The following is a 111,441-nucleotide window of genomic DNA, read 5'->3' as shown; positions in this document are numbered from 1 at the left end:
CTTGGCATCGGTGCGAAGCCGGTGTCCGTGTCTCTCTCCGAGCTGGAGTTCATGCGCGACGAAGACGGCGACGTTCATGCCGTGACGACCTGGACCAAGGACCAGCTCAAGCAGATGCCGGAGCACGTCGATCCCTGATTGTCCGCCGTTTGCTTGCAGCTGATTTTTTCGGCCCCGTCAGCCCCGGCTGGCGGGGCGTTTTTTTTAATTGCGCCTCTCGTAGGAGCGCGCAAAAGTTGCGTCGCCATGCCGTTCTCGTCGTTCCAGGACCCCGCCGATCTGCAGCGCGCACAGGCGGCGCTCGACGAGATGTGGCGACGCATCCGGCCCATAATCGATGAAGCCGACCAGCCGCGCGAGCGCGATCGACTAGTCTATCTCGTGGCCTCTTACACGCTGGCTGCTCACGATGAGGATGATCTGATCGAGCGCGTCTGGGAGCGCTACTGGCAGCGGTGAGCGGGGCAGTTTTCTGAGCACTCACCCCATTTTGAGGGGCGAGATCGCCCCCGCGGGCCGCTAACGTCTCGCCATGGATGCAGCCAGTGAGATCATCTTGATCGCCGGCGGGATGATCGCGACTGCGGCAGCTGTATGGTGGGCGAGCAAGCGCTGGCGGCCTTAAGCGAAATGCCCGAGCCTAGACAGGAACGATTCATTTGGCCGCCCGTTCGCGACTCGTTGCGTTGCGGAGTTGCGTTCGATGTGTGCGCGTCGGGTTCTCAGAGCCGGGCCTGCGGCGGAGGTGGTCAAGGGCCCGGTGGCGCGGCGGCGAAAGCTCGGGCGCGACCTCTTCGTCGATCCGATGCCCGATCGCGTCGAACCCTGTCTGGCGCAGCTTCAGAGTCGGAACGGGGTTTACTCAGGCCAGCGGTACGGCGCTCCGCAAGCAGATGGACAAGATGATCATAGACAAGCCGGCGGTTGCGATACGCGGTAGGAACGGACCTATCGCTGGATCAGGCCAGAGCTGATCGCGGAGATCGCGCTACGCGGCTGGACCGATGATGGGAAGCTGCGGCACGCGTCGTTTAAGGGTCTGCGCGAAGATGCCGATGAGGCCTCGGTCTACACGTTGGTCTAGCGCCGACGTCTGCTATGGGTCGGAAGCGGACCTAATCAGTCGCTCTTGGCTTCGATCCGCCAAGGCGGAAAGCGGCGGTCAGGCCCAGCATGAAACAGGCAGAGCTTGTTGCCGGTAGGGTCGGCAAACCGAGCTTCCTGCCAGCGCCAACTCTCATCGGTTGGGCGGGTGTCGAAAATCACACCAACCGCGACGAGTTCGCGGTAACGGCGGTCAAGATCGTCAACCTCGAAGTAAAGCACTGTGCTGTTGGCAGCCGCGTCCGGATTGTGATGGAGGGAAAGCGTCGTTGATCCGGACGGAAGCTCGAACCGCGCATAATGGCTCGCGACACTGTGGACGATCAGCCTCAATCCTAGCTTCTTGTAGAAGGCGATGCCTTCATCCAGGTCGCGCACATCGATGGTGATCTGATTCAGGTCCATATCGCCAATGCAACCACCTCGCACTTCAGTCTGCAACGGGTCGTAAGCAGTCAGTCATGAAGGGCTTCGATTATAATCCCGGCACTGTTGAAGAAAGTCGATCATCTCATCCAACTTACCCGGAGATACCGCAAATGGATGGACTACCCCGGTCTCAGGATCAGCTGGCAGCGCAAACTTAACCCGCAAATCGCCTTTGAGCCGAACAAGCGAAATTAGCATCGATCCAGACATCCCGGCGGCCCAAATGTATCGCTGCGCGACAACCTCGGCCGTTCGCATGGGATCAAGAAAATCAAGTATACGCTTGAGCATGCCGATCTCTCCGAGCACGTTCTAGGGGCATCATCGCGCACTTCTCGAAGGACCGCTACGGGTCGTGAGCGGACCTACCCTGCCAACGCCACCTGCATCCGCTTCTGCGCAAATAGCGAGTTCAGCTAAAGGCGCGACACAGCTGGCAGCGTGCTCTGACGTTAGGTAACTATTTTTCAATCAGAATGCAGGAGAAAAAATTAATCATAAAGCGGGGATTTTCATGCTTTTTAGGCGCAACAGTCATCAAGCCGGCGCAGAAGCCGCATCGATCCGCCGTTGGCAGGCCGTCATCGAATTCGACCTCGATGGGAAGATTCTAGAGGCCAACGATCTTTTCCTTCGGACGGTAGGCTATGCTCGCCAAGAGATTGTCGGCCAGCACCATTCGATCTTCGTTCCATCCGAGGAGCGTTCATCAGAGGCTTATCGCAGCTTTTGGCGTGACTTGAAGGCCGGCCAGGCGTTTCAGGCACAGTTCGCGCGCTTAGCTAAGAATGGCAGCCGCGTCTGGCTGCAGGCAACCTATACCCCGATCTGCGGTACCAATGGGAAGCACCCATTCAAGGTCATCAAGTACGCAACTGACATCTCAGCAATCAAGGAAGCGGTTTCGAACGCGGAGGGGCAACTCGCGGCGATCCGGAAGTCGCAGGCTGTCATCGAGTTCGATCTGTCTGGAAATGTCCTCGATGCCAACGACAATTTCCTGCACGCTCTTGGCTACGCTCTTCCGGAAATTAAGGGCCAACATCATTCAATGTTCGTTGCGCCGTCGGAGCGAAGCTCTGACCGCTATGCTCGGTTCTGGGAGAAGCTGGGGCGTGGCGAGTACGACGAGGGTCAGTATCTGCGGATCGGCAAGGGCGACCGAGAAGTCTGGATCCAGGCGAGCTACAATCCGATTCTCGACGCCCTCGGTCAGCCTTACAAGGTCGTAAAATATGCAACCGACATCACGGCATCGAAATTGGGTGCGGCTGCCCTGGAATCTGCGGTCGCAGAAACGCGTTCGGTCATCTTGGCTACCCAATCGAAGGACCTGACCCAGCGCGTGCCGCTCGGCGGCAAATCCGGGGAAATCGCCGAACTGTGCAACGGCATCAACGAATTGCTGGATTCGTTCTCAACGGTCATCGAGACCGTAACGAGGATCTCTGAGCGCATCAGCGCAGGCTCTAACCGGATCGGGGCAGACAGCAAGGATCTGGCCCAACGGACAGAGGAGCAGGCGGCTTCATTGGAGGAGACCGCTGCAACGACTGAGGAGTTGGCGGCGTCCGTGAAGCAGAGCTTCGAGCGCGCTTGCGAAGCTGCGGACCTTGGGGCAGCCGCCAACGAGGTGGCCAATCGTGGAGGTTCCATCGTAGGCGACGCAGTTGTTGCTATGGGAGGGATCGAGCAAGCGTCCGCCGACATTGGCAATATCATCCGCGTCATCGACGACATTGCCTTCCAAACCAATCTGCTGGCACTCAACGCAGCTGTGGAGGCGGCCCGTGCCGGCGACGCTGGCAAGGGCTTTGCGGTGGTCGCGTCCGAGGTCCGCACCCTGGCGCAAAGATCGAGCGAAGCCGCAAACGACATCAAAAAGCTGATCAGCAACTCCGGCGAACAGGTAGCTAATGGCGTAAAACTTGTGCAGCAAGCTGGCTCGGCGCTGTCCGAAATCGTCGGTTCCTCAACAAACGTATCTGCTGCTCTGGACGAGATAAAAAGCGCATCTCGTGAGCAGGCCAATGGTATCGAAGAGGTGGCCAAGGTCGTTGCGCATATGGATGAGATGACTCAACGCAACTCAGCGATGGCCGATCAGAGCGCCGGTATAGCCTCTGAGCTTCAGACCGCAACAGATGCTCTGAAGCGCCTAATCGAGGGATTCCGCGTGCCGCGAAATGGCGCGGGATCAAACAATATTGGCACTGAGGGAACGCAGCTTCGCAAGATCGCTGCCCAGATGGGGCTTTTCTCAACAACAGCGCCACAGCGCGCGGTCACGGCGACTAACGCGCGTCGACAAGTCAATGGGCCCGACCTTGGATGGGAAGAATTCCAGGAGGTCTAGCTATAGACTCTGAGGATAATTGCGCCGACTGGAAAAGGTGAGGCTTAGGTCTCCGGATTCGAGTTTTTAAAATTGCTAATCTTCCGCGCAGATGCAGCCAACTGCATCCAATCTAAGCACCGAGTCACAGAGCTTTGCTTCTCAAACGAAAAATCTGCGTGGCGATCGTCCGCTTCTGGTGGGCCGGGGCGGCGAGCAACTGAAGGCCCAGAACATGTCAGCTGTCTGCTGAATTCCTGCCTTTTGCGGAAATATCGTAGAACAAATTCCGGGATTCGACGTCACGATTCCGCCTAAGCACCATCATCACCGTCGCCATTATTGTGTGAGATCTGAAAAGCGCGCCGATCGTGCGACAGAGATCTGCCGCAATATAAGTCCGCGGGCAGGAGTTCATTCGCGATCGTGCGCAATCTCAGGTTTGTTCTATAACCGGAATATATTTGATAGCGAGAAAAGAAGGCGCGCGCCTTTCTTAGTCTCGAACGGCGAGTTCATCATGATCGGCTTGGCGATGCCGACCGAGAGGTGGAGATCGTCCGTCAGGAACAGGCGCGCACCCGCGCCCGCCGACGCGAAACTCTGGTCGAGGTCGCGACCCGGGAGCTTGATCCGCGCGGCTCCGCCTTCGACGAATGTGAACAATTGGTAGCCCTTGATGAACTTGAGCGACAGCAACTGGTCGTAACGCAGTTCGGCCGAGCCTGCGATCGCGTCGTCGCCGGAGATCCAGCCGGCGTCGAAGCCACGGCCGAACGAAAGCCCGCCCAAAGCATATTGCTGCGACGTCAGGAGAGGACCGGACGCCAGCTGGCCCCCTGCCGCCAGCTTGATCGACCAGTTCTCGTTGAAGTTCTCGTAATGCGTCAGCGAGGCGTTGATCAGCGCAAAATGCGGAGAGGCGTCATGGCGGGACAGCCAGTCGGCGCTATCGGCCTGTCCGTCGATGAGGCCGAGGCCCTTGCGAGCCGTCGCGGAAATATAGGTCCAGCTGCTGGCGCGCAGGTGCAGCTTGTAGTCAGCCGTGAAACTAGCGATGCCGATCCGGTCGGCGAAGATCGGCCCGATGAAATCCCGCTCGGACGCACGCGTCACGCCGAGCGACGCCGTGAGCCATAGCGACTGCATCTGGCTGAGAATCGGCGCGTAGGAGATCCTCGCTTCGACCGTGTCTGCCTGCGAGCGGTTCCTTAGATACCGGCGAAGATCGCCCGGCCAGTTCTCGCTATGCGATGCCGAGACGCCGATGCGCCAGCTGTCGGAACCGAGCGGCAGATCATAGGCGATCCGGCCATAGCGCATCTCGCGCGGCGAGCCGGGGACGAAGGACCCGCTGACCGTTAGGCTGTCGCCCGGCATCAGCATGGAATTGAGCGCGACGCTGCCAGATGCCTGCCACGGCCCCGATGACGCGGAGCCCATATTGTCGATGGCCGCGGCTCCGTAGAGGCGCCAGCTCTCGGTCTTGACGCCGAGGCGGAAGCGGCCTGAACCGGGCGATGTCTCGTCGAGCGTCGTGTCGACGACCTTGATGCCCGGCCGTTCGTTGAGGAGCAGGAGCTGGCGTTCCAGGCTGGCTAGGCGCGACGGCCGCTCCTCGGTGAGCGGTGCGAGCAGGCGCTCCAGCCCGAAGGCGGCATCCGTTCCCGAGATGCTGACCTGCTCGATCGCGCCCTCGACGACGGTGACCCTCAGCGCACCCGAGCGCATGTCCTGGGGCGGGATCAGGGCCCGGCTGAGATGAAAACCCGCGGCACGGTAGCGCGCGGTGATGGCGGCGGCGATCGCAGCCAGATTCTGCGCAGAAAGCTCGCGATCGAGATAGGGCTGATAGGTAAATGCCAACTCGGCGGCAGACAGGGCCGTGGCGCCTTGCAGTTCCACCTGCTTGACTCGGAATAGCGGCGTCTGATCTTCGAGCTCAGCCCCCGAGCCGATCGCCGGAAGCGTGACGGGATTGCGGCGCTCCTCCGCCTCGCGCCGTTCTGACTGTGTCTCGGCCGCCAGCGGCGCCGGCCGCAGGGGATTCGCGGGCGGAACCGCTTGCGCGGAAACAGGCACGACTGTGAGCTGCGACAGGACGATCGCAGCAGCCGCCCTGCCTATGAAGCCCAAGCCTTCAGTCATTCGCAAACGCCCACCTGCCCGATTCCCATTCTTTAAGGAGAGGTGAACGGAAAGGGTTAATGAAGCGTAAGTATTAAAGGTTGCGATGCGGATGAGGGCTAAGTTTCTCTTCATGGCTTCATGCTTAGGTGACGGTCACGACGCTTCCAGCATGGAAGCCTTCCGCCTCAAGGAATGAGTGCATGACGGGCCGTTTCGCGTTCTGGTTCGCGGTCGCAGCCGCATGGTTTTACACCTGCAGCCTGCCCGCCGTCGCGCAGGACAATGTCTGGACGGTCGCGAAGAGTTCCGGAGAGGCTTGGGTCGGCTCAGCAAGCCATCCTGCCTCGCTGACGCAGAAGACGGAGTTGCGGCCGGGCGATTCCATCCGGACCGGGCGCACCGGACGCGTTCTGCTCGTGCGCGGCCAGGAAACGATACTGGTCTCGCCGAATTCCGCGATCAGTCTGCCCGAAGCCGGGCGGTCCGGCCTGTCGACCGTCATACAGCAGGCGGGAACCATCCTGCTGGATGTCGAAAAGCGGAACGTGCAGCATTTCGAAGTCGAGACGCCCTATCTCGCAGCGGTGGTGAAGGGGACGCGTTTCCGCGTTTCGGTTACCGTCGGCCATACTAAAGTCGAAGTCGTCCGCGGCCAGGTGCAGGTCACCGATTTTCGCTCAGGCGACTATACACTGGTGAACCCGCAGCAGTTCGCGAGATCATCTGGCGGCGGGACGCCCGGCCTGAGGGTCGGTGGCAGCGGAGAGCTCGGAACTGTCATGCGCGGGCCTGCTCAGGCCCCGCGCGTGCAGCCTATGCCCGTCCCGGCCGGCGGCCTGAAGCCGGACGCCGGCGCGGTTCCCTTGCGCAATGCGCAGCCCACGACCTCGGCCGGTGCTTCCGGCCCCAGTCAGCCGGTCATCGCTCGGACACCGGCGGGCGGCGCGCGCATCCTCGCCCCGATCGGAGAGCTGCATCTCAACATCCGTCAGGTCACGAACGGCATGGCGCGCAACGACAGCGCCGTTAACGCGAAGAGCAAGGGCTGGTCGAGCCGCCTCCAGCCGGGCAACGGCGGCAACAACATCCGTCTGGACAATAGCGGATCCGCCGGACCGAACGGCAATGGCTCATCGTCCGGATCTGCGGCATCTACGGCCATGACCGCAGGCCCCTCTGCAGCCGGTAGCATTATCATTTCGAATGCCGCGGCGAATGGTGGCGGTGGCGTGGGGAGCGGCGGCGGAACGGGCGGTGGCGCCCAGGCTGGCGGCGGTCAAGGTCGGGGCACCGGCGGCCACTCCGGATCATCGTCCGGCGGTCTTCTCGGACTCACTGGCCAGTTCGTGGGTGGCCTCGACACTCTCATCGAGAACCGCGGCCGCGGCAACGCCTACGGCCAGCATGGCGGGAACGGCATCGGCAAGGCACTGGGCCTGGGCAAGAAGAATTGAAAGTGGCCGTGCAAGGCAGCCGAGCGGCGGCATGGGGATGGAAGGCTAGGCCTGTAGGGCTGCTGCTACGATCCCGGTCCTATCTGTTCGCCCTACTGGCCGTGGCGCTCGTCGTTCTGGCCGGCGCCCATGAACGCTTGCGGGAGACGGTGCTGGACGCGCGCTTCAACCTGGTCAAGCGGGCACCATCCGGCACCATCGCCATGGTCGAGATCGATCCACGCTCGATTGCGGCGATCGGGCGCTGGCCCTGGCCTAGGTCGCTTCATGCCGAGCTGGTCGGCAAGCTCGCCGAACTGGGCGTGACCGACATCGCCTTCGACGTCGATTTTAGCGCCCGCTCCGTCGACGCGGAGGACCAGCGGTTCTCGGACGCGCTCAAGGGTGCGGGTGGCAGCGTCATCCTGCCGATCTTCAGGCAGGTCGCTTCTGATGCCGGCGGCGCGCGGCAGGGCTATGTGAACCGCCCGCTAGCCATGTTCGAGGCGGATGCCTGGCTCGGCATGGTCAACGTCGCGCCGGACCGAGACGGCGTCGCACGCGATTTCAGCTTCGGCGCCATGATCGATGGTCAGTTCATTCCCTCCATCGCTTCGCTCCTTGCGGGATTGCACCAACCCTCCACCCCGGAGTTCCGGATCGATTTCGGCATCGATGGCCGCGGGGTGCGCGGCGTGCCCTATATCGACATTCTACGAGGGAATGGGGACTTGGGAGCCGTCCTGCGCGGCAAGAAGGTCATCGTCGCCGGCACGGCCGCGGAACTCGGCGACCGGTTCGTGATCCCTGGCGGGCAGATCATCCCCGGTGCCTTGCTGCAGGTTCTCGCCGCGGAATCGATGCTGCAGGGTCGAACCTTGCGAACGACCACGCTCGCGCTTTCGAGCGCGTTGCTGTTCGGGCCGCTTCTGACCGCATTCGTGCTAAGGCGACGCCGGACACGGCATCGGATACTCGCCGTGATCTCCGCAGCTATCGCAACCGAAGCGGGAGCGGTCGCGATCCAGTTTGTCTATCCGATCGCGATCGATACATCCCTCCTTCACGTCGCGGCCGTCGCTTATGCCCTGATTGCACTCGTCGAGGAGGTCGATCTCCGCGGCCTGCTCCGGCTTGCCGCGGAAAAGCGTTTCAACAACGTCGCCATGTCGTTGTCGGACGGGCTCGTTTGCGTCGACCGGGAGGGGCGCATCTCGATGTCGAACGCGGCAGCGAGCCGGATTTTCGGCCTCGATGCCGCGCAGATGAGAAACCTGCAGTTTGCCCGGCTGCTGGCCGTCGACGCAGCCGGCCCCGACGCCAGCGCGCCTCCGACAACCAATGGCCAAGTTCGCGAAGAGACGGGAAAGCGCGCAAACGGCGAGTTTTTTCCGCTCGAATGCAGTTGGTCGGTCTGGGAGACACCCTCCGGCCGACAATACGGCGTCGTGCTGCGCGACATCTCCGAACGCCGACGGCAGCAGGAGCGCATTCGCTATCTCGCGGAAACGGATCCCGTCTCCGATCTTCCGAACGGCAACAGCCTGATCACCGCCTTGAGCGACGCCCTGCGCCGGGACGAGCCGCAACGCCTCATGCTCGCAAGCCTCTGGCATTTCCGGCGGATGCGGGATCTTGAAGGCCAGACCTTCGCCGACGCGCTTATCCGCGCCGCGGCGACAAGGCTGAAATCCAGGATCGGCCAGGGCCTGATCCTGTCGCGGAGCGACAGCGACGAATTCGCGATTCTGCTGCCGGCGAGCCAGGTTGATGTCGATCGTCTCGCGGCATCGCTTATCGAGACGTTCCGCAACGAGCCGCTCGAAGCCGAGGGCCGCGTGGTACGCGTGCCGATCGTCCTCGGCCACGCCGGTTCCGAGGAGGCCGCCGATCCGGAGGTCTGGCTCGGCAATGCCCGTTTCGCGCTCGCCGCGGCTCAGCGGCAGGAGGCGGAGATCGCCGTCAGCTTCGCGCCGGGGATGCGCGACGAGGTCGAGAAGCGGATGGCCCTGGAAAACCGGCTCCGTCAGGCACTGACGGCAGGAGAATTCGAACTGTTCTATCAGCCGCAGGTGGATCTCCAGACCCGATCGATCGTGGGCGCGGAAGCCCTGATCCGCTGGCACCACCCCGAGCGTGGCTACGTCTCGCCCGGCGAGTTCATGCCGGTGATCAACGGAAGCTCGCTTGCGGACGGGGTCTCGGCCTGGGTTCTTGAAACCGCGATCCGCCAAGCCGCCATCTGGCAGCAGCGGGGAACGCCCTTGCGTGTCGGCATCAATCTCTCGCAGTCCCAGTTCACGGCGGGAACGCTTGCGGTCGACGTCGCGCGTCTTTTGGACGCCACCCGGCTCGATCCCGCCTGGCTCGAACTCGAAGTGACGGAAGACATCATTCTCGATGACATCAGCCGCGTCAGGGCGATCCTCGGATCGCTGCGCTCGCTCGGTGTTCACATCGCGTTCGACGATTTCGGAACGGGCTACGGCAGCTTGACCTCGCTGCGGGACTTCCCACTCGATACCATCAAGGTCGACCAGACCTTCGTTCGGAACCTGGAGCCGGGAAGCGAGAATGCCGCGATCGTCACGGCCACCATCGATCTGGGAAAAGCCTTGGGGAAATCGATCATCGCCGAGGGCATCGAAACCGAGGCGGCCGCCGCGCTCTTGACCGCACTGGGCTGCCGGGAAGGTCAAGGTTACCTCTTCGCGCGCCCCATGCCTGCTCGTGAACTTGAAAATGCTTGGCTACGTTGGGCAGCATAAAGCTCTATGCGTCGGCCGAGAGCATGCTCAGCTGTGGCCAACAGAGGCCACCTCATCTCAAAGCTCGTTCTGCCGAGGCTGAGCATTTCTCTATGGCCTCGTCGGGACATAGGCGCGACAGCTGAGACGGTGAGTCGGAAGCTTAGCAACACCTGTGCTTCCAACTGCCCTCGTGTACGGGAAGCTGGCGATTCCTCGGTCTGCTTTGCAGGGATCTCTCACGATTATATAGCCTACTTTGAGAAAGACCATTTTCCGGCGGGCAAAACAATCGTTTCGAAGAAATGCGGCCGGTTATCCGAAAATTTCATCGAGTGCCTTGGGTCTACCAAGAAGATAGCCTTGTCCGCTATAAAAGCCGACCTCACGAAGCACATCAAGTTCCGCCTGAGTTTCGATTCCTTCAGCGATGATCATCGTGCCGACGCGCTGAGCGAATACGCCAAGTGCCGCGGCGAGAGCTCTACGTATGGGGTCCCGGTCGACGTTACGGGTGAGGCTGATATCGAATTTGATTATATCTGGGCGCAGGTCAAGGATATGCCGCATGCTCGAATAGCCGGCGCCTGCGTCATCGATCGCTATGCGTATTCCTTGAGCCCTTAGCGGGGCAAGAGCGTCTATGATCGATTGATAGTCAGCGACAGGGAGGTGCTCTGTTATTTCGATCACGAGGCGGTGCGGGTCAAAGCCGGAAAGCGCTTGGGTGAGGGGCCCCTGTTGAAGAAGCGTGTTGGGCGAGATGTTGATGCTCAGACTGGCGGAGGCGGGCAAATGGGCGCAAAATGAGATAGCCTTTCGCGCAACCAATAGCTCAAGCTCGGCCCCCAAGCCTACTCGATGAGCTTCAGCGAACCATTCGTTTGGCGGGCGTGTGGGCTCAGTCGCAAATCTTGAAAGGCATTCGACGCCGAGTATGGAGCCGTCGTTCAGCGCTCTAATCGGCTGAAATACGAGGTTCGGATCCCCGCTTCTTATCGCCGAACCAATATTTTCTACGGCGGCGCGTCGGGCACGGTTCTCGCTTACATCGGCCGCTATGTCAGCTGCGAGCAAGAGACTGAAGGTTCTCAGTAGATCAAGGTCGCGCTCGCCCAACTCTGGTTGAGGTTTGTGACTAAAGCAACAAAATGTCCCAAAAATGCGCTCATCGTCGACTTTGATTGGAACGCTCAAATGGGCACCAATCGGAATGGACGCCGTCTCCGCAATAGACATCGCTAATTCGACCACAGAAGTGTCCGCAATTAATTGCGGCAAAGCGCCGGACGCAACGTGTTTGCAGTAGCCGGCTGCAAGTGGAATTACGTCGCCTGCCTTGAAAATGCCCTCGGTATAATCACAGTTTACATTTTTTTAGAATCCGATTTGTGCCTAAAAATTCTGACACAAACGCCACATCCATTCGCAAATGCGTTCTTATGGCTGCAAGAACGCGGTCAATATTTTGAGAGACGTGTGGTGAGAGCACCGTTGGAATACTGTTCAAATCGGATGCGTCGGCCAACATCAGATTGCCTTGAGTCGATCAATAGTTGAATTTCAATCCTACGGTGCAGGGGTGAATTGTTTCTAACAGAGCCTGCCGCGTACGCCGCGCACAATCGGTGGAATTAAAACCATTCCTGTCCGTCCGTCGGCAAGCCCTGAGCGTTTTGCCGAGCAAACAACAACAGAATTCTGAGCGAAACAGCCTGGCGTATCAGGCAAAGCGAACCTCAAGTTCCCCGCCTGCTTTGCCCGCGATCTCGCAAGTTTTGGAGAAACCATCTGCAGCGATTGCGAGCTTGAAGCGCTCCGGAACGCCGGCCGTGTTCATTATGGCGAGGCTCGCGCCCTGTTCAGAAAGCCGCTTTACCGTGCAGTCGATCACTGAGCGACCAGAGTTGAAAACGATCTGCCCGGCCTTAAGTACGCGTCGGCCGAGGCTGCTTTCGACTTCAGCCACCGCAGCGGCGACACAGCGGTCGCGCCCTTGCTCCTTAGCGGCGTAGAGCGCTTGGTCGGCTCGCTGGAGCATTGTGTCCAGATCAGTCATCGCTGGGCTGAAAGTTGACAAGCCGCAGCTCGCTGTAATTGAGAACGAGCGCTCAGCCGCGGAGAAGTGCTGGGCAGAGATCGCGCTGCGCAGCTTCTCTGCGACGCCCAACGCGGCCTCTCGCCCGGTAAGCGGCAGCATCACCGCGAACTCTTCACCACCTATGCGGCCGATAAGGTCGCTCTCACGAAGCAGGCTGCGGCAGGTTGCAATGCTCTCGGCCAGCACCTTATCGCCCGTCGCATGACCGTAGCTGTCATTGACTGCTTTGAAATGATCGAGGTCCAGCAGTAAGCAACTTGCCTCGTGTCTATGGCGCTTCGCCAGCGAGAGCTGGCGGGTGGCCGCGTCTCGGAAGGCTCGACGCGAGAGCGCTCCGGTCAGCCCGTCAACGCTGGCGAGTTGTCGCAATTCCAGCGCGTCCATGACGACAGCGGCAAGGTCTTGCAGGATAACGATCTCGTCTGCCGTGATCGAGCGGGGGGCCGGCGCCATGGCGCAAAGCGTGCCGATATTCTGCCCCTCGGCGCTCCGCAGCGGGAAGCCTGCGTAAAACCGCACATGGGGCGGACCGGTTACGAACGGGTTCTCGCAGAAGCGACCGTCCCGAAGCGTGTCGGTGATAATGAGAGGCTCGGCCCGGCCGATTGTGAAGTTACATATTGCGGGTCCTCGCGCGGTCTCGCAGGCGTCGATACCCTGGCGCGCCTTGAACCATTGTCTATGACCATCGAGGAAGGCCACCGTTGACATCGGAACGTCTAGGATGCGGCAAACTAAACGTGCGACGCGCTCAAAAGCCTCCTCCTCCGGGCTGTCCAGGATATCAAAACGAGCGAGAGCGTCCAGCCGTTCCTGTTCGATTGCCCAATTTGCGTGGAGCATGCTGCACCTCCCATGGAGCCTGCACCACAAAAGATCCCAGACGCTAACGATAAGTTAAACCGCCTCTTCAGCCGCGCTCTTCAGGATGGAATGGAATCGATATGGCCAATTCCGGTTCTGTGGATAGTCGTTGGGTAATCCCAACCTTCCTTTCGAACTCAACCCGGCTGATGTAGCTGATTGTCGATCGCCTGCGAACGGCGTTGTGGAATTGTACGACGGAGTCGAACATGTCCGCACGAACGTCGTCACGTGTTCCGCAGATCCTGCCACTGATCCGCTCGGTTTTGAGCTCGGAACCCTAAAGGGCCACGCGAAGCAGCGAAAGAACTCTCCCTCGCGGGTTTGTCGCAGACTTTGGCACAGCGGCTCGTCGAGCAGGTGACACGTTGTTGGCCCGATGTCCACAAAATGGCAGCAGGCCAGATAGGTGATCTAGCCTGTAGACGGCAGCGGGCAAGGTGAATCAAAGGTCTAAATTTGTGATCGAGCCAGACTGGACACCCAGTCCGAGACCTTCTGCCCCGTCGAGCGGCCTTGCCAATCCGAGAAGGTGTAAGGTTTCGAGGCCGCCGCATCCTTGTCGAGCAGGGCGGTCTGGGCGCGGGCGAATTCCCGATCGAACAGATTGATATTGGCCTCGTCATTGAGTCTGAGAGCGCGATCGTCGACGTTCGTCGACCCGACCGAAGTCCAGATGTCGTCGACGATGACTAGCTTGCAGTGGAAGAAGGTCGGCTGATATTCGCTGATCTTCACGCCGGCCTGGAGGAGATCCCCCCAAAGGTGCCGTGACGCCTTCCTGACGATGCGCGCATCGGTCTGTGATCCAGGGACGATGATTTGGATGTCGACGCCGCGCTGGCGGGCTTCAAGAAGCTGCCTGCGCGTGAGCTCGTCGGGCACGAAATAAGGCGTCGCGATCCGGATATTCTTTTGCGCAGCGGCAAGCGCCGTCATGAGCATGAGATGCATGACGTTGCGTTGATGTGTGGAGCTTATAACCACCTGCGTACCGCGCTCGCCGGTTGAGCTTATTTTGGGGAAAAAGCGGTCCCCCAATAGCAGTTCGCCGGTCGCCTCGATCCAGTGCTCCGCGAACGCCGCCTGAAACTCCGCCGCTGCGGGCCCCTCCACGCGGTAGTGATTGTCGCGCCACTCACTCGGCGAACGAGCATCGCCATTCCACTCGTCGGCTATACCGACACCGCCCGTAAAGCCGATGCGGCCATCGATGATCAGCAGCTTTCGGTGAGTCCGATTGTTAATCCGGTCCAGCGTATACCAGGTGACCGGGCGGAACCGGACGACCTCAACGCCTGCATCCCGCATCCGCTGGATGAGGCGCTCGTCCATCGGCAGGCTGCCGACCCAATCGAGCAGCACCTTTACGCTGAGGCCCTCCCGGGCCTTGATCGACAGGGCATCGGCAAAATCTTCGGCAATGGCGCCGCGCCAATAGATATAAGTCTCGAAGCTGATCGTCTGCCGTGCTTCGCGGATGGCGCGCAGCATCGCTGGGAAAATCTGAATGCCGTTGGCCAGCGTGTCGACCCGATTGCCGGGGATGTAACTCGACCCGAAGAGAGCCCCCATCGATGTTCTGAGCTGTTCATCCGAGGAAGCCAGGTGATGGGGAAGCGGTTGTCTCAGCTCCTGCGGCTCCGGGAGAAGCGTGAAGGCCGCCAGGCATCCCAACGCTCCGAGCGCAGCCGATATCATCGCAACCCAAAGAGGGTGTCTTCGCCACTTCACGACCACCTCGTAGAAATGCAGTCCAGCGCGTCGATTGAGGCGAGCATCCTCGCCCTCTGATTATGCCGCATCATGTTTCGTGGCCAAGGTCAGGCAGGCTCGGCAGACTCCTCGCAGGGATGTTTCCACCGTGTCGCCCGGGGCTTGAAGATCCGACGCGAGGCTCGAGTCGAGCGAGAATTGCCCGACACGAGCGCCGCGGTCGGGACCCGGCGCCGCAGGCGCCTGACGGCATACTTGATGTGGGCCGCCCCCTGCGGGCCGATGAAGCAAACGCAGATCAAGGCGGGGCTTTGCTTGGCGAGACGTTCCAGACCTGTGGTCAACAGAGTGGTTGGAGGTAGCGCATCAGCAGCTAATCCATGCTTGCCTAGTATCTGGCTCAACATCAGCGCGGCAGCCTCATCGAGCTGCGACCTCGCGCCTATGCAGACGACACGATCGCTACCCTGGAATGCCTCTTTAAGGTCAGTCGCGCCGAGCACCGGCAAGTCCGAGGTTCCTTCGCTTTCGTCGGTCTGTTCGACGGCCGCCTCGCTCTCGGGATCGGACGTCGCATCTGTCAATTCTGGGCGGCGATCCTCATGATCAGACAGATCCTCCACGACCTCCCGAATGCTCGCGAGGATCTGGTTTCGCCGAGACGCGTCGAGGACACCACGGGCCTCGTCCGCAGCGGCCAGGCGCAGTCCTTCGAGCGCCACCTCGTCGTAATAGGCGGATAGCGAGCGCTCTTTGAGCACCTCCTCAGCCTTGTCGGCTGCTTCCGCGGGGTCTCCAGCCAGAATTCGCTGATAAAAAATCTCTGGAGCCGATAAGGCAGGTCGATCTCCCAGCATCACGTCCAGAAATTCCAGTCTTTCGACATGCCGGCCAAGGACGACGAGACAAACGGTCAAGGGTGTCGCCAAAACCAGCCCGATGGGCCCCCATAGCCAAGTCCAGAATGTCGCGGCGACCACGATGGCGACGGGCGAGAGCCCGGTAGAGCGGCCATAGGCCAGCGGCTCGATCACATGCCCGGCGAGGGGCTCGGCGATCACGAACAACGCCGCCGTCCACGCGAGCATCGTCCAACCGGGATCGACCGATGCGGCGATCACCATCGGAAAAACGGCCGAGAGGACGGCGCCGAGATAGGGAATGAATCGTAGGATCGCCGCCAAAATTCCCCAGAGCAGAGCGCTGGGAACGCCGATGGCGGCAAGGCCGCAACCGATCACCACGCCGAACCCGGCGTTGACGATAAGCTGGGTGAGAAACAGGCGGCTGAGGCGCTTGCCGGCGTCATCGAATGCGGCCGTCGTCTTCTGCAGATCATAGGTGCCGGTCAATCGGATGAACCGGTTTCGCAGGTCTTCACGCTTCAACAGGATGAATACCACGAAGATGAGCACGATTCCGGTTGTCGTCAGAGGGTGGATCAGCGGAGCCAGAAAGGCCTGCAGCGTTTGGATAGCGCCGGGCTCCGGCTGATGCACTTCGACCGGGATCGGGCGTCCGTCCCGCGCGGGACCTGGGGTTCCATTTGAGGCAGGAGCTTCTGCCTTCGGACGATCGAGTTCCTTACCCAAGTCTTGCAAGACATCCGCGGCCCGGCTCAAAACCCCGCTTCCAGCGCCCGAGCCTTTCAAGGCGGCAATCTTGGCGCGGATAGTGTTTTGATAGGTCGGCAGCTCACTCGCCAATTGCGTCGCCTGGCCAACCATAGCCATCGTCAAGGCCGCCAGCGTTGCAAACGCAATCAGGACGACGACAAAAACGGCCAGCGCTCGTGGCACGCGCAGCTTCTGCAGACCTTTGACCAGCGGAGCCAGGACGAAGCTGAACAGGATCGCGAGCGCCACCGGGACGAACACCTCGCGGCCGAAATAAAGCGCAGCGACGATAAATACCCCGATGGCTACGTTCGAGACGACGTCAGCAGGGGATCTTGCCGATGGAGCCGCAATGGTAGGAGTAACCTCAATCGCGGGCATCGATGGTTTCCTTCATTCTGGACGCCGGCATGAAACGGTCGACGACGGGCAGCCGTCCGGAGAACCTATTTCTTCGACGATTGCAGCGCGGCGGCGTCGCCGGGAGGCACCGACCAGGTCGCAGTCCAGGTCTCGCTCAGGGTTCGATTGCGCGCCCTGAGAAACATGCGAAGCTCGGCGGACTGGCCGTCCGGCAACGTCGCGTCGACGATGGCACGCGCCCCCTTCAAGGGGGCATTGAAGGTCAGGATCTTCGTGGTGATCGTCCCGGCCGTCGTCGTAGCGACGAGCTCGAGGCGATCGGGTTCGTTCTGATAGTAGGCGAGATCGCCGCCGGCGAAATCGACGATGAAGCGCTTCGTGCCCTTGCCTTCGGCAACGCCGTCCTCGATGTCGGAGCCGTTGAAGGTCTGTTGCACCTGCGCGTGCGGGTGCAGGTTCCACGTCGTCGAGATCGCCGAGATGCGGTAGCGGAACTCGGCCGCCTGGCCGCTCGGCAGCGGCTTGCTCGGCGTCCAGCACGCTACGATGTTGTCGAACGCCTCGTTGTCCGTCGGGATTTCGATGAGATCGATCCGGCCTTCGCCCCAATCGCCCTGTGGCTGGACCCAGTAGCCCGGTCGCGCATCGTAGCGTGCTTCCAGGTCCTGATAGCTGCCGAAGTCGCGGTCGCGCTGCATCAGGCCGAAGCCGCGTGGGTTCTTGTCGCCGAAGCTCGATATGCGCAGCGCCTTGGGATTGCGAATGGGCCGCCAGATCCATTCTCCGCCGCCGGACTGCAGCATCAGCCCATCCGAATCGTGGATTTCAGGGCGGAAATCGGTTCTCTGGCCGAGATCACCCTCGCCAGCCTGGAACATCGAGGTCAGCGGCGCGATGCCGATCCGCTCGATCTCCCGGCGCGGGATGATCGTCGCGGTGACGTCCATATGGGTTTCGCGGCCCGGACGGACGACATAGCGAAAGGCCCCGGCGACCGACGGGGAATCGAGCAGGGCGTAGATGACGAGCTCTGTGGTGTCGCGTGACGGCTCCTCTACCCAGAGCGCCCGCATGAACGGGAATTCCTCCGGACCTTCGCCGCCGACATTCAGCGCCAGAGAGCGCGCCGACAGGCCGTAGCGGTGCCCCCGGCCGATCAACCGGAAATAGCTCGCGCCCAGGAAGGAGATGACCTCGTCCTGCACCTTCGGGTCGTTCAGGTTGGTGGTGACGGCGAAACCGGCGAAGCCCAGCGCCGGCGAGAGGCCCTTGGGGACGGGCACCTTGCCGTATTCGAACAGGCCGGTCGTGAACGGGATCGGGATCGCGTTGCCGTGGTTGATGATGTGAACCTGGACCGGCTTGTTGTGCAGGAAGCCGAGATGGAAGGGCAGCAGGCGGAAATCCGATCCGTTCTCGCGCCAGAAGGCCTTGTCGCGGCGAAACCGGATTTCGCGATAGCTGTCATAGGTCAGGTTCGAGAGCTCGGCCGGGATCTTGGCGCTCTCCGCATCGAAGGGCTGCCTGGCCAGGGCCGTCGCCTGCTGGACGACATCGTCATAGCCGAAGCCCTTCGTCGCTCCCGTTGGCGCTTGGGCGTTCACGACACTGCGGCCTGCCAGCAAGGCGGCGCTGGACAGCAAGGCGAGCAGTGCGCGGCGAGACGGTGAATACAAGGATGATCCCCCCGAGTTTCGACCCATATCGTTCCGCCTATCCTAGAACGCTACTAAAGAACGGGAGTTCCGGAGCGTGCCTTCCTTGCTGAGCTTAGCGCCAATCTGCTCCCGCCCGTTTATTGGGGGATGGGATAAACCACCCTCACTTTGCGCTCTTTGCTCTCGGGCCTAGCCGGCTCACCTGCCGCCTCAACAGCTGCGATAGAAGATTGAGATCTGGCGCTTACCGACGCTGAGCTAAGACGTGTGCCGAGTTCGAACCCTGCAACCGCGGCGCCGTGGTTCCTCGCGCCTCTGTCCGATGCTTGAGCGGCATTGCAGCCAGCAATAATGGCAAAGAAGACTAATGCCAGAGGGCGCATGTTGTGCCTCGCGATAGACTGATGTGAGCGAATGAGACGAGCGCCGCATCGCGGCGCTCAAGAAATAATGGATAGCCACCGGCCATCCTTCCGGCTGCCGTCAATTGACCTCGTGTCACCTTGCGCGTGAGACGATCCCCGTAGGCATTGGTGTGGGTTACCCTCTTGGTGACGCGCGTCGCGCCGTGTCGCCCGACCTCGCGCTGAACAACGACTTTGCGCCCAGTCTGCCGATGCCCGTGGCGCCAGCCGCGATGCAGGCCGTTGTCAACATGGCGTCGTTCCTTGACGATGACGGTCTCTGCCGAAGCCGGCGCAGCACCAATTGGGAAGGCCAGGAAGGTCAAGGGAGCAAGCAGCAGATACTTCTTCATCGGTGCGCTCCCGGTTTTTTATCGTGGATCCGGCATAACTGCCGCTGTTTCGAATGGTTCCAAACAGAACCAAATCTCGGCATCGCCCCGCGGTTGTCCCACTCCCGCGCGGCTAGCGGGCGCTTTCCGGCAATTGGCGAGAGCCGGTTTGGGCACAATAAAACCCTGGTTCACAGAGCGGCGAAGCTGATGCGTGAAGCGGCGCTCATGAGGCTGCCGGTCACCCTTACGAATGACCGGGCTTGCGGATCAGGCCACTAGTCAGGCGCACGTCGCGGTATCCCGACGAGCCATCGTTGGATCGCGACGTTAGACGTCGCGCAGAGCGCGTCCGCTGATCAGTCGATGACCTGCACAATGCGGCCCGTTGCGGGATCAACCAGGACGGTGCGGTCGTTGACGACGGTGTAACGATAGTCTGTGGCACCATACTCGCTCGGCACCTCGTAGTAGGTCACGCCCTGGCGCGGCAACGTGGCCCCGACGACGACAGGCTCAGCGTAGGTATACGACGGCCGGCGCTGTTCCGCGACATAGGTTCTGAAGCGCGGCGTATTGTCGCCAATGATGGCGCCGACGACCGCGCCACCTACGCCACCGACAACGGCCCCGACTGGACCACCGACAATGGCTCCTCCAATGGCTCCAGTGGCCAAGCCGCTGGCGGCACCGCCCTGAGCACCCTGCGGATTTTGCGCGAGCGCTATCACGGGGACAGCCGCGAGAGCCGCGGCAAGAACGATGTGCTTGATCATGACGATAACCTCCGCCTGCCGATCACTGAGACAACCCCGCGGCCTAACAGGTTCGGAACCAACTTTATTATTCAAAAATAGTTCCGTGAATTAAATAATTCTGAAATGTAGACCGCCATTCACGCGACTTCAGCTACAATAATCGGGCGAACAAATAGTAAAAGATATGAACGACAGGTGAAGTATTCGTTCACATTGCATTGTGCCGCCCGGGCGCGTCATTGAGTTTCACAAGCGAGGAAACACCGATGCGCAATCTCATGTTCGCTGCCGCTATGGCATTCGGGGCGTTCGCAGCGGGGCCGGCCATGGCAGCACCGGTCTCGTCGAATGCGGGTCTAGCTGCGCCCACCGACGTCGAGGCCGCGCAGTACTATCGTGCGGACCGCGCCTGGCGTCCGGTTCGCCGCCATTGGGACCGCCCAGGCAGAGGATACGGTCGCCGTTTCCATGGACCGCCGCCGCACGCCCGTGCCTATGGCCGGCGCAGCCATGACCGGGGCTACTATCGCTATTGACCAGCGGCATACGTTCGCCCGGAAGCGCACCCCGCTTCTGGGCGAACGTTTTCAGCATATGCGATCGAATTTCGTCTCACTGAATCCAACAACGCAGCCTTTCCGGCCGTTCTCAAGGAGCCTCGCGAGCGCTGCCAATCTTTGGACGATTTTTTGACTTTCCCGGCGAGTGCAACACCAGATTGGAGATCGCTGGTGCGACTCTTATGGCAAGCTTCGCTTGAGAGAGCCCAGTGACCGCCTCGGCCAAAGCTGGCGCGGTCACTCACAGATGATCGATTGCAGGCGATGTTGCGGTCGTGACGCCTTTTGTCCGGCAGGTCCCATTTCGGGCGAAGCATCAGCGTCAGCAATTGGCGCAGCACGGCTATGCCAAGATGCAGAGCAACCCTTTCATACAGCGCCAGCGCTTCCAGCTTTCCCCTTTAATCGACTGCCCACTAGCTCTCTAACATTCACTAGCTCGCGCCTCCTTGTGAAGCGTTCTCTGCTTGGCGCTCGCTGCGACGGTCGGTTCCGCCGTGCGCAGCGATGAACATGGCAACAGCCGACTGGCAGTAGGACCGGATCTCGTCCTCATCTTTCGCTCTGCGCTCATCGAAGCGGGCGATCATCAGAAGATCGGACCCCTTGATGAGCGCGGCGAACAAGCGGGCGGAGCGCTTGGGGTCAGGCACTTGCAAAACGCCCTTCCCGTGCATCTGACGCAGCAGGGCCTCGATCTGGGCCATGACATGAGAGGCGCCAGCTTCGAAGAAGAGCCTGCTCAGCGCCGCCTGGCTCGTCTTGTCGCCCATGATCATCGCCTCGACGTTGAGAACGTCCGGGCTCTGCAGCGATCGGAGCAGGGCTGAGCCTACCGCATCGAGTTGATCTTCGGCCGAACCCTCAACATCCGCGAATAAGGCTGCCGGCGTCAGCTGCTGGCAGCGTGCCGCCACGGCTGCACTGAACAGCGCCTCCTTGTTCTCGAAGTGCCGATAGATGCTGAGCTTGGAGATTTTCGCCCGTTTGGCGACCTTGTCCAAGGTCGTCGCCTGGAACCCCAGCTCCACGAAGAGTTCGCCTGCGGCGTCAACGATGGTTTGGCGTAGCGCCTCGTTGACCGGCCGGCCCCGGCGACCTTGCCCATTCTCGCTCACGATAATTTTGGTCCTTGACAGTATCGTAATTCGTAAAATACGATACCACTCAGTTTCATATATGTGCAAGCACGATCAAGCGAACGCCGAGCAAGGCAAACCATGGACCGCCGAACCCTACTGAAGCTGGCCGCCGTTTCAGCCATCGGCATGGACGGCGCCAAGGCCGACGCCCAGCAGAACCAATCCCCCTTTATCCGCAGTACGGAGCCGACCATCATGGACGACGTCATCATCATCGGAGGCAGCTTCGCCGGTCTCGCCGGCGCCCTGCAACTCGGGCGTGCCCGTCGCAAGGTGACTGTTCTCGATACCGGCTTGCCTCGGAACCGCTTCGCCGGGCACTCGCATGGCATGCTCGGCCACGATCACAAGCCGCCGCTCGATATCTTGGCCGAGGCGCGGCGCCAGCTAGCGCGCTATCCCACGATCAAGCTGGTCGACGCCCGAGCCGACAGCATCTCCGGCGCCATCGACGATTTCTCTGTCAGCACGAGCGGGGGCGAAGGCCTAAGGGCACGCCGCCTTATCCTAAGCTATGGCATCGTCGATCAGATGCCCGATGTTCCGGGCTTTGCGGAGGGCTGGGGCACTTCAATCGTACCTTGCCCCTATTGCGATGGCTTCGAAGTCGCCGGTCAGCATTGGGGCCTCGTCTGGTCCGGCCCACAGTCGCACAATCAGGCCAGACTATTCCACGACTGGACCGACAGGCTGACGCTCTTCGCTGACGGTCACGACATTCCTTCTGATATCCGGGCCGACTTGGCGAGTCGTAACATTCCTGTCGTCGATGGCCGGATCGGCGCAATCGTCCATCCCGGCGGCCATAGCGCTATCGTCACGATCGAGCCCGGGTCGGATGTCGCGGTCGATATCCTGTTCGCACATCCGCGGACGAAGCCGTCAGCAAGCCTGCATGATGCACTCGGCCTAGCAACCGTCAACACACCAACCGGCATCGCATTGAAGGTCGACGAGCGCCGCGAGACCAGTCTGCCCGGCATCTACGCCGCCGGCGACCTGGCCAACCCCGGGATGCCGTCGGTCACCACGGCGACATGGCAAGGCGCGACGGCCGGGATCTTCGCGCAGCAGTCGATGGTGGCTTGAGGTCGAAGGCGAGATCACCATGGCCGCCGAACCCGACAGCGCCGGAGTGCGCTTCCCTCCACCCTTCATCTATCTCGGAGCGCTTTTGCTGGGATTGGCGGCGGAGCGGTTCGTCCCGCTGCGTTCGTTCGGGATCGACCGGCATTGGGTGATCGGAGCGGGCGCGCTGCTAGTGATTGCAGGCGCAGCGCTGATGCTCTCGGCGGCGGGGCTGTTCCGGCGGCTTGGGACCAACGTTCGTCCGTCTCGGCCAACCAAACTCATCGCGAAGACCGGCCCTTATCGGTGGACCCGCAACCCGATGTATCTCGGCATGGCGCTCACCCACGCCGGCCTTGCGATCGGCCTCGACGGGCCGATCGCCTTGGCCTTGCTCCCCTTGGTGCTGATTGTGATCCAGACCCGGGTGATAGCCCGCGAGGAGCGCTATCTCGAAGCCAAGTTCGGCGCCGACTACCGACAATACAAGGCCGAGGTTCGCCGCTGGCTCTGACGAGGCCACTGCCGCGCGCTCCAGAACCGCCGGGTCTCTCATCAGACCCTCGGCTGACCTCCTTCGGAGAACCCACGGACATGGAATTCGAGCACGTCTCATTCGATCTGCCGCATGGCACCTTCCACGCGCTTCGGGGCGGCGATCCCGATGGTCGACCGACGCTCTTTCTGCACGGCTTCCCCGACCACCCGCCGACCGCGAAACCACTCCTGACCGAGCTCGGCCGTCGTGGACGGCGCGTCCTCGCGCCCTGGCTTCGGGGTTACTCGCCGTCGCCGACAACAGGGCCGTTCGACTTTGCGGCCCTGACCAGCGACGTGCTCGCCCTGATCGACCACTGGTCCCCGGGACGGGCGGTGGACCTGGTCGGCCACGACTGGGGGGCGATGATCACCTACGACGCCTGCGTCACCGCGCCTGAGCGGATCCGACGCGCGGTCACGCTGGCGATTCCGCACCCGCTCACGTTCATGAGGCAGTTGACCCGCCCCGCTCAGCTGCGCCGAAGCTGGTACATGGGGCTATTCCAATTGCCGGGAAGCGGTTGGCTGGCCGCCGCCCAGGATCTCGCCCTCATCGACCACCTCTGGCGGCAGTGGTCGCCCGGCTTCTCGCTGGAGCCCTCCCTCAAGGTGGAACTGCACCGGCACCTGCGCGCCAGCATGCCTTCGCCCCTGAAGTACTACCGGGCGATGCTTCGGCCCGGCATGCTGGGGGCGACGCGCCGCCTGTCTCGGCCGATCCCGGTGCCCCTCCTTCAGCTCCATGGGGCGGACGATGGCTGCATAATGTCTTCGCAGGTCGACGACCGGCACCGCTTCGCCGACCGGCGCGACGTGCAGGTAGTCCCGGGCGTCGGACACTTCCTCCACATCGAAGCCCCCGAGGCGATCGCGGAACGCATCGTGCAATGGGCCGAGTAGCCGAACGCGCCGCGAGGCGACGACCGACCGGGCGTCCCTCGGCTTCGCAATTCAATGCAGCGCTTCGTGATCCGGGAGATCGCCGATGATGCCTAGATCCAAGCTTCTGTTCGCCTCCGCGGGGGTCCTGGCCGCCGCCGGACTCGGCGCGGCCGCGTTGCTGGTGGTGCCGCGATCGCCCGTATCGGCGCCAGTCGACCCACGCAGCAACCCTCCCTTCGTGCGCGTTGCCGTGACGACCTCGGCGTCGGGCGCGGAGCGACGGTTCACAGGCGTCGTCGCCGCACGGGTCCAGAGCAGTCTCGGCTTCCGCGTCCCGGGCAAGATCGTCGAGCGGATGATCAACGTCGGCCAGCCGGTCAAGGCGGGCCAGCCGCTCATGCGCATCGACGAGACCGATCTCAGGTTGGCCCTAACGGCGAAGCGCAACGCCGCGGCGGCCGCGCGGGCCGTGCTGACGCAGGCCACCTCGGACGAGGCGCGCTATGCTATCCTGGTCAAGAACGGATTTGCCTCAAGTCCGCAGCGCTACGAGCAGGCAAAGGCTGCCCTCGACACCGCGACCGCCCAAGCCGCGGCGGCAGAAGCCGAGGCCCGGGTGGCCGAGAACGAACTCGGCTATTCCGTCATACTCGCCGATGCGGACGGCATTGTCGTCGAGACGCTCGGCGAGCCCGGCCAGGTCGTCGCCGCCGGGCAGGTCGTCATCCGGGTGGCTCAGGCGGGCCCGCGCGAGGCCGTCGTCTCGCTGCCCGAGACCGTCAGGCCCGCGATCGGATCTGAGGCCGACGCGACGCTCTACGGCATCAGTGGGCGTCATTTCCGCGCCCTCCTGCGTCAACTCTCCGACTCGGCCGATCTCCAAACGCGGACCTACGAAGCCCGCTACGTCCTCGACACCGAGGCCTCCGTCGCGCCGCTTGGCGCGACCGTCACGGTCCGCGTCTCGGCTTCGAGTGTGGAGCCGGAGGTCGAGGTGCCGCTGGGGGCCGTGCTCGACGACGGGCAGCGCACCGGCGTCTGGCGTCTCGACGAAGCCGGAACGGCCGTGGCCTTCCAGCCGATTCGGATCGTCCGCGTCACCAGCGAGACGGCGATCGTCTCAGGGCTGGAAGAGGGTCGCAAAATTGTCTCGCTCGGTGCGCACCTGCTGCGCGAAGGCCAGCAGGTCAGAACCTTCTCGGATGTTAAGGCGGCCTCGCGATGAGCCTGAACCTTTCCGCGCTCGCCGTCCGCGAGCGGTCTGTCACGCTTTTCCTGATCATCCTGTTCGTCGCGGCGGGCGCCTTCGCATTCCTCCGCCTCGGCCGCGCGGAAGACCCCAGTTTCACCATCAAGACGCTGACGGTCACCGCGGTCTGGCCCGGCGCGACCGCGCGCGAAATGCAGGACCTCGTCGCCGAACCGCTCGAAAAGCGGCTCCAGGAGCTGGCCTTCTACGACCGGGTCGAAACCACGACGCGTCCGGGCTACGCCTACCTGACGGTCAATCTGAAAGACTCGACCCCGCCGTCGCGGGTTCAGGAGGAGTTCTATCAGGCCCGCAAAAAGCTCGCCGACGAGGCGCGCAACCTGCCGCAGGGCGTGCTCGGACCCTTCGTCAACGACGAGTATTCCGACGTCAGCTTCGCCCTTTATGCTCTAAAGGCGAACGGGCTGCCGATGCGCGAACTCGCGCGGCAGGCCGAGACGATCCGGCAAGACCTGCTGCACGTGCCGGGCGTCAAGAAGGTCAACATAATGGGCGAGCGCCCGGAGCAGATCTTTGTCGAGTTCTCCTATGCCCGGCTCGCGACGCTCGGCGTCTCCGCCCAGGATATCGTCACGGCACTACAGCGTCAGAACACCGTCACGCCTGCGGGCTCCGTCGACACGCAGGGACCGCGGGTGTTCATCCGGGTCGACGGCGCGTTCGATGGCGTCCAGGCGATCGCCGACACTTCGATCGTCGCCGGCGGGCGCACGCTCAAGCTCTCCGACATTGCCGATGTCCGCCGCGGCTATGAAGACCCGCCGGGCTTCGTCATCCGCCACCAGGGCGAGCCGAGCCTGATACTTGCCGCAGTCATGCAGGATGGCTGGGACGGGCTCGCCCTCGGTAAGGCGATGGAGGAGATGACCGCCGCCATCGGCGCCACTCTGCCGCTCGGCATGTCGCTCGAAAAGGTCACCGACCAAGCGGTCAACATCAAGGCCTCAGTCGACGAGTTCATGATGAAGTTCGCGATGGCGCTCGGCGTCGTGCTGCTCGTCAGCCTGCTCAGTCTCGGCTGGCGCGTCGGGATCGTTGTCGCGGCCGCGATCCCGCTTACGCTCGCGGTCGTGTTCTTCATCATGCTGGAAACCGGCCGCTTCTTCGACCGGATCACGCTCGGCGCGCTCATCCTCGCGCTCGGCCTGCTCGTCGACGACGCGATCATCGCGATCGAGGTGATGGTCGTGAAGATGGAAGAGGGCATGGACCGCATCAAAGCGGCCGCCTACGCCTGGAGCCATACCGCGGCGCCGATGCTGTCAGGTACGCTCGTGACGATCGCGGGCTTCCTCCCGGTGGGTTTCGCCTCCTCCACCGCCGGCGAATATGCAGGCAATATCTTCTGGGTCGTCGGCTTCGCGCTGATCGTCTCCTGGATTGTGGCCGTGATCTTCACGCCTTATCTCGGCGTGAAGATGCTGCCCGAGATCAAGCCCGTCGCTGGCGGCCATGCGGCGATCTACGACACGCCAAACTATCGCCGCCTGCGTGGCCTCATCACCTTCGCGGTCGACCACAAAGTCCTGACCTGCGCGGTCGTCGGCTTGGCCTTTGCCCTTTCGATTGTCGGGATGGGAGGACTGAAGCAGCAATTCTTCCCGACGTCCGACCGCCCCGAGGTGCTGGTCGAGATCAGGTTGCCCGAGGGCAGCAGCATCGAGAGCACCATGGCGGCCGTCAAAAAGGTCGAGGGCTGGCTCAAGCAGCAGCCCGAAGCGAATATCGTCACGAGCTATGTCGGGCAGGGCGCGCCGCGGTTCTTCCTCGCCCTGTCACCGGAACTGCCGGACCCGGCGTTCGCCAAGATCGTCGTGCTCACGCCCGATGCCAAGACGCGCGAAATACTCAAGCAGAGGCTTAGAGAGGAGGTCTCGAACGGCCTCGCACCCGAAGCCTATGTGCGCGCCACGCAATTCGTGTTCGGGCCGCCTTCGGTCTTTCCGGTAGAATTCCGCATCGTCGGACCTGACCCGGCCGAACTCTATCGGATCTCTGAGAAAGCGCTGCAGATCATGCGGACGGTGCCCGACGTGCGGGAGGCCAATCGCGACTGGGGCAATCGCGTGCCCGTACTGCGCTTCGTGCCCGATCAGGACAGGCTCAATCTCATCGGCCTTTCGCCCGCACAGGTCGGCCAGCAGCTCCAGTTCCTGCTCAGCGGCGTACCGGTTACCCAGGTCCGCGAGAACATCCGCAACGTGGCGGTCATGGCGCGCAGCGCCGGGGCCGAGCGCCTCGACCCGACACGTCTCGCCGACTTCTCGCTGACCAGCCGCGACGGAAGGCAGATCCCGCTCGACCAAATCGGCCGCGCCGAGATCCGCCACGAGGAGCCGCTTCTCAAGCGCCGCGACCGGATGCCGACGATTACGGTGCGGTCCGAGATCAACGAGGCGACCCAGCCTCCCGAGGTCTCGAAGCAGGTGCTCTCCGCGCTACAGCCGCTGATCGCCTCGCTCCCGGCCGGCTACCGCATCGACATGGGCGGCTCGATCGAGGAAGCCGCAAAGGCCAACGACGCGCTGGCGAAAATCTTCCCGCTGATGATCGCCGTCACCCTGATCGTGGTGATGCTTCAGGTACGCTCATTTTCGATGATGACGATGGTGCTGTTCACCGCGCCGCTGGGCCTCATCGGCGTCGTTCCGACGCTGCTCGCCTTCAACCAGCCCTTCGGCTTCAACGCGATCCTCGGTCTGATCGGGCTCGCCGGAATCCTGATGCGCAACACGCTGATCCTGACTGACCAGATCAAGGAGAACCAACTCGCAGGGCTGGACGATTACCAAGCCGTGATTGAGGCTACCGTCCAGCGCACACGGCCGGTTATCCTCACGGCACTTGCGGCCGTCCTCGCCTTCGTTCCGCTGACTCACTCTGTGTTCTGGGGCTCGATGGCCTACACGCTCATCGGTGGCACGGCAGTCGGAACCGTACTGATCCTGCTGTTCCTGCCGGCACTCTATGCCGCTTGGTTCAGGGTGAAGCGCGCCGGCGGCTCGCTTGATCCCCGCAACAGCAGCCCGCCGCCTAACCATGCACTCATCCAACCCGCAGAATAGGGACGATCCCCCCAAAAACCGCTCGTAGCTTAGAGGACCGGTGTGTTGTTGGTGGTCGGTTCGCTTCACCTGATGAGCTTCAGCTAGCGCGATTTCAACGTCACCTTGGGCTGTCCCGACATCGCATCGGCCCGCGTAGCTTGGACACTTTAACATCGCGGGCGAAGGTCCGCTTTCCGCGCGTGATTGGATGTCCGCTATTGGCGCTAGCTCGCTGTCGCCAATGGCAATTTCCCACCACCCTAACCGGGCCTTGGTCAGTTGAAGCGTGGATATTTACTCTCTGCTGAAGTCAGTACCTGAGGATGTAACTCCGTCCCCTCTTGCCGTCATGTGTTCAAGATCCAATCCCGGAACGCTGCGATCTTGGGCTGCTGCTGTCGGTTATCCGGACAGACGAGATAGTAGGCAAACTCCTCCATTCGAGCGGGCGGAAACAACTGGATCAAACGCTCGTCGCGCAGTTCATCCTCAAGCAGGGCAGCCGGGAGCAGTCCCGCGCCTTGACCGGCGAGCACCGCTTTTAGCAAGAGGCCGCTGTCATCGAAGGAGAGGCCACGCGCAGTCGTCCTTTCAGCAACGCCGTGCTTGTCAAACCACAGGCTCCAGCCCTTTCGTTCGGCATCGTGAACCTGCGGCCAACGCACGAGATCCGATGGCCGATTCGGACGGCCGGCTCGGTCGATCAGATCGGGGGTGGCCACGGCGATCATCTCGACCGTGACGACGCGGTCGCTGCGAAGTCCGGGATATCGGCCCATCCCATGGCGGATCGCAACATCCGTGTCCGAGCGAGAAAAATCAACCAGTGCATTGCTGGTGACGATCTGCAGATCGATGCTGGGCTGCGCCGTTCGAAAGGATGACAATCGCGGCACCAGCCATGCCGATGCAAAAAAGGGCGTGGTGCTGACCGTGAGCAGCCCAGAATCCAGCTGGGCTGCGATCCGCTCGGATGCACCGGCGATCTGGCGGAACGCATTGCGTATCGATGGCAGATAATCGCGGCCCGCGTCAGTCAGAAAAATCCCTCGCGTCACCCGCTCAAAGAGCTTCACGCCGAGATTTTCCTCCAGAACCCGGATCATCTGGCTGACGGCCCCCGGCGTCACGCACAATTCCTCCGCGGCCAGTTTGATCGAGAGGTGGCGGGCAGCGGCCTCGAATGCCTTCAGCGCGTTAAGGGGAGGCAATCGACGCGGCATGAATTAGAAAATCTGATTCATCAAGGTTAAGTCTTCTGGTTTGCCCAAGCAGCGAGCGTCAAGATAATTCATGCCGCGATCAAGCGTCAATGCTGCACGCAAGCCACCTAGAATCGCATGAATTCTAAATCATAGGCTGTCGTACCCGAACGTGCGTGACCGCTGGAGAGGTTGGATCTGATGTCTTTCAACGTGGAGTTCTGTGGTCTCACAGAGGTCGGAGAGCTTATCGCTCGCCGCGCCATCGCCTCAAAGGATGTCACCGAGGCACTCCTTTCGCGCATTCGGCGTCTGGATGGTCAATTGCGGGCTTATGCACGCGTCCTGGACGAGAGCGCCCTCCGCCAGGCGGAGATTGCCGACCGCGAGATCGAGGCGGGAATCCACCGGGGCCCACTCCATGGCGTTCCCATGGCCGTAAAGGACCTGTGCTGGATCAGGGGCGTCGCAACGGCGGCCGGCACCGTGGTCCATAAGGACTATGTGCCGGCGCGCGATGCGACCGTCGTGCGAAAGCTCATCGACGCAGGGGCAGTGCTGATCGGCAAGACCCAGCTCACCGAGGGGGCGTATTCCGACTACCACCCATCGATTCCGCCAGTGCAAAACCCATGGAACGGCAACTATTGGGCGGGCATCTCCTCCAGTGGATCAGCGGTCGCGACCGCCGCCGGCCTGTGCTTCGGCGCCATCGCGTCCGACACGGGCGGGTCGATCCGCTGGCCCTCGGCCGCCAACGGCGTCAGCGGCCTGAAGCCGACCTGGGGGCGCGTCAGCCGTTATGGGACATTCGACCTCGCTCCCTCGCTCGACCATATCGGCCCGGTCGCCCGGAACGTCATCGACGTCGCGGCGATCCTCAAGGTCATGGCCGGACACGACCCTAATGACTCCACGACGAGCGTTCGTCCGGTTCCCGAATACCTGACCGACGCAAGCGCGAATATACGCGGCAAGCGTATCGGGATCGACCCGCACTGGAACTCCGAAGACGTCGACGATTGGACACAGGCCGCACTGACGGAAGCCTGCGCGATATTCTCGAACCTGGGCGCCGAGCTCGTCGAGGTGTCATTTCCCGATGTCCGCCAGATCGTGGCGGACTGGACGCCGAACTGCGCGGTTGAAGCGGCAGTTGCCCATCAAGCGGCCTATGCCCTCCATAAGGAACAGTATGGCGCCATCCTATCGTCCGTCATCGAGAACGGAATGGCCGTTTCGGGGATGGCCTATCAGGAAATCCTTCTTCGCCGCGCGGCATTCCGTGGCCAGGTCGAGGCCCTACTATCATCGGTCGACGCCATCCTGACGCCCGTCCATCCTTTCGCGCCGCTCACGCTGAAGACGATCGCAACCCTTGGCGAGCAGCCGGAGCTGATCGCCAAGCTGCAACGCTACACCTGCCCCTTCAACATGAGCGGCCATCCAACGCTGGCCTTCCCCGGGAGCGCTTCGGTGGAAGGCATGCCCATCGGCCTGCAATTGATCGCTGCCGAGTTCGACGAAAGCGCGCTTCTTGCTCTCGGCGCAGCGTTTCAGGGCGCAACGTCCTGGCATCGTCGTCAACCGGGCCTCAGTGGCCCGCCGCGATCCTAAGGTCTTGGGAGCGGCCCGCATATCGCACGCCGAGACGGCTCGGCCCGCCAACAGAGGATAATCATGAACCTGGAAAGGCCATCGACGATTTTTTACGGCTGGCTTGTGGTCGCCGCAGCCTTCGTCATAACCTTCGTCGGCTTCGGGAGCGCATACACATTCAGCTCGTTCCTAGACTCGCTCCAGCACGAGTTCGCGGCATCGCGCGGCTCGGTCTCGGCGGTTTTTTCGCTGGCCGGATTTATGTACTTCTCGCTCGGCATCGTTTCCGCGCCGCTCGCGGATCGACTCGGCGTGAAGGCGCTTTCCGCAATCGGAATGACGCTAGTCGGCCTCGGCCTCATTCTGGCCGGACAGGCGCAAACCATTCTCCAGGTCTATGCGGCTTATAGCATCGGTATCGGCGTCGGCGTCGGCTGTGCCTATGTGCCCACACTTGGCGCTGTGCAACGCTGGTTCGTCGAGCGCCGTGGTCTCGCATCCGGGTTGGCGGTCAGCGGCATTGGCGTCGGGACGCTCGTGATGCCGCCGTTCGCGCTTTGGCTGATCGCGGACATCGGCTGGCGCAACGCCTACACCACGCTCGGCGTCCTCGCGATCGTGGTCGGCCTGGCGGCGGCGTTCGTCATGGAGGACGAGCCAGGCCGCCGCGGCCTGCAGCCCGACGGCATCACACGTACCATCGTCGTTGGCTCCCTGCAGGCGGGCAACGATACGCCCGTGGGCCAAGCAATCCGGACGCGACGATTTGCGGGGCTCTATCTTGCGTCGTTCCTGAGCGCGCTTGGTGTCTTCGTACCGTTCGTGCATCTCGCGCCCTACGCGGTCGACCATGGTGTTCCCGCTTCGGCGGCAGTCTGGCTGCTTGGTGCCATCGGCATCGGCAGCACGATCGGCCGCTTCTTCCTCGGCGGCATCGCGGACAGGATGGGCCGCGAGAGCTTCCTGATCGCCATGTATATCGGCATGGCCGCATCACTTCCGACCTGGATCCTTGGTGGCTCCTTGAGCCAGCTCATACTGTTCGCGTTGATCTTCGGTCTCTTCTACGGAGGGTGGGTCGCGATTTTACCAGCAGTGGTCGCCGATCTGTTCGGTGCGCGTCATGCCGGCCGCATCATCGGGGTGCTCTATTCGAGCGTTGCCCTAGGCACGCTCGTTGGCCCAGGCGCGGCAGGCTTCATCTACGATCGCAGCCATAGCTACGTCATACCCATTGCCGTCAGCGCCGTCGCAAACGCCGGTGCCGCTGCCGTCATGTTTCTGGCGGCACGTCGAGCCTCCGCTGGCAGGGTGAGCAGATGAGCCAATTCATCCCACCCGATTGAGCTGCGGTGGAATTGGGTCGCCTTGGCCGCACCTCCGAACACTCCTTCGCAGCCTAACGCAGCGTATTTGGTGACCCGGAGCGCGCGCCCTTGAAGGGCGTCGCTGTACGCGAACAGGTTCGGTTCCTAGTTCAAAATCTCCTAATGGCGTCACCCCGGCAAGCGCGTCGACGATGGTCGACGGCATAAGATCTTGTCGATCGCCTTCCCTCGGGCGAGTTCATCGATGAGCTTGTCCAAGTAGCGGATTTCCCGCATCACTGGCTCGGCGATTTCCTCGACGCGGACACCGCAGACAATTCCCCTTATGCTGAGGCGCGCGGGATTGAGTGCCGGCGCCTGGGCGAAAAAGGTCTCATAGTCCGAATTTTTCGCCAGCTGAGAGGCAAGTGCCTCTTGGCCGTAGCCGGTCAGCCAGTGGATGATCAGGTCGACCTCCACCTTCGTGCGCCCCTTCCTCTCCGCCTTGGCGACCAGAAGCGGATAAATCTTGGCAAAGCTCATTTTGTAGATGCGGTGCTGCGTCATCACTTGCGCTTTCTCGGCGCTGCTCGTGGCGTTTCCGGTGTCCATCTTCATGTCGCGACCCTGCCGGGTGTTTGAGCCGCCCGGCCCAGGTAAGCGTTGCGTCCGCGATGGTCACGAGATGACCGGCCGCTGAAGAACCAAGTTCGCTTGCAGGGTTTCAGATCGTGATCGCAATCCTCCAGCCAGAGGATGTCGATCAGCGGCGAAAGATTATAGCTCAAGACCTCCTCGCGGCTGCCAACCTCGCCCCGCGTTCCTTGCACGATGAGGGTAGGAGTCTTCAGATCGACAAGGTGGCCGGTGCGCGATTGCTCCGGCTTGCCGAGCGGATGGAAGGATAACCGAGGCAAAGAAGGCCACGAATCCGTCCACTCTCTAACAACGTGTCCGCACCATGCTCGCGACGCGCCCGCCCATCGAGTTGCCACGATAACAAGCTCTCCCTGCCTGCCGAGCGCGTTGACGGCAGCGATATATCGCGGGTTTAGCTTTTCAGCGCGGGCCGGCGGCATGCGCCCAACTGCGGTCCGCCGCCGCCATATAGTCGAACTCAAAGCGGGCAACGCGAAAGCCCTCTCCGGCTAAGGCATTTGCGGACGCCGTCATTGATGGCGAGTGCATCGGAGCTCCGGCGCCATGCGCCACTAGGATAGTCACGTCGGCCTGGTCGGGGCCGTCGAAAAGAAACATTGCGCTGTCCCACGGGGCCGCTGTCAGCCGCAAACTTACCGCAGCAGATCTCCCGCGTCGGAGCCTTCCCAGTGAGCAGTGGCGGCGACTCCTTCGGCACTGTTCGGCTTGCGGCCGGGCCCGTGCCTCTCTCTCAGGTCAGTGCCGGCTCTTCGGTTGCGTTGTCCAGATCTCTCGCTGTCCGCTTTCAGGCTGACCACCAGTGTCCATTGTTGGCGCACGCCTTTGAAAACAATCGTCTCCATGCTCAGCTTAAAGCTCGGCGACAATCCACCTTTTAAAGGCGACCATGGCGCCGGTTTCGGTCCGTGACCTCAATCGCGTCATCCAGTAGGCCCCGGTAACGATACCGACGTCGAGAGGCTGTACAATACGACCGGAAGAGATATCACGCGAGAACATCGCGGCGGGGACCAGCGCAACACCGAGACCTTGCGCTGCCGCTTCGACCAGGGCCAGCGAGTTATCGAAAATCCAGCCTCGCGCGACCGGCGGGGTCAGTCCCGCGGTAAGAAACCAGAGCGGCCATTCGTCCTGGCGGTATGAGCGCAGGAGCTGCTGGGCTAGCAGGTCAGCAGGAGTGCGGACTGACATTGCGAGGCCAGGGCTGCAGACCGGAGCGAGCGGGGCTTGCATCAGCTCGACCGCCTCTGTGCCGTGCCAGGCACCGTCACCGAACCGAATAAATAGATCGAGGCCGTCGAGGAGCGTGTCGGCACGGTTGTTGTTTGTCTTGATCCGCACCTCGATCTGCGGGTGCCGGGCGTTGAAGTCCTGCAGGCGCGGCAGAAGCCACCCGAGGGCGAAGCTGCTGACCACGCCGATCGTGAGAATCTCGGCCGTGCCGCCGGTACGCAGTTGGTGCACCTTGTCGCTGACCCTCCGTAGCGCATCCGTCAGCACCGGCAGCAGCGCGTGCGCCTCCTCGGTCAGAGCGATGCCACGCGGCAAGCGCTCGAACAGCGTGAAGCCGAGATCTTTCTCAAGCAGCTTGATCTGATGGCTTATTGCGGTCTGGCCCACGCGCAGCTCCATCCCCGCCTTGGTCAGGCTACCGAGCCGCGCCGACGCTTCAAAGGCGCGCAGCGCGTTGAGCGGCAGTCTCGAAACATCCATCCAGAAGCCCCAATTTCATTCATATCAAATCTGAGTAACGATCATTTGGCTAGGGCCATGCGGCCTCGCTACCTCTGCGCCTCCCTCTGGAGACGCAACGCACATGACAACTCGCACCATTGATTTCCTTGCGGACCGGCGCTCATTCTTGATCGGCGCCGGCGCCACTCTAGTCGGCGCCGGGCATGCCGCGGCTGCTCCCGGGACTAGTCTCGATCTCAAGTCTCTTGAAGCCCGCCATGGAGGCCGTCTCGGGCTTTTCGCGACGCGGGACGGCCAGCGGGTCGGCTGGCGCTCAACCGAACGCTTCGCTTTCTGTTCGACATTCAAACTGTTTCTCGCAGCTTATGTGATGCAGACCGTGCAGCAGGGGCGCGATCGGCTAGACCGAGACGTCCCGATCACAGCTGCCGACATGGTGCCGCATGGGCCGGTCACGCAGCCGGCCATCGGCAGAACGCTCACGCTGGGAGAGCTGTGCAAAGCGACAGTCGAGGTTAGTGACAACCCCGCGGCAAATATTCTGATCCGCGAAATGGGCGGACTGGCTGCCTTCCAGCAGTGGTATGGCAGCATTGACGACCACGTCACGCGCGTGGATCGACTGGAAATTGAGCTGAATAGCGCTTTGCCCGGCGACATGCGCGATACCACGACGGCCGAGCAATATGTGGCCAACCTCGACCGCGTCTTGCGCGGCAACTTGCTTTCAGCGGCGCACCTGCAGTTGCTTACGCGTTGGATCACCGAGACACCCACCGGGGCCGGCCGGATCAAGGCCGGCGTCCCCGCCGGCTACACCGTCGGCCACAAGACCGGCACGGGCGCGCGGGGGACGCACAACAATATCGGCATCATTTGGCCGCCAAGCGGACCATCGATCCTGATCTGCGTGTTCTTCACGGGCGCACAAGACGCAACACCGGGCGCCATTGATGCCGTCGTAGCGGATGCGACGCGTCAAGCCATGAAGGCATTCGGGCTTCCATCTCGCTAGGGGAGCCGGTCGTCAGCATTCGCTGATATTTTCCGTGGCAAACTGCAACCACTGAGGTCGGGGTAACGGTTGTCGGTGGAAGTCGAATGCCCATTGATAGCGCATGATGGATGCGAGTCGAACGTGATCCACGATGATGCCCGCGCATGGATCACGCTGCGACAACCGCTATAATTAGAGGTAGCACCGATGCCTAATGCCTTTCACGCCTCAAATCGCGACCGGAAGCCCGTGCCATACGCACTTTCAGATAATGGTTCCTCGTGGAGATTGATCCCGCCGCAGAATAGCTGGGTCGATTATAACTAAACGAGGAAAGAGCCACCCGCGCGCAGAGTGTTGCACGGGAACGCTGACCGGCATGGCGGGACAGCAGCTTCTCCATCCGAGGCGTATCGCGCCGGACTTACCAGGAAGCCAGACGCTGATGCATTTCTCCGATACCAACACATTCGCTCGTCAGATCCACTTGCATGCGGCCAAGGCGGATGGGCCCTATGTGATAGCGCTCGACGGACGCAGCGGCGTGGGCAAGTCGACTCTGGCAGCTCTGCTAACAGACAAGGTGGGAGCCGCGCTCATTGAGGGTGACGACTTCTTTGCCGGCGGCACTGGGTTGCGATCAGATTCCCCTGCCATCCGCGCTGCCGACTGTATCGACTGGCCCCGCCAGCGCGCGGTGCTGGGCGCCTTGCGGCAGGGTCGCGCTGCCAGTTGGCGCGCGTTCGATTGGGAAGCTTTTGACGGCAGGTTGCAGTCAAGCGTGTCTGAGCTTTCAGCGCGATCCGTCGTTATCCTCGAGGGCGTCTATTCGGCTCGGCCGGAACTCGCCGACCTCATCGACATGAAAGTTCTCGTGGTCGCTTCAGACGCTTCCCGCAAAGCAAGACTGCTTGAGAGAGAGGGCATTGTAGGTCCCTGGGAGCGCCAATGGCATGAAGCCGAAGAGCACTACTTCCGTGAGGTTATGCCGCTGGGCCGGTTCGAGGCAGTCTTCGACGCGGCCAATTCGGATGATTGAACGTGATTGGACCTGATGAAGCTGCTGAAAAATTGTGGCAGAGATCCCTGCGCTGACACGCGAACCGGCTCGACGAGCTTTTGTCTCGACCGGCACCGCGGAATGTCGGCTTTCTGGCAGAGTTGCAAGTTCCGCTTATGGCGCGTTTCACCAGTGTTTGGCTTCAGTCCGACCTGCGTCTTCGTCGGTCTCCCTCGCGCCCAATCCCCTCCGTCTAGGGGATGCCTCTCATTCAACAATGCCTTCCCATGCTCTCGCGGCGTTTGGGACGGGAACAAGGGGCCATGGCATCAGCGATATGGAAACTGATTCAGGAAGCTCGGCGCGCGCGGGCAAGGCGGGCGCTGAAAGAGGCCCGTGAGGAGCGGGAGCGACAGGAGAAATTAAAGCCGCGATTGGTCGTCGATAACGCCGCCGAACCAACCTCTCAACTGGGAGAGGCAGCGTGGGTCAAACCTCAATCTTCAAAGTCGTCTTGCGCCTAGCTGCCCTTTTGGCGGCGCTAGCACTTGTCGTCTTCGCGCGCTTCTGCGGAGTTGAGACGTAATCTACGCTGCCACGCGGAAGGTGGGTGCCCGCGCGGTGCGGATGGTGCTGGACCACGAAGCCGAGCATCCGTCGCGCTGGGCGGCGATCACCTCGATCGCCTGCAAGATCAGCTGCACGGCGCAGACGCTGAACGAGTGGATCAAGAAGGACGGGGTCGACAGCGGCCGCAAGCCCGGGCTGACGACCGTCGTGACGGCCAAGCTCAAGGCTCTCGAACGCGAAAGCCGGGAGCTACGGCAGGCGAACGCGATTCTGCGCAAGGCGTCGGCGTATTTTGCCCAGGCGGAGCTCGACCGCCGACACCGGTCGTGATCGGCTTCATCGACGATCCCCGCGGGGCCTATGGGGCCGAGCCGATCTGCAAGGAGATCAGGAATTCCGGCGTAATCGAGGGGTAGCAATCAGGGTCGGAAGCTCTGCTGGGACACTGTTGTTCATTGCAGGCGACGTTTGATCGAGTGGTTGAGGGCAAGAGATGCTTTCGCCAATGGGCGCCATCGGATAAATTTCGTGCCAAAGATGGGACGCATACCGATGGGCATCCCGCGCCAAGCGTCAAAGACGGACATTCCGCGGATCACCGCCAACGAAGCTGCTGCAGCAGCACGCGCGGTAGTAAAACTCTTTGAGCGATGGAAGCTCGACGATGCGCTCGCACGGGAAATGCTGGGCGGTCTGCCTGCCCGGACGTATGCGCGATGGAAAACAGGCGAGCAGGTTCGTATCAGTCGAGACGTGGCCACGCGCCTGTCGCTGCTGATGGGAATCCACAAGGCGCTACGATTGCGCTTTATCGAGCCAGAGCGTGGCTATGCCTGGGTCAACAAGGGAAACGATACCTTTGGCGGGCGAACCCCGGTCGAGATCATGTCCGAGGGTAGCATCTTTTCGCTGGCCAGGATCCGGGCCTGTCTTGATGCGGAGTGCGGAGGTTAGGGACAGCCCACCGGATCCACGCGGTGGGTCACCGAAGCCTGCTTCGGAACACTCCGCCCCAATTGCCGCTAACCAGACGGCCAGAAGTTCGCGGAACCATACGCATCGCGTTACGCCGCGGCCCTTCAATCGATGTCGTCATCGATGAAGGCTTCGATGAGCGCAAGCTTCCGGTCAGCCGCAGTTTATTGAGGAAGTCGATCCCAAGACCCACAAGGTCCTGCGCAAGCGCAAGCCCGAAGTGGTTTCAAAGGAGCGCCCGCCTACGTCTCACGAAGCCGCTCTGACGGAGTGGCGGTCAGCCCGCAGGGCCTTCAAGCAGGCGCTCGCCGCCGCACGAGGCTATCGCGATCTTTTGGAGGTTGCGCGGAAGGAGAACCGCGGCGACAGAAATGCGATCCGTCGGCCGACCGCATTCTTCTTTGCGCAAACTCAAACAGCCCCCCGGAGGCCCGGCGTATGACGCTTGCTAAGAGCTCGATGCGGCTCGCGGTTTTACCCGAAACAGGAGAACGACAATGCGCAAACTCATGATGCTCGGCGCCCTCGTGGCGGGGCTTGGAATTGCCGGCGTGAGCCAGGCGGCCGAAGTCCAGATCAAGATGCTGAACAAGGGCACGGAAGGCGTGATGGTGTTTGAGCCTGCTGTCGTCAAAATTGCGCCAGGCGACACCGTCCGGTTCGTAGCCACCGACAAGGGCCATAACGTCGAGACGATCGAGGCGATGCTGCCCGAAGGGGCGCAGGCTGTCGTCGGCAAGATCAGCGAAGAAATTGCCGTCACCTTCGACAAGCCCGGCGTCTATGGCTACAAGTGCAAGCCCCACTACGGAATGGGCATGGTTGCGATGGTCGTCGTCGGCGATGCCCCGAATCTCGACCAGGCCAAGGCTGCGACCCATCCCGGCAAAGCGAAGCAGGTGTTCGCCAGCCTGTTCGATAAGCTGGCCACCCTGACAGTGGCAGCAAAGTAGGACCCTGCCGTTCCGACCACCGTCACGATCACATCGTGGCGGTTGTCGGAATCATGCTGCCTTTGAACGGCCCCCCGGGATTATTCCCATAAGAGTTGGCCCGACCAGATTATGAACGCCTCAGCATACGCAGACGAGCGTCTTCCTCGTTACACGAGCTACCCAACCGCTCCTCAATTCCGTGAAATGGATAGCTCTCTCTATGCGGGCTGGCTCAACTCGCTGGCGCGAGGCACCCCGACGTCCCTGTATCTGCACGTCCCTTTCTGCCGCTCGATGTGCTGGTACTGCGGCTGCCACACCACGGTCGCGCTACGAGACGGCCCGATCATCGATTATCTCGCAACGCTGCGCGGCGAGATCGCGCTGGTAGCCGAGGCGCTTTCCGCTCCGCTCGACGTGCGCCATGTCCATTTCGGGGGCGGCACCCCAACCATCCTTGAACCAGCGAATTTCGTCGCCCTCGTCGCGTTGCTGCGGCAGCGTTTCCCAATTCACTCGGACGCGGAGATCGCCGTTGAGATCGACCCACGCCGGCTCGAACCGCCGATGACGGCGGCTCTGGCCGCGGCTGGGGTCAATCGCGCCAGCCTGGGCGTGCAGAGCTTCGACCCTGTGGTGCAGAAAGCCATCAATCGCATTCAAAGCGTTGAGCAGACGGCCGCCGTGACGACGGGCCTGCGCAACGCCGGGATCGCAGCAGTCAGCTTCGACCTGATTTACGGACTGCCGAAGCAGACACTGCAATCCTGCCGCGACACCGTCGAGCAGTGCCTAACGATGCGGCCCGATCGCTTCTCGATCTTTGGCTATGCACATGTGCCGGAATTCAAGAAGCACCAGCGCCGTATCGCGACGGCGGACCTGCCGGACGGCGAGGCCCGGCACGAGCAGGCCGAACTCATGGCACGCCTGCTCACCGAGGCGGGCTATGTCCGGATCGGGCTCGATCATTTCGCCCTCCCAGACGACCCAATGGCGCGGGCGCTGTCGGAGGGGCGGCTCCGTCGAAACTTCCAAGGTTACACGACCGACCCTTGCGAGGCGCTGATTGGATTCGGGGCCTCCGCAATCGGCAAGCTGCTCCAAGGCTACATCCAAAACGAAGTCGTCATCGGTCGCTATGCCGAACGGATCGCCGACGGCGTGCTACCGACCCGAAGAGGCTATCGCTTGACGCCCGAGGATCGTCTCCGGGCTGAACTAATCGAGCGGATGATGTGCGACCTTACCGTCGACATTGATGCGATCTCCGCGCAGCACCCTGTCGATGCGCAGGTGCTCTCGCTCTCGCGACGCAAGCTTGAGCTGCTGGCACAGGAAGGCCTCGTTGCCTTTGACGGCAGTCGCGTGCTCCTGCCCGAGAATGCCCGCCTATTGGTCCGCAAGGTCGCCTCAGTCTTCGACGCGCATCTCGACCAGCAACAGCGGCAGTACAGCAGCGCCGTTTAAGCCGCTCTCATCGTGCCAGTCCGAGAGACCGCCGGTAAGACGCGAAAAACAGCAGGAAAGCCGAACTCCAGCACAGTGATGCAAGCTGCAGCTGAAATGGCATGCCGCGCTCAGCCAGCAGCCGCAACGGTGCTGCGCCAACGCCGGCGACGAATATCGCCAGCGAGCCAGCCGGTCGAGAAAATGCCTGACGCAATTGCCGTCGGGCCATGACCGCCAGGCACATGGCGCCGATGGCACCCGCCGCCCAAGCATGAAGAACCGCGTTGTCGCTGACGCCGAGTCCCGCGCTACGCAATACGTTCAACCCGAGGCCCAGCGGGATCCAAGCATAGGCGAGATGGATTGGCACAAGCCCCGGCTGGCCGGCGACGCGCCAAGGCCGCCAGGCGAGCAGGCGGGCCGCTTGTAGCACCGCCGCTGCCAGGCTCGCAGGCTGTTATTCGTCAGCGTCGAAGCACCAGAGCCCGATTGCGATGATGAGTGAGAGAGCAGCCGCAACCTCGGCGGAGTGCGACAACCGCCGACCGTATCGCGCTCCTCGCAATGCCAAATACGATGCTGTCAGCGCGGGCGCGGTACGGCCGCCGATCACAGCGATGAGGCCAAGGATCGCAGCCAGCGCGAGCCGGAGGCGAAAATCTGCTGGCATGATATCGGGCGCAGCCGCTGCCATAGCGAGGAGAATGAGGAGAAAAACGACCTTGATTTCCCTCATGGCGCCGGCCTTCACCACACGCGCGGCCACCAGGATCGTGATGGAGAGGATGAAACTGGCCGCGATGGGAGCGGCCACCCCAGGCGACCAGAGATGCACCAGCCGCCCTGCCAGCCAAAGCGCCATAAGGACGCGCACAACGCGCTGTGGGACGGGCGGCGGCCGAGTCCAGCGCGGCAGCGCGGTCAGGAGGAAGCCAGCCAATACCGCTGGAACCATTCCGAAAAGAAGCATCTCGCGATGCGAGACGGCGGCGGTCATGCCAACCGGCCAGCCCGCGATGAGCCATGGCAGCACGCCCGCCGCTGCAGTGCCTGCCGCCAGGACGAAGAAGATTCGAAAGGGCTGGCTCGCGCAGGCAGCGCAGCCATTCGTGGTTGTCACGCTTGACCGCTCTGCCACTCGATGATCGGTAATGCCTCGAGGCCGAGGTCAAGCAGTCCGATGGCGCGCAGCGCGATCTGATCGACGATCGCGGCGATGTCGCGTGGCTTCAGGTAAAAAGCCGGAACCGGCGGTGCGACGATCGCGCCGTATTCCGTGACCTGGGCCATCGCCCGCAGGTGGCCGAGATGAAACGGGCTTTCTCGTGCCACCAGCACCAGCCGGCGCCGCTCCTTGAGCTGGACATCGGCGGCGCGGGTCAGGAGATCGCCGAGCTGGCCATAGGCGATGGCGCAGAGGCTGCGCATCGAGCAGGGCGCGACGATCATTCCGGCCGTGCGGAAGGAGCCGCTGGCGATACTCGCGCCGATATCGCGATGATCATGGCAATGGGAGGCCAGCGCCCGTGCCCGCGCCGGGGCATCCGGGTCGATCTCGCTCGCGAGCGTCCGTTCCGCCGCCGGCGAGATCACCAGATGCGTCTCGATCGCGCCGGTCTGGACCAGCCTTTCCAAGATCTTAAGCCCGATCGCGGCCCCCGAAGCGCCACTGATCCCGATGATGACGCGGCTCATCGCGCACCTTCCGATCCCGGCGCCAGCCCGAGCGAGGGCCAGAGCGCGTCGATCCGGGCAGATACCGCCGGATCCATCGCCATCGGCCGCCCCCATTCCCGCTCGGTCTCGGGCGGCAGCTTGTTGGTGGCGTCGATCCCGAGCTTACCGCCGAGCCCTGGCTTCGGCGACGCGAAGTCGAGATAGTCGATCGGCGTGTCGGCGATGCTGACGAGATCGCGGCTGGAATCTGAGCGGGTCGCAACCGCCCACATAACCTGCGCCCAGTCGCGCGGATCGATGTCGGCGTCCACAATGACAACGAGCTTGGTGTAGCTGAACTGCGGCAGCAACGACCACAGGCCGAGCATGAGCCGGCGCGCCTGGCCCGGATATCGCTTGGCGATGGCGATGACGGCGATCCGGTAGGAACAGGCTTCCGGTGGCAACCAGACATCGACCACCTCGGGGAATTGCCGTTGCAACAACGGCAGGAACAGCACGTTGAGGGCTTCGCCGATGCGCGAGGGCTCGTCCGGCGCCCGGCCGGTGAAAGTCGAGAGATAGAGCGGCGCTCGCCGCATAGTCACTGCCGTAACCTTCATCACCGGGAAGGGCTCGACCGCGTTGTAATAACCGGTGTGGTCGCCATAAGGGCCTTCCGGCGCCGTCTCATCTGGCGAGACGAGGCCTTCGATGACAATCTCGGCCTCGGCGGGCACCGACAGAGGAACGCTGACGCAAGGGACAAGCACCGGCCGCTCGCCGCGCAGCAGACCGGAGAAGCGCAGCTCCGGAACCGTCTCCGGCAAAGGCAGCACCGCCGAGAGGATCGTCGCCGGATCGGCGCCGATCGCGACCGCGACCGGCATCTCGCGGCCGAGCCGACGCCATTGTGCGTGATGCCGCGCCCCGCCGCGATGGGTGAGCCAGCGCAGGATGGCGCGATCGCGGCCGAGCACCTGCATGCGGTAAACGCCGAGATTGCTTTCGTCTTCGGCCGAGGGCTCGGGCGGCGCGGTCAACACCAGCGGCCAGGTGATCAGCGGCGCCGGCTCGCCCGGCCAGCAGAGCTGCACCGGCAGGGCGGTCAGGTTGATGGCATCGCCCCGGAAGACCAGTTCCTGCACCGGTGCGCGTCCCGATTGGCGCGGCCGCATCGACAGCGCGGCGCGCGCCAGCGGCAGCGCTTGCCAGGCTTCGGCCAGCCCGCGCGGCGGCTTGGGCTCGCGCAGCTCGGCGAGTGTTCGGCCGAGCGCCGGCAGGTTGTCGGGGCGGATGCCGAGCCCCCAGGCGACGCGCTCCACCGTGCCGAAGAGATTGGTGAGCAGCGGGACCGTTGAAACCGCGCCGTTCGACTGCACGGGCCGCTCGAACAGTAACGCTGGCCCCTCGTCGGCCATGACGCGGCGGTGAATCTCGGTGATCTCGTGCACGACGCTGACCGGTTCCGCGATCCGCCGAAGTTGTCCGGCGGCGTCGAGATGGGCGAGGAACGCGCTGAGGTCGCGAAAACGGGGCAGATCGCGGATCGGCAAGGGCAGAGGCTCCAGTTGCCGGACCATCCCCGCTTCATTCGCAGTCGTCTTTGCGCGGGAACAACGAGCGCGTCAGCTTCCGCCCTAATCTTCCGCGCACAGGAGTTCAGTGATGCCGGAACCGGAGACGACAGATTTGCACGCGGTGACGCCGCGGTTGCCGCAGTGGCTGTCGCGGGTAGTCGCACCGTTTCCGCTCGGGCCGCTACAGCCGGCTCTGGCCCTGCTGCTCGCCCGGATTGGCCGCGCCCATCCCGATCTTTACGATCGTCTTGGCGAGCATGCGCAGAAGCGCTTCGGCATCGATCCGATCGATGTGCCGTTTGCCTTCGTGCTGGAGCCTAAGCCGCGCCGGCCGCTGGCGCGCGCCGTTCGCGAATTGCCGGACGGGCTCGACGCCAGCATCCGTGGCCCGCTTGCAGGGCTGATCGGCATGGCGGAAGGGACGCTCGACGGTGACGCCCTGTTCTTCTCGCGGGTGCTCTGGGTGGAGGGCGACGTCTCTGCCGCGCTCGCGCTGCGCAACGCCCTCGACGATGCTCGCATCGATTTCGGTGCGCTCTTGTTCGGTGGTCTCGGGCCTGTCGGCGCGCGTCTGGCGGATGTCCTGCGCGAGCGGATGCGTCCGCGACCGGGAACATCGGAGGATTCCGCGTGGAGCTGATCTGCCCGGCCGGGACGCCGGCGAGCCTCGGAGCGGCGGTGGAGGCGGGAGCGGACGCCGTCTATTGCGGATTCCGCGACGAGACCAATGCCCGCAATTTTCCGGGTCTCAATTTCTCGCGCGAAGAGCTGCGCAAAGGCATCGCCTTCGCGCACCGCCATGGCGTCAAGGTGCTGGTCGCGATCAACACCTTCGCGCGGGCCGGTTCCTTCGGACTCTGGCAAGCGGCGATCGATGACGCTGTCGCTGCTGGGGCTGACGCGCTGATCCTGGCTGACCTCGCGACGCTCGACTATGCCGCCAGCCGCCATCCCGATCAGAGACTGCACGTCTCGGTGCAGGCCGGTGCGGCCAATCCTGATGCGATCCGTTTCTATGCCGAAAGCTTCGGCGCGCGCCGCGTCGTCCTGCCACGTGTGCTCAGCGTGCCGGAGATCGCGTCGATCGTGCGCGAGAGTGGCTGCGAGACCGAGGTTTTCGTCTTCGGCGGCTTGTGCGTGATGGAGGAGGGTCGCTGTTCGCTCTCCTCCTACGCCACGGGCCAGTCACCGAACATGAACGGCGTCTGCTCGCCGGCAAGCCATGTCGCCTATGCTGAACGAGAAGGTCGGACTGTCTCGACCCTTGGTGGCTTCACCATCAATAGCTTCGGCAAGGACGAGCCGGCCGGTTACCCGACCCTGTGCAAGGGCCGCTTCGCGACGCCGAAGGGCCCCGGCTACATCTTCGAGGAGCCAGTGAGCCTCGATGCCGCAACCATGCTGCCAGCCCTGCGCCAGGCCGGCGTGACTGCTCTCAAGATCGAGGGGCGCCAGCGCGGCCGCGCCTATGTCGCAGGTGTCGTGCGCTCCTTCCGAAAAATACTCGCTGCACTCGAAGAAGGCCGTAGCGCCGCAGGAGCTGGCCTCGGCGCCTTGGCGGAAGGACGGGCGAGCACGGTCGGCGCCTATCGCAAGACCTGGCGCTAGCGGCCGGGATCCAAGGAAGGAATAGCGGCGATGCAGCTCACCCTCGGCCCGGTCCTCTATCATTGGGCGCCGGAACGCTGGCGCGATTTCCATTACCGGATCGCGGACGAGGCCCCGGTCGACACGGTGGTGGTCGGCGAGGCGGTCTGTTCGAAGCGCACCCCCTTCAAGCAGGACTACATCCCTGCCGTGGTCGAACGGCTGGAGGCGGCCGGCAAGCGGGTGCTGCATGCCTCGCTGATCCTGATCTCCCTGCCGCGCGAGCGCCGCCAGACGCGCGAACTGATGCAGACCGAGGAGGCCGAGGTCGAGATCAACGATCTGAGCTGCCTTGCCTCCCTTGGCGAGCGGCCCTTTGCAGCCGGCCCCTTCGTCAACGTCTATAATGAAGACACAGCGGGCTTTCTGGCTCGGCGAGGAGCGATACGCATCTGCCTGCCGCCGGAGCTGCCACTGTCAGCAATCAAGACCATCGCCACCGCATTGCCCCAGCTTGCCATTGAGGTCTTCGCTTTCGGCAAGGTGCCGCTGGCGATCTCGGCGCGTTGCTATCATGCTCGCGCCCACAAGCTAACCAAGGACAATTGCCGTTTCGTCTGCGAGCAGGACCCCGACGGCATGCCAGTTGAGACGCTGGATGGTGCCGGCTTCCTCTCGGTCAACGGCGTGCAGACCCTCTCGCATACCTCGGCCAGCCTGCTGCGGGACATTCCGGCGCTGCGCACGGCCGGGGTCGCCTCGCTCAGGCTCTCGCCGCAGGACTGTGACATGGTCGCGGTCGCACGGTTGTTCCGCGACGTTGCCGATGAGCGGCTCGATCCGGAGGAGGCCGAGCGTCGCCTCGGAACGGTTTACCCTAACGTGCCCCTCGCCAACGGCTTCCTGTATGGGGTCCCGGGTCACGCTCGTGTGGCGGCCGAAATCTAGGCGAGAATGCAATCAACCGCGTCCGAAGGGCGGAAGGAGCCGGTCATGGATGGCGGGCGAAATAACGGAACGCGCAATTCTCATGAGCACAGCGCTCCACCGACATCGGCAAGCGAGCTGATCGGCCGGCTCCGACGAGTGCTGCGACCTGAAGAGCTCAATTGCACCTGTCGGGAGACGCTGGACGGCGCCCTTGATCGCTTTGACCAACTCGAACGTCGGCGCGAATGGCGGCGGCAACTCACAACCGCACGCGATCACAAGGAGCGGATTTCTGCGCTGCTGGTGTTCCTGTCGGAGCTCGATGCATTGAGCGAGGCCGAGAACGATCGCAGCGTCTTCGAGGAGTTGGCGCTTCTCTTCATTGAGATCGCACGCAGCGCAGAAGCGGGTGCGGCCGCCTTGCGCGAACTCTGATCCCAGGTTGCGGGAGCTTCTCCCAGTCTCGTCGGATTTGCGTTTCCGCAACTTGGCTCCGCGCTTAGGCCGCTATTGTTGTGGTGCTGCGATCCACACGGCGGCATAGGCATCCGGGGCGCTGGTCGTTGTTGATGAGCTGTCCGAATTGAGTGCCGTCGGTGCGGCGCCGCCAAGGCGCGTCAGCCTTTCTAATCCGGTGATCGAGACCGGCAGGACAAAAGCCGGCCGAAGGGACGAATCTGATGGCACCCATACCGAGGTTGCGCGCTTATGAGGGACCTGCTTTGCTGTCCTATGGCTTCCGACCTTTCTTTCTTCTAGCTGCTCTACAGGCCGGGCTCACGATTCTAATCTGGCTGCTGGTCGTCACTGGCCATATCGCGATACCGACGGCGTTTGCTCCCGTGGACTGGCATATCCATGAGATGCTGTTCGGTTATCAGGCTGCCGCGATCGGCGGCTTCCTGCTGACGGCTATCCCCAACTGGACCGGCCGCCTACCCGTTCAGGGCAAGCCGCTTCTGGTCCTCATCGTTGCGTGGCTCGCAGGCCGCATCGCGGTCGCGTTATCTGCAGTGATCGGCTGGCGCCTGGCCATGTCGATTGATGCGCTTTTCCTCCTGCTGCTCGCCGGCTCCGCGGGGCGGGAGATCGTGGCGGGGCGCAACTGGCGCAATCTCAAGGTCGTCGTTCTGATTGGGCTGATGCTGATGGCCAATCTCGCGTTCCATTTGGAGGCCCGGCTGGCGGGCGGCGCCGACTTCTCTCGCCGCTTCGCCATCGCGGTCGTCCTTCTGCTAGTCGCTTTGGTCGCGGGGCGCATCGTGCCGAGCTTCACGCGCAATTGGCTGGCGCATCGTCGTCAAGGGCGGATGCCGGTTCCATTCGGCCTCTACGACAAAATCGTCCTGGCGGTGAGCGCCGCCGTTCTCGCTCTTTGGGTGGCTCTGCCCGAAGCTCGCGCGACTGGCGTCGCCTTAGCGGTTGCAGCCGGCCTTCACCTCTTCAGGCTGGCTCGTTGGGCCGGGGATCGCACTTGGCGCAACCCTCTGCTTGTCATTCTGCACGTCGGTTATCTGTTTGTGCCACTGGGCTTTGCGCTGACGGCGGCGGCGAGCGCCAGTATGCTGGCGCCCGCCGCCGGCCTTCATGCCTGGACCGCCGGCGCCTTCGGCATCATGACGCTCGCCGTGATGTCACGCGCCAGCCTCGGCCATACGAGCCGACCGCTTGTCGCCACGACCGCGACCCAGCTTTGCTACGTGCTGGTCATCATCGGCACGGTAGCGCGGATCTGCTCGGCGCTGGGCCATGGTCCAGTCGCGCTGCTCCACATCGCCGGGCTTGGCTGGTCACTGGGATTCCTCATCTTCACGGCAGCCTACTGGCAGGTCCTGACGGGGCCGCGCCTTGGCGCGAGGGCGCCTGCGCAGCCAAGCTGATCGAGCCGCGGCGGCATGAGTGTCCCCGGTCCCTAGTGTCAGGCGACATCAGAACCAGCAAATAAGCTTGTCGACGGGGGCTAGCTCGGACTAAGCAACGGCGGCTGCGATGTGGGTTTGCCCCGTCGGCAACAATATCGGATTTTGGAATTGGTTGATCGGTCATCACAATCGCCGGGACAGGCGCAACCGGCTTCGAAGAAGCATGTTTCGGTCGCGCTCACGCAAGAAGGTGAGCGCAACCACGCTCAGTTTGTCGACGCCAGCAGGCAACGAGTGGATGAGCTTCGAGCGCTGGCCCGTGAGCAGAGGCGTATAGAAAAGGGCGCCGGAAGAGACATAACTGCAATCGGCTCCAGGCGCATGCCGACCGGTCTCAAACAAGATGCCGGCTCCGATGAAGTCGGTTCGTAGCCGAGAGAAGCTGAGAAGCTGAGCAACGATTGTGCGGGAGGCCATCGAGGGCAGGCTGTCTCCCTTTAGCGATCAGGCCGTATCTCTGCCGTTTCTCCTGGGCAATTCTTCAGCGGGCGCGCGCCACTGAGGTGTTGGAGCATCCAGACGCAGAGACGGAGTTTTGAGATGCGTCCGCCCCGATCGCGTTGATCAAGGACAATGGGCGCGCTATTTTGAGTCCATGCGCCCTGCTGTGGTTCTGCCCATCTAGGCCTTGCTGGCATGTGTCTATCCCCGCCCGCATCAGCCGAAAGCGGCCCTGTTCGGCTACTTTGCAGCGGCAAAGAGCAATTGTTCAATCGCACTTGGTCCGAGCCTGCCGAGCGGGAATTGAAGGACTTGGATCTGACGGTCCTCGAGGACCGCAATATGGTCCTTTGGAGCAAGAACTCCCATCCGATCGCAACAAAAAACAATGGGCGATTGCAAACCTTCCTGAACATAAATGGGCAGGTGACGGTCATCATCATTGACCGGCTTACCGGCAAAACGACGATCGACGTCAGCGAGGACGATGAACTATACGCGTCGTCCTTCAACCTCGTCTGTAAGCCGTTGTTCTAGCGCCCGAAGCAAGAATATCGTCCCCTGGGCTGGGCGGCCTTCCTGAAGACGCGGTCTTGACCGCCTTATTTTGCAGGACCTACTACGGGCGGGAGTCCGCATTGCTTCGAAGGCAGCTACCGCCGCACAATGAGTTTAATTAGGCCGCACCAGCTTGAAGCGGATCAACCACCGGAACAGCCTTGACACGGAGATTGGCCGGTTGTGATACACCGTAATCTCAAAAAGAGAATGAGCGTGTCCAAGCCCGAGCTAAGCGATCCGATCACCCTGCGGTTACCAGTGGATATCTTGCGTGAGATCGAGCAGGTCGCCGAGGCACTCGACCGAACCAGAAGCCGGGTTATGGTCCGAGCCCTAAAGCGGTATATCGCCTCGGAAGGCCACGACGTCCTTGCGGTCATCGAAGGTCGGCGACAAATCGAGGTAGGGCAATCATTCGACATGGATGATGTCCTGAAAGAGATCGAGGCGATCGCCGATGGCAGGGCCGCTTGATTAAGGTTCGGCTTTCCGAGCGCTCAGAAGCATACGCAAAAGAGACCCGCGAGAAGAGATCTCGATATAATCCGACACCATACTACCGCTTTAGTGGGTTGCGTGCGGCCGACACTGCCGATTATACGTTCTCAGCCAGCCGCTTCAGGGCCGCGGCATCGCAGACCACCAGCTTTTGGCGGCCGCCTTCGACCAGTCCCTGCGACTCCCACGCGCTAAGGATGCGCGAGACTGTGTGCAGCGTCGTCCCGGTCATCTCGGCGATGTCGCGCCGCGAGATCGGGAAATCAATACGCATCCCGGTCGCGTCGCGTTTTCCTGCTTGGTCAATCAGTCTCAGCACGGCGTGGGCAACACGGCGCTCGACCTCTTCGGTCGACATCTCGCGGATGCGGGTATGAGCCTCGTCCAGGCGCTGGCCGATGGTTCGGATCGCGTTCATGGCGAGATGCGGGTTTTCTTCGACGAAACCGTCCCAAGACTCCGTCGGCCACGCAGCCACGAGGCTATCGACCGCAGCGGTTGCCGTGCCGGGATAATCATGGCGCCCCAGTGCGCGCGTGAACCCGAAAAGGTCTCCCGGATGGACTACGCGCACAATGATCTGTTGGCCATCTCGGGTGACCTGCGTCACCTTCAGTCGCCCGTGCAACAGTAGATAAAAGGCTTTGGCCGGGCCGCCCTGCTCGAAGACTGCCTCGCCTTGAGGAATCCGACGCGCGCTCGCCTGTGCGGTCATGCGATCGAGCTGCGCATCGCTCATCGCCGCGAAGAGCGGAATACTGCGAAACACGCTCCGATCCATGGCCACGATGTTGTCTTCCTACGTCTGGCTTGGAAAGTGTTGGCATGCGGCCGCGGTTGGCCGACGCAGGATAAGACCTTAATCGTGGCAGCCGTTCAAGTGCGTCACGATACCCCTGTCAACGCAATCCTGGCGCCGGCCAACAGGCAGATGAGAGCGGCATAGGCGACGAGCGCCCCGGCCAGCGTGCGGTTCTCTCGCTGCAGTTGAATGAAGCCCAGCACCACGAGGACAACCTTTGCCAGGCTGAGCATGGCGATAGCAGATCCGCGCAGTCCGGCCGAAAGATGGGAGGCCGCAAACAGGCTCAGGCCCGTCGCGACGAGCAGGGCGACAAGGACGGCGGGAAGCCTCAGTCCGCGGGAAGACAGCATCTCAACCCAAATAGATGACGGGGAGGATCAGCAGCCAGACCAGGTCGATCAGGTGCCAGACGGTCGCGACGGTGGCGACATGGCGCGGCACTGGCCGCCATGCGACGAGCAGCAGCAGGCCGGCGGCGAACAGCACATGCGCGAAATGGAAGCCGACGATGAGCGGGTAGAGCTCGGCGAGGCGCCCCTCCGTCGCCGTGAGCGTCGGCAGTTCGTGGACGAAGGCTGCGATCTTCAGCCCGCAGAAGCCAAAGCCACCGAGCGCGGCTGCAACGAGGTTGTGACGCGGATGACGGCCTAGGCCGGCGCAGGCCGCGAAGAAGCCGCTGGTCAGGAGCACGGCCGTCGCGATAGCAGCGAGGTTCAGGTCCAGGGCTCGGCGCAGTGCCACCAGAGACGACGGATCGAGCGCACTGACGAGCAGGAAGGCACCGAGCAGCGCTCCGAAGACGACGAGTTCGCTCCAGACGAGGATCCAGAGCAGAAGCTCCGTGCCGCCTTCGGACGCTGGCAGGGCGCCGCCGAGGCTGCAGCGATCGACGCTGGCATTCATGCCGGCAGCAGCCGGCCGAGGCTCGCAGGCAACCGGTCGCGCCAGCTCCGCTCACGCACCAGCCGGAAGCCGAGATTGTCGGGTGGGGTGGCAACCGAGCACCCGCCTGCCTTCGGATTGCGAATGAAGAACGTCATCGGAGCGCGATGCTGGCCCTCGACGATATAGATGCCGCAGTTGCTGGTCTCGCCGATCGTGCGGCCGGCCGCGTTCAGCGAAACACGGCGTAGGCAGGTTTGCGTCCATTCCCAGACATTTCCGGCGATATCGTAGACACCGTACTCGTTGGCGCCGAAGCTGCCGACAGGACGGGGGGCAGGATTGCTGGCCGCCTTGCGGTTGGCCTCGCGCTCATAATCGGCGAGCCAGCGTAATGCCGGATTGGTTTCGCCACCGCTCAAGCCGCGAGCATCGTCGACGAAGCGCGAACCGGCGGCCTGGGCCCATTCGCGATCCGTGGGTAGACGCCAGACCGCTCCGGTTTCCTGCGACAGCCAGCGGGCGTAGTCGGACGCATCCGCATGACTGACGCCGGTCACCGCCAGGTCGCCGCGTGACGCCGGCGTGTCAAGCCGCTTGCAAGCACCGGCCGCGCTACAGCGCGCGTAGTCGGCAGCGCTCACCTGATATCGCATGATCTCCAAGGGCTTGCGGATCTCGATCGCGACACGGGGCGCATCGACCGGGCGGCCGGCACGGCTGTACTCACCGTCGAGCCGGTGCAGCAGCGTCGTGGGCGGCACGACCGCCGTCTGCGGCAAGGGAAACGTCGGCGCATTGCGATGCGCGGGCAAGGCGAGCAGGAGAGCGGCGGCGCCTGCCATGAACATGAGGCCGAGCGAAGTCGTCAGCCTCGGCAGCGATAGACGCAGCGTGGTGGCCATGGTTGGAAGCCCTGTCGGGAAAAGAGCCTCCACGCCGGCTGGCGGGGAGGCTGGGAATGGTCAGATGCCGGCCGGTCCCCGCACCTGCTTCATCAGGTCGTCGTTCCACTCGCCCTCGACCTTGAAATGTCCGGCGGCGCCGAGCTCGAAGGCCTCGATCAGGTTGTGGTTGACATAGGCGTAGATGCCCGGCTGCAGGAAGGTGTAGAGCGCCGCACCCGCGCAGCCGCCGGGGATGAACCAGGTCTCCAGGTCGCGCTCCGGCGGATTGCGGAACTTGCCGGTGGCCCAGACATAATCGCCATGGCCGCCGATCAGATGGGGCCGCGTGTCGCGATTGGCCTGCGAATGCACGATCAGCACGGTCTCGCCCACCTTGGCGGTCAGGGCGTTCTTGCCGGTCAGTCCGCCGACCTTGCCGTTGAAGACGACATGGCTCGGGGTCAGCGTCCGCATCGTCTTCAGAACGTCCTCATGGGCTTCGCCGGGGCTGGCGTAGCGCTTGAACTTGCCGTTCTCGTCGCGCGGCACATAGAAGTCCTGCTCACCGACATAATAGACCTTGTCGTATTTCAAAGTCTTGCCCTGGCCGTCCTTCAGCCCATCGCGCGGCAGCACCATGATGGCGCCGTTCATGCCGGAGGTGACGTGCCAGGGCACCATGCCGGGAGGGGCGCAGTGATAGACGAAGACGCCCGGCCGCGTCGCCTTGAAGCGCAGCACGACCCGCTCGCCGGGGTTGACTTCGGTCAGCGCCCCGCCGCCAAGCGCACCGGTCGACGAATGGAAATCGATGTTGTGCAGCAGCTCGTTGGTATCGGCGTTGATCAGAGTCAGCTCGACATAGTCGTCCTCGTGCACCACCATCAGCGGACCAGGAACTGTGCCGTTGAAGGTGAAGGCGAAGGTCTCGGTGCCGGCGTCGTCGAGGACGATCTTCTTCTCGTGGATCGTCATCTCGAATTCGACGACCTTGGGGCCGCCGGTTGCGATCTGATCATGCACCTGCACGAAGGGGGGATCGACCAGCTTCGCCTTGACGCGCGGCAGCTTGGCGATATCGGCGGCGGTGGCCTTGGTCATCACGGCCTGCGCCTGCGCCGGTGCGGAAGCTGCCTGGACGAATGCCCCGGCGGCCGCCGCTCCCGCCAGGATACTGCGGCGGGTCAGATTGAGCTCTTCGCCCATGGCTTTTCTCCTTGCCAACGACCGTAGTTCAACCGGTCGTGAAGACTTTAGGAGACTGGGAAAATCACTCTTTGTTGCAGCACAACATCTTTGACGATTGCGTAAACCGCGATCATTCGGCGGCGATCATGGCAGGCACCCAGGCCGGCTCGTAGGTAAGCGTCACGCCAACGTCCCTGACACCCTCCACCGCTCCGGCAGCCATGGCCACAGCCTCCTTCAAGAAGCCGGCCAAAGGGCACCCGCGCGTGGTGGTCGTCATGGTGATCGCAACTGAGCCGCCAGGGGCCGCTTCGATCGCATAGATCAGGCCGAGATCGACGACGCTACGGCCCATTTCGGGATCGAGCACGTCGCGCAGCGCGATTTCGACGAGGCGTTCGAGATTTACGCTCATGCGTGTGAACTCCCGCCGCCATGGCGCACCAGCAGGCGATAGGCGGTGCCGGAAGCGTCGAAATTGCCGGCCCATTCGTGCTGGCGCTTTGCTAGCTCCGGAAAGAGGAACACCGGCTCACGAGCGAGCAACGCGAACAGGACGTCGCCCGGCTGCAGACTTTCGAGGGTCTCGAGGATACGCACCATCGGCTCGGGGGGGTCGAGATCGACGAGGTCCAGCTCCATCACGGGCTCACCCCAGAACACCGCCGAAAGAGAGCTGCCGATAGCAAGGCCTTCGCTCTCGTCCGGAATTTGGACGGGTGTGAACAGAACCTCCCAGTCTCCACTATCGAGCGCCCGGTCGCTGGCGGCGAAGCCCCGATTGGCCATAACGGAGAACAGCGGAACCGGCCGGAACGGAGCTATCAGGCGCAGGGGCTGCCCCGGAGCCAACGAACTGACGGCTTCCATGATCGCCTGGAAGGGCTCCTCGCCAGCCCGCAGCAGAGGGCGGACGTCAAGCTCGCGGGCTAGCGGCGTTTCGGTGGTCGACATGAGGCGGTCTCCTTTAGCCGATACGTGCAATCAGAAGCCACGGACGTTCATTCGCAGGTGGCCGGGCATTGGCTTTGATCTCGGACAAGCGGCGAACACGAACGAGCTCCGCGGCAATCCCCGCGGTTCCCAAGAAACATGCAAGCACGGCCCAGCGGAAGCCGGAAGCCGTTCCGGCACATAAGGCGATGGTTCCCAGCGCGACCCCGCCGAAATAGAGCGCGAACCACCAGCCGGTGCGCGGCATGGCGATGAGGTCGCCGACGCGCGGCGCTGGACCACGCCCGAGCCGGGGCGCATAGGTTTCGAGCCAGGTCATGAATGAGACGATCTTCACGAGCTGGGCGAGCGTCAAGCCGCCGAGCCAGCCGAACGCCAGGAGGAACGCCAGCGCTGCGACGACGCTCTCGTCGGCAACGGCCGCGACGGCGATCGGCAGCAGAACGATGCCAAGGCCGAGCGAGGCATAGGCCGGGATGCTGGCGAGCATGTTGATTTCGAGCGCCTTGCGTCGACGCGCCCGATAGAGGGCTAGCATGTCCCGTCCGTAAAATGCACTCCCCACCGCGAGCGCTAGGAGCGCCGCGGCGACCCATCCGGTCCCAGGCTCCAAGCCAGCGAACGGCGCGACCAGCCCGGCAAAGGCGATGCTAAGTCCAAAGCCCGCGGATAGCAGCACCGGCCGTACGCGCCGAGCTGGCAGTTCAGGCGCCATCATGAACATGACGAAGAGACGGTAGCTGACGCCGAAGGCGATCATTCCCAGCCAGCCCCCGAGGCCGAGCAAGGCGTGGAATGGCACGCCATCCGGGAGAACTGCGAAGAAGTTGAGGAGCCAGCCTCCCTGACCGGAGAGGATTGCGACGAAGGCCGAGCCGCTCAGCGCGGTGGCGGCCAGACAGGCCAGACCAGCCAGCACAAACGAGGCGAACAACGTCACTGGCCGCGCGCTGAGCACCGTAGACGCCAGCATCAGTCCAAGCAGGGCAAAACCTGTCAGCAGGCTCGCACCCGCCGACGGCAACAGGCCCAGCGGTCCATCGACCCAGCCAGCCAGGATCGCGAAGCCGCCGCAGAGCAGAAGCAGCCCGATGATCAGCGCGATCAGAGCGGGCAAGGCCAGCTGCGGGAAGGCGAGCGGCTGGGAGACCAGCACCGGCACGAATTGCAGCAGGGCGCCCCCCATGGAGAGGCTAAGCCAGCCAATCGTCACGACATGGACGAGGACGAGCGTCGCGGGGTCGCCCAGGCCCGTCGCTGGATAGCCCACCCCGGCGACGGCGAGAGCCTCGGCAGCGAGCAGGAAGGCCAGCGCGGCCGCGAAATAGCTCATCGTCCAACGGGACAGCGATGCCATTGGCATGGCCGAGGTCTCCCAGTCTCGCTTCAGTGACCGCAGGTGCAGGTATGACCTTCGTCATGGCCGCCGCAATCGGCGTCATGGCCATCGTCGCCGGCCTCCTTGCGGCCGATCTCGACCTGCCAGATTTCGGGGCCCTGCACGATGTAGTCCCAGGAATATGCGCCGGGGTAACGCGCCTCCATCTGGCGGCGCAGCGGCGCGGGATCATGATCGTTGACGATGCTGAAGGCATCGCCGGGCGCCAGACGCTCCAGGATGCCGAAGATCGTGGCGTGGCGCACGACCGGCGGAATGGTGCGCACGTCGAGCGGTTCGAGAGGCAGGGTGGTCATGTTTCCAGGCTCCAACAAGGCCCCAAGGCGGGGTGTCGAAGAACCTAGCCGGACCGGGCTTAGGGCAATTTGTCGAGGCTCAAAGAGTCAGCAATTGGCCTGTTCACTGTTCGAGAAAGAGGATGACGGCAATCGCCAGCGAGGCCAGCACTGCCGTAGCCAGCCCACTCTTCTGCAGCACGCCCATTCGGTAGAACAGCAGGGCCATGACGATGATCGCGGGTGTCGCGACGACGAGACCCATTTGAGCTTCGGTCATGATCGGCGTCCTTAAGTCGCCAGCGCGCGATAGATCGCCGGCAGGGCAGCGGGTAGGCGGTCGAGCCTGGAGACCACGGCATGGCCGTTGCGGCCGAAGAGGTGCGGGATATAGGCGCGCGACTCCCGGTCGACGGTCACCGCGAAGACGCAGATGCCCGCCCGGCGCGCCTCGATCACCGCCATGCGCGTGTCTTCCATGGCGAAGCGGCCCTCGTAATGGTCGATGTCGTTGGGCTTGCCGTCGGTGAGGACGAGCAGCAGCTTGCGCCGATCGGGCCTGGCCTTGAGCCCCGCCGCAGCATGGCGGATCGCGGTGCCGATGCGGGTGTAGTAGCCCGGCTTCAGTGCAGCGATGCGCGCCTCCACCGCCGGCCCCATCGCCTCGTCGAAGCGCTTCAGCGTCTCGATCCGGACCCAGTCGCGCCGGCGCGAGGTGAACGTCAGTATCTCGTGGCGGTCACCGCAGGCGGCAAGCCCATGGGCGAAGACGGTGAGTGCCTGCTTCTCGACATCGAGCACGCGCAGATCGTCGAACCAGGAATCGGTCGAGAGCGAGACATCCATCAGCGTCGTCACGGCGAGGTCATGCGCCTGCGGCCGGCTGGCGAGATGGATGCGGTCGCTGCCGGGACCGCCGGCGGCGAGATCGGCCCGGCGGCGGACCACCGCGTCGAGGTCGAGATCTGGGCCGTCGATCTGGCCGCGCTGCGGCTCGCGCAAGGGACGCAGGGCTTCGAACCGGCGGCGGACTTGGCGTACAAGCGCGCGCGTCGCCGGGTCTTGCACAGGCGGCTCGCGTTCCTGTGCGGCCGTGGCCGCGATCACCTTGCAATAGTCTTCGCGGTAGGAGGCGCTGCGGAAATCCCATTCCGGATAGGTCAGGACCCCTGCCAGGGCAGCCTCGTCCATCGCTTCCGGTGGCAGGTCGAGATCGAAGCGAAAGCGCGAGGCCGGGCGGCCCTTGCGCTCGCTCAGCACCAAGTCGTCGAGTTCGTCGGCGGCCTCTGGATCGTGCTCCTCGCTGTCATCGGACGGGCGGTCAACGGCGACCATCTCCGACATTGCCAGGATCTTCTCGAAGCGGTTGAGGATGAAGGGGCTGCGCTCGCGCCATTCTTCCGCCGTCTCGTCGCGGCTGGCGGCATATGCCTTCATCTGCTCCTCGGCCTTGGCGGAGGCTGGCGGGGGCTGGTCTTCGTCGCGGCGGCGGGAGCGGGCGGGAGCAGCAACGCTCGCCCAAGGCCAGAGTGGCACGCCGAGCGCCGGCAGATAGCCGGCTGGAGCGGCAGCCTGCCAGTCCGCCGGGGACATGTCGACCGCCTCGCCGCGCAACAGCCCGCAGATCAAGGCCTCCACCTTCGCCTCTGTCGCTGGCAAGCCCTCGCGACGACGGCTGGCAAGCAAGGCATCGGCTAATCGGCGATAGACTGGTACCAGGCCGGGAAAGGCCTTGAGAACCGTCGCGACCAACGCGCGCGCTGCAGCGATCAGCGCGAGGTCGCGCCGAAGAGGATCGGCCAGCATGACGGGAGCAGGAGGCACCGCGGCCATGGCTGCGGCGAGCCAGACATAGACGTCGCGATTCAATCCGGGCTGCGGAAACAACGCGATCTGCGTCGGCAGTTGCAGGCTATCCGGCGTGCGCACGGCCTGAGCCAACCTTTCCTCGCCGAGGCCGACACGCTGGCGCAGGTTGAGCCGGTGGCTGGCCACACGCTCGCGGGCCGGGACGATCCTGACGCCGGGTTCACCGCCGAAGCCGCGGAAGCAGACGGCGAGCACCGGCGCCATGCTGGCCAGCGTCACCACCGCCTGCGGGTGATGCGGCAGGCTCGCGGTGTCGCCGACCAGACGGTGCCAAAAGCGGCCGACTGTCTCTTCCAGTTCGAGGAAGTCCAGCATAGCGGCCTCCTAGGCGAGAACAGCGCGGGCGACCTCGACCAGCCCAGAGCGGACCTCCGGCTCGTCGGTCAACGGCTCGATGATGGCGGCCATGACGGCTTCCTGCCGGGGCAGGCCAGCGGCGATCAGGCTTGCGGCATAGACGACGAGGCGGGTCGAGACACCCTCCTCGATGTCTTGCCCCTTGAGCGTGCGCAGGCGGCGGGCGAGATCGACCAGCGGCGCGACCGCGGCCTCGTCGAGACCGCTTTCCTGTGCAACGACGGCGATCTCCTGCTCGCGCGGCAGGAAGTCGAAGCTGATCGAGACGAAGCGTTGGCGGGTCGAGGGCTTCAGATTCTTCAGCAGATTCTGGTAGCCGGGATTATAGGAGACCGCGATCATGAAGGAGGCCGGGGCCACCAGCAGCTCGCCGGTGCGCTCCAGCGGCAGGATGCGCCGGTCGTCGGTCAGCGGGTGCAGCACCACCGCCACGTCCTTGCGGGCCTCGACGATCTCGTCGAGGTAACACAGCCCGCCTTCGCGCACGGCGCTCGTCAGAGGCCCGTCGACCCAGACGGTCTCGCCGCCCTTGAGCAGGTGGCGGCCGGTGAGGTCGGCGGCGGAAAGGTCGTCATGGCAGGCGACCGTGAATAGCGGCAATCCGAACCTGGCGGCCATATGGGCGACGAAGCGGGTCTTGCCCGAACCGGTCGGCCCCTTCAGCAGCAGCGGCAGGCGCCGCTCCCAGGCCTTCTCGAACAGAAAGCGTTCGTTTCCGGAGGGGGTATAGGCGGGGATGTCGATGGTGTCGGCCGAGGCCGGGATCGGAGGGCGCGTGATCATGTTCATCGCAGGCGTCCAATGCAATCAGGAGGGCAGAGGCCCGCCGGCCCGATGACCGGCGGGCGTCGGTGTCATTCCGCCGGTTGGGCGAAGGCGAGCGCTTCGGGGCTGCGCTGGCGGCCGGGCAGCAGCACGGCCCAGACGAACATCAGCGCCGAGATCACCACCACCAGGCCAGAGCCGAGCCGGATCCAGTAGAACAGGGCGATCTGATCCTGAACTTCCATGAAGCTGTGGCCGAGCACGCGCTGGAGATGGGCCTGGACCACGCCGGCGAAGGTCAGCGCGAAGGTCATCACCGACATCGCCGTCACCATCAGCCAGAAGCTCGCGATCGAGAGCCACTGGTTGTAAGGCGCACGACCCTTCAGCTCGGGGATGGCATAGGCCATCACGGCGAGGTTCAGCATCACATAGGCGCCGAAGAAGGCGAGATGGCCATGGGCGGCGGTGAGCTGCGTGCCGTGGGTGTAGTAGTTCACCGAGGACAGCGTGTGCAGGAAGCCCCAGACGCCGGCGCCGAAGAAGGCCATCACCGAGCAGCCGATCGACCAGAGCAGCGCGGCCTTGTTGGGATGGTTGCGCCCAGCCTTCCAGGTCATCTGGAAAGTGAAGATCACCATGGTGAAGAAGGGCGCGACCTCCAGCGTCGAGAAAAGCGAGCCGATCCACTGCCAGTATCCGGGTGCGCCGATCCAGTAATAGTGGTGGCCGGTGCCGAGGATGCCGGAGAACAGGGCGAGCCCCACGATGACGTAGAGCCACTTCTCCACGACCTCGCGATCGACGCCGTTGAGCTTGATCATCAGAAAGGCCAGGACCGAGGCCATGATGAGCTCCCACACGCCTTCCACCCAGAGATGGATGACGTACCACCAGTACATCTTGTCGAGCGCGAGGTTGGCCGGATTGTAGAAGGCGAAGAGGAAGAAGACCGCCAGCCCCCAGAGGCCGAAGAGCAGGATGTTGGTGACCGTGGTCTTGCGGCCCTTCAGCGAGGTCATGGTGATGTTGAACAGGAACATCAGCACGACCAGGACGATGCCGACCTTGATCGCGAAGGGCTGCTCCAGGAACTCCCGACCCTCATGGATATGGAAGAGATAACCGACGACGGTGACGCCAGCGGCGATGAAGAAGATCCAGAACTGCGCCACGGCCAGCTTCGGGCTGTAGAGTTCGGTCTGCGCCTCTTCCGGCAGCAGGTAATAGGTCGAGCCCATGAAGCCGAGCAGCAGCCACACGATCAGCGCGTTGGTGTGGATCATCCGCACAATGTTGAAGGGCAGGACGACCGAAAGCGTGTTGGGCAGGACATAGATCAGCCCTGCGACCAACCCGAAGGTGACTTGCGCGACGAACAGCGCGAGCGCGCCGTAGAAATAGAGCATCGCGACGCTCTGGGTCTTGTATCTCAAGGTGTTGTAGCCTGGCATGGCTCTCTCCTGTCGCGAGGTCTCAGCCGGCATCGTTGGGCGGCCAATTCTGGGTCTTGATCTTGCTGGTCCATTCGAGGAAATCGGCCAGATCCCGGAGTTCCTGATCGGTCAGGTTGAACTGCGGCATCTGGCGCCGGCCCTCGATGCCGCTGGGCTGGGCCTGCATCCAGGCCTTCAGGCCCTCGCGCGCGCCGGCCGGATCCTTGTCGCCGCCATAGCGCTTCCAGACATTGCCGAGCTCCGGCGCGAAATAGGCGCCTTCGCCGAGCAGCGTGTGGCAGTTGATACAGGAATTGCGCTCCCATACATGCTTGCCGCGTGCGACGGCCGGCGTCAGCGTCGTCTCGTCGGTGGACTTCGTCCGCATGAACCAGTGGCTGTGGGCGGTGAGCCCGACGAAGATGGCGAAGAAGAAGATCGATCCGCCGTAGAAGACATTTCGGGCTCCCGCCTTTGTCAGACGTTCGGCCATGCATTCACCCTTCCGTTGCGAGACTTGCGGAAAGCCGGCGGTGCCGGCGCGTAAAAGCCCGATGCCGACGGCAGGGGCCAGCCGGTGATAGCGAGACGCCCCGGGAGCTTCTTTGCGTTTCGGCAAACAGGAAGAAGGCGCGGCTTCAGAAGCGCCTTTACGTGCCCAAATTTGCTTCGGTGGCGGTTGCCAGATTCGTCAGGGCGGGAATATCGCGCACCAGCACCGTGCGACGACCGCCGGCGAGCAAGCCTCGCCGTTCCCAGCATGTCAGAGTTCGGGAGACGGTGAACAGCGTCGTCCCAGTCAACGCGGCAAGATCCTGCTGCGACAAGGGAAAGTCGATCCGGATCCCGGCCGCTTCCTCCCGGCCAGCTTGATTGACGAGTCGAAGGAGCGCATGGGCGATGCGCCGTGGCACATCGAGCGAGGCAATCTCGACGAAACGGTGCTGTGCATCGCTCAATTCCTGTTCGAGGAGCTGAGCGAGGCAGGGCATGATCGCCGGAATCTCGTCAACAAGGCGCCGCCAGACTTGCGTAGGCCAAACCGCGAGTTCGGCACTGCATAGAGCATTGGCGGTAGCGCCGTAGCCACCCGGCCGAAGACTCCCTCCAAGTTCGAGAAATTCGCCTGGGTGGGCGATCCGCAGAATGACCGGATCACGGGCCCAACCAGCTTTTGAGAGTTTGATCCGTCCCGAGAGGACGAGGCAGAGGTCAGTTGCTGCTTGACCGTGAACGAAGACAGCTTCGTTGGCGAGCAATGGTCGGAGAGAGGCTGCGTTCGCAAGGGCGCGCAGATCTTCAACGGACAGGGCCGAGAATGTCGAAAAGCCGCGAAGGAGATCTGGGTCGATACTCATGGGCGCCTGGATCGATGTGCCTATGCCGGCCGGCGAAGGCGCGGTGCTTTAGGAGCCGACGCTGTCAAAGTGAAGCGAGGCATGTAGTGGCCGATGACGGTGCCGTCGAGGACGTTCAACGCGGCGAACAGGCTCCTGCTGCCACACATGCTTCTGCGCGCCGTGGCGATCCCTTGCTACCGCCTCAAGGCGATGGCGATAAGTCGGAGTGATCGTAATCGAAACCCGTTGCGGACGCACCGGACTTGCATGGACACTCAACGACATGAATCCCAATTATGACTCTTCCGTCAGGTAGAGACCACTAATTCAGGGCCACGAACACAAAAGTCGATAAGATCCCAGCGGATAGAGCAAACACGGCAAAAAGAAGGGCCTGAAACGCTCCCGAGCCGAGTGCCACGCCGGCAACTGCCGCAACGACGAGGGCCAGTAAGAACATGATCAGGATAGCTTTGTTTCGCGTCGTTTCGGACAGTGTCATGGTTCGTTTCTCCGTCGTCGAGAAACCATTAACCGACCAGTCGATAGCGTCTTTGCGGTAGAGCAAAGAACGTGGTGGTACATAGCCCGAAGAATTCTCGAAAATTCAGAATAAGAATGTCCCAGCGAGAGGGGAAACTCAGCCACGCCCCAGCGTGATTTCTCGTGAAGCAGCCGGCAGGCTATCGATTGCCGCGGGCGTCCATAAAAGTAACGCTGGTCAGCTGACCTTGTGGGCTGTAACGCCGGTGGCGAGGCTGAGCAAGGCGGGTATGTTGCGAACCATCAATTCTCGTCTCCCTCCTCCCACGATGCGCTCGCGTTCCCATCGCGTTAGGATTCGGGACGCACTGTGCAACGTCGTTCCCGTGAGCGCGGCGATTTCCTGCCTCGTAACGGGAAAATCCACCCAGACACCATCTGTTTCCTGCCTTCCAGCCTGATCGATGAGGCGGAGCACCAGATGGGCGATGCGACGCGAAACATCGAGCGAGGCGATCTCCGCCAGTCGATCCTCAGTGATGGCTAAACGACGCTCAACGTCCTGCAAAAGGCCGACAGTGAGGCCGGGCATTGCTCGCAGGAATTCGTTCCAAATTTGGATGGGCCAGATCGCGAGCCTGCAGTCGCACAAGGCGACGGCGGTCTTCGTCTGTTGATGTCCGGATCGGTCTCCGGTCACCCCGAATGGTTCGCCTGGATGGGCAATGCTCAGAGTGACGGAGTCGCGATGCCAGCCCCCTCTTGAGAGCTTCACGTGGCCGGATACAATCAGGAAGGCGTTGCTGACTATCTCTGCCTCCCGAAACACGCATTCGCCTTTCGCTATATTCCTGAGCAATGCGGCCGATGCGATCTCGCGTCGCTGCTCGGGGGTTAGTGCGGCGAAGACCGGCAGCCGTTTGAGAGCACGCGATTCGAATTTCATGACTGCGCAAGTGTGAAGGTGTTCGGCGCGGCAATTCCGATGCCGAGAGAAACGCGGGTCCCTTCCAGATTCCGAAAGCACGACGCTGTCATCAGCTAGTCGACGCCGCTCGCCGTGTGTTTGCGCTAGGACAAACAAGCTCCCGAAAACGGCATGCGGATATCCACTCGGACTGGACAGTGCCGGCGATGTTATTATTGTCATTTTTTGATCTCTAATCTGGTGGCGGGGCGAAGCATGAACGCCCGTCTTCAAGAAGGATAAAGAGATGGCGACCGAGTCCGCGAGGAGCAGCGGCCCGGAGACTAACCGGCCGACGAAACGCGCCGAAATAACGGCGTTTCTCACACTGGCTGTCCTGATTTGGCCAGTCCTCGCAGTTGGCGTCGTTGGCGGTTATGGCTTCCTGGTGTGGATGTTCCAGCTCGTGCTCGGCCCACCTGGCCCGCCCGGCCCGTCGCATTGAATCCGGCCATGGCTAACGATGGCATTGATCTTGGTCGGCGCGGCTTTCTAACCGGTCGACGCCCTTCCCGCCCCGAGGCAATCCGCCCGCCATGGTCGCGCGCCGCGTCGGTCGCGGCCGCCTGCACGGGCTGCGGCACCTGCGTGCCGGCTTGCCCGCAAAACATCATCGTGCTCGATAACGATGGTCGGCCTGCCCTGAGCTTCGGCGCGGGCGAATGCACTTTTTGCGGAGCTTGCGCGGAAACTTGTCCCGAACCGGTCTTCGACCGATCGATCGCAGCCTTTCCGCACATCGCCGCCATCGGCGCAGACTGCTTCGCCAGGAGGGACATCGTCTGCCAGAGCTGCGGCGACGCCTGCCTAGAGACCGCGATCCGCTTTCGCCCACGGCTGGGCGGTCCAGCCCTGCCGGAGATCGCGAGCGATCGCTGCAATGGCTGCGGCGCCTGCATTGCAGCCTGTCCGGCGCAGGCTATCGCGGTCGGCGCACGTCCGTCGGAGGCTGCCCATGCTTGAGCGTCCACGCCAGCGTTTCCATCATATTTCGAGCGCCGTCGTCTCGGCCCTGCCGGCCAAGGTCGAGGCCGTGCTCGCCCGTATCGGCGAATTGCCCGAGACCGAGATCCATCGCGTCGAGAACGGCAAGATCGTGATCGTGCTGGAAGGCTCCAGCACCGGCGTGATCGGCGACCGGCTCGCCGCCATCAGCCTGATCGACGGCGTGCTCTCGGCCAACATGGTGTTCGAGCAGATCGAAGACCTCGAAACCCTCGACGACCCCGGAGTGATCCCATGACCCTGTCCCGTCGCGAGATGCTGAAGGTGCAGGCGGCCGGCGTCGCCGCGCTCGCCGCCAATATGAGCGTTCCGGCCGAGGCCCAGCCGGTGACCGGCGGCGTCGACAGCCTGCAGATCAAATGGTCGAAGGCGCCGTGCCGCTTCTGCGGCACCGGCTGCGGCGTCATGGTCGGCGTCAAGGAAGGCAAGGTCATCGCCACCCATGGTGACATGAAGGCCGACGTCAATCGCGGCCTGAACTGCATCAAGGGCTATTTCCTCTCCAAGATCATGTACGGCAACGACCGGCTGACCCAGCCGCTTCTGCGCAAGAAGAACGGCGTCTACGCCAAGGACGGCGAGTTCACGCCGGTCTCCTGGGAGGAGGCCTTCGACACCATGGCCGCCAAGGCCAAGGCGACGCTGAAGACCAAGGGGCCGACCGCGCTCGGCATGTTCGGCTCCGGACAGTGGACGATCTTCGAAGGCTATGCCGCGACCAAGCTGATGCGGGCCGGCTTCCGCTCGAACAATCTCGACCCGAATGCCCGCCACTGTATGGCGTCCGCTGCCTATGCCTTCATGCGCACCTTCGGCATGGACGAGCCGATGGGCTGCTATGACGACTTCGAGCATGCCGACGCCTTCGTTCTCTGGGGCTCGAACATGGCGGAGATGCACCCGATCCTGTGGACGCGGGTGACCGACCGCCGGCTCGGCCAGCCGCATGTGAAGGTCGCGGTGCTCTCGACCTATACCCACCGCAGCTCTGACCTTGCCGACATCCCGATCGTGTTCAAGCCGGGCACGGACCTCGCGATCCTCAACTACATCGCCAACCACATCATCACGACCGGGCGGGTGAACACCGATTTCGTCGGCAAGCACACCACCTTCGTGAAGGGCGCGACCGAGATCGGCTACGGCCTGCGCCCCGACGACCCGCGCGAGGTCAAGGCGCGCAAGGCGGAAGATGTCACGGCGATGACGCCGATCGATTTCGAGGCCTATGCCGCCTTCGTGAAGGACTACACGCTGGAGAAGGTTTCAGGCCTCACCGGCGTCGAGCCCGGCTTCCTGCAGCAGCTCGCCGAGCTCTATGCCGACCCCAAGCGCAAGGTCACCTCCTTCTGGACGATGGGCTTCAACCAGCATGTGCGCGGCGTCTGGGCGAACCAGCTCGTTTACAACCTGCATCTGCTGACGGGGAAGATCTCGGAGCCGGGCAACAGCCCGTTCTCGCTCACCGGCCAGCCCTCGGCCTGCGGCACGGCGCGCGAGGTCGGCACCTTCGCCCATCGCCTGCCGGCCGACATGGTCGTGACCAATCCCGAGCATCGCAAGCATGCCGAGGAGATCTGGCGCGTCCCGCACGGGATCATTCCCGAAAAGCCCGGTTACCACGCCGTCGAGCAGGACCGGATGCTCAAGGACGGCAAGCTCAATTTCTACTGGATTCAAGTCAACAACAACCTTCAGGCCTCGCCGAACAACACCAACGAGGCCTATCCGGGCTATCGCAACCCCGACAATTTCATCGTCGTTTCCGATGCCTATCCGACGGTGACGGCAATGGCGGCCGACCTGATCCTGCCGGCCGCGATGTGGGTCGAGAAGGAGGGCGCCTACGGCAATGCCGAGCGGCGCACCCATGTCTGGCACCAACTCGTCAATGCGCCGGGCGAGGCGCGCTCCGATCTCTGGCAGCTCATGGAGTTCTCGAAGCGCTTCACCACCGACGAGGTCTGGCCGGCGGAGATCCTCGACGCCAACCCGAACTACAAGGGCAAGACGCTCTTCGACGTCCTCTATCGCAACGGCAATGTCGACAAGTTCGATGTCTCCGAGATCGATCCGGACTATGAGAACCGGGAGGCAAAGGCCTTCGGCTTCTACGTGCAGAAGGGGCTGTTCGAGGAATATGCCACCTTCGGCCGCGGTCATGGCCATGATCTCGGGCCCTACGACCTCTATCATCAGGTGCGCGGCCTGCGCTGGCCGGTAGTCGACGGCAAGGAGACGCTGTGGCGCTATCGCGAGGGGCTCGACCCCTATGTGAAGCCGGGCAAGGGCGTCGAGTTCTACGGCAACAAGGACGGCAAGGCCCGGATCATCGCGGTGCCCTACGAGCCGCCGGCGGAATCGCCCGACAATGAGTACGATCTCTGGCTCGTCACCGGGCGCGTGCTGGAGCACTGGCATTCCGGCTCGATGACCATGCGCGTGCCGGAACTCTACAAGGCCTTTCCGGGTGCGCGCTGCTTCATGCATCCGGAAGACGCCCGCAAGCGCGGCCTCAACCAGGGCGCGGAAATCACGATCGTCTCGCGCCGTGGCGAGATGCGCACCCGCGTCGAGACGCGCGGACGCAACCGCATGCCGCCCGGCGTGGTCTTCGTGCCTTGGTTCGATGCCAGCCAGCTCATCAACAAGACGACGCTCGACGCCACCGATCCCATCTCCAAGCAGACGGATTTCAAGAAATGCGCGGTCAAGATCGTTCCGGTCTCGGGCTGATGCGCTCGCGGACTCTTATCGGGGCCGCCATGGCGGCGGGCCTCGTCCTCGCCTTCGGCGCCGCCGTCTCGCAGGAGGGCGCGCCGGTGAAGATCGTGCCGCGCCTGACCGGGACAACCGATCCGATGGCGATCGAGCGGGTACCGGCACTGGGCCGCCCCGTCGTCGATGATGTCAGGCGGATGCGGAACTATCCGGAGCAGCCGCCGGTGATCCCGCATGCGATCGACGGCTACCAGCTCACGCTCAACACCAATCGCTGCATGGACTGCCACAAGCGCGAGTTCACGGAAGGCTCGGGCGCGCCGATGATTAGCGTGACCCATTTCCAGGACCGCGACGGGCAGGTGCTTTCGGATGTGACGCCGCGGCGCTATTTCTGCACCGCCTGCCATGTCCAGCAGACCGATGTGCCGCCGCTGGTCCAGAACCGGTTCCAGGACGCCAAAGACATCGGCCGGAAGCCGTAGCGGGGCGGGATCATGGCTAGGCTCAAATCCCTCATTCTCTGGTGCTGGGGCGTCGCCGTCAGTTTCTGGCGCATCATCAGCAAGCCAAGTGCCTATCTGCCGCTCGGCCTGCTGACGCTGGGCGGTTTCGTCGGCGGCGTGCTCTTCTGGGGTGGCTTCAACACGGCGCTGGAAGTCACCAACACCGAGAAGTTCTGCACCTCCTGTCACGAGATGCGCGACAACGTTTATCAGGAGCTGCAGTCGACGGTGCACTTCTCCAACCGCTCGGGCGTGCGCGCGACCTGCCCGGACTGCCACGTGCCGCACAACTGGACCGACAAGATCGCCCGCAAGATGCAGGCTTCGAAGGAGGTCTGGGGCAAGATCTTTGGCACGATCTCGACGCGTGAGAAATTCCTGAACATGCGCCTGGAACTCGCCAAGCACGAATGGTCCCGGCTGAAGGCCAATGACTCGCTGGAATGCCGGAACTGCCACTCCTCTGTCGCGATGGATTTCACCAAGCAGACGCGCCGCGCCGCCGAGATCCATGGCCGCTTCCTGACCACGGGCGAGAAGACCTGCATCGACTGTCACAAGGGCATCGCCCATCTGCTGCCGGACATGAGGGGCATCGAGCCCGGTTGGAAGGATGCCCCGGAATTGCAGGGTAAGGGCAGCGCCTCCTGGCATGGACCGGAGCAGGCGATGCGGACGTATCTCGCTGAGATCGAGAAGCAATGAAATGCTGCCGGCTGCCAGTTTGTCAGGTCCCACTCTCAGCAAAGAGGTATCTGACCTGGAGCATTTATGGGATACCGGACCGAAGGATTGAGGTTGCCGGCCCGCGCCGGCACGGAGAAGGTGAGCCATGATTGCGGCACTCACGGTCGCGGAGCGACAGCGCGCCATATCGATCTCTGCGCTTCTCGCCTTGTGCGGACTTGCCATGGCGATCGCCGGCCGCGACGACCTGTTCGGGGTTCATGGCGTCGTTGTCATGCTGTTCGGGCTCGGCTGTATTGGCTTGGTCATGTCGAACTATTTCGCGCCGGAGCCATCGGAAGAGCGGCTGACGCGCTACTATGATGACCCGACGCGAGTTGGCATCGTGCTTTCACTGTTCTGGGCCGTGGTCGGCATGTTCTTCGGCGTTTGGGTCGCGGCGCTGCTGGCTTGGCCCGACCTCACCTTCGATGCCGGCTGGGCGAGCTTCGGCCGTCTCCGGCCGGTTCATACCTCGGGCGTTATCTTCGGCTTTGGCGGCAATGCGCTGATCGCGACCTCCTTCCACGTCCTGCAGCGGACGACGCGGGCGCGCCTGCCGGACCAGTTCAGCCCGTGGTTCGTCCTGATCGGCTACAATCTGTTCTGCGTGCTGGCCGCCAGCGGCTACCTGATGGGAATTACCCAATCGAAGGAATATGCCGAGCCGGAATGGTATGCAGATCTTTGGCTCGTCATCGTCTGGGTCACTTATTTTCTGATCTATATCCGCACGCTGCAGCGGCGTAAGGAGCCGCATATCTACGTCGCGAATTGGTACTACATGGCCTTCATTCTGGTCGTGGCGGTGCTGCACATCGTCAATAACCTGGCGGTGCCGATTTCCTTCGGTAGTGCCAAGAGCTATTCGCTGTTCTCCGGCGTGCAGGACGCGATGACACAGTGGTGGTACGGCCACAACGCGGTCGCCTTCTTCCTGACCTCCGGCTTCCTCGGGATGCTGTACTACTACCTCCCACAGCGGGCAGGACGGCCGATCTACTCATACAGGCTGTCGATCATCAGCTTCTGGGGCATCACCTTCATGTATATGTGGGCGGGCTCGCACCACCTGCATTACACTGCGCTGCCACAATGGGTGCAGACGCTCGGCATGACCTTCTCGGTCGTGCTGCTGGTGCCGTCCTGGGCCTCCGCCGGCAACGCGCTGGCGACGCTCAACGGCGCTTGGGGCAAGGTGCGCGACGATGCGACCCTGCGCTTCATGATGGTCGCCGCCGTGTTCTACGGGCTCTCTACCTTCGAAGGCTCGTTCATGGCGATCCGGGCGGTGAACTCGCTCTCGCACTACACCGATTGGACAGTCGGCCACGTCCATGCCGGCGCGCTCGGTTGGGTGGCGATGATCACCTTCGGCTCGCTCTACGCGCTGGTGCCGTGGATGTGGAAGGTCGAGCGGATGTACTCGCCCAAGCTGATCGAGGTCCATTTCTGGCTCGCCCTCTCGGGAACCATCATCTACGTCTTCGCGATGTGGAACTCGGGCATCATCCAGGGCCTGATGTGGCGCACCTATAATGACAGCGGCACGCTGGCCTATCCGTTCATCGACAGCGTCGTCGCCATGCATCCTTACTATATCGCGCGCACCCTCGGCGGATTCGTGTTCCTGCTCGGTGCGGTCGTCGCTTGCTACAATGTGTGGATGACGATCCGGATGTCCCGGGCGCAGGCCACACTAGAGGTCGGCAAAACCGACCTCCCCGCGTTGCCGGGGGCAGGCGCAGCACTTCAGGCTGGAGAGTGAGCGATGCGCGAGTTTTTCCATCGCAAGCTCGAACGCAACGCCATCGGGTTTGTACTCGCCATCATCGGCGTCTCGGCGATCGGCGGCTTCGTTGAGATCGCGCCGCTCTTCACCATTCACGAGACGGTCGAGAAGGCGCCGGACATGCGCACCTATACGCCGCTCGAACTGGCGGGGCGCAACATCTATATCCGCGAGGGCTGCTATCTCTGCCATAGCCAGATGATCCGGACGTTGCGCGACGAGGTCGAGCGCTACGGACCGTATTCGCTCGCAGTCGAGTCGAAATACGATCATCCGATGCTCTGGGGCTCGAAGCGGACCGGCCCGGACTTGGCGCGCGTCGGCGGCAAGTATTCCGACGCCTGGCACGTTGCTCATCTCTACAATCCGCGCGATGTCGTGCCGCAATCGGTCATGCCGAAATATGGCTGGCTGCTGCGCAACGAGTTGAAGACCGACGATCTCGGCAAGCACCTCGAGGCGCAGCGAGCCGTCGGCGTGCCTTACACCGATGCGCAGATCGCCAATGCGACGGCTGACGCCTATGGCCAGGCCAGTCCCGACAGCCCTTACGCTGCAGGCGTTACGCAGCGTTACGGCGATGCCACCAACATGCGTGCCTTCGACGGTGAGCCGAACCGCCTGACCGAGATGGACGGGCTCGTCGCCTATCTACAGGTCCTCGGCAAGCTGACCGATGCGGCCCAAAAGCAGGCTGCGGCGGTGGAGAAATGAGATGGACGTCGATCACAACACGCTGGTCGGTTTTGCCAAGAGCTGGGGACTGTTCTACCTGCTCGCCATGGCAATCGGCGTACTGATCTACGCATTGTGGCCTGCGAACCGGAAGCGTTTCGACCGCGCCAAGAAAAGCATTTTCGATGAAGACGATAGGCCGGGGGACTGAGCGATGGCAGATGCGACGCGCGATCCCATCACGGGGACAGCAACAACTGGCCACGAGTGGAATGGCATCGAGGAACTCGATACGCCGATCCCGCGCCTGGTGCTGTTCTTCCTGGCTGTCACGACCCTGTTTGCGATCGGCTATTGGCTGCTGATGCCGGCCTGGCCCCTAGGCGTGACCTATACCAAGGGGTTGCTCGGCATCGACCAGCGCAAGGTCGTGACCGAGCAGGTGCGCGATGCCGCTGCCGAGCGGGCGAGCTGGACCGCGAAGATCGACAAGGCCTCCTTCGCGGAGATTGCCGCCGATCCCGCGCTGATGCGCCATGTCCGCGATACCGGCCGCACGCTCTTCGCCGATAACTGCGCCGCCTGCCATGGTACGGAAGGCCGGGGCGGGCCGGGCTTCCCCAATCTCGCCGCCGGCTCCTGGCTTTGGGGTGGTGCGCCGGAGACGATAGCGGAAACGATCCGCGCCGGAATCAATGGCGCGGCCAAGGACACGCGTACCGCGCAGATGATGGCCTTCGGCCGTGACGGCATCCTCCAGCGCGAGCAAGTGCTCGCCGTCGCGTCTTATGTCCGCTCGGCGTCTGGCCAGAAGCTCGACGCGGCCGAGCAGGCCCGCGTGCCGGCCGGCAAGGAGGTCTTCGCGGCGAATTGCGTCGCCTGCCATGGCGAAAACGCCAAGGGCCAGCACGATCTCGGCGCGCCGGATCTGACCGATGCAAGTTGGATCTATGGCGGCGACCTGCAATCGGTCGTCAATAGCATCCATGGCGGGCGGCAAGGCCACATGCCGAGCTGGGAAGGCCGCCTCTCGCCGACCGATATCAAGCTGCTGGCGCTCTATGTTGGTACGCTGGGCGAGAAGAAGCGATGAGCGCGCCAGCGGACGGGGGAACAAGGCGTCGCGGCGGGGGGAAGGCCTTTTGGCTGACGTTCGCCGGCGTGGTGGCGGCCGGGCTCATCCTCGCCAATGCCCATCTGGTCTATGTCGCGGTCGGCTCGCAGCCGGACTGCGTGCCGCATGCGAAATCGGCGAGCGAGGCAGGCGGGTTTCGCGCCGCCCGCCCGTCCTGCTGAAGGAGGAGCACATGGCTGCGATCGGGAACGGCCAGGAGATGCCGCTGCCTCTCTCCGCGCAACGGAGACGAAACCTGCCGGCGGGCGCTGCCTTGTCCTGGCTCGGGGCGGGCTGGCGTGATCTCTGGCACCGCCCAGCGCCCAGCCTGCTTTATGGGGTCGCGGCCTTCGTGGTCTCCGCCGTCATCGTCTGGGGGCTCTTCCGGCTTGGGCTCGACTACATCCTATTCCCCGCGCTGGCGGGCTTCATGGTGATGGGGCCTTTGCTCGCGATCGGGCTCTATCAGAAAAGTCGCGCCATCGAGCGAGGCGAGTCGATTAGCCTCTCTCGCATGATCTTTGTCCGGGCTGCCTCGGGCGGGCAGGTCTGGTTTACTGGGGCGATCCTGTGTCTGCTGATGTTGCTCTGGATGCGGGCCGCAGTCATCATCTATGCGCTGTTCTTCGGCTTTCGGCCTTTCCCCGGCTTCAATGACGTCGCCGCCATGCTGTTTGGAACACCGGTCGGCTGGGCGATGCTGCTGGTCGGTACGGTGGTCGGTGGGCTGTTCGCCGCCTTCTCCTTCGCCATCAGCGCCTTCGCGATCCCGATGCTGCTCGACGAACGGGTCGATGCCTTCACCGCTATGGGCACTAGCATCTCGATGGTCTTCCGCAATCTGCCGGTGATGCTTGCGTGGGGTGCGATCGTGCTCGGCCTGTTCCTCATCACTGTGGCGACCGGGCTTCTCGGCCTGATCATTGTCTTTCCGCTGCTTGGTCACGCGACCTGGCACAGCTATAGGGCGATCAAATGAGTTGCTGCGCGGCGCCCGTCGATCCCTATGGGGAATTCGATGGCTCGGCGGCGCGACAAGAGATACGCCTCGCCAGCCGCGATCTCGGCGAAGGGCTCCGGCAGTCCGATCTTGCCGTGCCGGGCGTTCACTGTGCCGCCTGCATCCGGGCGGTCGAAACGGGCTTGATGTGCATCGCCGGCGTCGAGCACGCCCGCGTTAACCTGTCGACCCGGCGCGTCGCGGTGAAGTGGCGCGGGCAGGAGGCGCCCGACCTGTTGGCAGCGTTGGCGGCCCTGGGATACCCGGGCCATTTCTTCGAGAACGATGCCGACCACGCTGACCCGGAATTGGCGGGGCTGATCCGGGCGCTGGCGGTTTCCGGCTTCTGCGCGATGAACATCATGCTGCTTTCGGTCTCGGTCTGGTCCGGTGCCGAAGCGGAAACGCGCAACGCCTTTCATTGGATTTCCGCGGCATTGGCGTTACCGTGCCTCGTCTATTCTGGAGGGGTATTCTTCGCCTCGGCCTGGACGGCCTTGCGGCGAGGCCGCACCAATATGGACGTGCCGATTTCGATCGGCGTCTGCCTCGCCTTTGCCTTGAGCCTCTACGACACGATCCATGACGGACCGCACGCCTATTTCGATGCGGCGACCTCGCTGATCTTCTTCCTGCTGATCGGCCGGACCCTCGACCATCTCATGCGGGAGAAGGCGCGAGCCGCGGTACGCGGCCTGATCCGTCTGGCGCCGCGCGGCGCGACGGTTCTGCGCGAAGACAGGAGCCGCGACTACCTCCCCCTCGCCGAGATCGAGCCCGGCATGCGCCTTGCGCTCGCCGCCGGCGAACGCGTCCCTGTCGACGGCATCGTCTCGGAGGGCCTTTCCGAGCTCGACTGCGCGATCGTCACCGGCGAGAGCGCCACCCGCCGCGTCGAGCCTGGCGCGGAGGTGCATGCCGGCACGCTCAATCTTTCAGGTGCCCTCGTCGTTGTTGCCTCCGCCCGGGCGGACAGCTCCTTCCTCGCCGAAATGGTGCGCCTGATGGAGGCGGCTGAAGGCGGGCGGGCCCGCTATCGTCGCATTGCCGATCGCGCGGCGGCGCTCTACTCGCCAGTCGTCCATGCCACCGCCCTCCTGACATTCCTCGGCTGGATGGCGCTGGGCGCGGGCTGGCATCAGGCCATCACCGTCGCGATCGCCGTTCTGATCATCACCTGCCCCTGTGCGCTGGGCCTGGCCGTGCCGATCGTGCAGGTGGTGGCGTCGCGGCGGCTGTTCGAGAACGGTGTCATGGTCAAGGATGGCTCGGCGATCGAGCGCATGGCGGAGATCGATACGGTGATCTTCGACAAGACGGGAACACTGACTCTGGGCCAGCCGCGTCTCGTCAACGGCAAGGATGCCGCCCCGGACGTTATGGCGATCGCGGCGGGCATTGCGCGCCGCTCCAATCATCCGCTGTCACGGGCGATTGCTGCGGCGGCCCCCGCGGGCGACCTGATCTTGTCCGAGGTGCGCGAACATCCCGGGCGCGGAATCGAAGCCAGGCTGGAGGATCGCGTCTTTCGGCTCGGGCGCGCCGAATGGGCTCTCGCGGACGAAGGCGCCTCGCCGTGGACAGCGGAGAGCGGCACCGTGCTCAGCTGCGACGGCGCCCCCATCGCCCGTTTCGCTTTCGAGGAGGCAACGCGTCCGGAGGCCAGGGCAGCCATCGACGCCTTGAACGCTGCAGGGCTGGGCGTCGGCTTGCTTTCGGGCGATGCCGCGGGCGCTGTGCGGGCCATGGCGAGCAAGCTCGGGGTCGCCTCTTTCTCTGCGAATTTGCTCCCCGCGGAAAAAGTCGAGCGGCTCGCCGCCATGGGCGCGAGTGGCCGAAAGGTGCTGATGGTCGGGGACGGCTTGAACGATGTCCCGGCTCTGGCCGCTGCCCATGTCTCGATGGCGCCGGCATCGGCAGCCGACATCAGCCGCAATGCTTCGGATTTCGTTTTCCTACGCGATGGGCTGAACGCGGTTCCGATAGCGTTCGCCGTATCGCGCAACGCAGACCGGCTGATCCGGCAGAATTTCGCGCTTGCGATCGCCTACAATGCCATCGCCCTCCCGATTGCAATCGCGGGATATGTTACGCCCTTGATCGCGGCCCTGGCGATGTCGCTGTCTTCGATCCTCGTCGTCGTGAACGCATTGCGCCTCCACACGGGCAAGCGCTCCCGATCTCGCGACCCGCAGACCGGTTTAACCGGGCTCGCTCCGACCTTGCGGGCAGGTTGATGAGTAGCCTGGCTTTTCTCGTGCCTTTGGCGCTGGTCCTCGGCGGGGCTGCGCTGTCGGCCTTTCTATGGTCCCTCCGGAGCGGCCAGTACGATGATCTTGACGGTGCAGCCGAGCGCATCCTCCTGGACGCGGAGAACGATCGGATCACCGACGCGAGCAGTTCGTCGAATAGCCGCGAGAACGATCATCGGTCGAAAGGTTCGGAAACAAGCTAGTTTCTGCTGGCGACGACCTCGTAGCCCGGACGGTTCTTGTGCCGGCCAGGGGCACCTGTTCGGAACAGCCGCGCTGATCCGCAGTTGCTTTCGAAGTTGTATTCCCTTCGAAGGGAGGGCCGGCTCAGAGCGCAGCCTGAAGGAGCAAAAAATGGCCGAAGCAATTGAGGACGTCACAGATACAAATATGGAGCAAATCAAGATCGCATTGAATGCATTGTACCTTTGTATCGGGTATTCAATGAGGCACATTTCCTCTCATGAAGGCGTCGAGGCTGCGGCGAAATTTAAGGAGGAGATGCTGAAGGCGCTCAAGAACGGCGACATCGATATGGCTCTACTGGAGGAGCGCAAAACGTTCGAACTTATCGTGTCGAAAATCGAATCTCTACCTACCGTCTAAGCTGATATCGCCGTCTCCCTGTCCTTGTTTCCAGATTCAACCCGACACGCCTGACAGACACGTCGTCGGGATCGAGCGCGATTTCGAAGCCCAGATCCCGGCAAAGCGCCAGCATCGGCGCGTTCTCCGCGAGCACCTGACTGTGGACGCGCTGAAGCTTCTCGGCCTCGGCCCAGTCGATGATCAACTTCATCAGCGCCCGGCCGAGGCCGATGCCCTTCAGATCGGAGCGCAGCAGGATGGCGTATTCTGCCTCGACATGCCCGGGGTCGGCATGCAGACGGACGGCGCCGGCGGCTTCCCTGTTCCGCTCCTCGATGGCAATGAAGGCCATCTCCCGCGCATAATCGAGCTGGGTCAGGCGGGCGAGGAACGCGTGGCTGAAGGACTTCAGCGGTGCGAAGAAGCGCAAGCGCAGGTCCTCCAAGGTTACCCGCCCGAGCATCGCGCCGATGGCAAGCTCGTCCTCAGGCTTCATCGGGCGGATGAGGAAACTTCGCTCGCCGAGCGTAAGCTGCGAGGTCCAGCTTCCGGGGTAGGGCCGGATCGCCGGGCGGCGGCGGCGCGCCGGGTCCGGCTCCAGCACAACCCGGGCATCGACCACGACGACGCCGTTCGCGTCCGCCAGGACCGGGTTGAGGTCCATCGCGCGGATTTGCGGAAGCACTGATGCGATGTTGCCGAGCGCTACCAGGACAGCGGCGATCGCGTGCCGGTCGGCTGCGGGAACATCGCGATAGGCGGACAGGATGCGCGACACGCGCGTCCTGGCGATCAGGTTCTCGGCCGAGGCGAGATCGAGCGGCGGCAGCGCGACATGCGTATCCGCGATGAGCTCGGCCGCCGTGCCGCCCCGCCCGAATACGATCACCGGGCCGAAACAGGAATCGACCGAAAAGCCGGCAATCAGCTCGCGCGCCTTGCTGCGATGCGCCATCGGCTGCACCAGGAAACCGGACAGCCGTGCCTCTGGCCGCAGTTGCTGCAAGCGCTCCGCCATGCTGCCGGCCGCTTCCTGGACGGCGTGCTCGTTGGCGAGGTCGAGCTCGACGCCACCCACATCCGATTTATGCGCAATATCGGGAGAGACGATCTTGAGGGCGACCGTGCGGCCGGCGGCGAACTGTTCCTTGGCAGCTTCGGCCGCGGCGGCGGCATCGGCGACGATGACGAGGCCTAGCGCCGGAATCCCGAACAGGGCGAGCAGCTGCGCGACCTCGTCCGGTTCGAGCCAGCTGCGGCCTTGCCCGATCGCCCGGTCGACGAGTGCAGCGGCGACATCGATGTCCGGCTGATGATCTGCGTCGAGCACCGGTGGGGTCGCCATCAGCTCCTTGAGTAACTGCGCGTGGCGCGTCAGATGCCGGAAGCCCAGGATCGCATCCCGTTCCGTCGCGAAAGAGGGAATGCCGGCCGTTGCAAAAATCCCCCCCGGTCTCTTCGCCGCCACCGACCCAGACCGCCAGTATCGGTTTGCCAGCCGGGGATGTGGAGCGCGCCTCGGCCAGAGCGCGCGCGCAATCCACGGGATCGTCCGGCGCCAGCGGGGCGTTGAGCGCAAGAACGGCGTCGACATCGCTGTCGGCCAACAGGTGGATCACTGCTTCGCGATAGTCCTGGACCGTTCGGACGATCACCGGATCCCGGGGCTGCCGCTCCATGCTGCCGGCCTGCCGCAACCGCGCCCCCGCCAATGCAGCCAGCCCCTCTCCATTGCTGACGATCGCCAATCGGCCAGCACCGGCGGCACGAGCACGTCCCAGTGTCTCGGCGGCGGCGAAAAGCTCGTCGAGATCGCTGACCCGAAGCAGGCCTGCCCGATGGAAAGCCGCATCATGCGCGGCATCGCTGGTCACGATCAGGGCCGAATGCGTCAGAGCCGGCCAAGGCGGGTCCGCCCGCCGCGGCTTCAGGACCAGAATGGGTTTGAGCCGTGCGGCGGCGCGCGCCGACGACAGAAAACGCGCCGCGTCGGTGACGTCGTCGATCGCCAGCAGGATGGTGCGCGTCGCAGCATCGGCGCCAAAATGATCGAGGCAATCGGCTATGTCGACATCGGCGCCTTCGCCAAGGACGACAGCGCCCGAAAAGCCGATCTCGCGCCTGGCGGCCCAGGCCAGAATTCCGGCCGCCACCGAATTGGACTGTGCGACCAGCGCGAGCGAGCCGGTGGCCAGATGCATCGGGACGGCGGTCGCGTTCAGGTTGAGGCGCGGTGCGGCCAGGCCGACCGATGATGGCCCGATCAATCGAATGCCGGCGGCCCGAGCCGCGTTTCGCAGGCGCTCGGTATCAGCGGCGGAGCCGTCAGGCACGAGGAGCCCGGCGCAACCGTTTGCGGCTGCCGCCAAAACTCGATCGGCGGCCGCTGCCGGCGCGATCAACAGGTCGCAGCGCGCCGGGACGGGAAACTCCTTCCCACCTGGAACCACCGTGAGCGCACCGCGGTAGGGCTCCGAGCGAATCTGCGTTGCCAGCACATCCGTTTCCGGAGAGCCGCCGATCACCGTGATCGTCATCGGTTCGAGCGCGCGTCTGATCAAGGCAAGCGTCATCGATCGGCGGTCTTCGTCCCGGAGGATATCATCTGATGATTCTCAGGGTATAGCCGGATATGGCATGCAAATGCTCTCTCCAGACACCGTCTGCAGATCGGCCACCGCTTTTAGAAAACAGCGAACAAGCATGCCTATCCTCAGGAGGGCCGACAGCCGGTGAGGTGCCCATGGTTCTCGTCAACAGCTGCCAGAAATCAGTTCGCTTTGGCGGCCTTGCCGCGAACCGGCGTTTTCCGCCGCTGCTGGCCCAAACCCATCTTCTTGGCGAGTGTCGAGCGCGCTTCAGCATATGCTGGCGCGACCATCGGGTAATCAGCCGGCAAGCCCCAACGCGCGCGATAATCCTCAGGCGACATGTTGTAAGCCGTGCGCAGGTGGCGCTTCAGCGACTTGAACTTCTTGCCGTCCTCGAGGCAGATCAGGAACTCTGGCGTGATCGACCTTTTGATTGAAACAACCGGAGTTGGACGCTCTTCGACCACAGGAGCCGGGGGCGTACCCAAGCCTGTGATTGCCGCGTGGGTCGTGGCGATCAGGCCAGGAAGATCGGCCGCGGGAACGCTGTTGTTCGACACGTAGGCCGACACGATGTCAGCCACCAAAGCGATGAGGTTTTCACCCTCTTCAGCCATCGCACTACTCCTGGAAGTTAGAAACCGAATCGACGCGCGGTCGCTAATCAACTACGCTGATCATCGGCTAGGCCGGTTGAATGGCATGTTCAAGGCGCGAGCACATGGCGGTCCGCTAGAAAGTGGGGAAGATAACTGTAATTTGAGCTGGTCTCTGGTGTTGACCCGAGGTCACAAGCTGATGTTTGGTGAGACGAGTTGTCCTCGGCTTCTCGATCGCGTTAGGTTCAGATGCAGAATTCTTGGATACTTTCGTCGCGGACACGCGCGGTATGGCTAAGAACGCTTGTAGTGATTGCGTTAGCCACGCTTGTAATTGTCCCCGCGCTGCTTCTTCGCTAGCTGCCCGCGCAGCCGACACTAGCGATCATCTGGCGGGCTTCACGCGCCCAACGAATCCTGAAATACGGCTTCTCTCTCCCCATCCGATCTGGAAGCCGATTTTGTATCAGATTAAAGCCAGCACCCGCAGCGGCAAGGTTGCCAATCGAGCTTTTTCAGCATCCGAAGCATTGCGGTTATTGCGCGAAACGCAGGCGCAGCCCTTTCTTCGCTCTTGCATCGTCCTCCGCCAGGGCGTGATCATCAGCCAAGTGGAACTTGAACAGGCTGCACGCAAAGAGCTCGACTGAGAAGCGTGTTAGTCGACGATGAGTTCTCGGGGCGCTGCCCACAGGGGCATAGGTCGTCGACAAATGCAGCAGAAGGATCGGCGCTGTTTCGCGTCGCTTTCGCCGCTAACATCCATCTGAACGCGTCGACGGTATCGGTCCGGCGGCAGCGCGGCCTCGAAAATGGATAACGAAAGAGATTCCACCCTTGCATCCAAAGCGCCCCGCGAGCGTCATCAACCCAAAGAAAGAAATAGGAATGGGGTGCCTGGAGTATTCCACTGAGCAAATTCGCTCTGTGTAGCTCGACCTGAAGTGCCTTCAGCTTTGGATCGATTGATGGACCAGAACTCCGAACTCAAGACATTCGATGATGCGTTGAAGCTCATCATTCGGGATTGCCTATGCGCCCACGGGCACCGTTCGGCCGTGAGTGGCGACTTGGAGAAATTGTGGATCAAGTAGCTGGCCGGCGCCTTTCGGTGATCGACAATGTCGGCAGAGCCGCAGTGCTTGGGAGCGAGAATGACGCAGGTGATTATCCATCAGCCAAACGCAATAGCCTTAGATCTCGACGAGAAGCGCGTCATTGAACTGCCGGTTCTCACCCGGATAGCCCCTCGGATTGCATAGGACGCGAGTTTCACCGACCCAATAATCGAAGCAGCTATGAACGTGACCGTGCACCCATAAGGTCGGATGCCCGGTCTCGATGACCTGTCCAAGGTCGCTGTAGTACGCGTGGTTGAGCAGGTCGCCGTCGTAGCGCCGATGAACGCTGAGGTGGTGCGGGGCGTGGTGGGTAACGACCACCGTCGGGCCAAAATGCGGTTGGGCTAAAACGCGCTCGATAAACTTCCTGCTCGCGGCATGCAGCATGACGGCGTGTTTGGGCGAAAAGCGTTCCCAAGGGTTCTTATGCCATTTGATCAAGCGGTGATCGTTCATCCCGCGCCAAGCGGCATCGAGGGCGAGAGGATTGCGATTGTAGTCGGTCCATAAGGTCGCGCCGATGAAGCGCACCTGGCCGATTTGCACGGCATCATTGTTCAGCGTCCGCACCCCTTCGAGCGCCTTGAGCTGGTCCATGCGCTCGTGGAAGCTGAACCGGTAGAACTCGTGATTGCCGGCCACAAACACGACCGGAAGCTTTCGCGCGATCTCGATCAGCCAGCCGTCATTCAGAACGTCGCCCGCGATGACTGCAACGTCTGCGCCGTCGGGCGGATCGGGCAGTGCTCCACCATGGTCGTCGTGAAGGTCAGATAAGACCCAGAGCTTCATGATCCATCCTCGGCAGCGGTATTTTGCTGAGATCGCCCTCGCAAGGGCGTCTGGCGATCAATCCTGGTTGGTGCAGCGGAGGAGGACGTCGAGACCGCAAGCGAGATCGTCAAACTCGGCGTCGACCATCCCATCTGGGGCGTTGTCGGCATGAGCGCGCGGCGATCCCCTACGAGCGGATCCCTGTCGCGACAACCTGGTTTCCGTAACCGGGATAACAGGTGACTTCCTAGGCCGACCACGCCCGCGCTTTGGCGGTTCGGGCAGGACAAACTCGGCTGCGCTTCTGGTCGATATGACTGACACGGAAACCTCCGGGCTGAACATCTGAGATGGCCCAACACGCCCCCGAAGACTGCGCGATGGAGAAGGTTCAGGCGGCAGCTCGATTGAAATCACGGTCGACAAGACGACCGAAGTCGTCAGCAGAATCCCATGCCGTGGCACAGGTCGACGACGCTTTCAGTGGGGGGGCAAAAGCCTCGTTTAAGTGAGGCAGGCAAAAACACCCTGAGAAGGTAGATCGTTAGCCATCGGTTCGCTCCCAAATCCAGGCAAAGATGGGCAGGCGGCATCAACAAGCAAATGATACAATCGATATCAGAAATGCTGAAGACTCGTTGACATACGGTTAATGCGCCGCGCTGCGGGCGCCCCCACCTATTTGGCCGCCTTGGTCTGGCGCTCTACAGTTTCTGCTGCGGTGTAGACGATCACGCCTACCGACTGAGGGCCAAATATGAACTGCGCGCCGGCTTTCTCCAGAGCAGCACGAATTGCGCTTTTGAGCGCCGCTTTCGGCTGCCTGTAGCCGTTCTCAAAATCGTTGATGGTCTTCCGTGAGACGCCCGATTTATCCCATAGCCAGGCCTGCGAAACACCCAACAGCAGCCTTGCGGCTTGCGCAAGAAACCCTGGAATCTCCGCCTCCGGCGGCATCGGGACGAGGCCAGAATTAAGGATAGACGGGCGTGGCCCACTACCCAGGTGAAAAATTTTGATGCTGCTGCTATAATTCCAGAATAATTCGTCAGCCGGCCTCATTCCAGCGGTCCGCTGAGCTTCGACCACACCACCTGCAGCTTCAGAGAATTCTGGAGGAACGATGCTCGTTGCCTTCTTGGGTGCCGATGGCATGTCCACGCCTACATACGCCGCGCTGCTCGCAGCCCAAGGATTCGCAACCCTGGGCCAGACAGCCAAAATTCTCAGCGTCGGCAATGAACCCGACTCGCCGATCTTGGCCGTACAAAGGATCGCAAACTCTATCCATCAGGTCGAGAGAGGATCTGATATCGAGTCCTTGCTTGGCTCCGCGCGAGATGGGTTCGAGCACGTCATCCTCATCAGCTCGGTTGAGCAATTCTGCTGGCTCCTATCCAATGATTGCGCCTGCATTGTTGTCGTCGAGCCCACCCGCGCGCATGAGGTGATGGCGATGACGGCAATCCAGTCCATGACAGACACGATCTCTGTCTTGCGCTGGGGCCATTCTGACCACAGCACAGCGATCGCGCATGTGGCCGATGTGTTTCGAGACATTGGCGTAACAGTGCTTCCGACCGCCGTCCCTGCGTTGAGCAGACGCGAGACTGATGGACTTCTCGATGGCCAGCACGGTCATCGGATTGCACGCATGGGCGCGCAACTCGCCATGGCATTGTTGGAGCCAGCTGACGTCCAGGAGGCAAGGTTCGACGAACGCACCCTCAGCGACAGGCTACGCGAACTGGCTGACGACCTGGAGGCGATTCAGGAAGGCACTGGTCCGACAGACCAGGATCTCCATCGTGCACCGCTCCTTTCTTCGTGGTCGGAGTTACCTCAGCCGGTCCCTGTGCTCGCGGGCATCGCCGACCGGCACCCCACGTGTGGGAAGTTTATCGTGACCTCTCAGGTCTTCGCCAGCGACGGCCAGACCTGGGCCAGGACGCTTTCGCGCTGGTATCGGCTCGGCCGGCCGTCGAACGAAGTCAATGCGCCACCGCTGCAATGACCTCCACCCCCGAAGCCCATCGCAACATCGAGGAGTACCGATGCCAGTCAGCGTCAATGGCGGCATTTCCGCTGGGAGCAGCGATCGCCTTATCCCCCAATCACCAACAATGACGGCATGGCGTACGTTCTCGCCGGCTGAATGCATCGCGATGGGTGTCGCCACGAATCTTGAGGAGCTCGTGACAATGCTGGCGCCATCGTACGGCGCCAGCGGCGAAAGCCAGGAAGGGTTTGGCTCAGCGGCCCATGCAATCGGCAGAGCCCTCAGGATCCTGGTCAAATCCAACTCTTCTCAGACGGTAGTCGACGTCAGCATGTCGCTGGTACTTCGCCATGCGTTGCAGGGTGATGCTGCCGCGCGTGTGCTGGTCGTCTTCGCCCTGGGGAGAGTCTCAGCCCCGTCGCAGCTCCTCCAGGCATGGCGTGGTTGGCGGCTAGAACCGAGGGAACGCAGTGCTGGAGCCAGTAGAAGCGGGCTGTCCCATGCGCTCCAATAGATCGCACGCGGCAGTCATGAAACAATGCCCCCGCATCATTCGGATCTGCCTCAACCCCGTTGCCGCGTTCTCCTCTGAGGCATCGGAGGTCGTGGAGGAAATCATACGGTTCGAACCGGCTTGGGGACCGGATTTGGAGATATGGCTTCCGAGGACTGCGACGCCTCCACGAAACCGCCCTCAGTGGGACATGAACAAGGCCCATGGGAAGCTAGCTCGCCTCGCACATCACCTTGACAGCAGGGCGCCCCAGAACCCTGCCCTGGGCGAATTGGCCGACTGCCTGATCGCCATGACGGCTCCAGCATCGGCAATCGACCTCGCATCACGGCTGGCGCCCCCCATCTGGCAAGCCCTGGCGAAGTTGGCCGAGTTCAAGTCCCTCGTCGGATCTGGTGCCCCAGTGCTGATCCCTGAGAAGATTTTCAACCATCTCTCAACCGAGATCGACTGCGACGGCCCCGGTGTCGATGACATGTTGGACAGGGTTGAAAAGATCATCGTTGAAATCCAGGGGGAGGCGACGGAGCTTGCGATAGGCATGTCGAAGATCGCCGCGGGCGACGTCGACCCAACCCGTAACTATCGATCTCTTGTAGATTTGGCACGCCGCACGGGCCTGCTTGCTGTGCAGCCGATTACATGGGCTTTGCGAGACATCCTGGACACGGCGAACACGTTTCCCAAGCCGGCCACCGTCGAACCAGAAAACATCGGAGGCCGCGATAGCCCGCAGCATCTCGCCGATCACGTCATGGTGTGTCCGACTGTGCAGAAATCCAAAGGTTCGAGGGATGCTATTCTGCCCTTCGAGAAAGCGATCGGTGTTCGTTTTCCGCTCGTTAGTGTTCCTGACCTCGCAACGGTGCGGCAGTCGCTGCTGACCAAGTTCCCCTATGCCGACCACACGGTCGCGAGGGTCTTGACCGATCTCTCAATAAAGCGGTTTGTTCAATTCTCGCCCATCCTGCTGGTTGGCCCGCCGGGATCCGGCAAAAGCACTTTCGTTCGAGCCCTTTCGGAACAGCTCAAAGTCGGACTGATGCGAGTGGATGGCTCCAACGATATGAGCTCCTCGTTCAGCGGCACGGAACGCCGGTGGAATAGCAGTGAGCCCTGCCGCCCATTTCAGGCCGTCGCCCGCTTTCAACAAGCCAATCCGATGATATTAATCGACGAGCTGGACAAGGCCGGCGAGCGACAGGACTACGGGCGTCTATGGGATTCCATGTTGCAGTTTATGGAAACCGAGACGGCCTCGCGGTTCCACGATCCGTGCCTTCAATCCGAACTCGATTTGCGACACGTATCGATCATCGCCACGGCGAACGAGCTCGATCGGCTGCCGAGTCCGCTTCTTGATCGCTTCCGCGTCATCCCGTTTCCAGAACCGGAAGCACGCCACCTTGAAGCTCTGATCCCCGACATCCTTAGAACGATCGCGGCGGACCAAGGACTGGATCCGCGGTTCTTCGAGCCTGTTGATCAGGTCGAGCTGTCCGTCCTGGCGCGCCGTTGGAAAGGTGGCTCGATCCGCCCGCTGAAAAGGGCTCTGGAAGGCATATTGAGAGTCCGGGATCGCCAGCGAGCGAGCTATGTCCAATGAACCAGACCACCAACCATTCGGCGAAATGTTCGCCTGAAGGATTGTCTTAAGGATAGCGCCGCAAGTCCATCAGGCGCGCTGCCCACAGCGTCCAAAATTAAGAATTGCGACACCCGAGACGTCGTAGATCAAATCTCAGACAGGGGGCTTTCGGCAAGAAAAAACTGGCTCTGAGCGAATCTAAAATTCGCACCACAGCCTCTTGATAGCTTGTCTAAAGCATTAGAGACAGCAGTATTCGCGAGTTGACCGCTATGCAATCGATAGTGATCAAGCCATTTACGGATCTATCTTTTAAACCTTCTAATTGGAAGCCGACAAAATGGAATGTTGCTAACGCACTTCACTTTAGGTCAGTTGGAAGTCAATTTCCTTCGCGGAAAACTGGCAGGGGCGTGATGTGCGAGAGCCTTCTCGAAAATGCCATGGCTTGCCTGCTTGAGTGCGACCCTCAGGTTACTGACTATCGCGAGCAGCCGGTCGGACCGACGTGGCATGATCGTGTTCGTTGGCGAAAAGGTACAGCACGCGACTTTTGGGTGGAGTCCCCTCTCGGCAATCTCCTCGTCGAAACGAAATACACGAAAGAGTTAGCCGACGCTGAGACCCGGACGCGCCTTCAAAGCATGGCGCTCAGCTATCGACACCGCGGCATTCGGATGATCGTTCGGACCGAGACAACGATATTCGCACAGCCTAGGCTGGAAAATTGCAGAATTCTGCAACGTTACGCCAACTTCGGCTTTGACGAGAAGTCTTGGCAGCCGTTGTCGGGGTTGCTCGCTGAACAACGCGGTCCGATGCGAGTGTCCGAATTCGCCCAAGCTGTCGAGCCCAAACTCCGCCCGTTTGTGATCGCCGCACTCTGCCACTTGGCGCTGAGCGGGACAGTCTGGTTCGACATGAACGTCGCCATCAACGCATCCGCGCTCGTTTATTGGTCGCGGCAATGAACGCGGCTGCGCAATTCGGCGCCTCCATCAAGCTGGCGATCAACCAGAAGCTGCGGATCAATGGCGTCCAATATCGTGTTCGGCGACGGATCGACGACACGCGCTTCAACATCGAGGCTATCGAAACAGGTGAGGCTTCAACCCACACGTTCGCATGGCTAGACGAAGGCTGGTTAGAGGGAAGGATCGCGATCCTTCCTATCAACTGGGACCGGCTTGAGACGAGGGTCCAACGGCTCGTGTCGTCTGACGTGGACAGCGCGACGAAGGCCATGCGCGCGTTTGCTCTGAAGATGCACCCGTACGTTCAGGCTTTGCTTGATCATGGCGAAGGGCTCATCAAACCGCATCAGTCTATCGAGATGCTTTGGAAGGCCATTGCCGACAGGAGAAATGCCAACCCGAATGTAGCGCCGGCAGACTATGAATCGCCGCCGTCGCGTTCGAGCATATACATGTTTGCGAAGCGATATCGGGACGCCGACCGCGATATTCGCGCCCTTCTGCCGGACTATCAAAGCCGGGGGAACCGAAAAGCGCGTATCTCGCCAATTCTGGACGACATAATCGACGAACTCATCGAGGCGATCTATTTGACGCCAGAAGCTCGGACGAAATCGGCTCTTCTGGCCGCCTGCATCTCGCATGTCCAAAGCCTGAATGATGCAATCGGCACTTCCTACGCCGAGATCAGCGAGCGCCTGCCTCTACCGACGCGTAAAATGATCTCGTACCGCGCGGGCAAACTTGAGCGCTTCGACCTCGATTACTACCGAAAAGACCCGATAAAAGCGGAAATGGCTCATGCCCGTCGGGATCGGACCGGTCGCGACTCGTATCAATCAGCGGTGGGAACTCGACTCAACCACGCTCGACCTGCATATCGTCGACGGCGCCACGAACGCCATGTTGGGTCGACCAACGCTGACCGCAGTCATCGATTGCGCCTCTCGGCTGATCGTAGGCTGGGCAATCACGTTTGAAGGTGAGAGCACGCTGCAGATTATGCTCGCGCTCCGGCACGCGATCGCGCCAAAGCGCTTCCCAAATCTCGATCTCCGACTTGGCAATCCCGCGCGCGGGATCCCCGAGGGCCTCTGGATGGACAACGGAAAGGCGCATCATTCATCCAGCCTGAAAGAAGCGCTACTCGCCCTCAACATCACCCCTTTCTGGCTGCCGCCGAAGCGGCCAATGCTGAGGGGTAAGATTGAACGCTGGTTCGGTTCGATGAACATCGGATTGGTCCATCAGTTTGCCGGCACGTCCAAATCAAACCCCCAGCAAAAGGCGGATTATGACGCAGAAGGCGAGGCGATCTTCACCTTGGAAGACATCGAGAAGCTGCTGAGCTTTTGGATCTGCGATGTCTACAACGCACGGGTCCACCGAGGAACGAAAAACGCGCCTTATGCTCTTTGGGTGAGCATGTCGAAAGCCCACCCTCCGATCTTGCCATCGCAGTTTTCAGACTTGGATGTACTGCTCTCCAGCTCGGATACGCGAACCGTCTCTCGGAAGGGTATCGAGTGGAAAGGCCTCTTGTACAACAGCAACGAATTGGCCTTGCTCAGAAACAGCCAGCAGCTTAGAGCCGATCAGATCAAGATCCGCTATGACGCAGCGGATATTGGCGCGTTGATGGTGCTTGCCCCTGGATGGGACCGTTACAAGCGGATCCCTTGCACCAATCAGCCGTATGCGGCGGGAAAGACGCTCTTCCAACATGAGGCCAGCGTAGCTCACGCCAAGAAGCTGGTTGCCAAAGGCCAGCCAATCACCGAGCACGATCTCGCCGATGCCTGGGGCAAGCTCGTAACGACAGGCACTCAGTTGATGGCATCCCAGGGCCGTAGGCGGACGCTCAATCGGCTGGGACGGATCTTTGCGCACGGGGTGCGCAGACGCACGGACGCCCCCACTGATGTCCGCGATTGGGAGGTCGATGGGATTTTCGACTTCGACCCGGAGCTCACACCTGGCTCGTTGCAGGAGGACGCCCGTTCCAGCTGGGAAAACTATCCTCACGATGATGAGGAGCCTGTTTCGATCGACGAACTGGTCAAGACAGCCGGCACGAAAGGTCGAGCCGCCAGAAAACGCCGAAATGGAGGCCTGAGAGATAGAGCAGCTCCTGCTCGCGAAGGAACAACTGCGCAAACGCCGCGGGGCCAGGCGACTCAACAGCGAACTCCCACATCGAACAGACAACGAAGGAACTTAGAGGTTAGCTATGACTGAGCATCATTCAATTCGCAGATCTCACCTGGCTTCAAATGGCGAACCTCTTGATCGCGCAGAGCGATTCCGTCGACTCACGCGAATGTTGATCAATCATCCGAAGGCCGAATCCGTTCATAGATCAATTGAAATGTTCCTTGATAGGTCTGCCGATAGTCGGTCTGGCGTAAATTATCTTGTTTGTGGGCCATCCAGAGTCGGAAAATCGACTCTAAGCTACGCAATCTATCAGTCACTTTTGCAAAAAGAAGCAGACTCCCTCAAACGTCCTCTTCGGGGCAAATATATCGAACTTGAGGATCGCGATATTCGACCGGTACTCTGGGTTGAAGCCAAGGCCGACACGACTACAGTCGCCTTGCTGGAAAAATTGCTCGAAGAACTCGGCGATCCCTCGCCCTCAGCTGGAAAAATTCCGGAGAAAGAGCGACGTCTATCAAAGCATCTTTTTCAACAGGGCGTTAAAGCGGTCATCATCGACGAAGTTCAGCATTTTGCTCAACATCGTACTGCAAAATTTCAGTACAAACTGGCCGATTGGTTGAAATCAAACCTACAGAATATTAAACATAATTCATCCGAAAATGGAAATGGACTGGAAGAATCATTCTGCCATATTATTTTTTTTGGGACGGATGAATCAAGAGTTCTACTTCAACAGAATGAGCAACTAAAAGGCCGCAATATCGGAGGCCATAATTACACCCCTTATAATTGGGAAATAGATGAAGAAAGAGAATCTTATCTCGACGTATTGAGCTCGATTGACTCTTCAATTCCCTTCGCAGAATCTTCAGACCTTGATGAATATCATCGAGCGCTGAAGATTAATGAGGCTGCAGATGGGTCAATGGGCTTGACGATGAAGTTGATCCAGGCCGCAGGCATTATGGCTATCCGCGATGAGAGCGATCGCATCCTCGATATCCATCTTCGCGACGGCTTTGATGAGCTCGAAGCAGTTATCGGGCTAAAGGACAACCCTTGGCGCATCGACGACGAGCCAGGCAGTTCGAGGAAGAAGGCCGCCATACGGCCGAACCGGAGCACCACATTGAAGGGGAAGGGCCCTTCAACAGAACCGTCCTTTCACAAGAAGTAAGTCGGCGATAACTGATGGCCTCTTCTCGCAAGCCGCCGCGGCTCTCTAATCGCACTGGAGACTATGGTGACGAGCCGCTCATGGCGCTTGTTAACCGTCGAGCCGTCCAAATTGGAATGGAGAATATCGCAAAGTTGTGGGGAGCCCTCGGCGGCTTGCCTCCCCACTCCAAACCTTATCCGCAGATTTTCTCTGCGGTAACTCGGCTTTCAGCCGCGAAAACAGCTGGCCGCGTGTTTTGGGCAACCCCCCAGGCCGGTGGGCAGAGAATCCAGTTGATGGGAAACACCTATCGACCCGAGCAAATCGACCGTACCAACATCCGTTGGTGCGCACACTGCCTGAAATCGGAGCCGTACTTTCGGGCGATGTGGACGATCAAGGCGTATACGAACTGCGCGGTGCACGGCGTCGCGCTACGGTCCAGCTGCGACGGCTGCGGAAAGATGCAAAGGTGGCCAAGGAGTGGAGCTCCGCACAATATTACCGTTTGCGGATGCGGAGAGCGTTTGGATCGAGTCGCGACAGAGATCCCCGAAGCGAGCTCATGCACAAACATCGATAGATGGCTCTTCAAGAATGCGCCCGCGGCAATTTCTCTTTACCGCAAACGGACCTGGACGGACGATCTCCTAACGGACGGCATGCCATACAATCAGGTACTGGAGTGCTTTTCGCGGCTAGGGGCGTACGACCTCGCTCCAGCGGCTCCGTTCCAGGATACTGCTGACAAAACTCAACAATCCGACCTCATGAGCCGCGGGCTGGAGTGCGCATCCAGTGACGGCTTTTTCGCGCTTCTGAGTAGGGTTTCTGGCACCTTTAAGGCGGACGACGCAGCCTGTGCTGACGCGACGCCTCGGCAGCGTCTCATTACAAAGTATGGACAGCTGGCTGCATGGCTATTGAGCAGGCGCTCATCTGCTCCATTTGAAATTTTGATTGATACTCTTCTTTATCATAACAGGGTTTCTGACGTCATCGATCATCCCAACCAGACATTCTCATACATTACTCAGGGTGAATTCGTCACTCTTGATGAAATTTCCCAAAATACAACTATCAAGATCGATTCACTTTGGGATAAATTGCAGTATTTCGGTTATATTATTCCAATCGACATGCCGGGAAGCTTCAAGATACCGAAACACGTGCTTGATCGGCTCCTTTCTGAGCCGGCTGACGCGTATCTTAGCTACAAGGACTTAGCGGCCTCCCTTAACGTAGCTGCAGATTTTGCTCGTGATCTGCTTTTAGAGGGCTGCATCTCGGAAGACCCTAAGCAAGCGGCCACTCGGCAGATAGTCGTGAAAAAGATCCAGGTTGACGAGCTTCTGCTTCGCCTCGAGGCACGCTATCAAGCCGGGCGCGAAAATGACGCTCTTGTCCCGGTGCTGAAGGCCAGAACCCCGTTTTCCAGTCGCACCGGTCTCATCAAAATGATCCTCGATGGGAAGCTACCTATCAGGCAGATTGCGCGGGGGCGTCGAGGTCTCGATCGATATTTGCTGGCACCTGACGAAATCGAACGCATCTTCCTGGCAGAAAAGCGCGCGATCAAGATGCGGGAAGCGATCCGTCTACTAGCAATGAACGAGGGTGAGATTAAAATCCTAATCTCGCAGGGTCATATTTCAGCGACGATGGTAGGTGGCCAGCGCCTCTTGGACAATTCCGACGTCAATGCTTGCCTGAGGAGCTTCGTTGGAGAGCGAAAGGCTATGAAGGAGTTGAGGGCTAGCCGGTCGCTTTTAGCGAAGGCCGCGTCAGACCTGCGTGAGCCTGGCAATATCCTGCTTCGAGATGGAGATCATATCGTCTTCACGCGTAGCGGTTTCGAGAGGATTCGATCCCTTCTGAATACTCGGTTCGGCACTCAACTGAAGCTCGCTATCTAGATGGCTCGCTTGCTTTGGACCGCCTTTCGGGCAACCGCGGTCGGCTCGGCGACGGCATGATGCGCTTTCCGCTGCGGCGAAGTGCCTACACTGATGAACCCGCGAAAGCGCTTGTGTTCCGCCGATCCCAGGAGAACGGATTGACCAGCGCCCAAGTTGGCTGGAAGGCGGTTGGCAGCTCGGCCGGAAAGATTTGGGCCGGTGGGGACCTGTCACTTGTGGCAAAAGCATGCGGCGTGTCGCTCGATAATTTGGCGTGGGTTACGCCTCAGCGCGTCGGAGATCGCACACGGACGTTCGGCCAGCCATTTCGCCACCATGAAATTCAACGTCGGGGGCGTCGCTGGTGCGCGGCGTGCTTGCGTGAAGCCCCCTACCATCGAGCTGCGTGGGACGTCAGCGCGCTGCGCATCTGCGTGACACATAGTCAGTCCCTGTCAGAGACCTGTCCTGCTTGCAAGAAGGCGACGAGCTGGACATACAACGACATTTGCCGATGTTCATGCGGCACTCGGCTTTCAGACACAGGGAACCATTTTGAACAAGGGTCATTCGACCTGTGGATCGGTCACAGGCTACAAGAACTGAGCGGGAGCGCTCCGACTTCCGAACGCAGCTGCACAGCTCGCTTCGACGACCTTTTCCCCGGTATCGAACTCCAGGATGCGATCGACGTGGCTCTGAGAGCCGGAGCGGTGATCGCCGCACCAACTGCGCCGCCGAAGATGACCATCGCGACGCAGAATCGCGCAGCACTTCTCAATATCGGTTTCGAAGCGCTAACCTCCGGCGAGGCCGGCTTTCTGGCATTCCTCGAACGCCTTCGTGACTCTCGATCCACCGGCGGTTCAGGTGGTGAAATCGATAAGAATGGGCCGTGGGGCTTAGCGCATGCCTATGGACCGTTCGCACGTTGGTTGGCTTCTCGTCATGAGGAACCGGCCTTTACAACCGCGATCAGGCTGGCGCGTTCGCACGCGCGGAGGAATGTCACGCTCAAGCATAACTCGCTGGTATTTGCAGCTAAGCATGATCGCACGACACCGAATTTGGCTGAGGCTGCCAATTCCTGCGGTATCGGCACGCGAAGGTTCAGGAAGCTATCGGTCTCTGTTGATTTGCTTCCTCCCAAGAAGTTGCAGGGGCGGCCCGCTCCTCTATCCAATCGAGCGGTTCGCCTTTTGGGGGATCGGATTCGAAATAGCGTCACCAACGCTGGGGCTGCAAAACTGCTCGGCATTGGCCGCCATGCCGTTACGAAGCTGATCGATGCTGGGCTGCTAAAAACCCTCGACGATGCGAGACATGGGCCTAGGCGAGAGCAAACAATCGAACTCTGCGAGATTGATAAACTCATCGCTCGCATCGAACTTAACTGCGGGAATGAGAAGCCTGGCGAAACCTGGGCTCCCCTTCTGAGCGTGGCGCCGCGCTCCTACGTCTCGATCGCAACGGCGATAGAATGGGTTCTCGCCGGAACCATCGACGTCAAACTCGTCCCAGGCGTTGCGATCGGGCTCCAGCGGTTCTGCTTGGACCCGAGCCAGGTCGTACGCAAAAAGCGCGATCTCGGCGGGGATCGCATTACGATCCTCGATGCGGCTGACCACCTCAAGATTAAATGGCAGGCGGTCAAACAGCTTGTGGAGCTGGAATATATCGAGGCGGAACAATCGACGACGGGCTGGACTATCGCGACCGAATCTCTTCGGGCTTTCGAGGCCAGGTTCGTAAAGGGCACCGAAGTCGCCGAGCGACTGAATATGCACTGGTCCTGGGCACCGCGCTACCTGGCCTCGAAAGGAATCCAGCCTGCGATCAGCCGGCAGAAATGCCGCTCAATTTTCTACCTCCGGACAGAGGTTTCGCAGCATTTGCCTGGAACTTCTTCAGTCTCTTCGTAGCCAATGAGCCGAGCTTCGGAACTGAAATGCGGCGGCACGTCAGTCCGGCTTTTTGGGAGCCCAGAATCCGGGATAATGGGAACATCGACGTTCGAGACCCAATGCTTGCTGTAGAGAGTCCGGCTTTATGGGCGCGGCCTCCTGCAGTTCCAGCGCGGGGGCTAGGATGCCTCGGCAATGCGCTTTCCCTTTTTGGTCCCGACATTGATGCCGATCCGCGCTCGATATCCAGCCTCGGCAGCCACAGTTAATCGTCGATCCGAGGACGCTGGCCTAAATTCTATGGCTCGCAGGCGTGCTGCAATCCATTAGTCCACGCTTGCGCGGAAATCGGTCAGCGGTTCCAAAGTTGGCGTTGGATAAGCCGATCTGAATCGGGCTGCCGCTTTTTCTCATCAATTTTTATGCTATGGCTTGGTTGCGCAGGCGTCCTCTCAAGCGGAATCGTGCATTTAAGGCGGCTGGATGCGTCGTCCGGGTTTATTGGTCTGCAAAGATCGAGAATCCTGGTATTTCGAGGCATATCGTCCAGCTTACTTGGGAATGTCGCGCGCTAAGTCTTTGATTTTTATAGAGGCGGCGTCCATCTATATGGGGGCACCGACAGGGGGCATTCGCGTCCCGACGCGGCGGCGCGCCTATGTCCGCGGCCCCGACGGCCGGCCCGAGGCCGACCTGCTGATGGTCTCGATCGATCGCGACGAGGTCGCCTTCTCCTGAGTGAGGCCGCGACGCTCACTCGGTCCCGTAGAAATCGTCCTCCCGCGCATTGAGCATGCCGGCGAGCGTCCGCAAGGCGGCGTCGAGTTGCTCCATCGCCGGCGCCGCCAGCGCCAGCCTGACGGCGTTCGGCGCATGGCCGGGCGAGACCGCGAAGGTGGTCGAGGGCGTGAGCGCGATGTCGCGCCTGGCCGCCGCCGCGACGAAGCTCTGCGAGCGCCAATGCGGCGGCAGCGTCAGCCACAGGTGATAGCATTTGTCATTGGCCTGAACCTCGAAGCCCGAGAGCCGGTCGGCCGCCAGCTTCTGGCGCGCCTGGGCGTCGCGACGCTTCAAGCGCGTGAGCTCGGCGAGCGTGCCATCCGCCATCATCCGCTGCGCGGCCGCGAAGGCGAAGCCCGACGCAGTCCAGCCGCCTGAGCGCACGGCGGCCATCACGCCCTCGCGCAGATGCGCGGGCGGCACGACGAAGCCCAGCGTCAGGCCGGGCGCGGCCTTCTTCGACAAGCTGTCGAGGACGATGCAGCGCTCGGGGGCCAGCGTCGCGAGCGGCGGCGCGTCGTCGAGGAAGCCGTAGATATTGTCCTCGATGACCGGGAGGTCGAGCGCCTCGACGACGCGCAGGAGATCGGTCCGGCGCGCGGCCGGCATCGTCGTGCCCAGCGGATTCTGCACCGCCGGCTGGATATAGATCGCCGAGAGATGGGCCTCGCGATGCGCCTTCTCCACGGCATCGGGCCGCACGCCGCCCTCATCCATCGCCAGCGGCACAAGCCCGATGCCGAGCCGGGCAGCGATACCCTTGATGAAGGGATAGGTCAGGGCCTCGACGCCGCAGCGGCCGCCCGTCGGTACGGTCGCGGCGAGCGCCGCGGCGATCGACTGGCGCCCATTGCCGGTGAAGACGAGCTGCTCGGGCGCTGGAGACCACGCACCTTGCGACAGATAGGCGGCCGCAATGCCGCGCGCCGCCGGCGTGCCGACGCTGGTCCCCTGCTTCAGCGCAACGTCGAGCACCGCAGGCTGGTCGAGCCCGGCCAAGCTCCTGGCGATCAGCGCCGTCTGGTCGGCCAGCAGCGGATAGTTGAACTCGAGGTCGATGCGGGCGCCGTGCGGCTCGCCGGGCGCCGCCACGCCGCGCCTGGCCTGGCCCGAGATGAAGGTCCCGCGGCCGACCTCGCCGACCACGAGCCCGCGGCGCAGCAACTCGGCATAGACGCGGCTCGCCGTGGAAACGGCGATATTGCGCTCATAGGCGAAGCTGCGCTGCGGCGGCAGGCGGTCCCCCGGCTTGAGACGGCCGTCGTCGATCTCCGCGGCAATGGCGTCGGCGAGCTGCAGGTAATCGGCTTTCGGCATAATTGCACCGAGATCAATGTTTCGATTGCTCTGATTATCGTATCGGATCATTTTGCCCGCATCAACCGATTGCTTCGGGGGCGGCGGGAATGCCGCCTGTCGATGCGTGGACGCTCCGCTAGGCGCCTGCGCAGGCGATGCCGCGCGGCCCGAAGCGAGCCACAGGAGAACGGATATGGCTGCGCTCCTCGCGACCATCGCTCGGCCCATGATCAGCGGGACATTCGTCACGCCTTCCAAGCTGCTCGGCGCCTGCTGCGGCGCGATTGCCCAGTATTTTGCCCGCCGGGAGGCCATTGCGCGGCTCCGCGAGTTCAGCGATGCCGAACTGCGCGATATCGGGCTCGCACGAAGCGAGATCGAACCGGCGGTTCGCGGCCTCGAACATCGCCTTCCCGACTGGCCGAGGCGGTGACGATGATCGGCGGTGCAGCACTCGACCTGACGCTCACGGCGGCGCTGGTCGCCTTTGCCGGCGTCTTCCTGATCTGCTTCATGAAGGGCGCTTTCGGCGGCGGCTTCGCCATCGTCGGCATCCCGCTGCTGTCGACCGTGATGGACCCGGTCACGGCCGGCGGGCTGCTCGCGCCGCTCTTCGTCGCGATGGATCTTTATTCGCTCCGCTACTGGAAGGCCTCGACCTGGTCGAAGCCGGATCTCGTGCTGCTCCTGCCTGGGCTCGTGGCCGGCATCGGGGTGGGCTACCTCGTGTTCCGCTTCCTCGACCATCGTGCCATCGCCATCGTGATGGCGGCGACCACCCTGGCCTTCGTCGGCCTCTGGCTGGTGCGGGGCGGGGAGGTGACACGGCACCCGCGCTCCACGCCCAAGGCGGTCGCTGCCGGCTTCGCCTCGGGCGTCACGACCATGGTGGCACATTCGGGCGGGCCGCCGCTGGCGATGTATCTGCTGCCTCTCGGGCTGGGCAAGGATATCTATGCCGGCACGACCAGCCTGTTCTTCACCGTCGGCAACATCATCAAGGCCGTGCCATGGCTGCTGCTTGTTCAACCGACCGGCACCGTCTGGACGCTGATGGGGCTCTGCCTGCTTGCCATTCCGGCCGGCGTCTGGCTGGGCTGGCGGCTCCATGGCGCACTGGACCAACGCCAGATCTATCGCGCCTGCTATGGCCTGCTTGTCGTGACGGCACTGAAGCTGTTGTGGGACGGCGTCTCCGGCTATCTCGTTTGAGCGCGAAACCTACCGGTTTCGGGGCGCGGCGCACCACGGGGTGCGCCGCGCTGAAGGTTTGCGCACTATGCTAAGCCTGCCACGATTTGCCGTTCAGAAGCTCGTCACGCCGTTTCGCGTTGAAGCTTTCGCAATAACCGCTCTCCCACGGCGAGCCTGACTCGATGAAGGCCGTCCTCGCTCCGGCGGCTGCGATCCAGTCCTGCACCGCTTGGGCGACGATCTCCTCAGGCTTATGCTTCTTCTGCGCCATGGCGGCATCCTCCAAGGCTCAAAAAGCCTACCTCACGGAGGACCGCTTTTCAGGGAAGTAGGCCAGATGCCCCGTCTGGATTTGATCCATGAAGATCGCGAATCCGGATATGTCGAGGCAGGGTGTCCGGCTTGTTCGGCAACGCCTCGCGCTGACCTATTGATTTTTTGAAGGCGGAATCCCGCTTGATGGGGACGCCGACACGGGACAACGGGACGATGGCCCAGACAACCCCCGCCACGCTGGCGCTGAAGCAGCTCGGAATCCGTTTCGAGCTGCATACCTACACCTATGATCCGAATGCCGAGCGCGTCGGGTTGCAGGCGGCGGAGGCGCTGGGCGAGCCGCCCCAGCGCGTGCTCAAAACCTTGATCGCGCAGGTCGACGGCAAGCCGGTCTGCATCGTGCTCGCCTCCGACCGCGAGGCCAGCATGAAGAAGGTCGCGGCGGCTTTCGGCGGCAAGGCTGCAGCGATGATGCCTGTGCCCGATGCCGAGCGCCTGACCGGCTACAAGGTCGGCGGGGTCAGCCCCTTCGGCCAGAAGCGCAGATTGTCCACGATCGTGGACGAGGCGGCTTCTGCCGAGGCGCTGGTCTATGTCAATGGCGGGCAGCGCGGCCTGCAGATCGCGCTCGCGCCCGCTGATCTCCTGAGCGCGGCCAATGCCCGCAGCGCGGCGATTTGCGCGGGATGACAGCCGATAGCCTTCCCCTGGCCGCCTTCATCGCGTAGAGCGCTCTCCGATCAATTCATCCATCCCCCCCGTCATCCCGGACAAGCCGCGAAGCGGCGCCGATCCGGGATCCATCGTAGAGCGCCGGTGCCCTTCGACGGATCCCGGGTCAAGCCCGGGATGGCGGCGCGGTTCCGCCAATTGCCGCCCCACGGATGGTCATTGGCGCCGCCGCTGCCAAGGTTTCCCATTTCCATGATCCGCCTCGAGAACATCAGCAAGCAGAACGGAAAGCAGATCGTCTTCATCGAGGCCTCGGCCGGGCTGCTGAAGGGCGAGAAGGTCGGTCTGGTCGGGCCGAACGGCGCCGGCAAGACCACGCTGTTCCGGATGATCACCGGCGAGGAGGCGCCCGACGAAGGCGTGGTCTCGACCGATCGCGGCATCACCATCGGCTATTTCAGCCAAGATGTCGGCGAGATGGCCGGGCGAAGCGCCGTCGCCGAGGTGATGGACGGGGCCGGCCCGGTCAGCACGGTCGCGGCCGAGCTCGCCGAACTCGAAGCCGCCATGGTCGACCCCGACCGGGCCGACGAGATGGAGGAGATCATCGCCCGCTATGGCGAGGTGCAGGGCCGGTTCGAGGAGCTCGACGGCTATGCGCTCGACGGCCGCGCGCGGGAGGTGCTCGCGGGCCTCGGCTTCAGCGAGGAGATGATGGAGGGCGATGTCGGCGGCCTCTCCGGCGGCTGGAAGATGCGCGTCGCGCTTGCCCGCATCCTGCTGATGCGCCCCGACGCGATGCTGCTCGACGAGCCGTCGAACCATCTCGACCTCGAAAGCCTGATCTGGCTGGAATCCTTCCTCAAGAACTATGACGGCGCCGTGCTGATGACCTCGCATGACCGCGAGTTCATGAACCGCATCGTCGGCAAGATCATCGAGATCGATGGCGGCGCGCTGACCAGCTATTCCGGCGATTACGAGTTCTACCAGCAGCAGCGGGCGCTGGCCGAGAAGCAGATGCAGGCGCAGTTCGAGCGCCAGCAGGCGATGCTGGCCAAGGAGATCGCCTTCATCGAGCGCTTCAAGGCGCGCGCCTCGCATGCGGCGCAGGTGCAGAGCCGGGTCAAGAAGCTCGACAAGATCGAGCGCGTCGAGCCGCCGCGGCGGCGCCAGTCGGTCGCCTTCGAGTTCCAGCCGGCGCCGCGCTCCGGCGACGACGTCGTCAGCATCAAGAACGTGAACAAGGCCTATGGCAGCCGCAGCATCTATGACGGGCTGAATTTCCAGATCCAGCGCAAGGAGCGCTGGTGCGTGCTCGGCGTCAACGGCGCCGGCAAGTCGACCCTGCTGAAGCTGGTCACCGGCACGACGGAGCCCGATGCCGGCACGGTCAATATCGGCGCCAGCGTCAAGCTCGGCTATTTCGCCCAGCACGCCATGGAGGTGCTCGACGGCGAGCGCACCGTGTTCGAGGCGCTGGAGGACCGCTTCCCGCAGGCTGGGCAGGGCTCGCTTCGGTCACTGGCCGGCTGCTTCGGCTTCTCGGGCGACGATGTCGAGAAGCGCTGCCGCGTGCTCTCGGGCGGCGAGAAGGCCCGGCTGGTCATGGCGATGATGCTCTACGATCCGCCGAATTTCCTGGTGCTGGACGAGCCGACCAACCACCTGGACATCGCCACCAAGGAGATGCTGATCACCGCGCTCTCGAACTACGAGGGCACGATGCTCTTCGTCAGCCACGACCGGCATTTCCTCGCCGCGCTCTCCAACCGCCTGCTGGAACTGACGCCGGATGGCGTGCATGCCTATGGCGGCGGCTACACCGAGTACGTCGCCCGCACCGGGCAGGAAGCGCCGGGCCTGCGGAGCTAGTCTGGCACCCCGCCGTCATTCTCGGGCGAAGCGAAGCGCAGACTCGAGAATCTCCTGCAGGAAAGGGCGCCTCCTTCGGCCTGAGATGCTCGGGTCAAGCCCGAGCATGACGAGCCTTTTGTCTACCGCGCGAAGACCGACCAGCCCGTCGCCTCGGTCAGGCGTTCGAGCGCCAGCGTGCCGAGCAGGGAATTGCCGTTGGCGTTGAGGCCGGGCGACCAAACCGCGATCGCGGCCTTGCCCGGCGCGATCGCGAGGATGCCGCCGCCGACGCCGGACTTGCCGGGCAGCCCCACCCGGAAGGCGAAATCGCCCGAGGCGTCGTAATGGCCGCAGGTGAGCATCAGCGCGTTGATGCGCCGCGCCCGCTGGCCCGAGACGACGCGCGGCCCGCCGGGCTCGTAATAGCCGCCATGCATCAGGAAGCGCCCGGCCATGGCGAGCTGGCGACAATTCATCGCGATGGCGCATTGGTGGAAATAGACGCCGAGCGTCAGCTCCGGCGGATGGGTGATGTTGCCGAAGGCCTTCATGTAATTGGCGAGCGCGATGTTGCGGAAGCCGGTCGCCTGCTCGGCCCGCGCCACGGCTTCGTCGATGATGATCGTATCGTCGTCGGCGAGATAGCGCATGAAACGCAGCAGCTCGCCGATGGCGACGCGCGGCTCATGGCCGGCGAGGTTGATGTCGGCGACGACGAGGGCGCCGGCATTGATGAAGGGATTGCGCGGCACGCCCTGCTCGCGCTCGAGCTGGACGATGGAATTGAACGGCGTGCCCGAGGGCTCGCGGCCGACCCGGCGCCAGAGCGTGTCGCCGACCTTGCCGAGCGCCTGCGTCAGGGCGAAGACCTTCGAGACGCTCTGGATCGAGAAGGGCTCCTCGCTGTCGCCGGCGGCATGGACCGCGCCATCGGCCGTCACGACGCAGAGCCCGAACTGGCGGGGATCGATGCGGGCGAGCGGCGGGATATAGGTCGCGACCTCGCCGCGCTCCTCAGCGCCCCGCATCTCCTCGGCAATGTCGCGGACCAGCCGCCCGATATCCGTCACGCTCGCGCCCCGGCCGTTCCCCTTGGCGGGAGAGCCAAGCCCGAGGCCGCGCCTGCGGTCAAGCGCCGAGCCGAAGCGCGACGCCTGCGAGATCGCTATTGCCTTACTGCAAGCGCGGATGGCGTCCGCTCGCAGCCCGGGCATCCAGGACGGAGCGCTGCCCGGCGATGACGCAGAGCGACTTGCCGCGCGACTTCGCCTGATAGAGCGCCGCATCGGCCGCCGTCATCAGGCTGTTCATGTCGCGGCCATGTTCCGGCGCGAGCGCGATGCCGACGGAGGCGCCGATCTGGAGCTGGTGGCCGCTGTCGAGCTCGTAGGGTTCCGAGATCTCGCGCACGATACGCTCGCCGAAGCGCTGGAGCTGCGTCCGCTCGGTCTGCTCGGAGAGCACGACGAACTCGTCCCCGCCGATGCGCGCCGCTATGTCCGAGCTGCGGACGAGGCCGCGTAGCCGCTCGGCGACGAGCTGGAGCAGGGCATCGCCCGCCATGTGACCGTAATTGTCGTTGACCGCCTTGAAGCCGTCGAGATCGAGATAGACCAGCGCGAGACCGCGTGGCGCGGCCTCGCTCTCGAACCGAGCCGCGAAGGCCTTGGTCAGGCCGGCCCGGTTCGAGAGGCCGGTGAGCATGTCGTGGCGCGCATGGAAGGCGTTCTCGCGCTCGGCCCGCATGGTCGCGATCAGCATGGCGTTCAGCTTGTAGGCGGCGACCGTCATGCTGAAGAGATAGAGCGGGATCTGCATGAAGGTGATCAGCAATATCGGCTCGGAGAGGAAGGGCGTCGCGAGCACGCAGGGTCCGAGCGTCAATCCGATCATCAGGCCGGCCATGCGCGGCGCCGCGAAATTGCGGAAGCAGATGCCACCGACCATCGCGGCGGAGGAGAGGCAGGCCAATGTCGCCGCGACCCAGTCGCCGCTGGTCAGGCTGAGGAAAGTGCCGGCGCCGATGCCCGCAGCCCAGGCGACGCCGAGCAGCAGGTAGAGATCCGTCGGGGTAGAGGCGCCACGCGCAGCCCGGCGGCGGGCCAGGATCAGGACAACCAGGCGGATGCCGCAGCAGATGACCTCGAAGGTGCACCAGAGCATGAAGGGCAGCGTCGGGATGCGCCAGGCGATCAGGAAGGAGACCGCGAGCGAGTTGACGACGCCCCCGATGAAGATCGGCAGCGTGCCGTAGAGGCTGGCGATCAGCGCGACCCTGATCTCGGGCGGGACATCCGGTCCGGCATCCGCCAACCAGCGCGTCACGCGCCAACGGGGCAAACTGTAGCGGAGGACTGCGCTACTCATCGGCTGTTAGGCTCCTCACTGGCGAACGGGCCAGCAGGCACCCGATCGCGAGTGCTGCCTAACAGGGAGGTCTTACGATTTCGTATGGAAACGGCCGAAATTCATCGTGCGCCACGATGACGCAGCGTTAATTCGGCTAAAAATCAACGAATCTGGCGATAAACCCAGACTCGCGCCGGCGGGATGTTGCGGAGCACCCAGTCGGACACGAAGGCCTTGAGGCCCGAGCCCTTGCGCGGAATCGGCGAGATCACCGAATAGGTGAACTGGATGAAGGGCGCGCCTTCGACGAGCAGCGGGAAAGCCTCGCGTGCCAGGGCGGAGCGGGTCGCCGGCGGGCGGTTGAACAGCGGCAGGCTGGAAACCAGCGCGATCGCCTTCTCGTGGAGATGGCCGGCGAGCGTCGCTGAGAGGGCATAGGCATCGCCCTGCACGATCGTCGCGCGCGGAAAGCGCTTGCTCAGCAATTCGCAGAATTCGGGGCTGTACTCGACGAGGATCAGGCGGCTTTCGTCGATGCCGCGCTCGATCAGCGCTTCCGTGACAGGGCCGGTGCCGGGGCCGATCTCGATCACCGGGCCGGGCTGCGCGGGGTCGACGAACGAAGCCATGCGCTTGGCCAAAGCCGGGCTCGACGGCGTGACCGAGCCGGTCCGGCGGGGATCGTCGATCCAGGACTTGATGAAGCGCGCCTCGTCGCCCAGCTTAGCCTTGGCCTCGCTGACGCGGCTCTTGAACTTCTCGGCGGTGTTGCGGACCTCGCCCTCGACCTTGTAGCGGACAGCCGCGACCTTCAGCTTGGCCTCGGCCACGCGGTCGACGAGATCGGCTGCGGTGACGCGCACCTCGCCCTCGATCCGCGTCGCAACGCGAGACTGCCCGAGGCGGGCCGCCAGCGAAGTTGCACGCGGTGGGCGATGGCGGATCGTCGAAGACATGACACCCCTTGAACGCCGCAGAGACGACGCGTGTGACGCAAATCACGTTACCTGCGCGGCATATGGGGTCAAGAGCAGGCTGCCGCCAAGCTTTTAATCCACATCCGCCGCAATCGGCGCGGTCAGATCAGCGGCCGCGGTGCCGTGACCTGCTCATAGGCCGCAGCCATCCGTGCCGTCAGGCGCGGATTCAGCAAGGTGAGCCGGCCCGCCGCCAGCGAGAACAGACCTTCCCGGCGCAATCGCGACCAGGTCTTGCTGGTGTGGACGAGCGACAGCCCAAGGGCATCGGCGAGCTGCTGCTGCGACAGCGGAAAGGCGAAGCTGTCATTGGTGACGAGCCCCAGCGCATCGGCCCGGTGATACAATGAGATGATCAGCGCTGCGACGCGCTCGGCGGCGTTGCGTTGCCCGACCGAGGTCAGGTTGTCGTCGACCATGCATTCCTCGCGCGAGCCGAGCCAGGAGATTTCATAGGCCAGCGTCGGCATTCTCTCGAACAGCTCCCAGAGGCGCTTGCGCGGGAAGACGCAGAGCTCGGCATCGGTCAGGGCCTCGATGCCATGCTCGGCGGCCGCGAGCAGCGAGGCCTGCAAGCCCACGAGATCGCCGGGCAGGAGGAAGTTGAGGATCTGGCGCCGCCCGTCCGGGAGGGATTTGTAGCGGAAGGCCCAGCCCGAGAAGAGCGTGTAGAGCTCCGCATCCTCCTGGCCGGGATGGATGATGTCCTGGCCGGCGCGCACGCTCCGGTGGTCGATCTTCATCGTCTGGATAAAGCGGATCTCGTCATCGGTCTTGTCCCGGAAGGCGGGCTTGAGCCGCAACGGGCAAGCGAGACAGGGCGTGCCGAGGCGCCCCAGCCGGCTGGCGATGTTCATGGTCGAATTGATCCCCCGATCTTCCGGCAGAGAGCCGGCTTCGAGACAACGCACTGAGAGCGGTTCCCGTTCCGCAACGACAGGCGCGACCGGGCCGCTTCGCAGGCTGCCGCTTCGCAGGCTTTTGGGAACCCAAGCGGTGTTTGCGGCGTTTTCCTTCTCGAAAGCCGGTCATTCCGCCGGTCAGCCCTGGAGACATCCATGCCGAAGTGCAGCCTCGCGCCGGCCATGCGCGCCATCGTCTTCTTCGGCCTCATGGGCACGGCCGTTTCGGCCATGACCCTGGGCGCCGACCTCCAGACGCCGGCCGACCAGAGCTCGACCACCATTGCCATCGCCAAGGGCGCAAACGAGCGCGGCTATACCGACAGCCTGCAGCTTGCCGCCGTCGACCGCGCCGACCGCTCGCGCAGCGCTGCAAAGCGCGCCATCGCTTCTCCGTCGCAGCAGGCGATGGTCGATGGGCCGGTCACGCATATCGTCCGCTAGACAATTCCAGCTTCGACATAAGACGCGCCGTCATCCGGGAGAACCGGATGGCGGCGCGTTTTCTCATGAGGACAGCACGCTTCAGGAGCCGTGGCCGATCCGCCAGCGACCCAGGCTGCGGCCCTGAGGCTCCTGTGTCTGCACGGCCTCGATCTGGGTGAGCAGGCCGGCGAAAAGCCGTGGCGGCGCGCTGTGCTGGATGTCGCGGTCGACCGCGAGCCCGACTTCGATCGCGGCCTCGTCGACATCCAGGACATCGATGACGATCCGGACGCCCGGCGTGCCCCGCAGGGCCCGGGAGGCGACATCCGCCACCAGGAAGCCGAGCGGGATGATCCGGTCGACGGAGAGCGTCGCGGCCGTCTCGATCCGGCTCGTCACCCACTGGTCGCGGCTGCGGATCAGGTTCGAGATCATCGTCACGACGTCGTCGAGGAAGAGGTCGACACGGACGGGCTGCATCTCGCCATCGGCGAGGGTGAAGCGATAGGCAGCCGACAGCACATGCACGCGGCATTCGGCATCGGCCAAGGCCAGCCGCGCCTCGTCGCGATGATCGCGCTTGCTCAGCCCGATATAGCTCTGCACGACCTGCAGGCTGTTCTTGACCCGGTGGTGCAGCTCGCGGACGAGGAAGCGGTTGTCGTCGAGCGCCGTCTGGAGGCGGCGCTGGCGAACCTCCTGCTCCTCGACCATGCCGTTGAAGGCTTCGGCGACGCTGCGGATGTCGCTGGGCATGCCGTCCGCCACCGTGGCGCGGACCCGGTTGTTGGCGGTTCGCGACCGGGCCGCCGTCTCGATGCCGCGCAGCCAGCGCAGGCAATGCTTGTCGATCGCTCGCATGCAGACGAGGCAGAGCAGGCCGAGCGTCAGGAGCGGGGCCAGCAGCAGCACGATGAACTGCAGCCGGGCTGCCTCTGCCGGGCGCTCGTCGAAGCTCGCGACGATATAGAAATCCGGCTCCGCGACCATCCGCGCGGCGAAGACGCTGTCCACCCCCGCCCGGTTCGGCGCCGACCAGCGCACATGCTTCGCCGGCATCCGCTCCGTCAGCGGCAGCCATGACGGCTCGCGGTTGTCACCGCGGCTGGCGATAACGCCGGCATCGCGCCCGATCAGCGCAACGTTCTGGACCTGCCCGTCCTCGCCGAGATCGAAGACGTTTTCGAGTAGTTCGGGAGCGACGAGCAGAAGCGCCTGCTGCAAGCCACCATTCGCGCCGGGGAGGTCCGAGGCGAGGATGGCGAGGTAGCGCCGCCCGCCCGCGGTGACCTGATCGTAGCGCATCCGGCCGAGATTGGCGCCGTTCCACATCCCGACGGCCGGACGCCCCGCGAGCTGGGTGACAAGGCCTCCCAGCGCCTCAGTCGTCAGGTCCGGATCGAGCGTTCCACTGCAGAGCCGCCCATCCGCCTGCCGCAGGAAGAAGGCGCGATACCCTCCAGCCCGCTCCATCGCCTTGACGCCGGCATCGCGGCACCCCGGCGTATCGAGGCCGCGCTCGCTTGCCGTGGTGCCGAAGGCGAGCAGGGCGCGCGACATGCCGCGATACCAGACGCGGGTGCGCACCGCGAAATCATCGGCGGCGCGCGCCTGCGCCGCCTCGATCGCGACGATCGCGGCCCGGTAGGTCGCATAGGCTGCGAAAGCGGAGGCGCAGGCGATCGGAACCGCGATCAGGACCAGCAAAGCCAGCAGACGCGCCCTGACAGTGCTGAAACGCCGCAAACGCATCAGGACCCAACGGGTTCGGAACCAACTCTCTGCATCGCAGCCGCAGTGGTGCGACCCGGCCCGAGATCATCGATGCTGCCGATCGAGAGCAGCTCGGCGAGTTTCGTGCGGGCCCGGTTGACCCGGCTCTTGATGGTACCGATCGCCACGCCGCAGATCTCCGCCGTTTCCTCATAGGACAGCCCGGTGGCGCCAACCATGATCAGCACCTCGCGCTGCTCTTCCGGGAGCTTTGCGAGCGCCTTGCGGAAATCGGCGAGATCGAGATGGCTTTCCTGATTGCCGTGGGTCGCCATGCGCTCGGCATAGGTGCCCTCGCTGTCCTGCACCTCGCGGCCGCGCTTGCGGTACAGCGAGTAATAGGTGTTGCGCAGGATGGTGAACAGCCAGGCGCGCAGGCTGGTGCCGGGCTCGAACTTGTCCGAATTGCCCCAGGCCTTCAGCAGCGTGTCCTGCACGAGGTCGTCGGCCAGCTGCATCGAGCCCGAGAGCGAGGCGGCGAAAGCGCGCAGATTGGGAATCTCGCGGATCAGCCCGTCCTTGAAGTCTTCGGTCCGGCGTTCCTGAGCCAGGGTCTGGCCGGCCGGCGCGGTATCACTGGGACTCATCGCGCGACGCTCCAGCTGCACGCCGCTCGGTCGCCTCAAGCTGCGCCAGCAGCACGAGAAACTTGTCCGGCACGGGTGCGTTCACGATGTCGTCGTAATGGGCCTTGAGGGAACGGCCGATGGATTCCTGCACCCTCGGGTCCAGAACCAGATCGAAACCTTCATCGGGATCGTCCGGTTCAGTCATCGTTGCATCCAGCCTGCTCATCTCAGCCCTCGCACCACCACCGGGCCGACTTTTCCAGCCGATCCCGCATTCCTACGCCCTGCCATCCCTGGTCCCGCATCACGCCGGCCGTGCCGAACCCACGTCGCGATGGCGACACCAATACGCCCTAATAACGGGTACCCTAAGCGAAGGTTCCGTCGCCTCGCAAAAATAAATTCCTTGTCTCTCGCGCATCCTAAGCCATTATTCCGGCACGTTAAAAGGGACGCGTTCATGTCGATTGCAAAAGAAATTGCGCCTCATCTTCCCTATCTGCGCCGCTTCGCGCGCGCGCTTTGCGGAAGCCAACCGAGCGGCGACGCCTATGTCGTCGCCATGCTCGAAGCGCTCGTCGCGGACCCCTCCGGTTTCCCGCGCGACCTCGATCCGCGGATCGGCCTGTACAGGACGTTCCTGAAGCTGTGGTCCTCGGCCAGCGTCGATGCCGCCGCCCCCGTGGTCGAGCTCTCGCGCGCGCCGGCCGAGCGCAATCTCGAGGCGCTGACCCCGCGTCCGCGCCAGGCCTTCCTGCTGCGGACGGTGGAAGGCTTCCCGCTCGACGACGTGGCCAAGGTCATGGACGTCACGGCCGCGGAAGCTTCCGCGCTGATCCAGACCGCCGGCCAGGAGATCGCCGAGCAGGTCGCGACCGAAGTGCTGATCATCGAGGACGAGCCGATCATCGCGCTCGACATCGAGACGATGGTCGAGGAGCTCGGCCATACCGTCACGGGCGTCGCCCGCACCCAGCGCGAGGCGATCGCGCTCGTCGCCAAAAGGCGGCCCGGCCTCGTGCTCGCCGACATCCAGCTCGCCGATGGCAGCTCGGGCCTCGACGCCGTCAACGAGATCCTGTCGACAATCGACGTGCCGGTCATCTTCATCACCGCCTATCCCGAGCGCCTCCTCACGGGCGACCGGCCGGAGCCGGCCTTCCTGATCACCAAGCCGTTCCAGCCGGAGGCCGTGAAGGCCGCGATCAGCCAGGCGCTGTTCTTCGACCGCCGCGCCGGCCGCAAGGCCGCCTGACGCTTCGCTTCCCTGTGAAGACGATCAAGGCCCGCGGCTAACGTCCGCGGGCCTTTTTTCTTGCCACCCGGGAACCCGTGCGGAGATGATGCGTTCCGCGTGGAATGACAGTTTCGTTTGCAGTTGGGGAGGGCGTGGATCATGGCGACGACCTGCTTCTCGGCCGCTATCGCGGCACTATCGATCGGGGCAGCGCTGTTCACCGGCATCGTGCAACCGGGAGCGCCGAGCGCGGAAATCCTGTCGCTTGCGCTGGCAGGCCTGACCGGCGTCACGATCGCCAGCGCCTCGGCCCTGGACAGCTAACCGGTCCCCCATTCAGCCTCGGCCCGACGCACTCCCTGGTCCTTCGACAAGGACACCGGACGAGGCGGATCGTCGCGACCGCGCTCCTCGCCGCGATCGGCCTGTGCATCGTGCCGGCCCTGGGCCTGGCCGCGCCGGTCACTGCACCGCTCTCCGCGCAGCGTCCTCCGCCCCGGCCGCCGGAATTGCGCCCGTCCATCCCGGATAAAGCGCGCAAGACCGAGCCTCAGAGCACGGCACCCGCTTCCGCGAAGACCGACAACGCGGCGACACCGGCCGGGCAGAGTTCGTGCCTGTCGGCGCTGTCAGCCATCCCCGGCAACCGGGTCACGCCGGCCACGCCTTCCACACTGGAGAAAGACCCTGCCTGCCGGATCGACGACCCCGTCCGTGTCGAGGCTCTCGCGATCAGGGGATCGGGCGGCGCCGCGACCGTGTCCTTCGAGCCGCCGCCGCTGCTGAGCTGCGCCATGGCGAAAACGCTGGCCCATTGGCTCGACAGCAGCGTCCAGCCGCTGGCGCGCGGGCATTTCGAGCAAGACATCGCGAGCCTGCGTGTCGGGGGAGGTCATGAATGCCGGCGGCGCAACCGGGCTTCGGCCGGCCCGCTCAGCGAGCATGCCACCGGCCAGGCGCTGGACATCTTCGCTTTCAAGCTGGGAATCGGGGCGGGTGCATCACAGGTCGTGGTGGAGAAGCCGGGCGGCCTGACGCAGAGCCGCTTCCTCGATGCGGTCAGGCAATCGGCCTGCGGCGCCTTCATGACGGTGCTGGGACCGGGTTCGGACGCCGCCCATGCCAATCACCTGCATGTCGACATCCAGGAGCGGCGCTCGCGCGCGTCCCGCTTCTGCCAATAGGCAATCGAACTCAGTGGGAACGGTCTGCCGGATCGAAGCGCAGGAGGAAGCCTTGCTCGTCACCGGACGAGACGAGGTCGCCGACCAGGCGGGGGCCGTTGCGGCGCGCGGCCATCACAGCCAGCGCGGCGGCCTGATCGAGACCCGTGGCGACGAGATCCTCGAGCTCCCAGAATGGCGGCAGCGCCATCACGAGATCGGGATCGATTATTGTTGGGGTTTCCCCCAGAGGACGACTCACGGACATCGACATTCCCATGCCAAGATGAAACGCCAACGCTACAAACTCCTGCCTGTTCCCTACGCTGGAACTGTGGGTTTCTTGGGGCGTTCGTCCCGCCAGTTCACGAGGAGCATTCGCGATGAGCCGAGGGCAATCCCGATCCTGTCTAACCGCCCTTGCCTTTGCCGGCCTCATCGGAATGCATGAGCCTGCCGCAGCGCAGAGCGCAGGCCCGCCGACAGGGCGCCTGTCCTGTACCGTCGGCAGCAATTTCAGCGGCATCGCCAAGGCCCAGCGCCCGACCGAATGCCGCTTCCGGCCGCGCCGCGGCCCGATGCAGCATTATACGGGTATCGTCCGCAACTTCAGCCTGGATCTCGGCACCGTCCGGAATGCGACCATGGTCTGGCGCGTCTACGGTCCCTATGCGCGTGCGTCTCTCGGCGCGCTGAGCGGGTCCTACAAGAGCGGCAGCACGACTGCTCCCTCCGCTCCCGGCAATGCGCTGTCCGGCGGAAAGGACAACGAAGCGACCCTGCTGCCGCTGCCGCTCCAGGGCAATCGCGGCATCAATGTCGCGATCGGCGTGACCGCGCTCGACCTGACGCTCGTCGAACCCGGCCGCCGCCGCTGACGCTTCCGAACCGAGGACGGCATTACCTTTTTGCTAACCTTGACTGCTCAAAATCGACTCAAATTCCTCGCTTTCCGCCATGCTGGGGCGCCAGAGCAGGAACATCGCCAATCCTGTTACGTTGAGATCCCGTAACAGGATTGCAGTGAGTGAGAGAGCCGGTCGATGGCTGATATCCGCGTACTCATCGTCGAGGACGACCCGTTCATCGCGATGGACATCGAAAGCGCCGTTGCCGAGCAGCTCGGCGACGGGGTCGAGCTGATCATCGTCGAATCCGTCGCGGAAGCCCGGCGGATGACGGCAAAGCAGCTCGCCTGCGCCCTGCTCGACATCGATGTCGTCGGCGGCAAGACCTTCGATGTCGCGAGCATCCTCCAGGAAACCGGCACGCCCTTCGCCTTCGTTTCGGGATCGGCGCCGCACGAGGTGCCGGCCGAGTTGCGCGGCGCCCGCTTCCTGCGCAAGCCGTTCTCCACGCGCGAGGTCGCGGCCTTCGTGAAAACCGCCGTGGGCGTGCCCGAGCTGAAGGCCGCGCAAAGCTGAGATCGCGACGTCAGGCCTGAGCCGGCGGCGTTTCCCGCTTCGGAAAGACGATCGTCACTCGCGTGCCCGGACGCCCGGGCTGCTCGCAATCAGCCGGCTCGGCGGTCATCGTCGCCCGCATGCTGCGCAGCAGGCTGGCGATCACCGTCTGGCCCAGGCCCTTGCTCGCCACTTCCTGGGGCATGCCGACGCCGTCATCCTCGATCGACAGGGCAAGCGCCGGCTCGCCCCCGAACGCCGTCGGTACGAAGCGGATGACGATCCGTCCCGCCACGCCATCGGGAAAGGCGTGCTTGATGGCGTTGGTCACGAGCTCGTTGACGATGACGACGAAGGAAACGGCATCCCGTCCCGGCAGACGGATCGCTTCCATCTCGAGATCGATCCGGATCGGCCGGCCCTCGGCCGCCTTGCCGATCTCGGCGAGCAGGTCTTCCATATAGGGGCGCGCGTCGATCTCGTCGGTCTCGATGTCGAGGCGCAGGCGCCGCTGCCCGGCCGCGATCGCCTGGATGCGCGACTGCGCCTGGGCCAAGGCCGCCTTGACCGCCGGCTCGCGCGTCTGCCGGCTCTGGACATTGAGCAGGGCCGAAACCATGGCGAGGTTGTTGCCAACCCGGTGATTGACATCGCGCAGCAGCGCCTCGATGCGCAGGCGCTCGCTTTCGAGCTGGCTGGTGCGCTCCCCCACGATCCGCTCGAGTTCGGCATTGCTGATCGCGAGCGCATTGCTGCGGCGCTGGCGGCGGCGCAATTGCTGCCAGGCGGCGAAGGCAAGGCCGGCGAGCGCAATGATGATGCCGGTGCTGCCCCAGAGGCGGCGGCGCTCCTCGCGGCGGTAGAGCGACATCAGCCGGATGTTCTCGCTCTGCTGGATGGCCTGGACGGTCTCGCGCAGCCGGTCCATCGCGGCGATGCCGCTTTCGCTGCGGACCAGCGCCAGCGCCTCGGGCCGGCGGCCGGCCCGCTCCAGCGAGATCGTCCGGTCGAGCTCCGCGAATTTGGTGCCCATATCCGTGCGCAGCGCCGCGACCCGTTCCTTCTGGGCCGGATCGGCATCGACGAGCGCGGCCAGGATGTCGAGTTCGGGCCCGGCCGCAGCCCTGCCCTCGGTGAAGGGATCGAGATAATCGGCCTCCCCGGTCAGCAGGAAGCCGCGCTGGCCGGTCTCGGCATCGCGCATCCGGCCGAGGAAGCGCTCGGCCCG

Annotated in this window: 108 protein-coding genes, 6 pseudogenes and 1 other annotated feature (2 of these 115 cut by a window edge); of the genes and pseudogenes, 62 read left to right on the top strand and 52 right to left on the bottom strand. The window is 63.0% G+C overall.

Features of this window, described 5'->3' with window-relative positions; translation table 11 throughout:
* From ACFJGT_RS25245 to ACFJGT_RS25235, 3 genes are all read left to right on the top strand, one after another.
* Positions 1-138: the end of a PRC-barrel domain containing protein gene (locus ACFJGT_RS25245; protein WP_377844068.1), read on the top strand. It extends 150 nt beyond the left edge of the window; only the last 138 of its 288 coding nucleotides appear in the window; its start codon lies off the left edge, out of view; the stop codon is at positions 136-138.
* Positions 139-246: 108 nt separating this feature from the next.
* Positions 247-459: a hypothetical protein gene (locus ACFJGT_RS25240; protein ID WP_377844066.1), complete on the top strand. Its 213-nt coding sequence runs from the start codon at positions 247-249 to the stop codon at positions 457-459.
* A gap of 499 nt (positions 460-958) precedes the next feature.
* The gene (locus tag ACFJGT_RS25235) at positions 959-1,084 is read left to right on the top strand and encodes a hypothetical protein (protein WP_377849073.1); all 126 of its coding nucleotides are present in this window, start codon (positions 959-961) and stop codon (positions 1,082-1,084) included.
* A gap of 35 nt (positions 1,085-1,119) precedes the next feature.
* Here the strand turns inward: ACFJGT_RS25235 and ACFJGT_RS25230 are convergent, their stop codons facing one another.
* Positions 1,120-1,509, bottom strand: a complete 390-nt coding sequence (locus ACFJGT_RS25230; protein ID WP_377844064.1) for a VOC family protein — start codon at positions 1,507-1,509, stop codon at positions 1,120-1,122.
* 54 nt (positions 1,510-1,563) lie between these two features.
* Positions 1,564-1,824 (bottom strand): hypothetical protein, encoded by a 261-nt coding sequence (locus ACFJGT_RS25225; RefSeq protein WP_377844062.1) that lies wholly within the window; start codon positions 1,822-1,824, stop codon positions 1,564-1,566.
* Positions 1,825-2,047: 223 nt separating this feature from the next.
* Between ACFJGT_RS25225 and ACFJGT_RS25220 the strand changes: the two genes are divergently transcribed.
* Positions 2,048-3,889, top strand: a complete 1,842-nt coding sequence (locus tag ACFJGT_RS25220) for a PAS domain-containing methyl-accepting chemotaxis protein (RefSeq protein ID WP_377844059.1) — start codon at positions 2,048-2,050, stop codon at positions 3,887-3,889.
* A 426-nt stretch (positions 3,890-4,315) separates the two neighbouring features.
* Here ACFJGT_RS25220 and ACFJGT_RS25215 read toward each other — a convergent pair whose 3' ends face one another.
* Entirely contained in the window at positions 4,316-6,016 is a 1,701-nt protein-coding gene (locus ACFJGT_RS25215) for a ShlB/FhaC/HecB family hemolysin secretion/activation protein (protein WP_377844057.1), read from the bottom strand.
* A gap of 182 nt (positions 6,017-6,198) precedes the next feature.
* Between ACFJGT_RS25215 and ACFJGT_RS25210 the strand changes: the two genes are divergently transcribed.
* Positions 6,199-7,452, top strand: coding sequence for a FecR domain-containing protein (locus ACFJGT_RS25210; protein ID WP_377844055.1), 1,254 nt, complete (start codon positions 6,199-6,201; stop codon positions 7,450-7,452).
* Between the two features lie 101 nt (positions 7,453-7,553).
* Positions 7,554-10,199, top strand: coding sequence for an EAL domain-containing protein (locus ACFJGT_RS25205; protein WP_377844053.1), 2,646 nt, complete (start codon positions 7,554-7,556; stop codon positions 10,197-10,199).
* A gap of 294 nt (positions 10,200-10,493) precedes the next feature.
* Here ACFJGT_RS25205 and ACFJGT_RS25200 read toward each other — a convergent pair whose 3' ends face one another.
* The 8 genes and pseudogenes from ACFJGT_RS25200 to ACFJGT_RS25165 form a co-directional block, all read right to left on the bottom strand.
* Positions 10,494-11,432 (bottom strand): EAL domain-containing protein, encoded by a 939-nt coding sequence (locus tag ACFJGT_RS25200; protein ID WP_377844047.1) that lies wholly within the window; start codon positions 11,430-11,432, stop codon positions 10,494-10,496.
* Between the two features lie 469 nt (positions 11,433-11,901).
* The gene (locus ACFJGT_RS25195) at positions 11,902-13,122 is read right to left on the bottom strand and encodes a diguanylate cyclase (protein ID WP_377844045.1); all 1,221 of its coding nucleotides are present in this window, start codon (positions 13,120-13,122) and stop codon (positions 11,902-11,904) included.
* A 67-nt stretch (positions 13,123-13,189) separates the two neighbouring features.
* Positions 13,190-13,402: pseudogene (locus tag ACFJGT_RS25190) on the bottom strand (hypothetical protein); the annotation flags it as partial.
* Between the two features lie 194 nt (positions 13,403-13,596).
* Positions 13,597-14,718: a phosphatidylserine/phosphatidylglycerophosphate/cardiolipin synthase family protein gene (locus tag ACFJGT_RS25185; protein WP_377844042.1), complete on the bottom strand. Its 1,122-nt coding sequence runs from the start codon at positions 14,716-14,718 to the stop codon at positions 13,597-13,599.
* Between the two features lie 248 nt (positions 14,719-14,966).
* Positions 14,967-16,856, bottom strand: coding sequence for an AI-2E family transporter (locus ACFJGT_RS25180; RefSeq protein ID WP_377844040.1), 1,890 nt, complete (start codon positions 16,854-16,856; stop codon positions 14,967-14,969).
* A gap of 65 nt (positions 16,857-16,921) precedes the next feature.
* The gene (locus ACFJGT_RS25175; protein WP_377844038.1) at positions 16,922-18,514 is read right to left on the bottom strand and encodes a glucan biosynthesis protein; all 1,593 of its coding nucleotides are present in this window, start codon (positions 18,512-18,514) and stop codon (positions 16,922-16,924) included.
* Positions 18,515-18,860: 346 nt separating this feature from the next.
* Positions 18,861-19,253: a hypothetical protein gene (locus ACFJGT_RS25170; RefSeq protein ID WP_377844036.1), complete on the bottom strand. Its 393-nt coding sequence runs from the start codon at positions 19,251-19,253 to the stop codon at positions 18,861-18,863.
* 338 nt (positions 19,254-19,591) lie between these two features.
* Entirely contained in the window at positions 19,592-20,008 is a 417-nt protein-coding gene (locus ACFJGT_RS25165) for a DUF1236 domain-containing protein (RefSeq protein ID WP_377844033.1), read from the bottom strand.
* Between the two features lie 450 nt (positions 20,009-20,458).
* Between ACFJGT_RS25165 and ACFJGT_RS25160 the strand changes: the two genes are divergently transcribed.
* The gene (locus ACFJGT_RS25160; RefSeq protein WP_377844031.1) at positions 20,459-20,683 is read left to right on the top strand and encodes a hypothetical protein; all 225 of its coding nucleotides are present in this window, start codon (positions 20,459-20,461) and stop codon (positions 20,681-20,683) included.
* Positions 20,684-20,984: 301 nt separating this feature from the next.
* Here the strand turns inward: ACFJGT_RS25160 and ACFJGT_RS25155 are convergent, their stop codons facing one another.
* On the bottom strand, positions 20,985-21,668 hold the full coding sequence (locus tag ACFJGT_RS25155) for a TetR/AcrR family transcriptional regulator (RefSeq protein ID WP_377844029.1): 684 nt from the start codon (positions 21,666-21,668) through the stop codon (positions 20,985-20,987).
* 219 nt (positions 21,669-21,887) lie between these two features.
* On the opposite strand from ACFJGT_RS25155, the gene ACFJGT_RS25150 reads away from it, so the two are divergent.
* From ACFJGT_RS25150 to ACFJGT_RS25130, 5 genes are all read left to right on the top strand, one after another.
* A complete protein-coding gene (locus ACFJGT_RS25150; protein ID WP_377849072.1) occupies positions 21,888-22,781 on the top strand; it encodes an NAD(P)/FAD-dependent oxidoreductase in 894 nt (297 codons plus the stop codon).
* 19 nt (positions 22,782-22,800) lie between these two features.
* The gene (locus ACFJGT_RS25145) at positions 22,801-23,274 is read left to right on the top strand and encodes a methyltransferase family protein (RefSeq protein WP_377844027.1); all 474 of its coding nucleotides are present in this window, start codon (positions 22,801-22,803) and stop codon (positions 23,272-23,274) included.
* Between the two features lie 80 nt (positions 23,275-23,354).
* The gene (locus tag ACFJGT_RS25140; protein WP_377844025.1) at positions 23,355-24,200 is read left to right on the top strand and encodes an alpha/beta fold hydrolase; all 846 of its coding nucleotides are present in this window, start codon (positions 23,355-23,357) and stop codon (positions 24,198-24,200) included.
* 88 nt (positions 24,201-24,288) lie between these two features.
* Positions 24,289-25,407, top strand: coding sequence for an efflux RND transporter periplasmic adaptor subunit (locus ACFJGT_RS25135; RefSeq protein WP_377849071.1), 1,119 nt, complete (start codon positions 24,289-24,291; stop codon positions 25,405-25,407).
* Entirely contained in the window at positions 25,404-28,517 is a 3,114-nt protein-coding gene (locus ACFJGT_RS25130) for an efflux RND transporter permease subunit (protein WP_377844023.1), read from the top strand. Before ACFJGT_RS25135 ends, ACFJGT_RS25130 begins: the two co-directional genes overlap by 4 nt.
* Positions 28,518-28,846: 329 nt before the next feature.
* Here ACFJGT_RS25130 and gcvA read toward each other — a convergent pair whose 3' ends face one another.
* Positions 28,847-29,722: a transcriptional regulator GcvA gene (gene gcvA / locus ACFJGT_RS25125; protein ID WP_377844021.1), complete on the bottom strand. Its 876-nt coding sequence runs from the start codon at positions 29,720-29,722 to the stop codon at positions 28,847-28,849.
* 180 nt (positions 29,723-29,902) lie between these two features.
* On the opposite strand from gcvA, the gene ACFJGT_RS25120 reads away from it, so the two are divergent.
* Together ACFJGT_RS25120 and ACFJGT_RS25115 are read left to right on the top strand one after the other, a co-directional pair.
* Positions 29,903-31,318, top strand: coding sequence for an amidase (locus tag ACFJGT_RS25120; protein ID WP_377844019.1), 1,416 nt, complete (start codon positions 29,903-29,905; stop codon positions 31,316-31,318).
* Positions 31,319-31,381: 63 nt separating this feature from the next.
* Complete coding sequence (locus ACFJGT_RS25115; RefSeq protein ID WP_377844016.1) at positions 31,382-32,623, top strand: MFS transporter; 1,242 nt, start codon at positions 31,382-31,384, stop codon at positions 32,621-32,623.
* Positions 32,624-32,796: 173 nt separating this feature from the next.
* Here the strand turns inward: ACFJGT_RS25115 and ACFJGT_RS25110 are convergent, their stop codons facing one another.
* The 3 genes and pseudogenes from ACFJGT_RS25110 to ACFJGT_RS25100 all read right to left on the bottom strand — a co-directional run bounded on the left by ACFJGT_RS25110 (position 32,797) and on the right by ACFJGT_RS25100 (position 34,980).
* Positions 32,797-33,174 carry a DUF2200 domain-containing protein gene (locus ACFJGT_RS25110; protein ID WP_377849070.1) on the bottom strand — a complete coding sequence of 126 codons (378 nt, stop codon included), beginning with the start codon at positions 33,172-33,174 and terminating at the stop codon, positions 32,797-32,799.
* Between the two features lie 47 nt (positions 33,175-33,221).
* Positions 33,222-33,780, bottom strand: a pseudogene (locus tag ACFJGT_RS25105) (alpha/beta family hydrolase).
* Positions 33,781-34,116: 336 nt separating this feature from the next.
* On the bottom strand, positions 34,117-34,980 hold the full coding sequence (locus ACFJGT_RS25100; protein ID WP_377844014.1) for a LysR family transcriptional regulator: 864 nt from the start codon (positions 34,978-34,980) through the stop codon (positions 34,117-34,119).
* Positions 34,981-35,083: 103 nt separating this feature from the next.
* On the opposite strand from ACFJGT_RS25100, the gene bla reads away from it, so the two are divergent.
* The 6 genes and pseudogenes from bla (at position 35,084) to hemN (ending at position 40,909) form a co-directional block, all read left to right on the top strand.
* Positions 35,084-35,977 carry a class A beta-lactamase gene (gene bla / locus ACFJGT_RS25095; protein ID WP_377844012.1) on the top strand — a complete coding sequence of 298 codons (894 nt, stop codon included), beginning with the start codon at positions 35,084-35,086 and terminating at the stop codon, positions 35,975-35,977.
* Positions 35,978-36,338: 361 nt separating this feature from the next.
* Positions 36,339-36,998, top strand: coding sequence for a uridine kinase (locus ACFJGT_RS25090; protein WP_377844010.1), 660 nt, complete (start codon positions 36,339-36,341; stop codon positions 36,996-36,998).
* 588 nt (positions 36,999-37,586) lie between these two features.
* Positions 37,587-37,912, top strand: a pseudogene (locus ACFJGT_RS25085) (transposase); the annotation flags it as partial.
* Positions 37,814-37,928 (top strand) — a sequence feature (AL1L pseudoknot). (Overlaps the previous pseudogene by 99 nt.)
* Before the next feature lie 153 nt (positions 37,929-38,081).
* A complete protein-coding gene (locus ACFJGT_RS25080; RefSeq protein ID WP_377844008.1) occupies positions 38,082-38,483 on the top strand; it encodes an antitoxin Xre-like helix-turn-helix domain-containing protein in 402 nt (133 codons plus the stop codon).
* A gap of 518 nt (positions 38,484-39,001) precedes the next feature.
* Entirely contained in the window at positions 39,002-39,457 is a 456-nt protein-coding gene (locus ACFJGT_RS25075; RefSeq protein WP_377844006.1) for a pseudoazurin, read from the top strand.
* A 111-nt stretch (positions 39,458-39,568) separates the two neighbouring features.
* Positions 39,569-40,909 (top strand): oxygen-independent coproporphyrinogen III oxidase, encoded by a 1,341-nt coding sequence (hemN, locus tag ACFJGT_RS25070; RefSeq protein WP_377844004.1) that lies wholly within the window; start codon positions 39,569-39,571, stop codon positions 40,907-40,909.
* Between the two features lie 7 nt (positions 40,910-40,916).
* On the opposite strand, the pseudogene ACFJGT_RS25065 reads toward hemN, so the two are convergent.
* The 3 genes and pseudogenes from ACFJGT_RS25065 to ACFJGT_RS25055 form a co-directional block, all read right to left on the bottom strand.
* Positions 40,917-42,011: pseudogene (locus tag ACFJGT_RS25065) on the bottom strand (NnrS family protein).
* Positions 42,008-42,586 (bottom strand): UbiX family flavin prenyltransferase, encoded by a 579-nt coding sequence (locus tag ACFJGT_RS25060; RefSeq protein ID WP_377844001.1) that lies wholly within the window; start codon positions 42,584-42,586, stop codon positions 42,008-42,010. The pseudogene ACFJGT_RS25065 and the gene ACFJGT_RS25060 overlap by 4 nt, the downstream one beginning before the upstream one ends.
* A complete protein-coding gene (locus ACFJGT_RS25055) occupies positions 42,583-44,130 on the bottom strand; it encodes a UbiD family decarboxylase (RefSeq protein ID WP_377843997.1) in 1,548 nt (515 codons plus the stop codon). The genes ACFJGT_RS25060 and ACFJGT_RS25055 overlap by 4 nt, the downstream gene beginning before the upstream one ends.
* Positions 44,131-44,215: 85 nt before the next feature.
* On the opposite strand from ACFJGT_RS25055, the gene ACFJGT_RS25050 reads away from it, so the two are divergent.
* The 7 genes from ACFJGT_RS25050 (at position 44,216) to ACFJGT_RS25020 (ending at position 50,042) form a co-directional block, all read left to right on the top strand.
* Positions 44,216-44,767, top strand: a complete 552-nt coding sequence (locus tag ACFJGT_RS25050) for an SCP2 domain-containing protein (protein ID WP_377843994.1) — start codon at positions 44,216-44,218, stop codon at positions 44,765-44,767.
* Positions 44,758-45,735, top strand: a complete 978-nt coding sequence (locus ACFJGT_RS25045; RefSeq protein ID WP_377843991.1) for a peptidase U32 family protein — start codon at positions 44,758-44,760, stop codon at positions 45,733-45,735. Before ACFJGT_RS25050 ends, ACFJGT_RS25045 begins: the two co-directional genes overlap by 10 nt.
* Before the next feature lie 30 nt (positions 45,736-45,765).
* Positions 45,766-46,662: a U32 family peptidase gene (locus tag ACFJGT_RS25040; RefSeq protein ID WP_377843989.1), complete on the top strand. Its 897-nt coding sequence runs from the start codon at positions 45,766-45,768 to the stop codon at positions 46,660-46,662.
* A gap of 45 nt (positions 46,663-46,707) precedes the next feature.
* Entirely contained in the window at positions 46,708-47,079 is a 372-nt protein-coding gene (locus tag ACFJGT_RS25035; protein ID WP_377843986.1) for a hypothetical protein, read from the top strand.
* A 245-nt stretch (positions 47,080-47,324) separates the two neighbouring features.
* Positions 47,325-48,524: an NnrS family protein gene (locus ACFJGT_RS25030; RefSeq protein WP_377843983.1), complete on the top strand. Its 1,200-nt coding sequence runs from the start codon at positions 47,325-47,327 to the stop codon at positions 48,522-48,524.
* A gap of 747 nt (positions 48,525-49,271) precedes the next feature.
* A complete protein-coding gene (locus tag ACFJGT_RS25025) occupies positions 49,272-49,544 on the top strand; it encodes a hypothetical protein (RefSeq protein WP_377843980.1) in 273 nt (90 codons plus the stop codon).
* 237 nt (positions 49,545-49,781) lie between these two features.
* Positions 49,782-50,042, top strand: coding sequence for a CopG family ribbon-helix-helix protein (locus ACFJGT_RS25020; RefSeq protein ID WP_377843976.1), 261 nt, complete (start codon positions 49,782-49,784; stop codon positions 50,040-50,042).
* Positions 50,043-50,163: 121 nt separating this feature from the next.
* Here ACFJGT_RS25020 and ACFJGT_RS25015 read toward each other — a convergent pair whose 3' ends face one another.
* From ACFJGT_RS25015 to ACFJGT_RS24935, 17 genes are all read right to left on the bottom strand, one after another.
* A complete protein-coding gene (locus ACFJGT_RS25015) occupies positions 50,164-50,853 on the bottom strand; it encodes a Crp/Fnr family transcriptional regulator (RefSeq protein WP_377843973.1) in 690 nt (229 codons plus the stop codon).
* A gap of 98 nt (positions 50,854-50,951) precedes the next feature.
* Positions 50,952-51,221, bottom strand: coding sequence for a hypothetical protein (locus tag ACFJGT_RS25010; protein WP_377843970.1), 270 nt, complete (start codon positions 51,219-51,221; stop codon positions 50,952-50,954).
* 1 nt (position 51,222) lies between these two features.
* A complete protein-coding gene (locus ACFJGT_RS25005) occupies positions 51,223-51,774 on the bottom strand; it encodes a cytochrome c oxidase subunit 3 family protein (RefSeq protein WP_377843967.1) in 552 nt (183 codons plus the stop codon).
* Positions 51,771-52,658 carry an SUMF1/EgtB/PvdO family nonheme iron enzyme gene (locus ACFJGT_RS25000; RefSeq protein ID WP_377843964.1) on the bottom strand — a complete coding sequence of 296 codons (888 nt, stop codon included), beginning with the start codon at positions 52,656-52,658 and terminating at the stop codon, positions 51,771-51,773. Before ACFJGT_RS25000 ends, ACFJGT_RS25005 begins: the two co-directional genes overlap by 4 nt.
* A 60-nt stretch (positions 52,659-52,718) precedes the next feature.
* The gene (nirK, locus tag ACFJGT_RS24995) at positions 52,719-53,846 is read right to left on the bottom strand and encodes a copper-containing nitrite reductase (RefSeq protein WP_377843961.1); all 1,128 of its coding nucleotides are present in this window, start codon (positions 53,844-53,846) and stop codon (positions 52,719-52,721) included.
* A gap of 112 nt (positions 53,847-53,958) precedes the next feature.
* Positions 53,959-54,243: a metal-sulfur cluster assembly factor gene (locus ACFJGT_RS24990; RefSeq protein ID WP_377843958.1), complete on the bottom strand. Its 285-nt coding sequence runs from the start codon at positions 54,241-54,243 to the stop codon at positions 53,959-53,961.
* Entirely contained in the window at positions 54,240-54,782 is a 543-nt protein-coding gene (locus ACFJGT_RS24985) for a DUF2249 domain-containing protein (protein WP_377843956.1), read from the bottom strand. The genes ACFJGT_RS24990 and ACFJGT_RS24985 overlap by 4 nt, the downstream gene beginning before the upstream one ends.
* 13 nt (positions 54,783-54,795) lie before the next feature.
* Positions 54,796-56,139: a hypothetical protein gene (locus tag ACFJGT_RS24980; RefSeq protein ID WP_377843953.1), complete on the bottom strand. Its 1,344-nt coding sequence runs from the start codon at positions 56,137-56,139 to the stop codon at positions 54,796-54,798.
* A gap of 29 nt (positions 56,140-56,168) precedes the next feature.
* Positions 56,169-56,477: a DUF2249 domain-containing protein gene (locus ACFJGT_RS24975; RefSeq protein WP_377843950.1), complete on the bottom strand. Its 309-nt coding sequence runs from the start codon at positions 56,475-56,477 to the stop codon at positions 56,169-56,171.
* A gap of 103 nt (positions 56,478-56,580) precedes the next feature.
* Positions 56,581-56,736: a hypothetical protein gene (locus ACFJGT_RS24970; protein WP_377843947.1), complete on the bottom strand. Its 156-nt coding sequence runs from the start codon at positions 56,734-56,736 to the stop codon at positions 56,581-56,583.
* An 11-nt stretch (positions 56,737-56,747) separates the two neighbouring features.
* Complete coding sequence (locus ACFJGT_RS24965; protein ID WP_377843944.1) at positions 56,748-58,640, bottom strand: nitric oxide reductase activation protein NorD; 1,893 nt, start codon at positions 58,638-58,640, stop codon at positions 56,748-56,750.
* Between the two features lie 9 nt (positions 58,641-58,649).
* Positions 58,650-59,471 carry a CbbQ/NirQ/NorQ/GpvN family protein gene (locus ACFJGT_RS24960; RefSeq protein ID WP_377843941.1) on the bottom strand — a complete coding sequence of 274 codons (822 nt, stop codon included), beginning with the start codon at positions 59,469-59,471 and terminating at the stop codon, positions 58,650-58,652.
* Between the two features lie 65 nt (positions 59,472-59,536).
* Complete coding sequence (locus ACFJGT_RS24955; RefSeq protein WP_377849069.1) at positions 59,537-60,883, bottom strand: cbb3-type cytochrome c oxidase subunit I; 1,347 nt, start codon at positions 60,881-60,883, stop codon at positions 59,537-59,539.
* Positions 60,884-60,923: 40 nt separating this feature from the next.
* Positions 60,924-61,376 (bottom strand): c-type cytochrome, encoded by a 453-nt coding sequence (locus tag ACFJGT_RS24950; RefSeq protein ID WP_377843938.1) that lies wholly within the window; start codon positions 61,374-61,376, stop codon positions 60,924-60,926.
* Positions 61,377-61,533: 157 nt separating this feature from the next.
* Entirely contained in the window at positions 61,534-62,241 is a 708-nt protein-coding gene (locus tag ACFJGT_RS24945; protein WP_377843935.1) for a Crp/Fnr family transcriptional regulator, read from the bottom strand.
* A gap of 304 nt (positions 62,242-62,545) precedes the next feature.
* Positions 62,546-62,725: a hypothetical protein gene (locus tag ACFJGT_RS24940; RefSeq protein ID WP_377843932.1), complete on the bottom strand. Its 180-nt coding sequence runs from the start codon at positions 62,723-62,725 to the stop codon at positions 62,546-62,548.
* Between the two features lie 219 nt (positions 62,726-62,944).
* Positions 62,945-63,652: a Crp/Fnr family transcriptional regulator gene (locus ACFJGT_RS24935; protein WP_377843929.1), complete on the bottom strand. Its 708-nt coding sequence runs from the start codon at positions 63,650-63,652 to the stop codon at positions 62,945-62,947.
* A 268-nt stretch (positions 63,653-63,920) separates the two neighbouring features.
* On the opposite strand from ACFJGT_RS24935, the gene napE reads away from it, so the two are divergent.
* The 15 genes from napE (at position 63,921) to ACFJGT_RS24860 (ending at position 76,070) form a co-directional block, all read left to right on the top strand.
* Positions 63,921-64,118, top strand: a complete 198-nt coding sequence (gene napE, locus ACFJGT_RS24930) for a periplasmic nitrate reductase, NapE protein (protein WP_377843926.1) — start codon at positions 63,921-63,923, stop codon at positions 64,116-64,118.
* Positions 64,119-64,126: 8 nt separating this feature from the next.
* A complete protein-coding gene (gene napF / locus ACFJGT_RS24925) occupies positions 64,127-64,636 on the top strand; it encodes a ferredoxin-type protein NapF (RefSeq protein WP_377843923.1) in 510 nt (169 codons plus the stop codon).
* Positions 64,629-64,916: a chaperone NapD gene (locus ACFJGT_RS24920; RefSeq protein WP_377843920.1), complete on the top strand. Its 288-nt coding sequence runs from the start codon at positions 64,629-64,631 to the stop codon at positions 64,914-64,916. The genes napF and ACFJGT_RS24920 overlap by 8 nt, the downstream gene beginning before the upstream one ends.
* Positions 64,913-67,414 carry a periplasmic nitrate reductase subunit alpha gene (gene napA / locus ACFJGT_RS24915; RefSeq protein WP_377843918.1) on the top strand — a complete coding sequence of 834 codons (2,502 nt, stop codon included), beginning with the start codon at positions 64,913-64,915 and terminating at the stop codon, positions 67,412-67,414. Before ACFJGT_RS24920 ends, napA begins: the two co-directional genes overlap by 4 nt.
* Positions 67,381-67,884, top strand: coding sequence for a nitrate reductase cytochrome c-type subunit (locus ACFJGT_RS24910; RefSeq protein ID WP_377843915.1), 504 nt, complete (start codon positions 67,381-67,383; stop codon positions 67,882-67,884). Before napA ends, ACFJGT_RS24910 begins: the two co-directional genes overlap by 34 nt.
* 12 nt (positions 67,885-67,896) lie before the next feature.
* On the top strand, positions 67,897-68,610 hold the full coding sequence (locus ACFJGT_RS24905; RefSeq protein WP_377843913.1) for a NapC/NirT family cytochrome c: 714 nt from the start codon (positions 67,897-67,899) through the stop codon (positions 68,608-68,610).
* 127 nt (positions 68,611-68,737) lie between these two features.
* Positions 68,738-70,399: a cytochrome-c oxidase, cbb3-type subunit I gene (gene ccoN / locus ACFJGT_RS24900; RefSeq protein WP_377843911.1), complete on the top strand. Its 1,662-nt coding sequence runs from the start codon at positions 68,738-68,740 to the stop codon at positions 70,397-70,399.
* Between the two features lie 3 nt (positions 70,400-70,402).
* Positions 70,403-71,137 carry a cytochrome-c oxidase, cbb3-type subunit II gene (ccoO, locus tag ACFJGT_RS24895; RefSeq protein ID WP_377843909.1) on the top strand — a complete coding sequence of 245 codons (735 nt, stop codon included), beginning with the start codon at positions 70,403-70,405 and terminating at the stop codon, positions 71,135-71,137.
* A 1-nt stretch (position 71,138) separates the two neighbouring features.
* Positions 71,139-71,309: a cbb3-type cytochrome c oxidase subunit 3 gene (locus ACFJGT_RS24890; protein WP_377843906.1), complete on the top strand. Its 171-nt coding sequence runs from the start codon at positions 71,139-71,141 to the stop codon at positions 71,307-71,309.
* Between the two features lie 3 nt (positions 71,310-71,312).
* Positions 71,313-72,191 (top strand): cytochrome-c oxidase, cbb3-type subunit III, encoded by an 879-nt coding sequence (gene ccoP, locus ACFJGT_RS24885; RefSeq protein WP_377843904.1) that lies wholly within the window; start codon positions 71,313-71,315, stop codon positions 72,189-72,191.
* The gene (locus ACFJGT_RS24880) at positions 72,188-72,394 is read left to right on the top strand and encodes a hypothetical protein (protein ID WP_377843901.1); all 207 of its coding nucleotides are present in this window, start codon (positions 72,188-72,190) and stop codon (positions 72,392-72,394) included. Before ccoP ends, ACFJGT_RS24880 begins: the two co-directional genes overlap by 4 nt.
* Before the next feature lie 11 nt (positions 72,395-72,405).
* Complete coding sequence (locus ACFJGT_RS24875) at positions 72,406-73,191, top strand: DUF2189 domain-containing protein (RefSeq protein ID WP_377843899.1); 786 nt, start codon at positions 72,406-72,408, stop codon at positions 73,189-73,191.
* Positions 73,188-75,449, top strand: coding sequence for a cation-translocating P-type ATPase (locus ACFJGT_RS24870; protein ID WP_377843897.1), 2,262 nt, complete (start codon positions 73,188-73,190; stop codon positions 75,447-75,449). Before ACFJGT_RS24875 ends, ACFJGT_RS24870 begins: the two co-directional genes overlap by 4 nt.
* Positions 75,449-75,667: a cbb3-type cytochrome oxidase assembly protein CcoS gene (gene ccoS, locus ACFJGT_RS24865; RefSeq protein ID WP_377843894.1), complete on the top strand. Its 219-nt coding sequence runs from the start codon at positions 75,449-75,451 to the stop codon at positions 75,665-75,667. Before ACFJGT_RS24870 ends, ccoS begins: the two co-directional genes overlap by 1 nt.
* Before the next feature lie 151 nt (positions 75,668-75,818).
* On the top strand, positions 75,819-76,070 hold the full coding sequence (locus ACFJGT_RS24860; protein ID WP_377843891.1) for a hypothetical protein: 252 nt from the start codon (positions 75,819-75,821) through the stop codon (positions 76,068-76,070).
* On the opposite strand, the gene ACFJGT_RS24855 is transcribed toward ACFJGT_RS24860, so the two are convergent.
* From ACFJGT_RS24855 to ACFJGT_RS24845, 3 genes and pseudogenes are all read right to left on the bottom strand, one after another.
* A complete protein-coding gene (locus tag ACFJGT_RS24855; RefSeq protein ID WP_377843889.1) occupies positions 76,060-77,397 on the bottom strand; it encodes a GNAT family N-acetyltransferase in 1,338 nt (445 codons plus the stop codon). The genes ACFJGT_RS24860 and ACFJGT_RS24855 overlap by 11 nt on opposite strands.
* A 493-nt stretch (positions 77,398-77,890) precedes the next feature.
* Positions 77,891-78,253, bottom strand: a pseudogene (locus ACFJGT_RS24850) (GNAT family N-acetyltransferase); the annotation flags it as partial.
* Between the two features lie 569 nt (positions 78,254-78,822).
* On the bottom strand, positions 78,823-79,260 hold the full coding sequence (locus tag ACFJGT_RS24845; protein ID WP_377843887.1) for a MucR family transcriptional regulator: 438 nt from the start codon (positions 79,258-79,260) through the stop codon (positions 78,823-78,825).
* Positions 79,261-79,502: 242 nt separating this feature from the next.
* On the opposite strand from ACFJGT_RS24845, the gene ACFJGT_RS24840 reads away from it, so the two are divergent.
* Complete coding sequence (locus tag ACFJGT_RS24840; RefSeq protein ID WP_377843885.1) at positions 79,503-79,892, top strand: hypothetical protein; 390 nt, start codon at positions 79,503-79,505, stop codon at positions 79,890-79,892.
* Positions 79,893-80,435: 543 nt separating this feature from the next.
* On the opposite strand, the gene ACFJGT_RS24835 is transcribed toward ACFJGT_RS24840, so the two are convergent.
* A complete protein-coding gene (locus ACFJGT_RS24835) occupies positions 80,436-81,155 on the bottom strand; it encodes a metallophosphoesterase (protein WP_377843883.1) in 720 nt (239 codons plus the stop codon).
* 660 nt (positions 81,156-81,815) lie between these two features.
* The gene (locus ACFJGT_RS24830; protein ID WP_377843880.1) at positions 81,816-82,292 is read right to left on the bottom strand and encodes a helix-turn-helix transcriptional regulator; all 477 of its coding nucleotides are present in this window, start codon (positions 82,290-82,292) and stop codon (positions 81,816-81,818) included.
* Between ACFJGT_RS24830 and ACFJGT_RS24825 the strand changes: the two genes are divergently transcribed.
* The 9 genes from ACFJGT_RS24825 (at position 82,261) to ACFJGT_RS24785 (ending at position 94,074) form a co-directional block, all read left to right on the top strand.
* On the top strand, positions 82,261-83,151 hold the full coding sequence (locus tag ACFJGT_RS24825; protein WP_377843876.1) for a DUF6634 family protein: 891 nt from the start codon (positions 82,261-82,263) through the stop codon (positions 83,149-83,151). The two genes, ACFJGT_RS24830 and ACFJGT_RS24825, sit on opposite strands and share 32 nt — an antisense overlap.
* 689 nt (positions 83,152-83,840) lie before the next feature.
* Positions 83,841-85,256 (top strand): AAA family ATPase, encoded by a 1,416-nt coding sequence (locus tag ACFJGT_RS24820; protein WP_377843874.1) that lies wholly within the window; start codon positions 83,841-83,843, stop codon positions 85,254-85,256.
* 398 nt (positions 85,257-85,654) lie between these two features.
* Positions 85,655-86,209, top strand: a complete 555-nt coding sequence (locus ACFJGT_RS24815) for a hypothetical protein (protein ID WP_377843872.1) — start codon at positions 85,655-85,657, stop codon at positions 86,207-86,209.
* The gene (locus ACFJGT_RS24810) at positions 86,206-87,192 is read left to right on the top strand and encodes a hypothetical protein (protein ID WP_377843870.1); all 987 of its coding nucleotides are present in this window, start codon (positions 86,206-86,208) and stop codon (positions 87,190-87,192) included. The genes ACFJGT_RS24815 and ACFJGT_RS24810 overlap by 4 nt, the downstream gene beginning before the upstream one ends.
* Complete coding sequence (locus ACFJGT_RS24805; protein WP_377849068.1) at positions 87,116-88,450, top strand: Mu transposase C-terminal domain-containing protein; 1,335 nt, start codon at positions 87,116-87,118, stop codon at positions 88,448-88,450. Before ACFJGT_RS24810 ends, ACFJGT_RS24805 begins: the two co-directional genes overlap by 77 nt.
* Positions 88,443-89,552, top strand: coding sequence for a TniB family NTP-binding protein (locus ACFJGT_RS24800; protein WP_377843868.1), 1,110 nt, complete (start codon positions 88,443-88,445; stop codon positions 89,550-89,552). Before ACFJGT_RS24805 ends, ACFJGT_RS24800 begins: the two co-directional genes overlap by 8 nt.
* Before the next feature lie 14 nt (positions 89,553-89,566).
* A complete protein-coding gene (locus ACFJGT_RS24795) occupies positions 89,567-91,450 on the top strand; it encodes a TniQ family protein (protein ID WP_377843866.1) in 1,884 nt (627 codons plus the stop codon).
* A 56-nt stretch (positions 91,451-91,506) separates the two neighbouring features.
* Positions 91,507-93,354, top strand: a complete 1,848-nt coding sequence (locus tag ACFJGT_RS24790) for a TniQ family protein (protein WP_377843863.1) — start codon at positions 91,507-91,509, stop codon at positions 93,352-93,354.
* A 591-nt stretch (positions 93,355-93,945) separates the two neighbouring features.
* The gene (locus ACFJGT_RS24785) at positions 93,946-94,074 is read left to right on the top strand and encodes a hypothetical protein (protein ID WP_377843861.1); all 129 of its coding nucleotides are present in this window, start codon (positions 93,946-93,948) and stop codon (positions 94,072-94,074) included.
* Positions 94,075-94,089: 15 nt separating this feature from the next.
* Here ACFJGT_RS24785 and ACFJGT_RS24780 read toward each other — a convergent pair whose 3' ends face one another.
* Entirely contained in the window at positions 94,090-95,433 is a 1,344-nt protein-coding gene (locus tag ACFJGT_RS24780) for a PLP-dependent aminotransferase family protein (protein ID WP_377843859.1), read from the bottom strand.
* Positions 95,434-95,608: 175 nt separating this feature from the next.
* Between ACFJGT_RS24780 and ACFJGT_RS24775 the strand changes: the two genes are divergently transcribed.
* Together ACFJGT_RS24775 and ACFJGT_RS24770 are read left to right on the top strand one after the other, a co-directional pair.
* Positions 95,609-95,848 (top strand): DUF1127 domain-containing protein, encoded by a 240-nt coding sequence (locus ACFJGT_RS24775; protein WP_377843856.1) that lies wholly within the window; start codon positions 95,609-95,611, stop codon positions 95,846-95,848.
* A gap of 2 nt (positions 95,849-95,850) precedes the next feature.
* Positions 95,851-96,627 (top strand): sulfite exporter TauE/SafE family protein, encoded by a 777-nt coding sequence (locus ACFJGT_RS24770; RefSeq protein WP_377843853.1) that lies wholly within the window; start codon positions 95,851-95,853, stop codon positions 96,625-96,627.
* An 85-nt stretch (positions 96,628-96,712) separates the two neighbouring features.
* Here ACFJGT_RS24770 and ACFJGT_RS24765 read toward each other — a convergent pair.
* Positions 96,713-96,853: pseudogene (locus tag ACFJGT_RS24765) on the bottom strand (integrase core domain-containing protein); the annotation flags it as partial.
* 245 nt (positions 96,854-97,098) lie between these two features.
* Between ACFJGT_RS24765 and ybaK the strand changes: the two are divergent.
* Positions 97,099-97,575: a Cys-tRNA(Pro) deacylase gene (gene ybaK / locus ACFJGT_RS24760; RefSeq protein ID WP_377843851.1), complete on the top strand. Its 477-nt coding sequence runs from the start codon at positions 97,099-97,101 to the stop codon at positions 97,573-97,575.
* Positions 97,576-97,809: 234 nt separating this feature from the next.
* Positions 97,810-99,432 carry an ABC-F family ATP-binding cassette domain-containing protein gene (locus tag ACFJGT_RS24755; protein WP_377843848.1) on the top strand — a complete coding sequence of 541 codons (1,623 nt, stop codon included), beginning with the start codon at positions 97,810-97,812 and terminating at the stop codon, positions 99,430-99,432.
* Positions 99,433-99,554: 122 nt separating this feature from the next.
* Here ACFJGT_RS24755 and ACFJGT_RS24750 read toward each other — a convergent pair whose 3' ends face one another.
* The 4 genes from ACFJGT_RS24750 to ACFJGT_RS24735 form a co-directional block, all read right to left on the bottom strand.
* On the bottom strand, positions 99,555-100,484 hold the full coding sequence (locus ACFJGT_RS24750) for a glutaminase (RefSeq protein WP_377843845.1): 930 nt from the start codon (positions 100,482-100,484) through the stop codon (positions 99,555-99,557).
* A 103-nt stretch (positions 100,485-100,587) separates the two neighbouring features.
* Entirely contained in the window at positions 100,588-101,781 is a 1,194-nt protein-coding gene (locus tag ACFJGT_RS24745; protein ID WP_377843842.1) for a diguanylate cyclase domain-containing protein, read from the bottom strand.
* Between the two features lie 143 nt (positions 101,782-101,924).
* Positions 101,925-102,719: a class I SAM-dependent methyltransferase gene (locus ACFJGT_RS24740; RefSeq protein ID WP_377843837.1), complete on the bottom strand. Its 795-nt coding sequence runs from the start codon at positions 102,717-102,719 to the stop codon at positions 101,925-101,927.
* A 122-nt stretch (positions 102,720-102,841) separates the two neighbouring features.
* Positions 102,842-103,597 carry a Crp/Fnr family transcriptional regulator gene (locus ACFJGT_RS24735; protein WP_377843833.1) on the bottom strand — a complete coding sequence of 252 codons (756 nt, stop codon included), beginning with the start codon at positions 103,595-103,597 and terminating at the stop codon, positions 102,842-102,844.
* 201 nt (positions 103,598-103,798) lie between these two features.
* Here ACFJGT_RS24735 and ACFJGT_RS24730 point away from each other — a divergent pair, with 201 nt between their 5' ends.
* Positions 103,799-104,086, top strand: a complete 288-nt coding sequence (locus tag ACFJGT_RS24730) for a hypothetical protein (RefSeq protein ID WP_377843831.1) — start codon at positions 103,799-103,801, stop codon at positions 104,084-104,086.
* An 81-nt stretch (positions 104,087-104,167) separates the two neighbouring features.
* On the opposite strand, the gene ACFJGT_RS24725 is transcribed toward ACFJGT_RS24730, so the two are convergent.
* The 3 genes from ACFJGT_RS24725 to ACFJGT_RS24715 are packed head-to-tail and all read right to left on the bottom strand — an operon-like array spanning position 104,168 to position 106,615.
* The gene (locus ACFJGT_RS24725; protein WP_377843829.1) at positions 104,168-105,820 is read right to left on the bottom strand and encodes a histidine kinase dimerization/phosphoacceptor domain -containing protein; all 1,653 of its coding nucleotides are present in this window, start codon (positions 105,818-105,820) and stop codon (positions 104,168-104,170) included.
* Positions 105,820-106,428 (bottom strand): sigma-70 family RNA polymerase sigma factor, encoded by a 609-nt coding sequence (locus ACFJGT_RS24720; protein ID WP_377843827.1) that lies wholly within the window; start codon positions 106,426-106,428, stop codon positions 105,820-105,822. Before ACFJGT_RS24720 ends, ACFJGT_RS24725 begins: the two co-directional genes overlap by 1 nt.
* Entirely contained in the window at positions 106,415-106,615 is a 201-nt protein-coding gene (locus ACFJGT_RS24715) for a NepR family anti-sigma factor (protein WP_377843825.1), read from the bottom strand. Before ACFJGT_RS24715 ends, ACFJGT_RS24720 begins: the two co-directional genes overlap by 14 nt.
* A gap of 255 nt (positions 106,616-106,870) precedes the next feature.
* Here ACFJGT_RS24715 and ACFJGT_RS24710 point away from each other — a divergent pair, with 255 nt between their 5' ends.
* The 3 genes from ACFJGT_RS24710 (at position 106,871) to ACFJGT_RS24700 (ending at position 108,831) form a co-directional block, all read left to right on the top strand.
* Positions 106,871-107,665: a response regulator gene (locus tag ACFJGT_RS24710; RefSeq protein ID WP_377843823.1), complete on the top strand. Its 795-nt coding sequence runs from the start codon at positions 106,871-106,873 to the stop codon at positions 107,663-107,665.
* 141 nt (positions 107,666-107,806) lie between these two features.
* A complete protein-coding gene (locus ACFJGT_RS24705; RefSeq protein ID WP_377843821.1) occupies positions 107,807-107,971 on the top strand; it encodes a hypothetical protein in 165 nt (54 codons plus the stop codon).
* 110 nt (positions 107,972-108,081) lie between these two features.
* Complete coding sequence (locus ACFJGT_RS24700; protein WP_377843819.1) at positions 108,082-108,831, top strand: extensin family protein; 750 nt, start codon at positions 108,082-108,084, stop codon at positions 108,829-108,831.
* A 10-nt stretch (positions 108,832-108,841) separates the two neighbouring features.
* Here the strand turns inward: ACFJGT_RS24700 and ACFJGT_RS24695 are convergent, their stop codons facing one another.
* A complete protein-coding gene (locus ACFJGT_RS24695) occupies positions 108,842-109,108 on the bottom strand; it encodes a hypothetical protein (protein ID WP_377843817.1) in 267 nt (88 codons plus the stop codon).
* A 145-nt stretch (positions 109,109-109,253) separates the two neighbouring features.
* On the opposite strand from ACFJGT_RS24695, the gene ACFJGT_RS24690 reads away from it, so the two are divergent.
* Positions 109,254-109,688 (top strand): DUF992 domain-containing protein, encoded by a 435-nt coding sequence (locus ACFJGT_RS24690; RefSeq protein ID WP_377843815.1) that lies wholly within the window; start codon positions 109,254-109,256, stop codon positions 109,686-109,688.
* 165 nt (positions 109,689-109,853) lie between these two features.
* The gene (locus ACFJGT_RS24685) at positions 109,854-110,234 is read left to right on the top strand and encodes a response regulator (protein WP_377843813.1); all 381 of its coding nucleotides are present in this window, start codon (positions 109,854-109,856) and stop codon (positions 110,232-110,234) included.
* 10 nt (positions 110,235-110,244) lie between these two features.
* On the opposite strand, the gene ACFJGT_RS24680 is transcribed toward ACFJGT_RS24685, so the two are convergent.
* Positions 110,245-111,441, bottom strand: partial view of a sensor histidine kinase gene (locus ACFJGT_RS24680; RefSeq protein WP_377843811.1) — the 3' portion only. 195 nt of this gene lie beyond the right edge of the window; only the last 1,197 of its 1,392 coding nucleotides appear in the window; its start codon lies off the right edge, out of view — the gene reads right to left on this strand; the stop codon is at positions 110,245-110,247.

The sequence above is a fragment of the Allobosea sp. UC22_33 genome (genome assembly GCF_042700715.1).
Lineage (GTDB): Bacteria > Pseudomonadota > Alphaproteobacteria > Rhizobiales > Beijerinckiaceae > Allobosea.
This window is presented reverse-complemented; position numbering and strand designations above follow the sequence as displayed.

Excerpts from the sequence above, each read along its gene's own strand:
- ACFJGT_RS24855 (WP_377843889.1), bottom strand. The coding sequence starts at position 77,397 with ATGGCGACCCCACCGGTGCTCGACGCAGATCATCAGCCGGACATCGAT.
- napA (WP_377843918.1), top strand. The coding sequence starts at position 64,913 with ATGACCCTGTCCCGTCGCGAGATGCTGAAGGTGCAGGCGGCCGGCGTC.
- ACFJGT_RS24745 (WP_377843842.1), bottom strand. The coding sequence starts at position 101,781 with ATGAGTAGCGCAGTCCTCCGCTACAGTTTGCCCCGTTGGCGCGTGACG.
- ACFJGT_RS24740 (WP_377843837.1), bottom strand. The coding sequence starts at position 102,719 with ATGTCTTCGACGATCCGCCATCGCCCACCGCGTGCAACTTCGCTGGCG.
- ybaK (WP_377843851.1), top strand. The coding sequence starts at position 97,099 with ATGGCCCAGACAACCCCCGCCACGCTGGCGCTGAAGCAGCTCGGAATC.
- bla (WP_377844012.1), top strand. The coding sequence starts at position 35,084 with ATGACAACTCGCACCATTGATTTCCTTGCGGACCGGCGCTCATTCTTG.
- ACFJGT_RS25120 (WP_377844019.1), top strand. The coding sequence starts at position 29,903 with ATGTCTTTCAACGTGGAGTTCTGTGGTCTCACAGAGGTCGGAGAGCTT.
- ACFJGT_RS24805 (WP_377849068.1), top strand. The coding sequence starts at position 87,116 with ATGTTGGGTCGACCAACGCTGACCGCAGTCATCGATTGCGCCTCTCGG.
- ACFJGT_RS24685 (WP_377843813.1), top strand. The coding sequence starts at position 109,854 with ATGGCTGATATCCGCGTACTCATCGTCGAGGACGACCCGTTCATCGCG.
- ACFJGT_RS25145 (WP_377844027.1), top strand. The coding sequence starts at position 22,801 with ATGGCCGCCGAACCCGACAGCGCCGGAGTGCGCTTCCCTCCACCCTTC.
- ACFJGT_RS25005 (WP_377843967.1), bottom strand. The coding sequence starts at position 51,774 with ATGAATGCCAGCGTCGATCGCTGCAGCCTCGGCGGCGCCCTGCCAGCG.
- ACFJGT_RS24795 (WP_377843866.1), top strand. The coding sequence starts at position 89,567 with ATGGCCTCTTCTCGCAAGCCGCCGCGGCTCTCTAATCGCACTGGAGAC.
- ACFJGT_RS25140 (WP_377844025.1), top strand. The coding sequence starts at position 23,355 with ATGGAATTCGAGCACGTCTCATTCGATCTGCCGCATGGCACCTTCCAC.
- ACFJGT_RS24815 (WP_377843872.1), top strand. The coding sequence starts at position 85,655 with ATGTGCGAGAGCCTTCTCGAAAATGCCATGGCTTGCCTGCTTGAGTGC.
- ACFJGT_RS25050 (WP_377843994.1), top strand. The coding sequence starts at position 44,216 with ATGCCGGAACCGGAGACGACAGATTTGCACGCGGTGACGCCGCGGTTG.
- ACFJGT_RS25000 (WP_377843964.1), bottom strand. The coding sequence starts at position 52,658 with ATGGCCACCACGCTGCGTCTATCGCTGCCGAGGCTGACGACTTCGCTC.
- ACFJGT_RS24800 (WP_377843868.1), top strand. The coding sequence starts at position 88,443 with ATGACTGAGCATCATTCAATTCGCAGATCTCACCTGGCTTCAAATGGC.
- ACFJGT_RS25010 (WP_377843970.1), bottom strand. The coding sequence starts at position 51,221 with ATGCTGTCTTCCCGCGGACTGAGGCTTCCCGCCGTCCTTGTCGCCCTG.
- ACFJGT_RS25110 (WP_377849070.1), bottom strand. The coding sequence starts at position 33,174 with ATGACGCAGCACCGCATCTACAAAATGAGCTTTGCCAAGATTTATCCG.
- nirK (WP_377843961.1), bottom strand. The coding sequence starts at position 53,846 with ATGGGCGAAGAGCTCAATCTGACCCGCCGCAGTATCCTGGCGGGAGCG.
- ACFJGT_RS24975 (WP_377843950.1), bottom strand. The coding sequence starts at position 56,477 with ATGACCACCCTGCCTCTCGAACCGCTCGACGTGCGCACCATTCCGCCG.
- ACFJGT_RS25185 (WP_377844042.1), bottom strand. The coding sequence starts at position 14,718 with ATGGGGGCTCTCTTCGGGTCGAGTTACATCCCCGGCAATCGGGTCGAC.
- ACFJGT_RS24830 (WP_377843880.1), bottom strand. The coding sequence starts at position 82,292 with ATGCCATCGGCACCCAAGAAGGCAACGAGCATCGTTCCTCCAGAATTC.
- ACFJGT_RS24820 (WP_377843874.1), top strand. The coding sequence starts at position 83,841 with ATGAACAAGGCCCATGGGAAGCTAGCTCGCCTCGCACATCACCTTGAC.
- ACFJGT_RS25040 (WP_377843989.1), top strand. The coding sequence starts at position 45,766 with ATGCAGCTCACCCTCGGCCCGGTCCTCTATCATTGGGCGCCGGAACGC.
- ACFJGT_RS25090 (WP_377844010.1), top strand. The coding sequence starts at position 36,339 with ATGGCGGGACAGCAGCTTCTCCATCCGAGGCGTATCGCGCCGGACTTA.
- ACFJGT_RS24970 (WP_377843947.1), bottom strand. The coding sequence starts at position 56,736 with ATGACCGAAGCTCAAATGGGTCTCGTCGTCGCGACACCCGCGATCATC.
- ACFJGT_RS24940 (WP_377843932.1), bottom strand. The coding sequence starts at position 62,725 with ATGACACTGTCCGAAACGACGCGAAACAAAGCTATCCTGATCATGTTC.
- ACFJGT_RS25230 (WP_377844064.1), bottom strand. The coding sequence starts at position 1,509 with ATGGACCTGAATCAGATCACCATCGATGTGCGCGACCTGGATGAAGGC.
- ccoS (WP_377843894.1), top strand. The coding sequence starts at position 75,449 with ATGAGTAGCCTGGCTTTTCTCGTGCCTTTGGCGCTGGTCCTCGGCGGG.
- ACFJGT_RS25150 (WP_377849072.1), top strand. The coding sequence starts at position 21,888 with ATGGACGACGTCATCATCATCGGAGGCAGCTTCGCCGGTCTCGCCGGC.
- ACFJGT_RS24790 (WP_377843863.1), top strand. The coding sequence starts at position 91,507 with ATGATGCGCTTTCCGCTGCGGCGAAGTGCCTACACTGATGAACCCGCG.
- ACFJGT_RS24735 (WP_377843833.1), bottom strand. The coding sequence starts at position 103,597 with ATGAACATCGCCAGCCGGCTGGGGCGCCTCGGCACGCCCTGTCTCGCT.
- ACFJGT_RS25165 (WP_377844033.1), bottom strand. The coding sequence starts at position 20,008 with ATGATCAAGCACATCGTTCTTGCCGCGGCTCTCGCGGCTGTCCCCGTG.
- ACFJGT_RS25055 (WP_377843997.1), bottom strand. The coding sequence starts at position 44,130 with ATGGTCCGGCAACTGGAGCCTCTGCCCTTGCCGATCCGCGATCTGCCC.
- ACFJGT_RS25030 (WP_377843983.1), top strand. The coding sequence starts at position 47,325 with ATGGCACCCATACCGAGGTTGCGCGCTTATGAGGGACCTGCTTTGCTG.
- ccoO (WP_377843909.1), top strand. The coding sequence starts at position 70,403 with ATGCGCGAGTTTTTCCATCGCAAGCTCGAACGCAACGCCATCGGGTTT.
- ACFJGT_RS24810 (WP_377843870.1), top strand. The coding sequence starts at position 86,206 with ATGAACGCGGCTGCGCAATTCGGCGCCTCCATCAAGCTGGCGATCAAC.
- ACFJGT_RS25220 (WP_377844059.1), top strand. The coding sequence starts at position 2,048 with ATGCTTTTTAGGCGCAACAGTCATCAAGCCGGCGCAGAAGCCGCATCG.
- ACFJGT_RS24845 (WP_377843887.1), bottom strand. The coding sequence starts at position 79,260 with ATGGCTGAAGAGGGTGAAAACCTCATCGCTTTGGTGGCTGACATCGTG.
- ACFJGT_RS24935 (WP_377843929.1), bottom strand. The coding sequence starts at position 63,652 with ATGAAATTCGAATCGCGTGCTCTCAAACGGCTGCCGGTCTTCGCCGCA.
- ACFJGT_RS25225 (WP_377844062.1), bottom strand. The coding sequence starts at position 1,824 with ATGCTCAAGCGTATACTTGATTTTCTTGATCCCATGCGAACGGCCGAG.
- ACFJGT_RS24965 (WP_377843944.1), bottom strand. The coding sequence starts at position 58,640 with ATGCTGGACTTCCTCGAACTGGAAGAGACAGTCGGCCGCTTTTGGCAC.
- ACFJGT_RS24780 (WP_377843859.1), bottom strand. The coding sequence starts at position 95,433 with ATGCCGAAAGCCGATTACCTGCAGCTCGCCGACGCCATTGCCGCGGAG.
- ACFJGT_RS24730 (WP_377843831.1), top strand. The coding sequence starts at position 103,799 with ATGCCGAAGTGCAGCCTCGCGCCGGCCATGCGCGCCATCGTCTTCTTC.
- ACFJGT_RS24910 (WP_377843915.1), top strand. The coding sequence starts at position 67,381 with ATGCGCGGTCAAGATCGTTCCGGTCTCGGGCTGATGCGCTCGCGGACT.
- ACFJGT_RS24905 (WP_377843913.1), top strand. The coding sequence starts at position 67,897 with ATGGCTAGGCTCAAATCCCTCATTCTCTGGTGCTGGGGCGTCGCCGTC.
- ACFJGT_RS24770 (WP_377843853.1), top strand. The coding sequence starts at position 95,851 with ATGATCGGCGGTGCAGCACTCGACCTGACGCTCACGGCGGCGCTGGTC.
- ccoP (WP_377843904.1), top strand. The coding sequence starts at position 71,313 with ATGGCAGATGCGACGCGCGATCCCATCACGGGGACAGCAACAACTGGC.
- ACFJGT_RS25115 (WP_377844016.1), top strand. The coding sequence starts at position 31,382 with ATGAACCTGGAAAGGCCATCGACGATTTTTTACGGCTGGCTTGTGGTC.
- ACFJGT_RS25100 (WP_377844014.1), bottom strand. The coding sequence starts at position 34,980 with ATGGATGTTTCGAGACTGCCGCTCAACGCGCTGCGCGCCTTTGAAGCG.
- ACFJGT_RS25060 (WP_377844001.1), bottom strand. The coding sequence starts at position 42,586 with ATGAGCCGCGTCATCATCGGGATCAGTGGCGCTTCGGGGGCCGCGATC.
- ACFJGT_RS24785 (WP_377843861.1), top strand. The coding sequence starts at position 93,946 with ATGGGGGCACCGACAGGGGGCATTCGCGTCCCGACGCGGCGGCGCGCC.
- ACFJGT_RS25080 (WP_377844008.1), top strand. The coding sequence starts at position 38,082 with ATGGGCATCCCGCGCCAAGCGTCAAAGACGGACATTCCGCGGATCACC.
- ACFJGT_RS24960 (WP_377843941.1), bottom strand. The coding sequence starts at position 59,471 with ATGAACATGATCACGCGCCCTCCGATCCCGGCCTCGGCCGACACCATC.
- ACFJGT_RS24690 (WP_377843815.1), top strand. The coding sequence starts at position 109,254 with ATGCATGAGCCTGCCGCAGCGCAGAGCGCAGGCCCGCCGACAGGGCGC.
- ACFJGT_RS25170 (WP_377844036.1), bottom strand. The coding sequence starts at position 19,253 with ATGAAGAAGTATCTGCTGCTTGCTCCCTTGACCTTCCTGGCCTTCCCA.
- ACFJGT_RS25195 (WP_377844045.1), bottom strand. The coding sequence starts at position 13,122 with ATGCTCCACGCAAATTGGGCAATCGAACAGGAACGGCTGGACGCTCTC.
- ACFJGT_RS24875 (WP_377843899.1), top strand. The coding sequence starts at position 72,406 with ATGGCTGCGATCGGGAACGGCCAGGAGATGCCGCTGCCTCTCTCCGCG.
- ACFJGT_RS25135 (WP_377849071.1), top strand. The coding sequence starts at position 24,289 with ATGCCTAGATCCAAGCTTCTGTTCGCCTCCGCGGGGGTCCTGGCCGCC.
- ACFJGT_RS25240 (WP_377844066.1), top strand. The coding sequence starts at position 247 with ATGCCGTTCTCGTCGTTCCAGGACCCCGCCGATCTGCAGCGCGCACAG.
- ACFJGT_RS24880 (WP_377843901.1), top strand. The coding sequence starts at position 72,188 with ATGAGCGCGCCAGCGGACGGGGGAACAAGGCGTCGCGGCGGGGGGAAG.
- napF (WP_377843923.1), top strand. The coding sequence starts at position 64,127 with ATGGCTAACGATGGCATTGATCTTGGTCGGCGCGGCTTTCTAACCGGT.
- ACFJGT_RS24725 (WP_377843829.1), bottom strand. The coding sequence starts at position 105,820 with ATGCGTTTGCGGCGTTTCAGCACTGTCAGGGCGCGTCTGCTGGCTTTG.
- ACFJGT_RS24985 (WP_377843956.1), bottom strand. The coding sequence starts at position 54,782 with ATGTCGACCACCGAAACGCCGCTAGCCCGCGAGCTTGACGTCCGCCCT.
- ACFJGT_RS24950 (WP_377843938.1), bottom strand. The coding sequence starts at position 61,376 with ATGGCCGAACGTCTGACAAAGGCGGGAGCCCGAAATGTCTTCTACGGC.
- ccoN (WP_377843911.1), top strand. The coding sequence starts at position 68,738 with ATGATTGCGGCACTCACGGTCGCGGAGCGACAGCGCGCCATATCGATC.
- ACFJGT_RS24870 (WP_377843897.1), top strand. The coding sequence starts at position 73,188 with ATGAGTTGCTGCGCGGCGCCCGTCGATCCCTATGGGGAATTCGATGGC.
- ACFJGT_RS24825 (WP_377843876.1), top strand. The coding sequence starts at position 82,261 with ATGCTCGTTGCCTTCTTGGGTGCCGATGGCATGTCCACGCCTACATAC.
- hemN (WP_377844004.1), top strand. The coding sequence starts at position 39,569 with ATGAACGCCTCAGCATACGCAGACGAGCGTCTTCCTCGTTACACGAGC.
- ACFJGT_RS24715 (WP_377843825.1), bottom strand. The coding sequence starts at position 106,615 with ATGACTGAACCGGACGATCCCGATGAAGGTTTCGATCTGGTTCTGGAC.
- ACFJGT_RS24705 (WP_377843821.1), top strand. The coding sequence starts at position 107,807 with ATGGCGACGACCTGCTTCTCGGCCGCTATCGCGGCACTATCGATCGGG.
- ACFJGT_RS24860 (WP_377843891.1), top strand. The coding sequence starts at position 75,819 with ATGGCCGAAGCAATTGAGGACGTCACAGATACAAATATGGAGCAAATC.
- ACFJGT_RS25215 (WP_377844057.1), bottom strand. The coding sequence starts at position 6,016 with ATGACTGAAGGCTTGGGCTTCATAGGCAGGGCGGCTGCTGCGATCGTC.
- ACFJGT_RS24890 (WP_377843906.1), top strand. The coding sequence starts at position 71,139 with ATGGACGTCGATCACAACACGCTGGTCGGTTTTGCCAAGAGCTGGGGA.
- ACFJGT_RS25075 (WP_377844006.1), top strand. The coding sequence starts at position 39,002 with ATGCGCAAACTCATGATGCTCGGCGCCCTCGTGGCGGGGCTTGGAATT.
- ACFJGT_RS24980 (WP_377843953.1), bottom strand. The coding sequence starts at position 56,139 with ATGGCATCGCTGTCCCGTTGGACGATGAGCTATTTCGCGGCCGCGCTG.
- ACFJGT_RS24710 (WP_377843823.1), top strand. The coding sequence starts at position 106,871 with ATGTCGATTGCAAAAGAAATTGCGCCTCATCTTCCCTATCTGCGCCGC.
- ACFJGT_RS24990 (WP_377843958.1), bottom strand. The coding sequence starts at position 54,243 with ATGAGCGTAAATCTCGAACGCCTCGTCGAAATCGCGCTGCGCGACGTG.
- ACFJGT_RS24720 (WP_377843827.1), bottom strand. The coding sequence starts at position 106,428 with ATGAGTCCCAGTGATACCGCGCCGGCCGGCCAGACCCTGGCTCAGGAA.
- napE (WP_377843926.1), top strand. The coding sequence starts at position 63,921 with ATGGCGACCGAGTCCGCGAGGAGCAGCGGCCCGGAGACTAACCGGCCG.
- gcvA (WP_377844021.1), bottom strand. The coding sequence starts at position 29,722 with ATGCCGCGTCGATTGCCTCCCCTTAACGCGCTGAAGGCATTCGAGGCC.
- ACFJGT_RS24775 (WP_377843856.1), top strand. The coding sequence starts at position 95,609 with ATGGCTGCGCTCCTCGCGACCATCGCTCGGCCCATGATCAGCGGGACA.
- ACFJGT_RS24920 (WP_377843920.1), top strand. The coding sequence starts at position 64,629 with ATGCTTGAGCGTCCACGCCAGCGTTTCCATCATATTTCGAGCGCCGTC.
- ACFJGT_RS25180 (WP_377844040.1), bottom strand. The coding sequence starts at position 16,856 with ATGCCCGCGATTGAGGTTACTCCTACCATTGCGGCTCCATCGGCAAGA.
- ACFJGT_RS24945 (WP_377843935.1), bottom strand. The coding sequence starts at position 62,241 with ATGAGTATCGACCCAGATCTCCTTCGCGGCTTTTCGACATTCTCGGCC.
- ACFJGT_RS25160 (WP_377844031.1), top strand. The coding sequence starts at position 20,459 with ATGGACCGCCGCCGCACGCCCGTGCCTATGGCCGGCGCAGCCATGACC.
- ACFJGT_RS25210 (WP_377844055.1), top strand. The coding sequence starts at position 6,199 with ATGACGGGCCGTTTCGCGTTCTGGTTCGCGGTCGCAGCCGCATGGTTT.
- ACFJGT_RS25130 (WP_377844023.1), top strand. The coding sequence starts at position 25,404 with ATGAGCCTGAACCTTTCCGCGCTCGCCGTCCGCGAGCGGTCTGTCACG.
- ACFJGT_RS25035 (WP_377843986.1), top strand. The coding sequence starts at position 46,708 with ATGGATGGCGGGCGAAATAACGGAACGCGCAATTCTCATGAGCACAGC.
- ACFJGT_RS24835 (WP_377843883.1), bottom strand. The coding sequence starts at position 81,155 with ATGAAGCTCTGGGTCTTATCTGACCTTCACGACGACCATGGTGGAGCA.
- ACFJGT_RS24755 (WP_377843848.1), top strand. The coding sequence starts at position 97,810 with ATGATCCGCCTCGAGAACATCAGCAAGCAGAACGGAAAGCAGATCGTC.